A 111,988-nucleotide genomic window follows, 5' to 3' on the forward strand; every position below is an offset into this window, starting at 1 on the left:
GCCACCCACCGGTCGGGGTGGCCCGATGAGCATGAGCCGCTCCGCCGCTCCCGGCCCTCTGACCGGAGTGCAGGTACTCGACCTCAGTCCGTTCCTGCCCGGCCCGTTCTGCACCCAGATGCTGGCCGACCTCGGTGCCAGTGTGATCAAGGTGGAGTCGCCGCGCGGCGATCCTGCCCGCACACTGCCCGGTGATCTTCATGACGTAGCCAACCGCGGCAAGCGTAGCGTTGTACTCGATCTGAAAGCGCCCGATGGCCAGGCGCTTGGTCGGCAACTCGCTGGCGAGTCCGACGTGCTGGTCGAGGGATTCCGCCCTGGTGTCGCCGATCGGCTGGGCATGTCCTACTCGGCGGTGCAGGCGGTCAACCCAGGGATCGTCTACTGCTCGGTATCGGGATTCGGGCAGACCGGTCCATTGCGCGACAGCCCAGGCCACGACATCACCTACCTCGCAGCCAGCGGTGTGTTGCCCCTGCCGGGGGAGTGGGGAGCGCGCGAACCACGGCGGCCCGGGGTGCCGTTGAGCGACCTTGCGGCTTCCTCATATGCGGCCGTGGCGATCCTCGCGGCGCTGTATCGGCGGAAAGAAACGGGTGAGGGAGTCCACCTGGACCTTGCCATCACTGACGCAGCTCTCGCCTTCGCCACCGTGCGCGCGGACTGCTGCCTCGCCGCTTCCGTGCTCGACGAGCACCTACATCCGACCAACGAGCTGTTCAAGACCGCCGACGGTGCCACGATCGCGCTCGGCGCGATCGAAGAGCACTTTTGGCAGCGACTGGCCGCCTTGCTCGCGCCGGAGTTCCCCACAATCGCCGAGCCCCGATTCGCCACGGCCACGGATCGCCGCACACACGGTGACGAACTCTCCGCGCTGTTACGCAAGGCGATCCGCACGCGATCCGCCCCGCAGTGGCTGGCCGCATTCGAAGAAGCAGACGTGCCGGCGCACCGTGTTCTGTCGGTGCCCGAGGCGGCGCGCTCCCCGCACGCACAAGCACGCGGCATCGTCGCGGAGAACCCCTTGGGCCACCACGTCACGTTCCCGGTGCTCTACAACGGTGCGCCGCTCGGGCGCTCCAGCGGTCCGGCGCCGGCACTGGGCGCAGACACCGAGCACGTGCTGGCCGGCGACCAGGTGCAGCGGGATCCCGTTCCCGTCGCCGGCCACCGAGCGTTTGGTGCCCTGTTTGCCCCGGTCAACCGGGCTGCGCCCGGATACCTCACCGCCGCACGGGGACTTGGTGATCGACCCGTCCACGGACAGGTCATCGAGGTCGAGTCCGATCATCTGGTCGTAGCCGGCCAGGGCCTGGCGCAGCGTTTCTCGACCGACGCCGGCCCGGGCCCAGTCGTCAAGGCGGCGGCGGATGGTGCGGTCCGAGCAGCCCGGTGAGGCGAGGCGTTCGTAGCCGCTGCCGTGCACCAGCGCGGCGAGCACGTGTTCGAACACGACCCGGTCCGGGATCCGGCGACGATGACAGCCCCACGGATGGGTCGGGGAGAACTCGGGCCGTCGTTCGGACCCGATCAGGTCAGCGAACTCGACCCACAGCGGCTCGATCAGGGATGCTGGCAACAGAGGCACGGACCCTCCAGGCGATCACAGGACTTCAGCAATCCCATGATCACTTCTGGGTCCGTGCCTCTACCTGCAACGACACGCGGCGACCTCATTTGCCGGACGCTCTAAGAGCGTGTTTGAGAAGATCAACTTGTTTGGGTGAAGGTGCGTCGCTGCTGTCGGGTGGCAGGTCCGCCGCGGGCGAGGCGGCGGGTCATGGTGTTGATCGCGGCCCAACGGATCATCGCCTCGGAGGTCGCCCGGTGACGTTCGTAGTCGCGAGCCAAGCGACGGTGGGCGGTCAACCAGGCCAGGCTGCGTTCGACCGCCCAGCGTCGTGGGATGACGACGAAACCGCGCTGACCGGCGGGTTTGCGCACGATCTCGATCGTGGTGCCCACGATGGTCTGCGCCCAGTCGACCAGGCGTCCGGCGAACCCGGCGTCGGCGAACACGAATCGCACCGTGGTGGCCAAGTAGGCGCCGAGCAGGGCGGTCTTGGCGCCGTCGCGGTCCTGACGCCCGGCAGAGCAGACCATCACCGTGAGCAGCAGCCCGAGGGTGTCGGTGACGATGAATCGTTTGCGACCGTTGACCTTCTTCCCGGCGTCGTAGCCGCGGGAGTCGCGGCCGACGGTATCGGCGCCACGCACGCTCTGGGAGTCGATGATCCCCGCGCTCGGCTCAGGGTCACGCCCCTCGGCTGCTCGGAGCTGTCTACGCACGATCGGGAGGATCTTCTCGGTGACCCGCTGCTGCTCCCACCGGTTGAAGTACCAGTACACGGTCTGCCACGGCGGGAAATCAGCTGGTAGGGCGCGCCAGGAGCAGCCAGCGCGTACCACGTAGAGGATCGCGTCGACCACGTCCCGGCGCGGGTGCTTCTCCGGCCGCCCGCCCGACCCAGGCGCGGGCAGCAGGGTCTCGATCAGCGCCCACTGCTCATCGCTGGTGTCCGAGGGATACCGCTTCCTCCGTCGAGCCACCCATCCACCGTGGACTCAATCCACCCTCGCGTCCCGCAGACACGCCGACGCTTCTCAAACACGCTCTAAGGGAGTCAACCGCACTATCCGTCAACTCATGCGGGACGCGCTGATCCCTCAGCGCTGGGAAGACCCTAAGCGCGGGGAGTTCGTCGAGACGATCGATCTCACCGCTCGGGCGAAGCTGCACGAGTACGAGCGCGGGATGGCCGGTCGAAAGGTCCTGACGTGGTCCACCGGCCGCCACGATCTCCGGAAGGCCGCTGGGTTGGACGCTGAGCGCTCTGACGAGGAGATCGCCGAGGATGACGACCTGGACGGCGAGGACGTCGCTGTCCTGCCTCGGGAGACCTGGGCCGCCATCGAGCGCGTTGCTACTGAGCTGCTGACCGTGACGGAGCAGCAGGGCCCGGCCGGGGCCCGTGAGTGGCTGGACGCCCGTGGGCTGGAGTGGTGGCTACCCACACGGCTCACACGGCAGTCGAGGCGCGAGCAGGCCCCGGGGCATGGCTGACACGACGTCAGCCGTGCCGATGCTAGGAACGCACTATGCGCTATGATCACGGCTGTCCGAGGGTGTTTCCCCTGGTCAGCGGCTGATGATCTACGTAGAGTCTCGTAATGCGTAGGTCGGGAGTTCGACTCTCCCAGGCGGCTCCATTGCTACAGGTGAAAGACCTGTCGACGCTCATGGGCGATGGGCTCGTGGCCGCTGCGTGCGTAGCTCACCGAGACCCTGTCCTGCAGGAACTGGCGTGACGCTGGCCAGGAACGGGAGCGCGGCACCCGCTCGCGCACTTGAAGTTTCTAGCCTGCGTAATCTACAACGATCAGTCGTAGGTGCCGATCCGTGGGGGTTTCGGCTGCTGCGGTGCGTGGGCTGAAGGCACTCGTCTGTCGGTGCTGTGTGTCACCCTCGGCGCAGAGGGATCCAAGGAGGTCTGGATGACGGTGGTGGCCGATGCCCGCTGGCGTCCCTCACGAGGTGGGAGGCCGAATTCCCGACCTACGCATCCGCGAGCATCCACGACTTGAGCACCCCGGTCTGCTCGCCGGTGGACTTGCCAGACCCGTTCACCCCGCGAAGCAGCAGACGGCCACCGGCGAAGTGCAGCGTCTCGTCCTCGTACTGGTAGACGCTCAGGATCCCGGCGCGGAAACGCTGTTTCGGCTCCTGAAGAGATCCGTCGATGTCGTGGCGGTCGAGCCTGCCCGTAGCCTCGGTGAGGTGACGAACGGTGACGTCGACCTGGCTGCTCTGATCGAGGAGGCGACCGTCGACGCCTATCGCGCGTGGGCCGCCGGGGGCTCGGCGTGAGCGAGTACCAGTACTACGAGTTCCTCGCCGTGGACCGGCCGCTCGATGCGCGTCAGCAGGCCGCGGTCCGCGCGCTGTCGACGCGCGCGCAGATCAGTGCGACGAGCTTCACCAATGAGTATCACTGGGGCGACTTCAGCGGTGACCCGTGCCGGCTGATGGAGCGCTACTACGACGCTCATCTCTACTTCGCCAACTGGGGCAGCCGGACGTTGATGGTCCGGTTGCCTCTCGCAGTCCTCGACATCGAGTCGGTCGCGCCGTACCTGGTCGATCCGCTCGTCGTCGCGTGGACCACCGCCGAGCACCTGGTCCTGAGCTTGCACAGCGATGACGAGGCTGCGGACTTCTTCGGCGAGGACGACCTGTACACGCTGGCAGGACTCGTCGGGGTGCGGGCCGAGCTCGCGGCCGGTGACCTGCGCCCGCTGCATCTCGCTTGGCTGGCGGCCCAGGGCACGTGGGACCGCGACGAGGGCGCGTTCGACGAGGACCACGAGGACGATCGTGAGCCACCTGTGCCGCCCGGCCTGTCGGAGCTCACCGCCTCGCAGCACGCGCTCGCGGACTTCCTCCGTCTCGACCCGGACTTGCTCGATATCGCTGCCGAAACGAGTGCGCCGTCGGCGGACACCCAGATCGGGAACGCCGAACTGGACGCGCGAGTTGCGCAGCTCCCGGCGGGGGAGAAAGACCGGCTGCTCCTGCTCGTCGCACGAGGCGAGGGCCTTGTCGCCCAGGCGGAGCTGCGCCGCCGGCTCCGACCCGGGTCGGGGGACACGCGCGCCGAGCATCCGGGCCGGACGGTCGCTGAGCTGCTGGATGCCGCGCACGTCCTCCGCCAGGAGAACCACCATCGTGCCGAGGCTGTGCGTGTCGCGCGGGAGGCCCAGGCGGCTCGGGAGCGCGCCGAACGGGAGGCGGTCCGGGAACGGGAGCGCGCGGCGGCCAGGGAGCGGCGCCTTGCTGGTCTCACCGCGGATGTGGAGGTCGGCTGGTCTCGCGTCGAGGCGATGATCGCCACCCGTAAGCCGGCCGAGTACGACGCCGCGGTCACCCTGCTCGAAGACCTGAAGGTCGTCGCCGAACGCACGGACCAGGCGAGTGAGTTCGAGGCTCGGTTCTCTGCGGTGCGCGCTCGCCACCAGCGCAAGTCCAACCTCATGGAGCGCATCGACCAGGCCGGACTCGAATCGGCGTAGGCCGCGCGCCTGCTCCGGCCTGGCTTTCGCTCGGCCCGGGCGCAGGCCGGTGCTCATTTCAGGTCGGACATGTCGAGCACGAAGCGGTAGCGGACGTCGTTGCGCCGGAGCCGGTCGAGGGCTTCGTCCACGCGCGCCGAGGGGAGGAGCTCGATGTCGGCGGTGACGCCGTGCTCGGCGCAGAACTCCAGCAGAGCGACGGTCGCAGCCCGGCCGCCGCTGCCTGCAGAGCTGAGCTTCTTGCGGCCGATGAGCAGGTCGAGGGTCTGCACGGTGATCGGCCCGAGGTGCCCGACCTGACTCAGTGTCCCGTCCATGGCGACCAGCCGCAGGTAGGGGCCGGGGTCGTGCGGGACGGAGACGGTGTCGATGATGACGTCGAACCGGTCCCGCGCGTCGGCCATCTGCTCCGGGTCCGTGGAAACGATGAGGTCGTGGGCGCCGAGCCGACGGGCGTCGTCGGCCTTGTCCGCTGATCGGCTGATGACCGAGGTTTCGGCGCCGAGCGCTACGGAGAGCTTGACCGCGAGATGGCCCAGCCCGCCCAGCCCGGCCACGGCGACCCGGGAGTGCGGTCCCACGCCGAGGGCGTGCAGCGGTTCCCAGACGGTGATCCCGGCGCAGAGCAGAGGGGCCGCGGCGGCGGGGTCGAGGTTGGCGGGGAGGAGATAGGCGAACCGGTCGCGGACCACGTACTCCCGGGAGTAGGCCCCCGCGGTGATCGACCCGTCGTGACGGTCGGTGCCGCCGTAGGTCAGGGTCGGGAACTCTCGGCAGAAGTTCTCCTGGCCGGCCCGGCACATGACGCAGGTGTCGCACGAGTCGACGATGTTGCCGACCGCGACCTGGTCACCGACGCGGAACCGGGTCACGTCCCGCCCCACACTCGTGACCACACCGGTGAACTCGTGGCCCGGCACGAGCACGGTGCCTCCGTCGCCGGAACGGTCCTGCACGGCCTGCAGGTCGGTATGGCAGACCCCGCAGTAGTCCACCCGGACGGCGACGTCGTCAGGGCGCAGGTCGCGCCGCTCGAGGTGCACCCGCCGAAGCCCCGCGGCGGCACCGGCCGCGCCCCAACCCACCGTGGCCCGCATAGTGCCTCCTTAAACAGACTGTTCGGTCTATTAGAGACTAGCGGACTCGCGTCGACCAGCAAACCGACCGTTCTGTTGGTTAGTCTGTGGGACATGGTCGACCAGTCCCTCACCGCCCGTGGTGCCGCGACCCGCGACCGCATCGTCGAGGTGGCGACCCGGGAGTTCGCTGAGCACGGGATCGCCGGAGCCCGCATCGAGCGGATCGTGGACGCGGCACGCACCAACAAGGCGCAGCTCTACGCCTACTTCGGCAGCAAGGAGGGGCTGTTCGACGCCATCTTCTCCGGCTCGCTGGAGCGGATCGTGAACGTCGTCCCGATCGACGCCACCGACCTCGCGGACTGGGCCGTGCGCCTCTACGACGAGTACCTGCGCCGCCCGGACCTCATCCGGCTGGCCACGTGGGCACGCCTGGAGCGCCGCCCGGCCGGCCACCTCGTCGAGGATGCCGACCGCCTCGACGACCACAAGCTGAACGCCATCGCCGAAGCGCAGGCGGCCGGTACCGTGCGGCCGGGCGACCCGTTCGACGTGATGGCCATGGTCATCGCGATGTCCATGGCCTGGTCACCGGTCAGCAACGTCTACGCCGCGACCGCCGAGGAGCCCCCGGAACTGCACGGCCGGCGCCGTGACCTGCTCCGCGAGAGCGTGCGGAGCGCAGTGATGACCAGGTGACCGCCTGACGGGGACGTCCGTCGGTGGAACGACGTCGAATTCAGGAACATCAGCCACGACCAGTCGCTGAGGATCGCGACGTCACCGGTGCTCTAGTGCCCCGTCAAGCAACGTTCGGCACGGAACTCGTCGGCCCAGGCGCCCGCCGGCGGCGTTGCCGACCGAGCCGAGTACCTCCGTACTGGGCCCGGCCGGCGCGTGATCGCGAACGTGGGCGGGGGCCGGTTCGTCGGCGACCGGCTGAAGGAACATGGGTGAGGTCCTCGTCCGGATCGCCGACCCGGTATGAGCAGCGGGCTCGGGGCGGGCACCCCGGACGGCGGGCTCGAGATCGCGTTCTCGGCCGAGCTGCCGGTGGGTCACCCCACGCGGGTTCCGGTTCGCGGCCCGCCAGCGCGGTCGCCCGGACCTGGACAACCACCGTGGGATCCGCCCGTCCGGGGCCGGGGCGAGATTGGTCGGGGTGCCCCGGATGCGGCCACGGGCCGGGCTCGTCGGTGCACTCGACCGGATGCAGCTGCGCGTTCTGAAGCGAGTGTTCGACGGGGCGATGGGCGCGTTGCCCGGGGCCGTGTACTGCGCAGGGAATCAGTCGAGCAGGCCCACCGCGTAGGCGATCGCCGTCAGCACAATGAAGATCACCAGAGCGAGCAGCATGGTGAGCCAGAGCCTGCGGAGCGTTCCCGGCACCGTCGTCAACTCCTCCTGTGTGAACCGCGTTGCCTACGCCACGGACGTCGGGCCTGCGCTGACCATCTGGTAGATCAGGAACACCGAGAAGGCGACGTAGAACGCGGCGACGAAGATCATCACCGGCAACCGCCAGCCCGAGAGTTTGGCGAACGGTGGCAGGAGCCTCCGGTTGATCATGATGAGCAGCACGGAGTAGAAGGCCATCACGAAACCGCCGCCGGCCGACGAGATGACCAGGAGGACGACGGGCTCGATGCCGGCCCAGATGATCCCGGAGCCCGTCACGATCAGGATCCAGACGACCGTGATGTAGATCTTGCTCTCGCTCCAGAACGTGCTGTCCCTCAGGAACGTGACCTTCAGGGAGTCCCCGGCGAGCCGGCTGACGTAGTCGACCACGCCGATGTTCGTGGAGAACAGCATGAGAAAGCCGGCCACGTAGAAGGCCGTCGCGAACCACGGGGCGATCAGCTCGCCCAATGCCTGCCCCTCGACCTGGAGAAACGTCAGTTCGGAGTCCAGGCCGGGCCTCACGCCGACGGTCGAGAACACCAGTACGGACAGGGCGACCAGCAGCAGCGCGCCGATGAACCAGAACGTGATGAGCTGTTCCTGGTTCGCGATGCGCCACCACTGTCGCCAGCGACGCTCGTTCTCCTCGGTCGGGCGGACCATGTAACCCAGTGACGGTGCTGCCGCTTCCTGCCCAGTGATCGGGGAGACGATGTTGGGGATCCGCGCCCCCATTCCCATTCCCTTGTCCCGGATGTAGTTGCTCTGCACCAGGTTGTTGGCCCCGCCGGCGCCCGCGAAGACGATGGCGCCGAACAGCGATGCCGCGCCGATCTGGCCGACGATGTCGGGGAGGTTCGCCACCCCCTGCGGGATCTCGGTGACGGTGGCGGCCCAGGCGCTCCCCTCTGTGGCCACCACGATCGCCACCACGACGAAGGCCAGGACCAGCGCGACCATCAGACCCTCGATCTTCTCGAGCGTCTGGTAGACGACGGGCGACATCGTGATCGCCAGGCCGATCGATATGAGGAAGATCGTCGCAACGATGGGGACGGCCGACTCGCCGAGATCGAAGATGAAGGTGAACACGGTGGCCCCGCTGGACGCCCAGCCCGGCCAGATGTTCGGCAGGATGGCGCCCAGGACGAAGATGACGCCCCACGGCAGCCACAGGCGGGAGAACCCGGTCACCGCGGTCTCGCCCGTGACCAACGTGTAGCGCTCGATCTCCATGTTCAGGAAGTACTGCATCGTGACGCCGACGACGGCGAGCCAGATGATCCCCAGGCCGACCTGCGTGGTGACGTAGGGCCAGAGAACCAGTTCCCCCGAACCGAGTGCGGTGGCCGTGAGGATGACGCTCGCCCCGAGGTAGCGGCGCAGGCCCTGTGGTTCCGGGAGATCGGCGTACGGCACCGCCGGGAGATAACGGCTGGGGAGCTCGGTCGCCGTCGCGGTACTTTCCGACTCGCCGTGTTCAGCCATCACGTACTCCCGGCGTCGTTGCTCGGTGTCGTCGCTCGGCAAAGGTGCGAAGGAGTCTACAGCCGATCCGCCGAACGTGAGCGGCATCACTCATTGTTCTCTGGCCGAGATGCTCGGCGGCAACCTGCTCACCGTGGACGGCGACGGGCACACCATCGCCGCCGCCGGCGCGAACTCCTGTGTCAACCAGGCTGTCGCGACTACCTGACGAACCTGGTGGGCACAGTGGGAGTCGTCAGCCGGTGAGGATGCGCCACGAGTGTGCGGGCACTTGGAGCGGATCGTCCGCGAGGTCGGCCGACTCGACGACCTCGCCGGCGAGCTCGTCCGGGAAGCGTTGCGGCTCGTCGTCGACCGAGAGCAGCAGGACGAGGCCGGCGCCGCCGTCGCGGGGGACCGAGCGCAGCGCGAGCGTGGTGTTCGTGACGTGCTCGACGGTCGTGCGTGCGTGGACCAGCCACGGGTGCCGCCTGCGCAGGCCGATCAGCCGCTCGTGCACCTCACGGGTGGGGGCGCCGAAGGAGGCCAGGTCGGCGGGGGTGTCGGGGAACGGCGGCCGGACGGCGTCGTCGCCGTGTTCGCGTTCCTCCTTCACCCCGGTGAACGCCTGCTCGTCGCCCGCGTAGATCGACGGGACCCCGCCCACGGTCATCAGGACGGCGACGGCGTGGCCGAGATGGGCCGGGTCGGTGAGCCTGCTGGCGATCCGGGTGACGTCGTGGTTGCCCACGAAGGTGAGTGGCGCGAACGCCTCGAGCAGCTCGTCGTGGCGCCCGAGGTTCCAGGCCAGCTCGTGCAGGTTGGCGTCGTTGAGGGCGCTCCAGATCGACTTCCACAGCTCGTACTGGGTGACGGAGTCCAGTCCGGACTCGGCGACGAACTCCGCGTAGTCGCCGTGGATGACCTCGCCGACGAACCAGGCGCCGGGATGGCGTTCCCGCACCCGGGGCAGCACGGCGGCCCAGAAGGACGGCGGCACCTGGTAGGCGGCATCGAGGCGCCAGCCGTCCACACCGCGGTCGAGCCAGTGGTTCATCACCGCCACGACGTGGTCGCGTACCGCAGGCGCGTCGTGGCGCAGCGAGACGAGCAGGTCGTGCCCTTCGAACACCTCGGGATGCCCGTCGTGCCAGCGGAACCACTGCCCGGCCGGCGAGTCCGGGCCCTGCGCCTCGGCCTCCCGGAACCGGGGGAAGTCGCGCCCGACGTGGTTGAACACGCCGTCGAGCAGCAGCCGCACGCCGCGGGTGCGGCACGCCTGCACCAGCCGGCCGAACGCGGCGTCGTCGCCCAGGCGGGGATCGATGCGCAGGTAATCGACGGTGTCGTAGCCGTGGCTTCCGGAGGCGAACACGGGGCCCAGCGCGAGCCCGTTGCAGCCGAGCTCGACGAGGTAGTCCAGCCATGGCTCGAGCCGGTCCAGGCGGGGGATCGGCGTGGCGCCGGCGGGGAGCGCCTGCTGTTCGGCGCCGACGAACCCGAGCGGGTAGACGTGCCACCAGACGGCGTGGTCGGTCCAACGATCCATGGGGCCATCCTTCCGGACGTGGAGCTCACCGGCAGCGTGTCCGACCGGGCGTGACACGGCCGGCCGCGGGTAGTCGGGCCGGACCCGACGACCGAGAAGGAACGATGGGGCAGGAGGCGGTCCGCGCGCCGGCCGATCCGCTGCGCACCGACGCCGACCTGGACACCCTCGTCGAGCGCGTCGGCAACGCGCGCCTGGTGCTGATCGGCGAGGCCTCGCACGGAACCCACGAGTTCTACGCCTGGCGGGACCGGTTGACCCGGCGGCTGGTCGCCGAACACGGATTCGGGTTCGTCGCTGTGGAGGGTGACTGGCCGGACTGCCGCCGCGTGCACCGCTACGCGACCGGTGATCCGGACATGCCCGCGGACCCCGAGGCGGTGCTGCGCGGCTACGGGCGCTGGCCGACCTGGATGTGGGCCAACACCGCGGTGCGCGACGCCGTGCGCTGGCTGCGCGAGCACAACGCCGGCCTGTCGGCCGCCGAACAGGTGGGGTTCCACGGGCTCGACGTGTACAGCCTGTACCGGTCGATGGACGCCGTGCTGGAGTGGCTCGCCGAGCACGAGCCGGAGCTGGCCGACGCCGCGCGGGCCGCCTACGCCTGTTTCGAACCGTTCGGGTCCGATCCGTTCGAGTACGCCCGGGCGACCCGATGGGTGCCGGAGAACTGCGAGGCGCCCGTCGTCGACGTGCTGACCGCGCTGTGCGAGCAGCACGCGCACGAATCCGGCGACGTGGGCGAGGGGCGGTTCGCCGCCGAGCAGAACGCCGCCGTGGTGGCCGGGGCCGAGCGCTACTACCGCACCGCGGTCCGGGGTGGCGCCGCGTCCTGGAACGTGCGCGACGAGCACATGGCCGACACCCTCGACCGGCTGCTCGAGCACGCGGGCCCGGGCGCCAAGGGCGTGGTGTGGGCGCACAACACCCACATCGGTGACGCCGCGGCCACCGACATGGCCGCGCACGGCATGACCAACCTGGGCCGGCTGGCCCGCGAGCGCCACGGCGACGACGGCGTCGTGCTGGTGGGGCAGGCCGGGCACCGTGGCGAGGTGATGGCCGGCGACCACTGGGGTGCGCCCGCGCGCCGGATGACCGTGCCCGCCGGCCGTGCGGACAGCGCGGAGGACCTGCTGCACGACGCGCTCGGTGACCAGGCGTCGGTGCTGACGTTCCCGCCGGCGTCCGAGCAGCCCCGCTGGCTGCGGGACTCGCTGGACCACCGTGCGATCGGCGTCGTGTACCACCCGGAGCGGGAACGCCGGGGCAACTACGTGCCCTCGACGCTCGGTGACCGCTACGACGCGCTGCTCTGGTTCGGCGCCACCACGGCCCTGCAGCCGTTGCGCCCCGAGCCGGGTGACGATCCGGAGCCGGAGACCTCACCGTCCGGTGTGTGACCGGATCCGGGCCGGTGATCACCGGTCGTGGAGTGGAGCGTACGTGCGCCGTACGCCGCACTCCATAACCGTCGATCACCGGCCGGTGATCAGCGCTGGTGCGCCCGGGCGCCCGACGGCGACCATGACCACATGGCACGGGTGGCGACAGGGGAGTCGGTGATCGCCCGGGTCGTGCGCGTGCTGGACGCGTTCGGCCCCGACGAGCGGGTGCTGCGGGTCTCCGAGATCGCGGCGCGGTCCGGGCTGCACGTGGCGACGGCCTCCCGCCTGGTCGCCGAGCTCGTCGCGCACGGCCTGCTCGCCCGCGACGACCACGGCGGCGTCCGGGTCGGCCTGCGGATGTGGGAGCTGAGCTCGCGCGCGTCGCCGACGGCGTTCCTGCGGGACGCCGCGATGCCGGTGCTGGAGGAGGTGCACGCCGCGGTCGGCCAGCACGTCCAACTCGGCGTGCTCGACGGCACCGAGGTGCTCTTCCTGGAACGGCTCACCGCACCCGGAGCGGTGGTCAACTACACCAGGATCGCCGGGCGGCTGTCGCTGGTCGCGTCGTCGTCCGGGCTGGTCCTGCTCGCGCACGCGCCGGCCAGGGTCCGGGACGCCGTCGCGGCCGGCCCGTTCGAGCGCTTCACCGCGGCCTCGATCGACTCGGCCGAGCGGCTGCGCCGGGTGCTCGCCGACGTCCGGCGGGACGGCCACGTGATCTGTCCCGGCTACATCCATCCCGACGCGACGGGTGTCGCCGTGCCGGTCTGGGACCCGGGCCGTCAGGTCGTGGCGGCGGCGCTGGGGGCGGTCGTCCCGAACACGGCGGGCGTCAGCGCGAGCGTGGTGCCGGTGCTGTCGGCGGCCGCACGCGGGATCACCCGCCGCCTCGCGTCGGCCGACCCGGGCAGGACCCGCCCTCTCACTGATTGAGACAAGCCTTCGGTCCCGCCGGCCGGCCTCGCATGCTCGGCACATCGGGGCAGGGAGGCCCTCGGGGGCCGGGACACCCTCGGGGGCAGAGACGCCCTCGGGGGCAGGGACGCCCTCGAGAACAGGGAGGACACAGTGGTCGGAACCCGCAGTCGTAGGACGGACGCCGTGGCGTCGGTCGTGGTGGTCTCCCGCTCGGCGGCGGCCGACGGGGTCGTGACGCTGGAACTGGCGGCCCCCGACGGGCGCCGGCTCCCGGACTGGGCTCCCGGCGCGCACATCGACCTGGTCCTGCCGAACGGCGTGACCCGCCAGTACTCGCTGTGCGGCGACCGGTGGGACGCGCACACCTACCGGATCGGGGTGCTGCGCGAACCCGACGGCCGCGGCGGCTCCGCCTACGTGCACGACCGGCTCGAGGTCGGCGACGTGATCGGGCTCGGTGGACCGCGCAACAACTTCCCGCTGGTCCCCGCGCAGCGCTACCTGTTCGTGGCCGGCGGAATCGGGATCACCCCGCTGCTCCCGATGATCCACCAGGCCGAGCTGCTGGACGTCGACTGGCAGCTGCTCTACGGGGGCCGGACCCGCTCGTCGATGGCGTTCCGCGACGAGCTCGCCCGCTACGGCGACCGGGTCCACGTCGTCCCGCAGGACGAGCACGGTCTGCTGGACCTGGCCGGGTTCCTCGGCGAGCCGCGCACGGACACCCGGGTCCTCGCCTGCGGCCCGGCGCCGCTGCTCGCGGCGCTGGCCGAGGTCACCGCCGACCGACCGGCGCACACGGTCCGCACCGAGCGGTTCGTCGCCGCCGACGCGGGCGCACCCGCCCGGGACACGCCCTTCGAGGTGGAGCTGGCCCGGCGCGGGGTGACCGTCACCGTCGGCCCGGAACGGACCGTGCTGGCGGCCGTCGCCGGGGCCGGGGCCGACGTGCTGTCGTCCTGCCGCCAAGGCACCTGCGGCACCTGCGAGACGGCCGTCCTCGCGGGCGACCCGGACCACCGCGACTCGGTCCTCGACGACGACGGGCGCTCGGCGGGCGACTGCATGCTCATCTGCGTGTCGCGCTCCCGCGGCGACCGGCTCACCCTCGACCTGTAGCCCTGGCGAACCCCGCCACCGACGGAGGCCCACCGTGACGCTCGCCGAGCACCCCGCCACCGATGTCCCCACCAGCGACGCCGACCCGTTCGGGCACGAGATCCTCGAGGACCCGACCCCCTTCCACACCGCGCTGCGCGAGGCCGGCCCCGTCTCGTACCTGAGCCGGTACGGCGTGTTCGCGTTCGGTCGCTATGCCGAGGTGCACGCGGCGCTCGTGGACTGGCAGGGGTTCCAGTCCGCGGCCGGGGTCGGGCTGTCCAACTTCCGGACCGAGGAGCCGTGGCGGCCGCCGTCGCTGCTGCTGGAGGCCGACCCGCCGCGGCACGACGCGCCCCGCCGCGTCCTGTCGGCCGTGCTCGGCCCGCGCGCGCTGCGCCGGCTGCGGGAGGGCTGGGCGGCCGACGCCGAGGCGCTCGTCGACGAGGTGCTGGCCCGCGGGCCCGAGTTCGACGCCGTCGCGAGCCTGGCCGAGGCGTTCCCGCTGCGGGTCTTCCCGGACGCCGTCGGTATCGGCGAAGCGGGCCGCGAACACCTGCTCCCCTACGGTGACCTGCTGTTCAACGCGTTCGGACCGCACAACGACCTCGTGGCGACGGGCCTGCCCCGGATGGGCGAGCTCGCGGGCTGGGTCGATGCGCAGTGCCGGCGGGACGCGCTGGCCCCCGGAGGGTTCGGTGCCGCCATCTGGGCCGCGGCCGACCGCGGCGACATCACCCACGACCAGGCTCCGCTGGTCGTGCGGTCGCTGCTCTCGGCCGGGGTGGACACCACGGTGCACGGGCTCTCCGCAGTGCTGCACGCCTTCGCCACCCACCCGGATCAGTGGGCACGGTTGCGCGAGCGGCCCGAGCTGGTCCGGGTCGCGTTCGACGAGGCGGTCCGCTGGGCGTCGCCGGTGCAGACGTTCTTCCGCACCGCGACCCGCGACATCGAGATCGCCGGTACCTCCGTCCCGGACGGCCGGAAGATCCTCATGTTCCTGGGCGCGGCCAACCGCGACCCCCGCCGCTGGGGTGCCGACGCCGACCGGTTCGACCTCGGGCGCGACCCCTCCGGGCACGTCGGCTTCGGCATGGGCATCCACCAGTGCGTCGGGCAGCACGTGGCCCGGCTGGAGGCCGAGTCGGTGCTGCGGGCCCTGCTGCGGCGGGTGGAGACGATCGAGCTCACGGGGCCGGCCCGCCGCCATCACAACAACACCCTGCGCGCCTGGGAGTCGATCCCGGTCCGGGTCCGCCCGGCCACCGGTCGCTGAGCAGGAGACACCGGGAACACACCGTCCGGCGCACCGCGCGCGCACATTCGGCGAACGGCACCGAAAAGATGAACACCCACACGGAAAGTAATGTCGCCGCACGATGGGGTTGTCGGGTTTGAACCTGCCGATTCGCGTCGTTACGTTGTTCCCAGCCGACACGGGCTCCCCCGCCTTTGTCAGCGTGTCGGCAGGTATCGAGGCCCCTGTCTCGAAACTCGTCAGGAGAAGAACTGTGCTGAAGAAGAAGGCCGGCATCATCGCCGCGACGTCCGTCGCGGGCCTGCTCGCGCTCTCCCCGCTCGCGTTCGCCGGCAACGACGACGGTGGCGCCATCGACAAGGACGCCAAGGGCGTCGTCGCGGGTGCGAACGGCAACAACGGCCAGGTGCCGGTCGAGGTCTGCAACAACAACGTTCCGGTCAACGTGCTGGGCGTCCAGGTTCCGGTCGAGGACGGGGCGGCGGGCAACGGCCTGACCGGCGGCGCCGGCATCGCGGGCGAGGGCAAGGCGAAGTCGGGCGACTCGGTCACCGACCAGTCCGACAACTGCGCCCAGGAGGCCGGCACCGGCGACGCGGTCGGCGGCTGATCTTCCTCGCATCATCGGCGTGCCCCGGGACCGCTTCGGTCCCGGGGCACGTTCGTGTTCGCGGCGGTTCCCGCCGGTCACCCGGCGTCGATCGCGGACCGGTGTCCCGGCAGATCTGCCGGAGAACAGATGAACCCGATCGTGTGAATAACGGAACGGAAAGTAGTTTCGGCACTCGATAGTGGTAGAGAAATTGTTTTCGGTGCTCCGCGGCGGATAGATTGCGGGGTAGTCGGCGCGGGCTCCCCCGTTTTTTGCCAGCGTGCCGGCAGGTATCCGGGGCCCTCCATGGGCGGGCTCGCGACTCACCAGGAGAAGAACTGTGCTGAAGAAGGCCGGAATCATCGTCGCGGCGTCCGCCGCCTCCCTGCTCGCCGTCTCCCCGCTCGCGTTCGCCGGCGACTACGCCGCCGAGAAGACCGACGACGGTGGCAAGCACCAGGGCGGCCACGACGGCAGCCAGATCGACAAGAGCGCCGAGGGTGGCCTGCTCGGCGGCCTGAGCGGCAACAACGTCAACGTGCCGATCCAGGTCTGCAACAACAACATCCCGGTCAACGTCCTGGGCGCGCAGGCGCCGATCGAGGACCTGGGCCTGCTGAACGGCCTCACCGGTGCCCTCGGCATCGCGGGCAGCGCCGAGACCAAGTCCGGCGACTCGACCACCGACCAGTCCGACAGCTGCGGCCAGGTCTCCGGCTCGGGCGACTCGATCAGCGACTGATCACAGCCCCGCCACCGTGCCCCCGTCGACCCCGGTCGGCGGGGGCACGGTCGTCTCCGGGGTCAGCCGGCCCCGGTGATCTCCGCGACGACCACGGGCCACGCCCCGGACAGCGGGTCCACGACGCCGAAGTGGTCGACCCCGGCCGGCGTCACCAGCCGGGTGGACGGGTGGCGTTCCACGTAGGACAGCGAGTTGGCGAGCGGGACGCGGTCGTCGGCGTCGCCGTGCACGATCGTCACCGGCCCGGGCGGCGTCGCCAGCAGTGCCGGGTCGAGCTCTGGGTGCCCGGCCGCCGGCCCACCGAGGTAGGCGCGCACCGCACCGTCGCCGAGGTTCTCGCGATCGCCGAGGCCGAGATCGCCGACCGGCGCCAGCGCGACCGTCCGGCGGACCAGGTCCGGCTCGGTCACCGCGGCGTGCAGCACCAGGTGCCCGCCCGCGGAGTGCCCGACCGTGACGACGGGGCCGGCGAGCTCGTACGCCGCGCGTAACCCGGCGCGGACGTCGGTCACCGCCGCGGCCGGGTCGCCCGGGATGCGGCGGTACTCCAGCGAGGCGACCGGCAGGCCGAGGCGGTTCAGCTCCGTCGCCATCGGACGCAGATGGGTGCGGTCGATGTGCGGCCGCCAGAACCCGCCGTGCACCAGCACGACCAGCGGGTGCCCGGGCTCGCCGTCGGGCCAGAGCTCCAGCACCTGGTCGGCGTGCTCGCCGACGGAGACCGTGCGCGGCGGCTCGGGGGCCGGCCGGCTCAGGATCGAGGGTGTGTCCACGGCCAGTGGTCTACCACCTTCCGGCGCGGTGATCAGAGGTGCGCAGGAGGAGGGGCCTGGCGCGCGCGGACGACCTTGCGCAGCTCGATCCACGACACGGCGACGATCGGGACCAGCACCGCGGCCGCCCACTCCTGCCCGCTCAGCGGTACCAGCCGCAGGGTGTCCCGCAGGACCGGCACCGTCATGATCGCGACGGTCGCCAGCGCGGTGACCACCGTCCAGGCCGGGAGGAACCGGTTGGACAGCAGGCCCGCCCGCAACAGTGGCGTGCGCTCGGTCCGCATCACCCAGGCCAGTGCCAGGTAGCCGGAGAGCCAGCTGACGAACGCCACCGTCTGCGAGGCCGTGACCAGGTACAACCCGCCGACGGCGACGAGCAGCGACGCGCCGCCGGCCAGCATGTCGGTCACCAGCGGCCGGTCCAGGAAGCGCGCCGCCGGGTCCCGGGGCCTGCGGTCCATCGCGTCGCGCTCGGCGGGCTCCGCGGCGAACGTCGCACTGCCTGCGATGTCCATGAACATCTCGAGAACGACGATCTGGATCGGTGCGAACGGGATCGCCAGGCCCGCGAGGACGCCGGTCGCGGCGGTCGCCACCAGGCCGATCTTGCAGGCCAGGTAGTACCCGACGCCCTTGCGCAGGTTGTCGTGCAGGGTGCGGCCCTCGTGCAGCGCGCGGGTGAGGGTGGAGACGTCGTCGTCGGCGAGGATCAGGTCGGCGGCGTCGCGCGCGACGTCGGTACCGAAGGACCCCATCGCCACGCCGACGTCGGCGCGCGCCAGCGCCGGGGCGTCGTTGACGCCGTCGCCGGTCACCGCGACGATCTCCCCACCGGCCTGCAACGCCTCGACCAGCCGCAGCTTGTGCTCGGGCGCCACCCGGGCGAACAGCGACGTCCGGGCGACGGCGTCGGCCAGCGCGGCGTCGTCGAGCCGGTCCAGGTCCCGGCCGGTCAGCAGGTGCTCGTCCTCGATCCCGACCCGGGCGGCGATCGCCCGCGCGCACGCCGGGTGGTCGCCGGTCACCATCAGCACCCGGATCCCGGCCCGCCGGACCGTCGCGACGGCCTCCGCGGCACCGGCTCGCGGCGGATCGGAGAGCCCCACGAGACCGGCGGGGAGCAGGTCGCGTTCGGCGTCGTCGATGGTCTCCGGGATCCCGGACGCGTGACCGGTCGCCACCGCGATCACCCGCAGCCCGTGCTCCGCCATCCGCTCCGCGCGGTCGAGCAGCGGCCGGTCCGCCACCCGACACCGGCGCAGGACCGACTCCGGTGAACCGGTCGTGATCACCAGCCCGTCGGCCAGCACCACCGTCATCGTCTCGCGCACCGGGTCGAAGGCGAAGCGCTGCACCGGCTCACCCGGCAGGACGAGCCCGCGCTCGCGCGCCGCCACCAGGAAGGCGACGTCGGTCGGGTCGCCGGACCAGCCGCCGTCCGGATCCGGGGTGGCCTCGGTACAGACCGCGCCGAGAGCGACCAGCTCGTCGGAGCCGACGCCGACCGGGACGGTCCGCGCGACCGCCATCCGGTTCTCGGTCAGCGTCCCGGTCTTGTCGGTCGCGAGCACCGTGACCGTCCCCAGCGTCTCGGCCGCCCGCAGCCGCCGGACCAGGCCGCGGCGCCGCGACAGCCGGTAGGCACCCAGTCCGAGGACCAGGCTGATGATGATCGGCAGCTCCTCCGGGACCGTCGCGAACGCCAGGGTCAGGCCGGTCAGGACCATCTCCCGCCACGGTTCGCCGGTGAGCACCCCGATCAGCGGCACGAGCACGCTGAACCCGATCGCCAGCGTCGCCAGGCCCTTCGAGAGATCGCGCATCGCCTGCTGCAGCGCGGTGCGGGGCGGCTTCGCGGCGAGGACGAGCCCGGTGATCCGGCCGAGTTCGGTGGCCGTCGCGGTGGCGACGACGACCCCGCGGCCCCGCCCGGCGACGACCGTGGTCCCGGCGAAGGCGAGGTTCGCCCGGTCGCCGAGATCGGTGTGGTCGTCGAGGACCCGGCGGGCGTCCTTCGGCGCGGCGACGGACTCACCGGTCAGCGCGGCCTCGTCGACCCGCAGGCCCCACGTCTCGGTCAGTCGCACGTCGGCGGGGACGCGTGCCCCGGCGGCGAGCGGGACGACGTCGCCCGGAACGAGGTCGTCGGCCGGAACGGACACCACCCGGCCGTCGCGCAGCACCGGTGTCGTCGGAGCGGTCAACCGGCCGAGCGCGGCGATGACCGACTTCGCCCGGAACTCCGCGAACACCTCGACCAGCACCACCGCGGCGATGATCACGACGATGGCGACCGTGTCGCCCGGGCGGCCCCAGATGCCGTAGAGCACCGCCACCGCGGCCAGCAGCAGCATCATCGGCTCGGTGATCTCGTCGGCGAGTACCCGCCAGAACGTCACCCGGCGCGGCTCGATCCGGCGGTTCGGGCCGAACCGGGCGAGCCGATCCGCCGCCTCCGCGGTGCTCAGTCCGTGCGCGGCGTCGGTGCCGTGGTGCTCCGCAACCGCGTCGACGGGTACGGAGTGCGCCTTCATTCCGCGCGCGGCGGGACGTCGGGTGCGACGCCCTCGGCCCGGTAGACGCCCGCGGTGAACGCGTCGAGCGCCCGGCGGCCACGGTCGAGCAGATCCTCGGCGTCCTTGAGCCGCTCGTCCGGGAAGAAGTCCCGTGCGGAGATCCTGGAGAGCCAGCCGGTGAGCCGGTCGAGGACCTGCTCGTTCTCCTCCAGCTCGGCGAACGAGAAGTTGTCCCGCGCCGTCTCCTTCTCCAGCTCCGCCAGCAGCGCGTGACCCCGCTCGGCGAACTCGGCGAACTCCTTGGCCCGTTCGCTACGGAAACGGGCGACGATGTCACCGTCGGTCCGCTCGTCGGCCCGGTCGATCTCGAGGGCGTACGCGGTTCCGCCGTTCTCGCGCACGTGGCCGACCAGGCCGTCGAAGAACGCGCGGTGCTCCGGGGTGCGGGGCAGCACCCAGGTGCCGTTCTGCAGGCCGACGGCGCCCGCCGCGCGGGCCCGGCGCCAGAGCGTCACCCGCGGGCTCGACGGCGACGCCGGCAACTGGGCGAGCAGGAGGACCCAGCCTTCGGTTGGCATGAGGCGACGCTACACCGATCACGCACGGCTGGTGCAACACATGTTTCACCGCCGTGGCGTCACTGCCGTGGTGTCACCGGCGTGGTGTCACTGCCGGGGAGCGGCACCGAGTGCGCCGAGCACGCCGAGCCCGGTCCGGATCGGGTCGAGCACCAGCGGCAGCCCGGCCTCGAGAGGGCCGACGTCGACCGCCGAGCATCCGTTCACCACCGCGGTCACCCCGGCGTCACGGGCGGCCTGCAGAGCGGGGCGCAGCGCGGCTGTCCAGCGCTCGGAGTCCTCGATGTCGGCGAGCTCCAGATCCAGCACCGTGACCCCGTGGAACGCCCCGGCCCACCCGTAGGCGGTGACCCGGTCCTGCAGCTCCGTGGCGATCGCCGCGTTCCGGGTGACCGCGGCGACCCGGTGCCCGGCGGCGACCGCGGCGCCGACGGTCAGCCGCAGCAGGCCCAGGGCGGGCCGTTCGCCGAGCCGGCCGCCGACCGGGACCCCGGGATCGAGCACGCAGTCCGGCAGCACGGCGTCGCACTCCGGAGCGTGTGTCAGGGCGTGGGCGACGAGCTCCTCCGAGCGGCGCACGTCGGTCGCGTTCTCGAGCGCGCGGGGGCCGTCGGCGCCCAGGTCGGACAGCACGACCCGCACGCCGGCCGGAGCGAGCGCGTCGTACCGGGCCTGGCGCCGGGCCACCTCGGCGGGCCCGACGGTGATCGGCGTGACGGCATGGACGAGCATGCGGTTCTCCTCTAGAAGCAGGTCGTGGCACCGAGGGCGCGCAGGTGCGCACCGGCGTCCGGCGCCGTGGGCAGTGCGACGCACCGGTCCCGCAGCGCGGCGACGACCTCCGGAGCGTCGAGCAGGTCGCCGAGGATGCGAGCACGGTCGTCGGAGTCGAAGGGATGGTGTGCGGCGTCGCCGACCGGGTTCGGGCGCTCGGCGACGAACCGGCCGGTCGTCGTCGTCACGGTGACCCGGGCCGGGCGCTCGGCCGGCAGCCGGGCGTCCAGGTCCGCGGCCGCCCGGACGGTCACCCTGCGGGCCAGCTCCGCCGTGACGGGATCGGCCAGCGCCTGCGGGGACAGGTCGGCCGGCACCAGCCGGCCCCGGCGCAGTGCCCCGGCGACGGCGAACGGCAGCGAGAACATCGCGGCCAGCGGGGTCGGCCAGTCGACGCGGTCGAGCGGTGCGCCGAGCGAGTGGATCTCGACGAGCACCTGCTCGATGTCACCGTCGAGCCGGCCGGTCAGGTCCAGGGCGGCGTCCACGGCGGCATGGGTGAACGAGCAGGACGAGTGCTGCTTGAAGTAGCCCCCGAGGATCTCCCAGCGCTCGCCGAGACCGTCGTCGAGCGCCGCCGGGTCGAAGTCGCCGAGCAGGTCACCGAGCGAACCGGCAGCCACCCCGGTCGGGTGGCCGGTCCCGGATGCGGCCAGCCGGGCCGCCGCGAGACCGGACTGGTTCGCCGCACCGACCCAGTGGTCGCGGACCGGGTTCCCGTCCAGCGCCGCGGAGAACGGCCCGGCGACCGGCAGGCCGCTACCCGCGTCGATCGCCGTCGCGGTGGCCCGCGGGTCGAGCCCGAGCACGCGCGCGCAGCCGGCTGCGGCGCCGGCGACGCCCCAGTTCCCGTGCGGGTGGGTTCCCGGCCGGAGCCGGGTGGCCCGCCCGAACCTGGCGGCGACCTCGTAGGCGGCGAGCAGCGCGCAGCACAGCTCGTCACCCGGTGTGCCGTGCTTCGCCGCGAGCGCCAGCACGGCCGGGAAGCCGTGCGCGGCCGGGTGGCCGCCGGCGAGCCGGTGTCCGTCGTCGAGCTCGAGCCGGACGGACGCGGTGGCATTGATCCACGCGGCGGCGTCGACCGCGACCGTGCGGCCCGTCCCGAACAGCGGGGAGGGGCCCGCGGGCGGGTCCCAGGCCTCGACCAGCGACTGCTGGGCGGGCTCGCGTGAGCCGAGGGTGGTGACCGCGACGGCGTCGACGAGCACGGTCACCACCCGCTCCCGGACCTCGGCCGGGACGTCGGCCCAGCGCAGGTCCGCGACCCACTCGCCGAGCCGTGCGACCGCTTCCCGGACGGCGTCCTGGTTCCGGTCGGTCATCGTCAGGCCCGGTCGCCTGCGGTCTGTGCCTCGTGCGCCGCCGCGGGGACCGGCTCGCGGGGGACGAGCAGCATGAGCAGCGCGCCGGCCACGGCCAGCCCGGCCATCACGACGAACCCGCTGGTGAAGCTGCCCGTGCTGGCCACGATGAAGCCCATCACCGAGGGCGCCACGATGCCGGAGGAGGCGAAGGCGGCATCGGCGAAACCGGCCGCGCTACCGGGCTGGTCGGGGGCCGCGTCGATGGCGGCGACCCACCAGATACCGCCGGTGACGAACCCGAAGCCGACGCCGAGCGAGATCGAGATCAGCGCGACGGTCAGGCCCGGCGCGATCGCCAGCGGCACCAGCGAGCACCCGGCCAGCAGCAGGGCGACACCCATGACCGCGAACCGGCTGCGGATGCGCGGGCTGCGGCGGTAGACGCGGTCGACGATGACGCCACCGGCGAGCGCGCCGACGATGCCGCACGCCCACGGCGCGATCGAGAACGAGCCGGCCTCCTTGACGCTGAGTCCGTAGGCGTCCGACAGGAACGACGGGAGCCAGTACATGAAGCCCCAGAACATGAAGCCCCAGGCGAAGTAGCCGCCGGAGACCACCCAGAGGTTGCGGTTGGTCAGCAGCGGACGCCACCGCACCCGGGAACGCCCCGGCCCGCTGTCGGCCTCCTGGCCCGCGCTGATCAGGTCCAGCTCGGCCTTGCTCACCCGGGACGACTCCTCGGGCAGGTCGCGCAGCAGGCCGACCGCGAGGAGCGCCCAGACGACACCGAGGATCGCCAGCGTCCAGAACATGCCGCGCCAGCCGAGCAGATCGATCAGCCAGGTCAGCAGCGGACCGGCGATCAGCAGGCTGCCCGAGACCGCGACCCCGCCGCACAGCGCCAGCGCGACCCCGCGTTCGCGGATCGGCAGCCAGCGGCTCACGGTCCGGGTCGCGGCCGGGAACGCCGGTGCCTCACCGATCCCGAGCAGCAGCCGGATGATCAGCAGGCCGGCGAACGAACCGGCGAGCGGGATCAGCGCCGTGGTGACCGAGAACAGTGCGACGGCGACGAGCAGTACCCGCCGGGTACCGAACCGGTCCACCAGCGGCCCGGACAGGAATGCGGCGACCATGTATCCGACCGAGAAGACCGAACTGATGATCCCGTACTGCGCGGTGGTGAGCCCGAACTCCTCCTGGAGCGGCTCGACCGCGTAGGCGACCGCGCTGCGATCGATGTAGTTGATGAGGATGAGGCCGACGATCAGCCCCAACGTCACGAAGCGGAACCGTGTACTCATGATCGCTTCCCTTGAATCGGATCCGCCTCTCGGGCGGATTCTATGTTCCGCTCCGCGGAACAATTCGGACTCCGTTGTCGAGCAATTCTCGGTTGACTTCGCTGATCAGGTCAATGATCTCTGTGTGAATTCCGGTTACAGCGCGGATACACAGGCTCAATTGTTCCGCTGAGCGGTACAATTCGTCGCATTCTGCAGTCCGGTCATCACCTCGGCGACCGCGCGGTCGTCGCGCAGGTCCCACAGCGACGCGACGATCGCGGTCGCGTCGCCCGGGGACACCGCGCGTTCGGCGTTCCCGGTGAACTTCGCGGCGAGCTCATCGGCCGACAGCGGCCGCTGCGGGCCGCCACGGTTCGCCGTCACCCGCTCGGTCACCGTGCTGCCGTCGGTGAGCTCGGCGGTCAGTACGGCGGGGAACTGGCGGGGGAAGCCCGCCGTCGCCTCGTCGTCGGCGACGACCCGGACCCGGCCTGCCAGATCGAGGCGCCGGGGATCGGCCGCGGCGGCGTCGGTGAAGTCCTCGTGGAACACACCGAGCCCGCCACCGCCGATCAGCGCCGCGGCCACGGTGTAGGGCCCGGAGAACGCCGCGTGGTACCCGGAGCGGGGCCGGGCCTTCTCCTCGACGGGCTCGGCGATCGTGCGCATGACCGGCGCGGGCACGCCCAGCACCAGTTCCCGGACCTCGTCGGCGGTCACGCCGCGCTCGCGCAGGCGCAGCGCCGCGTCCACCCCCGCGTGGGTGAAGTGGTTGCAGGGGTAGGGCTTGAAGAACACCCCGGGGGTCTCCCACTGCTCGCCGAGACCGTCGGTGACCCGCTCGGGATGCACCCGCTCACCGCAGAACGCGCGGAGGAACCCGAACCGGCCCTCGATCACCGTCGGCGGGCCGGTCAGGCCGTGCCGCGCCAGGTCGGCGGCGACCACACCGGCGTGCGCGGCCCAGCCGCAGTGCACCCGCTTGATGGTGCCGCCGGTGCGGTTGGCCTCGATGACCCCGGCGCCCATGCTGGCCGCGATGCCGACGACCGAGGTCAGCCGGTCCGCGTCGAGGCCCTGCAGCATCCCCGAGGCGACGGCCGCGCCGACCGCGCCGCAGATCGCCGTCGCGTGCTGGCCGTGCTCGAAGAAGACCGAGTTCCCCAGGTCCTCGTCGTAGCCGGCCATGCCCAGGCGGCAGGTCACCTCGATGCCCATCGCGGCCGCGGTCAGCAGCGCCCGGCCGCCCGCGCCGACCCGCTCGGCCGTCGCCAGTGCGGCGGGGACGACCGCCGCCGAGGGGTGCAGCACCGAGGGCAGGTGCGTGTCGTCGAAGTCGAGGCTGTGCGCCAGCGTGCCGTTGACCAGCGCCGCCGACGGTGCCGGCAGGCCCTGCGGCAGTCCGATCGCGGTCGCGGCGGGGTTGCCGCCCCACTCGGTGGCCACCGCTCCGGCGATCCGGGCGGGCTCCTCACGGGTGGCGGCCAGCGAGTTGCCGATCACGTCCACGATCCGCCGGACCAGGTCGTCGGCCAGCCGGTCGTCGACGCCCTCGGCGGCCAGCCGGGCGCCGACCTCGCCGATCCGCTGTGCGGGAGTGGTGCTCATGCCGGCACCACCGCCAGCGGGCGGACCGGGGCACCGGTGCCGCCGACGATCCGCAGCGGCGCGAACACCGCCAGGAACTCGCCGAGGCCGGCCTGCGCGGCGTCCTCGAGGGCGAGGTGCTCCACGATGTGGATGCCGTGCTCGACCAGCAGCACCCGGTGCACGGGCAGGACGCGGTGTCCGGCACCGGCCGGGATCTGCTCGTAGGCGGTGGTGTCCGAGCCGGTGGCGGCGACCTGGCGTTCGACCAGCCACTGCGCGCCCTCGACCGTCATCCCGGGCACGCCGGTCTCCTTGCCGACGTAGGCCGGTGCGTCGCCGAACAGCCGGCCCCAGCCGGTCCGCACGACGGCGACGTCCCCCGGGCCGGGCTCCGCACCCGCACGCTCGGCGGCGCGCGCCAGGTCGTCGGCGGTCACGCCGTAGCCGGGCTCCAGCACGTCGACGCCGTGCACGGCCGCGATGTCGAGGAACACCCCCCGGGTGACCATCGGCGGGATGGTCTCCGCGCCGTGCACGGCGTGCTTGCCGCCGCGCTGGGCCTCGGCGGCGTCGACCCCGCCGTGCAGCATGCCGTCGTGGCTGACGTGGGCGAGCGCGTCGATGTGGGTCCCGGTGTGCCCGCCGGTCACGATCACCTCGTTCGAGGCCGAGCCCCCGTCCGGGCGGACCGCGTCGCCGTGCCGGCGCTCCAGGGTCATCCGGAAGCCGGGGTGGTTCGGCGAACCCGCCATCCCGGTGTAGAGCGGGTGGCCGAGCTCGATCACCCGGGTCCCGGCGCGAACGGCGTCGAGCAGGCCGGTGCCCGCGGTGGTGGAGGTGGTCACGAGGTCTCCTTCCCGGCCGTGACACCGGCCGGTTCGTGGTGGTCGGGCGGGGTGTCGCCCAGCGAGTCAGCGAGGTCGAGCACCCAGCGGGCCCCGGCGACGACGGCGGGATCGACGAAGCGCCCGCGGTCGTCGACCCAGGCGGCGGAGCCCGCGGCGTCCACCGAGTCGAGCAGGGCGCGGGCCCGCTCGATCTCGGCGCGGTCCGGGGTGAAGGCGCGGTGCACCGGGTCGATCTGCCCCGGGTGGATCACCGAGCGGCCGAAGAACCCGGAGTCGCGCAGGGCGGCGCTGTCGGCGGTGAGCCCGGCGCGGTCGGCGAGGTCGGTCCAGACACTGGCCACCGGGCTGGGCAGCCCGGCGGCCCGGTTCGCGGTGACGATCCGGGCCCGGGCCCAGGCGAGCTCGCGGCGGTCCCGGATCCGCAGGTCGGCGGCCAGGTCGGTCTCACCGGGAGAGACGCCTGCCACCAGCGGGTGGCACTCGGCGAGCTCGAACACCCGGCGCAGGCCGCGCGCGCTCTCGATCAGCAGGTGCAGCGGGGCGCCCGTGCGCTCGGCCAGCGCCGCGACGGCCGCGGGTTCCTCGGCCTTCGGTACACGCAGCCCGGCGACGGATCCACCGGCCGGTGCGGCGAGCGCTGCGGCGTCGGCGTCGGCCCACGGGGTGCCGGACCCGTTGACCCGCACCCAGACCCGGTCCGGCTGCTCGGCGCACGTCGTCACGGCGGTCTCGCGGGCCTCGTCCTTGTGCGCGGGCGGCACCGCGTCCTCGAGGTCCACGACGACCGCGTCCGCCGGCCCGGCGAGGGCCTTGCGGACCAGGTCGCCGCGGTGACCGGGCACGTAGAGCCAGCTGCGGGCCCGGCCGACGGCGGTCACACGACTCCCTGCGACCGCAGCTGCTCGAGCTCCTCGTCGCCGACCCCGAGCCCGCCCAGGATCTCGGCGGTGTGCGCGCCCAGCCGCGGTCCCGTGGTGCGGACCGAGCCGGGGGTCTCGGACAGCCGGAACGGGGTGTTCTGGAAGCGGACGGGGCCCAGCTCGTCGTCGTCGATCGTCACGATGCTGCCCAGCGCGTTGAAGTGCGGGTCGGCGAGCACGTCGGCCGCGGTGTAGATCGGGGCGACCGCGGCCTCAGCCTTCTCGAACGCCTCGACCACCTCGTCCCGGTCCCGGGCGGCGATCCAGGACCCGACGGCGGCGTCGAGCTCCTCGACGTGCTCGGCCCGGCTCGCGCCGCTGGCGAACCACGGCTCGTCGATCAGCTCGGGCGTCCCGACCAGCCGCATCACCCGCTCGGCGATGGACTGGGCGCTGGTGGACACCGCCACCCACCGGCCGTCGGCGCAGCGGTAGGTGTTGCGCGGGGCGTTGTTGGTGGAGCGGTTGCCGGTGCGCGGCTGCAGCTCACCGAGCTGGTCGTAGGCGATCAGCCCCGGGCCGAGCAGGTGCAGCAGCGGCTCGATGATCGCGGTGTCGAGCACCTGCCCGCGGCCCGTGGTCTCGCGGGCGCGCAGCGCGGTCATGATGCCGAAGGCGGTGGTCATCGCGGCGACACCGTCGGCCAGGCCGAACGGGGGCAGCGTGGGCGGGCCGTCGGGCTCACCGGTCATCGCGGCGAACCCGCTCATCGCCTCGGCGAGCGTGCCGAACCCGGGGCGGCTCGAGTACGGGCCGGTCTGCCCGAACCCGGTCACCCGGGCCAGCACCAGCCGCGGGTTGCGCGCGGACAGCTCCTCCCAGCCCAGCCCCCAGCGCTCCAGGGTCCCCGGCCGGAAGTTCTCGATCACCACGTCGGCATCGGCGGCGAGATCGAGGAACAGCTCGCGCCCGCGCGGGGTGGAGAGCACGAGCGTGATCGCACGCTTGTTGCGGGAGAGCATCTTCCACCAGAGCCCGACCCCGTCCTTCTGCGCGCCGTGGGTACGGGCCGGGTCGCCGCGCGGGTGCTCGATCTTGATCACGTCGGCGCCGTGGTCGCCCAGCAGGGTCGCGGCCAGTGGTCCGGCGAACAGGGTGGAGGCGTCGAGGACCTTCAGTCCCCCCAGCGCCGCCGGGTCGTCGTGGCTCATGAAGTCCTTCCGATGGGGGTGGGGAGGGCGCGTGCGGGCGTGGTGCCGCCGAGCCGGGCGGTGACCCGCTCGGCGGTCTCGATCAGTTCCGGGGCGGTCGCGGCGACGAACTCGTCGGTGACCCGGAAGCGCGGGCCGCACACCGACACCGCGCCGACCAGGCCGCCGGGGCCGAACACGGGCGCGGCGACCGAGCCGGCGTCGCCCTGGCGCTCACCGGCGGAGGCGGAGTAGCCGCGCTCCCGGATCCGGTCCAGCTCGGCCCGCAGGGCGACCGGATCGGTGGGGGTGGAGGGGGTCAGCGCGGCGAGCTCGCCGTCGAGCAGCCGCTCGATCTCGTCCGGCGCCGAGTGGGCGAGCATGCACTTGCCCGACGATCCGGCGTGCAGCGGGAACCGGCGGCCGAGCTCCACGGACATGGTGATCTCGTGGGTGCCGACGACCTGGTCGAGGTAGACGCGGCCACCGTGCACCTTCGCGCTGATGGTGACCGTCTCGTGGAACCGGTCGCGCAGCTCGGCCAGGAACGGCAGGGCACTGGTCCGCAGGTCCGAGTCGCGCAGTGCCCGGCTGCCCAGTGCGGCCGCGGCCGGGCCCAGCCGGTACTCCCGGCTCGCCGGGTCGTAGGCGATCAGGCCACGGCCGGTGAGCGACTGCAGGATGCGGTGCACCACGGCCTTGGAGAGCCCGAGCTCGCGGGACACCCGGCTCACCCCGAGGGTGGGCGGCCCGTCGGTGAACAGCAGCAGGACGTCCGCCACCCGCTCGGTGGCGCCGGTGCCCCCGGTTGCTTCCGTCACGCCGTCTCTCCCGTCGTCCGTACCGTCGAACGGAACGAGACTGGGCTGGCGACCTGCGCTGTGTCAAGAATATTCGCGATCTCTCTTGCATCACCGCAGGCAGACTGCTCTTATCGGAATATCGGCAGCAACAGGAGCTGTTCCGCTGAAAGGAACATTGAGCTTCGGCTCGATGCAAGGAGGGACGATGGCGATCGACGTCGATCTGGTTGTCGCCGGCGCCGGGGGCGGACTGACGGCCGCGGTCCGGGCGGCCGAGCTCGGCCTCGAGGTGCTGGTGGTGGACTCCGACCCGAACTTCCGCCGGGGCAACAACACGTCGATGTCCACCGCGATGATCCCCGGGCCCGGATCGCGCTTCCAGGCGGCCGCGGGGATCACCGACTCACCGCAGCTCTTCCTCGACGACATCACGCGCAAGACCGGCGGGTCCGCCGACATGCGGATCGCCTCGGCCCTGGCCTGCGTCGGCGCCGAGCTCGTCGAGTGGCTCGCCGACCACGTCGGGATGCCGATCGAGCTGCCCACCGACTTCGCCTACCCCGGGCACTGCGTACCCCGGGTGCACAGCGTGCCCGGGCGGCACGGGTCGTCGCTGCTGCGCCACCTGCTCGACGCCGTCGAGCGGGACGAACGGATCGACCTGCTGGTCCCGGCCCGGCTCACCGCGGTGCGGCCCGGGCCGGACGGGAGCCGGGTCGCCGTCGTCGAGAACCCGGACGGCGAGCGTGAGGAGATCGTCACCCGGGCCGTGCTGCTCGCCACCAACGGCTACGGCGCCGACGCCGCGCTCGTCGCGTCCCACCTGCCCGAGATCGCCGGTGCGCACTACCGCGGCGGCGAGCACTCCCGCGGTGACGCGCTGCGGATCGGCGCGGAGCTCGGCGCCGCCACCGGCTTCCTCGACGCCTACCAGGGCCACGCCGCCCTCTCTGCCGCCGCGCAGACGCTGGTGACCTGGACCGCGGTGATGCACGGCGCCGCCGTCGTCGACACCGGGGGCCTGCGCTTCGGTGACGAGACCACCGGCTACTCCGAGTACGCGGCCACGCTCGCCGCCCGCCCGGGCGGCCGGGGCTGGATGGTGTTCGACGAGCGCATCGACGGGCTCTGCCGTGCCTTCGGCGACTACCAGGACGTCCTGAGCGCCGGTGCGGTGCGCGGCGGGGACACGGTCGCCGGGCTGGCCGCGACGATCGGCGTCCCCGCCGACGTGCTGGAGTCCGAGCTCGACGCGCTGGCCGGGGTCGCGTCCGGTGCGCAGCAGGACCGGTTCGGCCGCGCCACGGTGACGCCGCTGCGCCCGCCGCTGCGCGCCGTCGAGATCGTCCCGGCGCTGTTCCACACCCAGGGCGGGCTGCTCGTCGACGAGCACGCCCGGGTGCTCGACACCGCCGGGGACCCGGTCCCCGGCCTGTACGCCGCCGGTGGCGCCGCCGCCGGCATCTCCGGCCACGGCGCGGCCGGCTACCTGGCAGGCAACGGCCTGCTCCCCGCGCTGGGCCTCGCCTACCTCGCCGCCGGGCACCTCGCCCGGACGGCCACCACCCGATCCCTCGCCCCGGAAGGTGCCCGATGACCCGACCCGACCTGATCATTCGCGACGTCCGCGTCGTCCGTCCCGGCGGCGCGGAGCCCGTCGCCGCCGACATCGCCGTCACCGACGGTGTCGTCTCCGAGGTCGGCGCCGGCCTGGCCGCTCCCGAGGGCACCGAGGTGCACGAGGGACGCGGCCGGCTGGCCTTCCCGGGCGTCGTCGACGCCCACCAGCACTGGGGCATCTACAACGAGCTGTCCGAGGACACCGCTCTCGAGAGCCGGGCGTGCGCGCAGGGCGGTGTGACCACCTCGCTGACCTACATGCGGACCGGTCAGTACTACCTCAACCGCGGCGGCCCCTACTCCGAGGTGTTCCCGGAGGTGCTCGCCGCCTCCGAGGGCCGGTCCTACGTGGACTACGCGTTCCACCTGGCGCCGATGCAGTCGTCGCACATCGACGAGATCCCGGCCCTGGTCCGGGAGCACGGCGTGACGTCGTTCAAGATCTTCATGTTCTACGGGAGCCACGGCCTGCACGGCCGCTCGACCGACCAGAGCGACTTCCTGATGATCCCGCAGGGCGAGCGCTACGACATCGCGCACTTCGAGTTCGTGATGCGCGGGATCCAGGCCGCCCGGGAGGCGAACCCCGAGATCGCCGACCAGATCTCGCTGTCGCTGCACTGCGAGACCGCCGAGATCATGACCGCCTACACCCGGCTGGTCGAGGAGGAGGGCACGCTGTCCGGCCTGGAGGCCTACAGCGCCTCGCGCCCGCCGCACTCCGAGGGTCTCGCCGTGACCATCGCGTCCTACCTGGCGCACGAGACCGGGCTGCCGACGATCAACCTGCTGCACCTGTCGTCGGCGAAGGCGATGGAGGCGGCCATGCTGATGGCGAAGACCTTCCCGCACGTCGACTTCCGCCGCGAGGTCACCATCGGGCACCTGCTCGCCGACGTCACCACCGCCGACGGGGTCGGCGGCAAGGTCAACCCGCCGCTGCGCCCGCGGGCCGACGTGGAGAAGCTGTGGGAGCACGTGCTCGCCGGCGACGTCAGCTGGGTCGTTTCCGACCACGCGTGCTGCAAGGAGGAGAAGAAGTTCGGCGACGACGCCGACGACGTCTTCGCCGCGAAGTCCGGCTTCGGCGGCGCCGAGTACCTGCTGGCCGGTCTGGTCGGTGAGGGCCGCAAGCGCGGGCTGTCGTACTCGACGGTGGCGGAGCTCGTCTCCACCAACCCGGCCCAGCGGCTCGGGCTGCCGACCAAGGGCGACATCGCGCCCGGGTTCGACGCCGACATCGTGCTGGTCGACCCGGACCGCTCCTTCGTCGTCGATCCCGCCCTGTCGGAGTCCACCCAGGAGTACACCCCGTTCCGCGGGATGGAGATCGGCGCGACGGTCGAGACCACGTTCCTGCGCGGGCGGCCCGTGTTCGACGACGGCAAGATCGTCGGCGAGCCGCGCGGCCGGTACCTGCACCGGCCGACCGGCCGCTGAACCTGCCGGGCGGGTCGAGCGGGTGGCGGGGCAGGCTGGTGCCATGTCCCACCCCGCCTCCCGGCTCGGCCTCGGCCTGGCAGCGATCGCCCGCCCCGCGTACATCACCTCCGGCCGCGCGTCCGACCTCGGCGCGGACCGCGACGTCGCCACGCTGCGCGCCCGCACCCGCGCGTTGCTCGACGCCGGCCGCGCGGCGGGCATCCGCTACCTCGACGTCGCGCGGTCCTACGGCCGCGGCGAGGAGTTCCTGGCCGGCTGGCTGGACGACCACCCGGAGATCGACGACGTCGAGATCGGGTCCAAGTGGGGCTACCGCTACGTGGGCGGCTGGCGGATGGACGCCGAGAAGCACGAGATCAAGGACCACTCGCTCGACGCGTTCACCGAGCAGTACGCGCAGAGCCGGGAGCTGCTCGGTGACCGGCTCGGCATCTACCACGTGCACTCCGCCACCGTGGACACCGGCGTGCTCGACGACGCCCGCGTGCACCGGGCGATGACCCACCTGCGCGACGCCGGGATCCGGGTCGGCATCTCCACCTCCGGTCCGGCACAGGCCGACGCGATCCGTCGCGCCCTCGACGTCCGGGTCGACGGTGCGCCGCTGTTCACCTCGTTCCAGTCCACCTGGAACCCGCTGGAGCCCTCGGCCGGGCCGGCGCTCGCCGAGGCCGCGGACGCGGGCGCCCGGGTGATCCTCAAGGAGGTCTTCGCGAACGGCAGGCTCGCTCCCGGCGGCGACGACGGCACCCCCGGTGCCCGGGCCGCCGCGGCACTGGCCGAGCGGCTCGGGCTGGGGCCGGACCAGGTCGCCGTCGCCGCCGCGCTGGCCAACCCGTGGGCGTGGCGGGTGCTGCTCGGGCCGGTGTCGACGGCCCAGCTGGAGTCCAACACCGCGGCCGCGGAGCTGACCCTCCCGTCCGGTGTGGACGACGAGCTGGCCGATCTCGCGGAGCAGCCGCAGCAGTACTGGGCGACCCGGTCGGCGCGGGCCTGGGCCTGACCGGGCGCGCGGTCAGCGGCGCTGCGTCGCCCGGAACCGGGACGGCGACATGCCGTAGCGGTCCCCGAACGCCGCCCGCAGTGTCTCGCCCGACCCGAGTCCCGACCGTCGCGCGACCAGGGACAACGGCAGGTCGGTGGTGCTCAGCAGCTGGGCGGCGGCCTCGACCCGGATCCGCCGCACCACCCGGGCCGGGGTGTCCCCCAGCTCGGCGGCGAACAGCCGGGTCAGGTGCCGGGTGCTCACCCCGGCACGGGCGGCGAGCGCTCCGGTGCCGAGATCGGCGTCCGGGTGCGCGGTGGCGTGGTCGACGGCCGCGCGGACCAGCGCGTCGTCCGGGTGCGGCACCGAGGTGAACATGCTCGCCTGGGCCTGGTCACCCGGTCGCTGCAGATAGGTGACCAGCTCCCGGGACACCCGCCGCGCCAGCTCGGGCCCGTGGTCCTCCTCGACGAACGACAGCGTCAGGTCCAGTGCCGAGGTGACGCCGCCGGAGGTGGCGACGTCGCCGTCGCGCAGGAAGATCGGATCGGGGTCCACGGTGACCCGGGGGAACCGGGCGGCGAGCTCCGCGGCGAAGCGCCAGTGCGTGGTCGCGGTCCGCCCGTCGAGCAGCCCGGCCGCCGCGAGCAGGGTGGCGCCGGTGCAGACGCTCGCGGTCCGCCGGGCGGTGGCGGCGATCCGGCGCAGCTGCTGCAGACCCGCCCGGTCCGCAGCCGCGGACCGGTGCCCGGTACCCCCGGCGACGACGACGGTGTCCACCGGTGCGTCCCAGTCCGTCAGCCGGGAGCGGACGACCAGCTCGACGCCGCCGTCGCAGGGCACCACCGGCCCGGCGAGCGCGGCGAGGGACACCCGGTACGGCGGCTGAGCCCGGTGCTGGTTCGCCATGGCGAGCGTGCTGGTCACCGAGGTGACGTCCAGCGGCTCGACGCCCTCGTAGACGACGACCAGCACCGCACGCTCCCGCACGGTGCGCAGGGTAGGTCCTTCCGGACCGGAACCCCAGCGATCCGGACGCGATCGGCCTGCACAGCCCGCCGGCATGCCCCGGTGCGGTACCCCTGCGGGGTATCCGATCCGAGGAGGTCCGCCATGGCCGGCATCGCCGTACCCGACCGCCGTCCGCTCGCCCGGCGGGTGCTGGAGCGCTGGCCCGCGGTGGCCGGTGCCGGCGTCGCCGTGCTGAGCGCGTCCACCGGGGACGGGGCCGCGCCGGTCCTGGTCGCCGCCGGCTTCGTCTACCTCGGCGCGGCCGCGCTGCGCCGTCGCACCGCGGCCTGGCCACTGTTCTGGGCGAGCTTCGTGCTGATCGCCGCGGCCCGGTTCGTCCCGGGGCTCGACGCGGTCTGGTCCCTGCTCGCGGTCGCGGCGGTGCTCGCCGTCGCCGGCCTGCTCGGGGGTGCGGCGCGTCCGGTGACAGGCCTTCCGGTGCAGGCGGCGGCGCTGCTGGTCGTCGGTGCGGCCGCGGTGGCCGCAGCCTCGGCGTCCCCGCAGGTCGCCGCGTTGCTGGTCGCCGCGGGGCTGTTCGGTCACGCGGGCTGGGACCTCTGGCACCACCGCACCGGCCGCGTCGTCTCCCGCTCGCTCGCCGAGTTCTGCGGGGTGCTGGACGCGCTCCTCGCGGTCCTCGTGCTGTGGGTGACCTTCGGGTGACCCTCGTGCATTCGGGTGATATCGGGTGCACCACCGGGCGCGGTCCGTTCCCCCATCGGTAGGCGCTCGTTTACCTTCCAGCCACCTGACGGCCGACGACCCGACGCCCACCCCTAGCCTCTGTGTTGCCGAACAGCGCGGAACCGCGGGGGACGCGGCCGAGCGGATCGATGAGCCGGCTGCGCAGAAGGAGGGGGACATGACCGCCCAGCACCACCTGGACCGGCAGCAGTCACGCAGCGCGGACGACGATCCCGCGACCGAGGTGATACCGCGCGTCGAGCAGTCGGAGCCGCCGTCCGCGGCCGCCCCGGCGCCGGTCGAGCCGTCGCCCGAACCCGAGGTGCCGGCCGGCGCGCCGCACCTGGCACTGCTGCGCCCCTCGAGCGTCGTGAAGGTCGCGGGCGGGTTGACCGCGGTCCTCGTGCTCGCGCACTTCGCCGCCGCCGTCTACGGCATCGGCCGGCCCGGCTTCGAGATCCCGGCGGCGATCCGCCTCGGCAACGAGCTCAACATCTCGACCTGGCTCAGCTCGGCGATGCACCTGACGAACGCGGCGATCCTCGCACTGATCGCGGCGAACTCGGTCCGCCGCGAGCGGTGGAAGTGGATCCTGCTCAGCGTCGCCTGCGCGGTGGTGGGCATGGACGAGACCGCCGCCAACCACGAGCACGTCGGCTGGATCATCCACACCACGTTCGGCACGAGCGGCTTCCTGACCTACGCCTGGATCATCCCGGCGGGGATCGCGGTGGCCGTGGTCGCCGCGCTCTGCCTCCCGATGATCCTGCGTCGCCCCGGCGCCTACATCGTCGTCGCCGGTGCCGCGATGTTCGTGCTCGGCGCGGTCGGGCTCGAGTCGATCGGTGGCGCGGTCTTCGAGCAGAACGGCGGCGACGTGAACGCCTTCGGCTACAGCGCGCTCGCCGGCACCGAGGAGTCCTTCGAGATGATCGGTCTGGTCATCGCGATGGCCGGGCTGATGCGGATGGCGGGCGGCAGCGGCCTGCGGATCGCGGGCACGAGCTTCGTCGACCGCTCCCGCTGAGGGTTCGACCGGGCCGGGTCACCTGAGGGTCCGACCGGGCCGGGTCACCGGACCCGGCCCCGGTCGCGGCCGCGCCCGGTCAGGCCGGAGCGCTCCGCCAGCTCGGTGATGTCCAGGCCGCCGTCCACCCACCGGCCGACGACCAGCCCGATCGCGCCGAGGACCAGGGCGACGAGGAAGCCGCCGAAACCGCCCGCCACTCCGGCGATGCCGAGCAGGAGCCCGGCGAGCAGGCCGATCTGGGTGTTGTGCGCGGGCATCGAGATCACGTCCTTCGGTGTGTTCACGCCACCCGCGACGGGCTGTTGTCGATCGGCTTGGGCTTCGGCTCGTCGTCCCGGTCGTCGTCGTCGCTCGGCAGGTGGACGTCGTCGACCGAGATGTTGACCTCGACGACCTCGAGCCCGGTCATCCGCTCCAGGGCGGTGATCACGTTGCGACGCACGGCCTTCGCCAGGTCGGCGATGGAGACCCCGTACTCCACCACGACGTTGATGTCGACGGCGGCCTGCTTCTCCCCGACCTCGACCGCCACGCCCTGCGAGGCGTTGGTCGTACCGCCCGGGATGCGCTCGCGCAGGGCGCCGAAGGCGCGGGCGGCGCCGCCGCCGAGCGCGTGGATGCCGTTGACCTCGCGCGCGGCCAGGCCGGCGATCTTGGAGACGACGGCCTCGGCGATCCGGGTGCTGCCGTGCTCGGACTGCAGGGCGGAGGGCGTGCCGGTGGTGACGGGTGCCTTCGATTCGGTGCTGCTGCTCATGTGACGTGGGAGGCCTCGAGCGGGCCGAACCTCACGCCCGAGCCGGTGTGACGATGGTCACAGGTCAACGCGGGGGCAGGCCGATCGTCCATCCGGTGACGTCGCGCATCGCGATCTGCCAGCACGCAGGCTCGACGTAGTTCGGCCCGGCGGCCGCGGTCGGCACGATGAGCGCGTCGGTGAAGTAGATCCACCGGATGTCCTTGACCGGGATGTCCTTGCCGGGCCGGTCGTCGCCCCGCCCGTCGGCCATGTCGAAGAACATCTGCGTCATCGCGTCGACGGACTCGTTCCGCTCGTGTGCCGCGGTCAGGTGGCGGAGCTGGTCCCCGAGGCGGCGCAGCCAGAACGCGGGATGCACGGCGTTCCCGAACACGAGCCCGGCCGGGGTGGCGACGGTGAGCGGCACGCTGTTGCGCTCGTCCCGGTAGGTGACCGACAGCACGGCCTGCAGGTAGCTCGGCGCGCACAGCTCCGGGACCGTCACCACCCGTTGCGCGTCCGCCATCCCGGTGGGTCCGTCCGCGTCGGCCGCCATGTCCGGTGACGCTAGTCCGGCTTCCCAGGTGCGGACAGGTCCACGTCGCCCTGACGAGAAACCGCCGTGTGGTCTAGTGCGAGGGCCGCCATCCGGCCGGGACGGGTACTCAGAAGTGCCGGGAGCGCGCCGGGCTGTCGATCTCCGGGCGACGCGGGGCCGGGACGCCGCGGATCTGCTCGCCGGCTGCCGGGACCGGAGCGACGATCACGTCGAACCGGGCCCCCGCACCGCCCGGGCCGACGCCGTTGCGGTGCTCGTGCACACGGACGTCGTGACCACGCGCGACGGCGGCGGCCCGCAGGCCGTCGTGCACCCGGTCGGCGGTGCCGGCCTGGCCGAAGTCGCCGCGGTAGTGGTACGCGAGCAGCGTCCCGCCCGGGCGCAACCGGTCCAGCAGCGCCGAGATGCCGACCCGCAGCGTGACCGGTTCCCAGTAGTAGAGGACGTCGGTGCAGACGATGAGATCGAACGTGCCGTCCGGCATCTCGCGCGGCAGCGTGCGCCGGACGAAGGTCCCGGACGGCACCCGGGTCGCGGCCCGCTCGACGGCCGCGGTGCAGATGTCGACGCCCAGCAGCGCGTCGGTGTGCCCGGCCAGCCGCACGGAGAGATCGCCCTCGCCGCAGCCGACCTCCAGGGTGCGGCTGAAGCGGCGCCCGGCCAGGGCGTCCATGACCGTGCCGTACTTCTGCTGCTCGTAGGGGTTCAGCCCGATCCCGTACGGGTCGGGGCGCCGGTAGAGCCGGTCGTGCGTGCCGCGGCCCCAGCCCGGCTGCCACAGCCAGGTGGCCCGAGCCCAGCGCGGATCGCTCTCCTCGCGCCCCACCCGGGCGAGCGCCCGCAGCGGGGCCGCGGTCGTCCGGATCCCGGCGCTGACCGTCAGCCGGGCGGCCCTGCGGGCCAGGTCGGCCATCGACGGCCGGACGGTGCGGGGCTCGGTCATCGGGGCTCCGGTCTGGGTGGGGGCGGTGACGACCGGTGCATCGCGTCGGAGCCCGCGGTTCGTTACCCCGTTCGACCGAGCAACCCCCGATGCGGTGAACGTGCTCACGGACGGTGAGCGCGACAGGTGCGGTCCCCGCGCACACGACGACGCCGGTGGTCCGTCCGGGGACGGGCCACCGGCGTCGACGGGCCGGGTGCGACCGGCTACTGCGGGGTCACCTCGGCCATCTCGTTCCAGGCATCGCCGTCGATGTTCTGGAAGTTGATCTTCGGCTTCTCCGAGACCACGGTGGACATGAAGGGGAAGAAGTTCTGCGCGTGCTCGGTGCCGACGTGGTCCTCGCCGGCCTTGCCGTCGCGGAACACCTCCACGATCACGAACTCGTTCTCCTTCTCGAAGTTCTCGTGGTAGTCGAAGGAGATGTTGCCCGGCTCCGAGTTGACGTTCTTCTTGTACTCGGAGATCCCGGACAGCCACTCGTCGCGCTTGTCCGGGCGGATCTGCGCCTTCAGGACGATGAGGATCACGTAGGCCTCCGGTTCATGGTCGTCGCCGATGTCGCCGCGGATCCTTCCACGGGTGGCGGTGGTCCGCGTGTCTCAATCCTGGACGCCGGACGCGGCTACCCTCGGTCGCGTGCACCGCGACCGTCCGCTGTGGATGCGGCGACTGGGATGGGCCCTGCACGGGTTCCTCCGGTTCGTCCTGATCGTCTCCCTGCTGCCCTACGCCTGGGCCAAGGTCTTCCTGTCCCAGATGGGCCTGGTCGACTACGCCGACGCCCTCTACACGGTCGGCGAGAAGAGCCCGATGGGTCTGCTGTGGACGTTCATGGCCTACTCGCCCACGGTGCAGGTGCTGGCGGGGCTGGCCGAGCTGGCGGTGGCGGTGCTGCTGGTGTTCCGGCGCACGGCGTGGCTCGGCGGCCTGCTCGGCACCGTCGCGCTGGGCGTGGTGTTCCTGCTCAACCTGCTCTACGACGTCCCGGTGAAGCAGCTGGCGCTGGCACTGACGGTCGGGCTGCTGATCGTCGCGCTGCCGGAGCTGCCGCGGGTCGCGCGCTTCGTGGCCGGACGCCCGGTGGGTGGGCTCCGGCAGGTCCCGCCGCTGCTGCCGTGGCCGCGGGTCCATGCCGTCGCGCGGTGGCTCGTCCCGGCGCTCGGCGTGCTGCTCGTCCTCGCGCCGGGCGTCGGCTTCCCGCTGGTCGGCGGGCTGCCGCAACAGTCGTCGTCGGAGCTGCCCGGGGTGTACCGGGTGGTCGCCGACCCGGCACCGCCCGCCCCGGAGCTCGCCGCGGACCGGCGCTGGCAGGAGGTGGCGTTCGGGCAGTGGCTCGGCGCGACCGGCGCGTCCCGCCTCACGATCCGGCTGGCGAACGGCGACCTGATCGAGGGCCGGTACCGCCCGGTCCGCGACGGCGTCGTGGCCGTCGACCTCTACCCCGTCCTGGCCGGCGACCGGCCGCTGATCCGGGAGGTGGAACGGACCGTCGAGCTGACCTGGAACATCCGGCCGGACGGAACCGTGGCTCTGCGCGGTGCCGGGCAGGACCTGGTGCTCGCCTCCGACCCGGAGCTGCGCTACCTGTTCGACCGCGACTTCTCCTGGGCACCGACCGTCCCGATCAACCGCTGAACCTAGGCTGGCCCCATGCGACACGCCGCGGGCCGGGCCGGCCATCGGCTCGGACTCGCCGAACGGACGGTGCTGGCGGTCACCTGCGAGCAGCCGGTGCACGGGTTCGCGATCGCCGCGCTCACCGCGGCCGACGGCGAGCTGGGCCGGGTGTGGCAGATCCCGCGCCCGGTCGTCTACCGGGCGATCGGGCGGCTGGTCGATGTCGGCCTGATCACCGCAGGGGCGGTCGAGACGGGCGGCGGGCCGCCACGCACCCTCTACACCTCGACCGGCGAGGGGCGTGAGCACGTGCGGACGTGGCTGGCCACGCCGGTCCCGCACGTCCGCGACCTGCGGTCGGAGTTCCTGCTCAAGCTCGCCGTGCTGCACCGGCGCGGGGAGGACGCGGGCCCGCTGGTCGCCGCGCAGCGCCGGGTGCTGGAACCGATCGTCGAGGCGCTGCGGGCCGAGCAGGACGGCGGTGACGACTTCGACCGGATGCTCGCGGCCTGGCGGCGGGTGTCGGCGGAGGCAGCGCTGGCCTTCCTCGACGAGTTCCGGGTATGACGACGTCATGGCCCGACGCGACCTGACCTGGATCCCGCGCCTGCTCGGCGCGGCCACCGCCGCCTACGGGGCGGCGATCACCGCCCGACCCGACCTGCTCCTGAGGCCGGTGAAACTCCTCGCCGACGGCGAGCGGGCGGAGCCCGGCCACAAGGCGCTCACCATGGCGATCGGCGGGCGCGACGTCGTGTCCGGGCTGGCGATGCTGCTCGTCCCGGCCGGAACCCCGCTGAAGGCGGCGATCGCCGTGCGGGTCGGCGCGGACGTCGCCGATCTCACCGTCCTGGGCTCGCAGCTGCCGGACCGCGACGCCCGGGAGAAGGCGACCATGGTCGCCGCGGGCTGGGGCGCGATCTGCGCGCTGTCGGTCCTGGCCGCCGACCGGCCGAAGCACGGGCCGCTGCGCCGATGACCATGTGGCCGATGAGCATGTGGCCGATGAGCATGTGACAGCGGCCCGTCGCTCGACGATGATCGTCGGATGGCCACGAGCACCGGGGGCGACCCCCATCTGGAACGCGCCTACACGTTGAGCGGCCCGGAGGACGCCCGCGCCCTCTACGACGAGTGGGCGGCCACCTACGACACCGACCTCACCGGTGAGACGCAGGGCTACGTCGCACCGTCGGTGACCGCGGACGCGGTCGTCACGGCGGCCGGCACCGGCATCGAGGTGCTCGACGCCGGTTGCGGGACCGGGCTGGTGGGCGTCGAGCTGCAGCGACGCGGTGTCGCGACGATCGACGGCGTGGACGTGTCGCCGGGGATGCTCGAGCGTGCCCGGGAGACCGGCGCCTACCGCGACCTGAGCGAGGCGGATCTGACCGCGGCGCTGGAGCTGTCCGACGACCGGTACGACGCCGTCGTCTGCGTCGGGACGCTCACCCACGGTCACGTCGGACCGGTCGTGATCGAGGAGTTCGCCCGCGTCATCCGGCCGGGCGGGTTCCTCGTCGCGACCGTGCTGGACGACGTGTGGGAGTCCGGCGGCTACCGCGCCGAGGTCGACCGGCTGTGCGCGGGCGACGTGCTGGAGGCCGTCTCGATCGAGATCGCGCAGTACCGCTCCGGGCAGCAGGTGGACTGCCGGCTGCTGGTCCTGCGGGTGCGTTAGACGCCCTAGACGGTATGGAGGCCTGGGCTGAGGCCTCCCGCATGTGAACGTGGGTTGCCGACAGGAGTGGGTCCTGGCGGTAGAGCCACAGATGTGGGAGGCCCCAGTGAGTGCGAATCGTACGAGTGTCGGGTTGGACGTGCACGCGCGCTCGGTCGTGGCGTGTGGGCTCGACGGGCGGACCGGGGAGCTGTTCGAGCGTCGGTTGACCCCGGATCACGGTGATGTGGCCGCGTGGGTGCGGTCGCTGCCAGGCCCGGTGGCGGTCACCTACGAGGCCGGGCCGACCGGGTTCGGGCTGGCCCGGTCCCTGGCCGCGGCGGGGATCGAATGCCAGGTCGCGGCGCCGTCGAAGCTGCAACGCCCGTCCGGGGACCGGGTCAAGACCGATCAGCGTGATGCCCGGCATCTGGCCCGGTTGCTGCACCTCGACGAGATCGTCGCGGTCGCCGTGCCGAGCGTGGAACAGGAAGCTGCGCGGGACCTGGTGAGGGCGCGGGAGGACGTGCGCGGGGACCTGATGTCGGCCCGGCACCGACTCTCGAAGTTGTTGCTGCGCCAGGGGATCGTCTACTACGGCGGTAAGCCCTGGACCGGGATCCACGATCAGTGGCTGCGCGAGCGCCGCCGGGATGAGGTGTTCACCGCGCCGGGTCTGGGGCTGGCCTTCGACATCGCCTACGACACCCTGCTGGCCACGCTGACGCGGCGCGAGCGCCTGGACGCCGCGATCACCGAGATGGCCGCGAGTAGCGAGTTCACCCCGGTGGTAACCCGGCTGGGCTGCCTGCGCGGGGTCTCGACGTTGACCGCGTTCGGGCTCGCCGTCGAGATCGGGGACTGGCACCGGCTGACCGGGCGTTCGATCGGCGCCTACCTCGGCCTGGTGCCCACCGAGTCCTCCTCCGGGGCGTCGCGGTCGCAGGGCGCGATCACCAAGACAGGCAACGGACACGCCCGCCGCCTGCTGATCGAGGCCGCCTGGCACCACCGTAAGCCGCTGCGGGCCGGGGTCGGACTGCGTCGCCGTCAGGACCAGGCGAGCCCGGCCGCGCGGGATCGCGCCCAACGGGCGAACCGGCGCCTGCACTCCCGCTGGGCCGGCTTCGACACCCGCCAAAAGCGCGCCGTGGTCGCCAACACCGCGATCGCCCGCGAGCTCGCCGGCTGGTCCTGGTCGCTGGCCGTCCTCGACGAGTAACCACCCCGGCGAGGACCACAGATGTCCGGATGAGCCCACTGGTGGTGACGGCAGCGCCTGCGAGCAGACCCGCGACTGACCTATGAGCAGCCCACTCCCCCAACCCGTCGCCGGGGAGCGGAGGTGGGGCCACGCTCGATCTCTAGACCCGCGGACCGCTCGAGCCGAACAGACCGTCCTGCGGTAACCAACCCGCGCATATCAGACTGACGACGCGTCGACACCGACACGCTCGCCACCACCACACCCGTCCGGCAACCGAGGCGGTGTCCACGACGACGGTCGCGGACACCGCCTCACCCTGCCCACTTGACAAACCGGCCTACATATCAGGTCAGACTGGGGCCCATGAGTACCGAGCGCGGCCCGGTCGTCGGGCGCCGGATCCTGATCGTGCTGCTCGTGCTGGCCGCGGCGGTGCACGCGCGGCTGGTCGCGGGCACCGGCGCCGGGGCTCCGCTGCTCGCCGTGCTCGACGGCCTGGTGGCGATCGCCGCGATCGCCGCGCTGGTGCTGGTGGTGCGGCGGGCGGACGGGCCGGCGCTGCTGGTGTCCGCGATCGCCGGCGGTCTCGGTGTGGCGCTGTTCCTGGTTCCCGGCCTCGTCGCGCTGGCCCAGGGACAGAGCTGGACGGCGTGGCTGGACCCGTGGGCGTTCGGCGCGCTGCTGCTGGACGCGATGGTCGTCCGGGTGGCTGTCTTCACGCTGCGCAGAGATCAACAACCGTCCGGCGGGAAGAGCTGACGGACGCCGTGGCCCACTCCACAGCCACCGGCGAAACATCTCCGGATCGAAAACAACAAACTTCGGCGTAGATCGTTCGTAATCAGCGAAATCGCGGTCTGAGCAGCGATGACAGCTGTTACCGTTATCTTGGTGTGATAGGTCACCGATGCCTGGCTTGACCCGATCTCGCACTTTCGGCGACCTTCGATGGCGCCTCTCGGTCGTCCATGGCCGGGGAACGCACCGAAGCGCCGGAACCGCCACGCCACCACGGCCTCGTCCCACGGTTTCCGGTCAGTCGATCTGCACGGACGGGACGGGGCCGCGGGCCGCGAGCGAACTCGCGTGAACCGGACGGCGCTCCCCGCGCGGCCGGCCCGCCCGGAAAGTCGTGGGTCCGGAACCAGGTGAGAACAGATGAGCAGCACGCGCATGTCCATCCGTGGGCGTTTCGTCGGAACCTTGACCGCAGGAATCCTGGCGGTCGGGGCTCCGCTCGCCCTGGCCGGGACCGCGAACGCCGCCCCCGAGACCAGCGCCGCCGTCGCCCCCGCGGCGGCCGCGGCCCCCACCCAGTCCGTCTCCACCTCGACGTGGGAGAAGCTCGCCGAGTGCGAGTCCGGCGGTGACTGGAGCACCAACACCGGTAACGGCTTCTCCGGTGGCCTGCAGTTCACGCCGTCGACCTGGAAGGCCTTCGGCGGTGAGGGCAAGCCCCAGAACGCGAGCAAGTCCGAGCAGATCGCCGTTGCGGAGAACGTGCTCGAGGGCCAGGGCTGGGGCGCCTGGCCGGCCTGCTCCAGCAAGCTGGGGCTGCGGTAAGAACCCTCTGCGCTCGGCGGGCGGTGACCTCCACGGTCACCGCCCGTCGTCGTGTGTCAGGCCGCCCGCAGCCGGGTGACGACGTCGCTCACCAGCGCCGGGTCGGCGTCGTACGGGGTGTACAGCGAGATCCGGTCGACCAGGTCCCGGTACCGGCCGGCGATCCCGGCCGCGACCTCCTGCGGTGCGCCGGCGACGGCGAACAGGTCCAGCACGTCGTCGTCGATCAGGCCGGCCATCTCGTCCCACGCCTGCTGCCGGGACAGTCCGTTGAGCCGGTCCGCGAGCTCGCCGCGGCCGTGGTGCTCGAGCACCGGCCGGTACGGCGGGGTCGAGGCGTAGAACGCGATCTGCCTGCGCACCCCGGCCTCCGCGGCGGCGCGGGCGTCGGCGTCGGTGCCGAGCACGGTGAAGACCGGCAGGCAGACGTCGAACCCGGCCAGGTCACCGTGCTCACCGCGCCCGCGGCGCAACGCGGGCAGGGTCACATCCGCGAGGTACGACGGCGAGGTCAGCGAGTGCGCGAGCAGCCCGTCGGTGACCCGCCCGGCCACCTCCGTCATCCGCTCGCCGACCGCCGCGAGCATCACCGGCGGCCTGCCGTGCGGGTTCGTGCCCGGCGAGAAGAACTCCGTCATCAGGGTGTGTGAGTAGAACTCGCCCTCGTAGCGCAGCCGATCGCCGGTGGCCCAGGCGTCCCAGATGGCGTGCAGCGCGCGGACGTAGTCCTCCATCCGCGCGGCCGGCCGGCTCCACGGCATCCCGAACCGGCGCTCGATGTGCGGCTTGACCTGGGAGCCGATCCCGAGGTCGAACCGTCCGCCGGAGATCAGCGCGATGTCGTTGGCCTGGTACGCGAGCGTCATCGGGTTGCGGGCGAACGCCACCGCGATCGCGGACTGCAGCCGGATCCGGCTCGTGGCGCGGGCGGCGAGCGCGAGCGCGACGAACGCGTCGTGCGAGGTCTCCGGGACCGAGACGGTGTCGTAGCCGTCGCGCTCCGCCTCGACGGCGGTCGCCTCGGTCTCCAGCGGTCCCGCGGAGAACCCTCCGGTGGTGTCGACGCGCACTACCCGTCCCTTCCGTCGTCGGACACGATCCGTGCCGGCAGGTCGTCGGCGACGCGTGCTGCACCGCCACCGGGTGCCGGATCGATCTCGACCGGATCGTCCGGCACGGCGTCACGGACGGTCAATGCCCGGTTCGATCTCCCCGAGGTCCTCGACCATCGCGGTGAGCACCCGCAGGGTCGCGTCGACGTCCCCGGCGCGGACCCGTTCGGCCACCCCGCGCAGCCGCGCGTGTTCCCGGCCGACGACGCCGGCGATCACCGCCCGGCCCTCGCCGGTCGCCACGATCAGCTTCGACCGGCGGTGCCGGGGGTTGTCCACCCGCTCGACCAGGCCCGCGGCCAGCGCGTCGTCGACCATGCGCTGGACGAACTGCCTGCTCAGCGACTGTGACCGGCCGATGTCCGGGACGGTCATCGGGCCGTGGCGGCGCAGCTGGTCCAGCACCGCGCGGACGCCGGCCGAGACCCGGTTCTCGTCGGCGGCCTGCTCGACCTCGCGCAGCACGCGCCGGTAGAGGGGCCCGACGAGCAGGTAGACCTCGGCCAGCTTGTCGGCGATCCCGGCATGGTCCGTCATCCGCCGAGTATGACAACTCGGTTGTCGTGTTGGGTCGTATGTGACAACTTGGTTGTCATGATGGCTCTCACCGGTCTCGGCATCCCCTCGTTCCTGCCCGTCCCCGGCGGCCGCATCGCCTACCACGACGTCGGCCCGCGCACGGCCCGGCCGCCGATCGTGCTGCTGCACGGCGGCGGCCTGGACGGGCGCATGTGGACCCGGCAGGTCGCGGCGCTGTCCGCGAGCCACCGCGTCGTCGTCCCGGACACCCGCGGGCACGGCGGATCGTCCACACCGGAGGGGCCGTTCCGGCCGCACGAGGACCTGGCGGCGCTGCTGGAGTACCTGGACACCGGCCCCGCGGTGCTCGTCGGGCTGTCGATGGGTGGGCGGATCGCGGTGGACACCGCACTGACCCGCCCGGACCTGGCCGACCGGGTCGTCGTCAGCGGGGTGGGGATCGGGGAACCGGATTTCCGCGACCCGTGGGTGCTCGGCGTGTTCGCCGAGTGGGCCCGCACCCAGCAGGCCCTCGACGCCGACGGCTGGGTCGAGGCGTTCCTGCGTTTCGTGCCCGGTGAGCACCGCCGGGACGACGAGGTGGACCCGCTGGTCATGGAGGAGGTCCGCCTCATGGCCGTGGACGTGCTCACCCACCACCTGCCCGCCGACCCGACCGCGCCTGGCCCGCCGATCGAGTTCCTGGCCGACGCGGCCGCCCGGGCCACGTCGTTCCCGGTCCCGCTCCTGGGCATCGTGGGCGAGCTCGACGGCACCGACCACCTGCGGATCGTCCGTGCGGCTGTCGCGGCCGTGCTCGACGGCGAGCTGGTCACGATCCCGGGGACCGCGCACTACCCGAACATGGAGCGCCCGGCGGAGTTCACCGACGCGGTCCTGCGTTTCCTCGACCGGTAGCACGCCCTGCACCGTGCACACCCGATCCCGCCGAGATGCAGCTCAGTGCACCGTGGAGATCGACAATTCGCCCTGGTCCGTATCTCGGCGGGCGAGGCTGCGGGCGTGCACGTCGCCGCCGTGGTCGGTGGCGAGCAGGTCGCGTAGTGGTCGGGCTCGCGGGGCCCGGGCCCCGGCGGAGGTCCGTCGCTCACCGGTGCCGGACGGTGCCGCGGAGGCCCTCGGCGAGCCGGTGGATCAGCGGGTCCGGCGCGGCCCACCGGGCGAGGAGCCCGCTGCCGTCGTGCACCTCGCGCACCCACTGGATCCCGCGCAGCGCGTTGACCAGGAACAATCCGTCCACGCCTGGCAGCTCACCGACCGGCAGCGGGGCGATCCGGACGGCGCTCGGGCCGAGCAGGTCCAGCACCGCGCGGCGCCCGGTCCCCGGCAGGATCCGGCCGTCCAGCGGCGGGACCCACAGCCGGCCACGGTGGACGGCGGCGACCGCGGACCGGGTGCTCTCGAGCAGGTTCCCGGCGGGGTCGGCGAGCAGCGGGGTCCGGTCGGGCCCGGTCGCGGCCTCGTGGTCGTCCAGCCACCGCCGGTCGGCGAACTTGTGGCACTCGCTCGCGGTACCGGCGCCGGCCGTCGCCGACGCAGGCGTCCTGGTCAGCTCGGTGCCGTCGGTGCCGCGGCGGACAACGACGACCAGGCCGGGCTGATCCTCGAGCGGAACCGGCCCGGGCCAATGGGCGACCCGGACATCCACCCGGGACGGGTCCCGCACGTCCGCCTCGATCCGCATCCGCCCGTGCCCGGTCCGAGCCGCGGCGGCCCGCGCGGCCGCGGCCTCGACCGGCGCGGTGAGCACGGTGCCGGTCACCGCGAGGTAGGAGCGCCGCAACCGGGCCGCGTGCTCACCGACCCGGTCCGCGACGCCGTCGGTGCAGGCCACGGTCTCGAACAGGCCGGCGGCACGGTCGGCGGGCCGGGTCACGGCCGGTGCCGGTGGCCGCGGCGGACCGTCCAGCGCGGCGAGCACCGGCGCGGCCTTGGTCAGGCACTCGTCGTACTCCTCGGCCGGGTCGGAGTCGACGGTGATCCCGCCGCCGACACCCAACCGGCCGTGGCGTGCTCCGTCCGGGCCGGCGGCTCCCAGGTCCAGGGTGCGGATGGCGACGTTGAGCTCCAGCCCGGCCAGCGGGCTCACCCCGCCGACGGCACCGGTGAACAGGCCGCGTTCGCGGTCCTCGCACTCCGCGATCACCTCGCAGGCCCGAACCTTCGGTGCCCCGGTGACCGACCCGGGCGGGAACGCGGCGGCGAGCAGGTCCCGGTCGGTGACGTCGTCGCGCAGGGTGGCGTGCACCCGGGAGACGAGATGCCAGACGCCCGGATGCGGCTCGACCTCGAGCAGCCTGCCGACCCGCACCCCACCCGGGACGGCGACGCGAGCCAGGTCGTTGCGCATCAGGTCGACGATCATGACGTTCTCCGCGGCGTCCTTCACCGACACCGCCAGCCGCCGCCGCTCCCGGGCATCGCCCTCCGGATCCCCGGTCCGGGGCCGGGTCCCCTTGATCGGCGCGGTGGCGATCTCGCCCCGTGCGCGGTGCAGGAACAGTTCCGGGCTCGCGCTCACCGCGGCTCGCTCCGGGCCGTCGACCAGGGCCGCCCGCGCCGGTGGTGCGCTCCCGGCCAGCCGCGCCCACGCCTCGTGCACGTCGCCGTGCAACCGCACGTCCAGGCCGGTGGCGATGTTGGCCTGGAAGATCTCGCCGCGGCGGATCTCGGTGACGCAGCGTTCGACGGCGGCGAGGTGCGCGTCGCGGTCCGGCCACCGCAGCACCTCCAATCGGGCCGCCCGCCGGGGCGCCGGGCCCGCCAAGTCTGCTCGCAGCTCGGCGAGCCGCTGTTCGGCCGAGGCCACGTCCGAGTGCACCGGCAGGTCCACCGGCCACTCCCCGCCGGCGACCAGTGCCTCGAACCACCACCGCTCGCCGTCGTGCCGCAGGACGTCGCGGTACCAGGCGAGCACCGCACCCGGCCGACTCTCCGGCGGAGCGTGGTCGATGAACCCGAACCAGCCCCCGCCCACCGCGCCGGGCCGGGCCGGGTCGGCGGGCAACCGCGGCACCGCGCCGAGCACCGCGAACGGGTCGGCGCCGGCCGGGGCCACGAGCACCGGGTCGCAGGTCACCACCGCGCCCCACGCCCAGCCGCCGGCGAACGCGGCCACCCGGTCCCGGTGTGTGAGCCGGCGCACGAGCTCGCCGGGCGCACCACCGATCGGTCCGCCGGGAGGCGGGCCGGGATCGAGCGGCATCGCGTGCAGCCGGGGCCGGGTGGAGGAGGCTGTCGAGGTCACCGGCCGAGCATGCCCGCACCCGTAGGTGCGGTCGGCGTCAGCTCCAGGCCTCCGGTCGACGGGCGATCTCGTGGATCCGCTCGACGGCGGCCGGCCCCAGCACCGGCTTCATCCCCCGCAGCGCGAGGACCAGCGCTCCTTCGGTCGCGACGACCACGTCGTCCGGCCATCGGTGGACCCGCATCGGCGCCCCGATCACCGCGATCACCGGCCGTACCGGGGCGACGGCACCGTCCGCGCCGAGCCGGGGCAACAGCAGCTCGCGCACCCGCCGGGCCTCGACCCTGGCCCGCGGCACCGCGTCGGTGGGCATCCCGGAGACGGTCAGCCGGTCGCCGTCCAGCAGGACGGTGCGGCTCCGATGGTGCCGGGAGTTGATCACGCAGATGCCCGGAGGACCGATCAGCACGTGGTCGAGGTCGGCGGACCCGCCGTCGAGCGGGACGGAGTGCAGCATCCGCCAGCGCGGTGGCCTGCCGAGCAACCGGTCCCGGCGGGTCCGCCCGGTCAGCCCCTCCAACAGGGACGCGGTACGGAGCTCGCCGTCGGCGCCGAGCCGCCAGTTGCGGTCCGGTAGCCCGGCGCCGCGGACGTGCGCGGCCACGTGCCCCACCCGCCGCCCCGGGTAGTGGCGCGCCAGGTCGAGGGTGCGGGACCGGTCGGCGGTGTCACGGGTCTGCGGCATGGCCGGAGTGTGGACCCGACCCCCGACAGGAACGTGCCGCGAGCGAGGCCCCGCCGGTACCGTCGGAGCCGGGGTGGTCAGAGATGAACCCGGTGGATCCGCGCTTCGAGTCCCCGGTCGACCGGTCGATCCGCGAGGCCGTCGAGCGCGGCGACTTCGACGACCTGCCCGGCAAGGGCAGACCGCTCCCGGGCGCCGGAAGGGTCGGCCCGGTCGACGAGAACTGGTGGATCCGCGGCTACCTGGAGCGCGAGGGGCTCTCCGGCGAGGCGCTGCTGCCGCCGTCGATCCAGCTGCGCAAGGAGCTCGACCGGATCGACGCGACCGTCGCGCGGTTCACCGACGAGCGCCGGGTCCGGGAGTACGTCGAGGAGATCAACTCGCGGGTCGTCGATCACATGCGGCACCCGATGGGGCCGCGCGTCCCGATCCGCAGGCTCGACGCCGACGAGGTGGTCGAGCGCTGGCGGGCGGCCCGGCCGCGGCGCCGACCCACCCCCGGAGCGGTCTCGGAGGCCCCGGCGGCGCCACCGGGCGAGCGGCGCAGGCGCAGCTGGTGGACGCGCCTCCGCCGCCGAGCCTGATCCCATGCCACGGCTGACCACGCCGCGCCCGCCGACGAGCTCCCGGCGCGCAGCTCCCGGGCCCGCGCCCGAGTGTCACGTTCCGGCCCCCGATGGGGCATCAGCGTGCGTCTCGACCGGCTGCGCGCCGGTGAGGTGCACGATCCCGCCCTCCGCGGGGCGGAATCGTGCGTCTCGGAGCGTCAGGTCCGGGCCGGGATCCGCGGGGCGAAGTGACCCGGCGCGGCCAGTGGCCGCTCGGTCTCCAGCAGGGTCTTCAGCGCGGCGAGGATCGCGGGCCAGCCCTCGCCGACGTCGCGCATGTCCTGCTCGCCCTGCTCGTCCTCGGTGAACCCGGTGTGCACGACCTGCAGCTTCACCGCCTCGTCCCCGAACGGCGAGATCGCGAACTCGACGACCGTCGGCGGCCGGCCCGCGGCTTCCTCCGCCCGGCCGGTGAAGGTGTAGGACAGCCGGTGCGGCGGCTCGACGGCGAGCACCTTCCCGATGAAGTCCTCCCGGTCCGGGTGCACGGCCTCCAGCGGGCTGCCCACCTCCCAGTCGGAGGTCAGCTCGGCGCCGCCCCAGTACTGCATGGTGAACTCGGGGCTGGTCAGCGCCCGGAACACCTGCTCGGCCGTGCTGCGGATGTAGGTCGTGTAGACGTAGACGCGATCATTCGTCGTGGGCATCGCGGTCCTCCAGCGCGGCACGCAGGTTCGTGATCGCCTGCACCCGGCTCCGCTCGAATTTCCCGATCCACCGGTCGTGGATCTCCTGGATGGGCACCGGGTCGAGGTGGTGGAGCTTCTCCCGGCCACGGCGGACGGCGGACAGCAGACCGGCCGACTCCAGCTGGGTCAGGTGCTTGGAGACGGCCTGCCGGCTCATCTCCAGCCCGTCGCACAGCTCGCCGAGCGTCTGCCCGCCCCGTTCGTGCAACCGGTCGAGGATCCGCCGACGGGTCGGGTCCGCGAGGGCCCGGAAGACGGCGTCGACATCGGTCACGCGGCCAATTATGCAACCAAACGGTTGCCTGTCAAGGTACGAATCCGCCCCCACGGTTTCTCGACGGACAGCACCGAGGCGCTCAGCAACATCACCTGGTGCAGTGCCGAGCTGAACAGCAACGGCCACAGCAGGGACGGGTCCCGGCCCGCGGCATCGATCCAGCCCGTGTTCAGCACGACCGAACCGACGATCACGGTCAGAGCCAGCACCGTCTTCACGACCACCCAGCGGTACCGGAACAGACCCCACGCCGTTCCGATTCCGAGCGCGGCCCCGGTCAGCACGGTGCCGACCGCGAAGAACGGGATGATCACGCCGCCGACCAGGCCCATCGCCGGGACCGCGAACGCCGTCCCCGCGCCCTGCACCAGGACCGTGGCGGGCAGCACCAGCATCACCATCGACAGGCCCGTCCAGCCGATCGCGAGTACGAGGTGCGCGGCCCGCAGCGATGCCCGGGGGCGGCGCGCGAGCCTGCGCCGCGGTGCGGTCCGGGTGGTGGCGGTCGTCAACGCAGCTCCTCGGGCACCGCGTCATCCGGTGACGGCTCGCGATCGGCTCGCCGCAGGTGCACGAACAGGATCAACCCGAGCCAGAACGCCGGTCCGATCGGCATGAACAGCGGCGCCGGCCCGAGCACGGCCGCGATCAGCAGAAGCAGGAGTATCGCCCCGGTGACGCCGGCGTGCACACCCATGATCCGGCGGGCGCGCGGGGTCAGCGGGCCGCGCGGCGGCCGGCGGGGCCGCGGCGGCCGGGGCAGCCCGGAGAGCAGCGGGACGAGCTCGGCGCGGGTGCGGGCGGCGTAGGCGGCGGCCTGTCGCTCGTCGGCCTCGTCCAGGGTGAGCCGGCCCTCGGCGGCCGCCCGGCGCAGCCGGTCGGTGACGTGCTCGCGCTCGGCGTCCGAGGCGAGCACGGCGTCGTCACCGGGCGCCGCGGCGTGCGCCGGTGCTGCTGCCGGGACGGTGGGTGTCGTCGACGGGGCGGGCCCCGTGATGGCGTCGGTGTCAGGTGTCGTCGTCATGCCGGACAGCGTGTCGGGCGGTGCGGGCCTGCGCGTCCGCCCGCGGTCGCCGATCCCCCTGCCGTCCCGGTCGCAGCGGCCCGCCCCGGCGTACACCCGTGGTGGTACGACGGCCCGCACCGCGCGGAGGACGTCCGCCGTCGGTGCCCCGGTCTACCGTGACGCAGTGCCCACCGATCGCCGTCCCGGCTGGTGGGGCGGGGTCGTGCGGACCCTCGTCCTGCCGGCCGTCGTCGCGCTGCTCACCGCCGGCGGGACGGCGTTCGCCCTGCAGCGCCGCTACTGGGGACCGCCGGGCCCGGCGCTGCCCGAGGCGGTCCCGTTCGACGGCGTCGCGGTCGCCCTGCTCGCGATCGGGCCGCTCGCGCTGGTGTTCCGGCGGGCGAACCGGGTCGTGGCGCTGCTGGTGACGGCGGCCGCCGCCGTCATCTACCTGGGGATCGGCTACCCACCGGGCCCGTCGGGCGGTCTCGCGGTCGCGGTCGCACTCGTCTCCACGGTCGCCGCCGGCCGGCACCACCGCGCGCTCGCGGTGGTCGCGGGTGCCGGGCTCGTGCTGGCCGGCTGGTACCTGCTGACAGGGCGGGATGTGCCGCCGAGCGCCACCGGCCCGGTGCTCGCCTGGCTGGTCGCGTTGTTCGCCGCGGGCCTGCTGTGGCGGGTCCGGCGGGAGCGGATCGAGCAGGCCCGGCGCGCGGTGGAGGAGGAACGGCGGCGCCGTGCCGGCGAGGAACGGCTGCGGATCGCACAGGAGCTGCACGACGTCCTCGGCCACCACGTCTCGCTGATCAACGTGCAGGCCGGGGTGGCGCTGTTCCTGATGGACGACGACCCGGAGCAGGCGCGCACCGCGCTGACCGAGATCAAGCGGGCCAGCCGCGACCTGCTCCGCGAGATGCGCTCCACGCTGGGCGTGCTGCGCGGCGTGGACGAGCAGGCGCCGCGACTGCCGACACCGGGCCTGGACCGCCTCGACGCGCTGCTCGACGAGGCCGGGGCGGCGGGCCTGCCGGTGGAGCGCCGGACGGTGGGCGAGCCGAGGCCGCTCCCGACGGGGGTGGACCTGGCCGCGTACCGGATCGTGCAGGAGTCGTTGACCAACACCCGCCGGCACGCCGGGGCGGCATCCGCCGTCGTCACCCTGCGGTACACCCCGGACGGGCTGGAGCTGACCGTGGACGACGACGGAGCCGGCCCGGCCGGTGACGCCACGGAGGGCACCGGCCTGACCGGCATGCGCGAGCGCGCCCGGTCGACCGGCGGCACCCTGGAAGCGGGCCCCGGCCCGGAGCGGGGGTTCCGGGTGCACGCGCGGCTGCCCACGTCCGTGCCTGGGGAGCCGCCGGACAGCCCGGCCGGCGGTGGTCCGGGTGACGGGACAGCGGAACCGGCCCCGCCGCCTGCGACTGCCCGGGGCGACGGGAGGGTGGACCGGTGATCCGCGTGCTGTTGGCCGACGACCAGGTCCTCGTCCGCTCCGGGTTCCGCGCGCTGCTCGGCTCCCAGCCCGACCTCGAGGTCGTCGCCGAGGCCGCCGACGGGGCGGAGGCGGTCGCCGCGGCCCGCGACCATGCGCCGGACGTCGTGCTCATGGACATCCGGATGCCCGGAACCGACGGCCTCACCGCCACCCGGACGATCACCACCGATCCCGGCCTCGACGGCACCAGGGTGATCGTGCTGACCACCTTCACCGACGACTCGTACGTGTTCGAGGCGATCCGTGGCGGCGCGAGCGGCTTCCTGGTGAAGGACGCCGAGCCGGCCGACCTGATCCACGCCATCCGGGTGGTGCACGGCGGCGAGGCGCTGCTCGCGCCGACCGTCACCCGCACCCTGATCGCCGAGTTCGCGGCCCGCTCCCGTGGGGCTCCGGCCGGCTCGGCCCGGCTGGACGTGCTCACCGAGCGGGAACGCGAGGTGCTCGCCGAGGTGGCCGCGGGTCTGTCCAACGACGAGATCGCCGCTCGCCTGCACATGAGCCCGACCACGGCGAAGACCCACGTCAGCCGCACGATGACCAAGCTCGGCGCGCGCGACCGGGCCCAGCTGGTGGTACTGGCCTACGAGTCCGGCCTGGTCCGGCCGGGCTGGACCGGCTGAATGGAAGGATCGGGTGGGTGACGACCGTCTTCGTGTTCAACGGCCCGAACCTCAACCTGCTCGGCACCCGCAAGCCCGAGGTGTACGGCACCACCGTCCTCGCGGACGTCGAGGCGCAGTGCCGGGAGTCCGCCGCGGCGCACGGCCTCGCTCTGGACTTCCGGCAGACCAACCACGAGGGCACGCTGGTCGACTGGATCCAGGAGGCCGGGGCTGCGGTGAAGCGCGGCGAGGCGCTCGGCCTGGTGCTGAACGCCGCCGCCTACACCCACACCTCGGTCGCGCTGCACGACGCGATCGAGGGCGCGGAACTCCCCACGGTCGAGGTGCACATCTCCAACGTGCACGGCCGGGAGACGTTCCGGCACCACTCGTACGTCTCGCCGGTCGCGGCGGGGATCGTGGTCGGGTTCGGCATCGGCGGCTACGCACTGGCGATCGACGGGCTCGTCCGGAAGTTCCGCCCGCTCCGCTCGGTCTGACGCGTTCCGCGGAACGCGCGACGACACCGGGCCGCCGTGTACCCCTCGTACACGGCAGCCCGGGAAGCCTGCTCGGGACGCTCAGCCCTCGATCGCGGACGGGTCCATCCAGACGAACTCCCAGCGGTGACCGTCCGGGTCGTCGACGCTGCGGCCGTACATGAAGCCGTGGTCCTGGGTGTCGCCGCCCTGGCTGCCACCCGCGGTCAGGCCGGCGTCGGCGATCCGGTCCACCTCCTCGCGGGTCTCCACACCCAGGGCGTTGATCACCTCGCGGGCGGTGGCCGCCTCGGCGGTGCCGGACTGCTTGGTGAACTCGGTGAACCGCTTCTCGGTCATGATCATCGCGACGATCGCGTCGCTGATCACGAACGACGCGGTCTGCTCGTCGGAGAACTGCTCGTTGAGAGTGAAACCGAGGCTCGAGTAGAAGGCCTTCGAGGTGTCCAGGTCGGCGACCGGCAGGTTCACGAAGATCATGTTCGGCATCGCGGACTCCTGAGGTGGTGTGGTGGCGCCGGGTGTCCGGTGCCGTTCGAGAGGAGAGACCGCGGGCATCCGCCGAACTCATCGCCCACCCGGGAAAGTCGCCCCGGCGTCGGGCAGGATCACCGGCCATGACCGTGAAGTGGGGAGTCATCGGACCGGGCCGGATCGCCGACAGCGTCGTGCCGGACTTCGCGCACGTCCCGGGCGCCGAACCGGTCGCCGTCGCGTCCCGGTCCGCCGAGCGCGGCGAGGCCTTCGCCCGCAGGCACGGAATCGGACGGGTGCACACCGGCTACCGCGCGATCATCGAGGACCCGGACGTCGACGTCCTCTACATCGCCACCCCGCACCCGCAGCACCGCGCGATCTCGCTGGCCGCCCTGGACGCCGGCAAGGCGATCATGGTGGAGAAGGCGTTCACGGTCAGCTCGGTGGCCACCCGGGAGATCGCCACGGTCGCGCGCAACCGCGGCGTCTTCGCGATGGAGGCCATGTGGACGCGGTTCTTCCCGGCGATCATCCGGCTCCGCGAGCTGGTCGCCGAGGGCGCGATCGGTGAGGTCCGCTCGGTGCAGGCCGACCTCGGCGTCCGCAACCGGACGCCCGTCGAGGACCGCTTCTACTCCGCGGAGCTGGGCGGTGGCGCGTTGTTCGATCTCGGTGTCTACGTGGTCTCGTTCGCCCAGATGCTGCTGGGCAGCCCGTCGGTGATCTCCGCGACGGGCGCGCTCACGCCGTCCGGTGTCGACATCGAGGAGTCGATCCTGCTCGGCTGGCCGGGCGGTCGCAGCGCGGCACTGCAGGTCAGCCTGCAGTGCGCGATGCCCGGCTCGGCCCGCGTGATCGGCACCGAGGGCTGGATCGAGGTGCCCCCGCGCTTCCACCACCCGGACCGGATCGTCGTGCACCGGTACGGCGCCGACCCCGAGGAGATCGTGCTGCCGGGCACCGGGCGCGGCTACGCCCACGAGATCGACGAGGTCACCCGCCGGGTCGCCGCGGGGGAGACGGAGAGCCCGGTGATGCCGCTGGCCGACACCGTCGCGGTGCAGGACATCATGGCCGCGGTCGCCGACCGGATCGGGATGGTGCCCGAGGAGGGCCCGGCCGTGCTCTGAGTCGCGCAGCCGGTTGTTGCTGTGACGCAACAATCGGCAGCAAGAGGTTTACGTCGCGCAAACGGCGGTGTAGACCAGCCCGGTGACCGACCTCACGACACCATCAGAAGGCCGGGAGAAGACCTTTCTCGGCCACCCCACCCAGCTCGGAACGCTGTTCGGCGTCGAGATGTGGGAGCGATTCTCCTTCTACGGCATGCAGGCGATCCTGCTGCTGTACATGTACACCACCGTCACCGAAGGCGGCCTCGGCTACGACCAGGGTGTCGCCGCAGGCGTCGTCGGCGCCTACGGCGGCACCGTCTACCTCTCCACGATCCTCACCGCCTGGGCGGGTGACCGGCTGTTCGGCCCGGAACGGGTGCTGTTCGGCAGCGCGATCTCGGTCATGGCCGGGCACATCTCGCTGGCGCTGCTTCCCGGCAGCACCGGGCTCGCCATCGGTCTGGTGCTGGTCGCGCTGGGCAGCGGCGGCATCAAGGCGAACGCGTCGACCATCATCGCGATGCTCTACGGCGAGGGCGACGACCGCCGCGATGCCGGATTCTCGATCTTCTACCTGGGTGTGAACATCGGCGCCCTGGTCGGCCAGATCCTCACCCCGGTCCTGCAGGAGACTGCCGGGTTCCACTGGGGCTTCGGCCTGGCCGCCGTCGGCATGGCGGCCGGTCTGACCCAGTACTCGTTCTTCCGGAAGAACCTCCCGCCGGAGGGCAGGATCGTCCCCAACCCGCTGCCGCGGGCGCAGAAGGTGCGTGCCGGGGTGATCGGCGCCGTCGTTCTCGTCGTGGTGCTGATCCTGGTCTTCACCGATGTGATCAACGCCGGGCGGCTCGACCTGATCGTCACCGCGATCGTCGCCGTCGCCACCGTCGCCTACTTCACGCTGATGCTGACCAGTCCGAAGGTGGACCGGATCGAGCGCCGCCGGGTCCTCGCGTTCCTGCCGATGTGGGTCGCCAGCGCGGTCTTCTGGGCGATCTTCCAGCAGATCTTCACCGTCCTGCTGATCTACGCCGACGAGCGGACGAACCGGAACGTGTTCGGCCTGTTCGAGATCCCGGCCGGCTCGGTACAGGCGATCGAGCCGCTGTTCGTGGTGCTGCTGGCGGGCGTCTTCGCCACGGTGTGGACCAAGCTGGGGCCGCGCCAGCCGTCGTCGCCGCTGAAGATGGCCATCGGCACGATCATCATCGGCGCCGGTTTCCTGCTGTTCGTGCCGCTGGCCGGCACCGGCGCGAACGGCACCCCGCTGCTCGCGCTGGCCGGCATCCTGCTGATCTTCTGCATCGGCGAGCTGTTCACCTCGCCGGTCGGGCAGTCGCTGTCCACGAAGCTCGCCCCGAATGCGTTCCGCACCCAGATGGTGGCGCTGTTCTACCTGTCGGTGGCGATGGGCACGGTGCTCGCCGGCGTGCTCGCCGAGTTCTACAGCGCCGACAACGAGGTGGCGTACTTCGGCATCACCGGTATCGCGGCGATCGTCGTGGGCCTGGTCGTCGTGGCGATCGTGCCGAAGCTGAAGGTACTGATGGAAGGCGTTCGCTGACCATTGTCGAACACGAGTTCGAGCTGTCCCCAGCCGCATCCACACCTGTGGACAACTCGAGCTCCCTGTGGGCGGACTACCGGCGACGGGTGCGGCGGACCGTGGGCCGGTCCATCCCGTCGCCGGTCATCTCCCGGGCGATCCGCACGACGTGCGCGCGGACGTCCGGGGGCTGGTCGGCGATCCGCATCGCCAGCAGTTCCAGGATCGAGGCCAGTCCGAACGCCATCTCGGGGCGCGACAGACCGGCGTAGTGCGCCTGGACGGCCTCGTGGCGTAGCCGGGACGCGGCGGCCAGCACCGTCTCGCGGTCGGCACGCAGTGCGGACAACCGGCGTCGTTCGTGTGTGTTCATGCTCCCCCGGGGTCGGGCGGTCGGTGCGGTCCGCCCGGGGGAGCGGGCGCGGGACCAGCGTGCCTCCCGCGCCCCTCCGGGGCCAGCCGTGTCCCCGAGATGTCGCACACACGTTCGACTCAGGGGATGAGCAGGACCACGGTGAGTGCCGAGGTCGCCGCCCGGACGTGGTTCGCGACCGTCCACCGCCGCGCGAGCGGGCCCCACTCCCCGCCGCGGTCGACCGCGGTGTTGATCGGGATGTTCACCGACGGCGTCACCACGAAACCGGCCAGTCCGGCCAGTGCCCCGGCGATCCGGAGCGGGTCCCGGGCGAGCACGGCGGTGACCAGCAGCGCGGCGCAGGCCAGGGCGGTGCCGCCGAACAGCAGCCCGAACACCGGGTTCAGGATCGCCCGGTTCACCTCCCGCATCGTCGCGGTCGCCTCGCCGGGCGGGCGCCGCCGCAGCCCGGGCAGCACCGCAACCGAGAACGCCAGGTAGATACCGCCGAGCAGGCCGGACCCGGTGACGACGACGCCGTCGAGGACCGCGCCGAGGAGCGCGGCGATCACGACGCGACCCCCGCGGCCCACTCCTGGACGGTCAGGACACCGGTGACGTCCCCGCGCGGGCCGTGCGCCCGTACCCGGCCGGCGTTGAACGCCCGGTTCATCGCGACGTGCAGCCGCGCGACGTCGGCCGACAGGCCCGCCTCCTGCAGCAGCTCCTCCATCTCGGTGTCCGGCACCCGGACGTAGGTCGCGCCGGGTACGCCCAGTGCGGGCCCGAGCGCCGCGACGACCTCGGGCACCGTCCGGTCCGCTGCGCCCTGCACCTCGACGACGCCCGGCGCGGACGACGCCAGCAGGGCGGCGGCCGCGGCCCTGCCGACGTCCCGGGTGGCCACCATCGGCAGTGCGACCTCCGGGTCGATCGAGTCGGCGTGCACGCCGTGGGTGCGCACAGCCTCGGCCGAGTGCAGGAACGACTCGAGGAACAGTCCCGGCCGGACGACGGTGACGCGGGCGTCGAGCGTCGCGAGCCGCCCCTCCTGTTCGTGCAGGCTGCCGAGGTAGCCGGTCGCGGACAGGTCCGGACCACCCGGCACCTCGGCGCCGAGCGAGCTCAGCGCGACCACCCGCGGCACCCCGGCGTCGTGCAGCGCCGCGACGACCGAGCTCCCGAGCCGGGCCTGATGGGACGCGTGGTCGGGGGCCGTGACGTCGAACGGCAGTAGGACGAACGCGGCGTCCGCGCCGTCGAACGCCCGGCGCAGGAACGCCGGGTCGCCCATGTCGCCGGGCCAGGGCTCGCTGCCCGCAGCCGCCCGGTCGACGGTCCGGGCGACCGCACGGACCCGCACCCCGGCCGCGAGCAGGTCGCGGACGACCTGCGAACCCACGTTCCCGGTCGCTCCCAGAACAGTGATCATGACGTGCTCCTTCGGTCGATGTGCGTCCATCCTGTGCCGACGGGACAGGACGCAGAAGCACCATCGATCCGGTTCTGTTGCTCGATCGTCCACAACTGGGGATGGACTGTGGACGCCGATGTCATGCTGTCCTCATGCCCGCCGCCCCGCCGTTCCCGGTCGCCGACCCGCTCGGCGAGGCGCTGCACGTACTGCGGATGGACGGCGTCTTCTACTGCCGTTCCGAGCTCACCGAGCCGTGGGGGATGACGCTGCCCGCGACACCGGGCTGCCTCTGGTTCCACGTCGTCACCTCCGGCGGGTGCCGGCTGACCGCGGACGGCGCGGACCACGTGCTCCGGCCCGGCGAGCTCGTCCTCGTGCCGCACGGCGCCGGGCACGTGCTGCGCAGCGCGCCGGGCGTGCTCGCGCCGGACATCCGGTCGATCCCGCACCCGGTGCTCGGCGGCCGTTTCGCGCTGCTCCGGCACGGCGGCGACGGCCCGGCGACCCGGATGGTGTGCGGCGCCGTCCGGTTCGGGCATCCCGCGGCCCGCGATCTCGTCGACCGGCTGCCGGGGCTGGTCCGGGTCGAGTCCTCGCCGCGCGGTGACCGTGTCCAGGACACCCTCCGGCTGATCGCCGCCGAGGTCGAGGACGGTGGTCCCGGCAGCGACGCGGTGATCACCCGGCTGGCCGACGTGCTGGTCATCCAGGCCGTCCGCGGCCGGCTGGAGGCCGACGACGGAGCCCGCACCGGCTGGCTCGGGGCGCTGGCCGACGAGCGGATCGGCCACGCGCTCGCCGCGGTGCACCGTGCTCCGGAGCGCGACTGGACGGTCGCGACCCTCGCGGCGACGGCGGCGATGTCCCGGTCGGCCTTCGCGGCGCGGTTCACCGAGCTCGTCGGCGAGCCCGCGATGACCTACGTGACGCGGTGGCGGATGAACACCGCCGTCGACGTCCTGTCAGGGGGTGATGCGACAGTGGCCGAGGTCGCGCGCCGGTTCGGCTACCGGTCCGAGGCGGCGTTCGCGCGGGCCTTCGCTCGGGTCGTCGGTGAGCCCGCCGGACGGGTGCGCCGGCGGGCCGCGGCGCGTGGTCCCGCCGGGCTCGAGGTGTTCGCGGAGCCGGTCTGACGGCACTCCGGGGGTGTCGTACGCATGTTCGACGCAGGGGTGCTACGCTGCAACGACGCGACAGAGAAGGGACTCGATCCGCTCGTATCGAGCAGTATTACGACGAGCGTAGACAGGCGTATGCGACCTCATCGGGCGTGCTCGATGACGAGATATCGACGTGTCTCGGTGGATGGCTAGAAAGCGGTAGACGCGGCGATCGGGCGCCGTCGATGCCGGAGTATCGGGCTGTATCGGACATGGCCGATACTTCGTTAGACGCTGGCATCGACCAGCGTCGACCTTAGTATGCCGCCGTCTAGTGCTGCCCCGAGACAGTCCGATGCGCCGCGATCGGCTGCGCCCGCTCCGCTCTCTCGACCGAGATGAGGGGTACGCCAGGGCTGTCGCGGAGGCCGTCGGGAGCCCTGGTGTACCCCTCGTGGTGCGATCCGGGGCGCGCGGTGCCCGGGCTACAGGTGGGCGAGCTTGTCCGGGTTCCGCACGGTGTAGACGGCGGTGACCAGGTCCGTGCCCTCGACGTCGGACACCTCCAGCAGGACCGCCGTGTGGACGATGCCGTCCTCGCGCAGCAGGACCGCCGGCATCTCGTTGAGCACCCCGAACTCCGGCCCGGCGGCCGGCAGCGGCCGGCGGGTGAGCCCGACGAGCAACCGGGCGACCTTCTCCCGCCCGTGAATCGGGCGGAGGGCCGCCGAGGCCTTCCCGCCGCCGTCGGAGAGCTGGACCGCCTCCGGCGCCAGCATGGCCGTCACGGCGTCGAGGTCGCCGCCGAGCGTCGCGTCCACGAACGCCTCCGCGACCCGGCGCGCCCGGTCCGGCGGGACGGTGAACCGCGGCCGCCGGGCGCTGACGTGCTCGCGGGCCCGGTGGGCGATCTGCCGGACGGTGGCGACCGGCCGGGCGAGGGTCGCGGCGATCTCGTCGTAGCCGAGGTCGAAGGCCTCCCGCAGCACGAACACCGCCCGCTCGTCGGGGGACAGGGTCTCCAGCACCAGCAGCATCGCGACCGTCACGTCGTCGGTGCGCAGTGCCCGGTCGGCCGCGTCATCCCCGGCCGGTAGCGGCTCGGGCAGCCACTGCCCCGGGTAGGTCTCCCTGGTCCGGGCGGTGCTCCGGAGCCGGTTCAGCGCCTGCCGGGTGACGATCCGGGCCAGATACGCGCGCGGGTTGGCCACCTCGGCGTGGTCCACGGCGGACCACCGCAGCCAGCTGTCCTGCAGGACGTCCTCGACGTCGGCCACGCTGCCGAGCAGCTCGTAGGCCAGCCGGAACAGCAGCCCGCGGTGCCGGTCGAACTCGGCGAGCGGGCCGTCGTCCGGGGCCGGGGCGGTCATGCCGCGCGCCCCCGCACCGCGCGCAGCGTGTACCGGCAGACCTGCTCCTTGACCAGTGCGCCGGCCCGCCCGCCCACCGTGAGCCGGCGTGGCCGGTCGCGGGAGTCGACGAGCTGCACGACCGCGTCCCCGGCGCCGACGATCAGCCCGCCGACGACGGTGACGGCCCGGCCGTCCGGCAGCGCCGCGACGGCGTCGTGCAGCCGGGTCGCGCCCTCCAGGGTGTCCACCCGGTGACCGTCGCCCGGCGCCGGTCCACCCCCGCTGCCGACCGCGTACACCAGGCGATCGAACCGCAGGAGGTCTCCGCCGTCCAGGGTCACCGCACCGTCCCCGATCGCGGTGACCCGCGCCCGCCTCGTCCGCACCCGTGGATCGAGCACCCGGCGCAGCGGCACGGTCGCCGCGCCGCTGCCGGCGGCGAGACGGTGCAACCGGATCCGCTCGACGAACTCGTCGCGCGGGTCCAGCACCGTCACCTCGCCGGCCCGCGCGGCCGCGATCCGGTTCGCCGCCGTCACACCCGCGTAGCCCGCGCCGATCACCAGCACCGTCGTGGTCATGACCTGCTCCTTCACCGTCGTCCGTCGGCCGCCATGGGGACACCGGGCGCGACACCGGACGTGACAGGGTGTGGCACACGTCACGCAGCGGGCGTGCCAGGGTGGCCGCATGAGTGGCGTGGCGGTGGTGACCGGGGCGGGATCGGGCATCGGCGAGGCGGTGACCCGCGCACTGCTCGACGACGGCTGGCAGGTCGCGCTGGCCGGGCGGCGGGTGGACCGGCTCGACGCCGTCGCGGGCGGGCGTGCCGGCACCCTGACGGTGGCCACCGACGTCGCCGATCCGGAGTCGGTCGCGGCGCTGTTCGCCGCGGTACGGAAGCGCTGGGGGCGGGTCGACCTCCTGGTCAACAACGCCGGCACGTTCGGGCCCGGCGGGACCGTCGACGAGATCACCGTCGAGGACTGGACGGACACCGTCGCGGTCAACCTGACCGGGTCGTTCCTCTGTGCGCGAGCGGCATTCGCCGCGATGCGGGCCCAGGACCCGCAGGGCGGCCGGATCATCAACAACGGGTCGATCTCGGCGCACGTGCCGCGGCCGGGCAGCGCCGCGTACACCGCGACCAAGCACGCGGTCACCGGGCTCACCAGGTCGCTGTCGCTCGACGGCCGGGAGTTCGGCATCGCCTGCGGACAGATCGACATCGGCAACGCGGCCACCGACATGACCGCGGGTGTGGCGGCCGGGGCGAAGCAGGCCGACGGTTCGGTGCAGCCGGAGGCGACGTTCGACGCGGCGCACGTGGGACAGGCCGTCCGCTACATGGCGGCGCTGCCGCTGGAGGCGAACGTGCAGTTCCTGACGATCGCGGCGACGACGATGCCGTGGCTGGCCCGCGGTTGAGTGCCGTCTCGTTGTGAGACGCGCTCATCGCCCCGGGATGCCACAATGACGTGAGCCACATCACCGGGAGGGGCGCGGATGACCCGGACGATGCATGTTCTGCGACTGATCGTGCACGCCCGCTCACGGCAGCCGGTACTGCTGCTCGGCGAGGCGGGCGGGCAACGGTGTGTCCCGGTGTTCCTGCGGCCCCCACAGGCCGAGGTGATCGCCGCGGGCCGGCGGGACGACTCCAGTACCGCCCTCACCCAGGACGTCCTGCTCCCGGTGGCGGCGGCGCTCGGCCACACCCTGGACTCGGTGGAGATCAGCGACCTCACCGACGGCGTCTACACCGCCGAGCTGGTGTTCGACGACGGCACCCGGCTCGCCGTGAAACCGTCGGACGCGCTGGCCATAGCGGTCCGGGAGGGCCTGTCGATCGGCATGGCCGAGCACGTGCTCGACGAGGTCGGCCAGCCGATCGAGGACGTCCTGCCGTCGGACTCGGCCGACGAGAGCGGGATCACCGCCCAGGCCCGCGCGGCGACCGGCGGCACGGCCGCGGAACCGCCGGAGGAGCAGCTCCAGCAGTTCCGCGAGTTCATCGACGAAGTATCCCCGGACGACTTCCGGTAGCGCCCGAGAGCTCGTCGCTGCCGGGGCGGTGATCGCCGTTCGTCGGCGCGCCCGCGTGGACCAGCTCGGCGTAGCGGCCGTCCCGGGCCAGCAGCGCGACGTGGTCGCCGCGCTCGACGATCCGTCCCCGCTCCAGCACGAGGATCTCGTCGGCGTCCCGGACGGTGGACAGCCGGTGCGCGATCACGATCGCCGTCCGGCCCTCGAGCGCCTCGGCCAGTGCTGCCTGCACCGCGGCCTCGGACGTGGAGTCCAGGCTGGCGGTGGCCTCGTCCAGCACGACGACCCGCGGGCGGGCCAGCAGCACCCGGGCGATCGTCAGCCGCTGCCGCTCGCCGCCGGAGAGCCGGTAGCCGCGCTCCCCGACGACGGTCTCCAGCCCGTCCTGCAGCGAGGCGACCAGCTCACCGAGCCGGGCCCGGCGCAACGCGTCCCACAGCTCGGTGTCGGTGGCGTCCGGCGCCCCGATCCGCAGGTTCGCCGCGACCGTGTCGTGCAGCAGGTGCCCGTCCTGGGTCACGAACCCGACCGTGCGGTGCACCGACTCCCCGGTCAGCTCCCGCACGTCGGCGCCACCGATCCGGACGGCCCCGGAGCCGGCGTCGTAGAGCCGCGCGACCAGCTGCGCGACCGTCGACTTGCCGGCGCCCGAGGACCCGACCAGCGCGACCATCTGCCCGGGCGCCACGGCGAACGACACGTCGTGCAGCACCTGTTCGCCACCGCGGGTGTCCAGCGTCGCGACCTCCTCCAGCGACGCGAGGGACACCTGGTCGGCGGTCGGGTAGGCGAACGAGACGCGGTCGAACTCGACGCCGACCGGCCCGTCCGGAACCGGCCGGGCATCCGCCGCGTCGGAGATCATCGGCTCCAGGTCGAGCACCTCGAAGACCCGCTCGAAGCTGACCAGCACCGTCATGATCTCCATCCGGGCCCCGGCCAGCGCGGTCAGTGGCTGGTACAGCCGGGTCAGCAGCATCGCCAGCGACACGACGTCACCGGCGGACAGTGCCCCGGCCAGCGCGAACCCACCGCCGACGCCGTAGACCAGGGCCACCGCCAGCGACGAGGCCAGCGTCAGCGCGGTGACGAAGACCCACTGCAGCATCGCCGAGCGGACCCCGATCGCGCGCACCCGGTCCGCACGCTCGGCGAACTCGCCGGACTCCTGCTCCGGCCGCCCGAACAGCTTGATCAGCGTGGCGCCGGGTGCGGAGAACCGCTCGGTCATCCGGGTGCTCATCGCCGCGTTGTGGTCGGCGGCCTCGCGCTCCAGCGCGGCCAGCCGCCGGCCCATCAGCCGGGCCGGGACGAGGAACACGGGCAGCAGCAGCGCCGCCAGCACCGTCACCGGCCACGAGATCGCCAGCATCACGCCGAGCGTGAGCAGCAGGGTGACCAGGTTGGACACCACGCCGGCGAGGGTGTCGGAGAACGCCCGCTGGGCGCCGAGGACGTCGGAGTTCAGCCGGGACACCAGCGCCCCGGTCCGGGTACGGGTGAAGAACGCGACCGGCATCCGCTGCACGTGGTCGAACACCGTGGTCCGGAGCTGCTGGATCAGGCTCTCGCCCAGGTTCGCCGACAGCCATCGGCTGACCAGGCCCAGTCCCGCCTCGACGATCGCCGCGACCGCGATCAGCCCGGCGACGACCGCGAGCGCCGACACCGGCGCCCCCGAGGTGATCGCGTCGGTCGCCCGCCCGGCGAGCACCGGTGTGACGACGGTGAGGACCGCGCCCGCCGTGCTCGCGGCGAGGAACCACGCCATCCGTCTACGGTGTGGCCGGGCGAGCCGAAGTATCCGCTTCGTCGTCGCCCCGGCAGGTCGGTTCCGCCGGCCCGGCTCGGCGCCGGCGGTGTGCAGGGCCCGGTAGATGCTCGCGTCCATGTGCGGGAACCTAGATCCTGAACTTCACTTCAGGTCAAACACGTGCGGGCCGGTCCTCGAGATCGGGCAGCGTCCACGGCCGCACGACCAGCACCAGCGCCAGGCCCGAGAGCGCGATGGCGCCGAACATCGACAGCCCCAGCGCGGCCGCGTCGTTGCCGAGCAGCCCGACCACCGGCGACGTCGCGGCGCCCAGGCCGAACTGCAGCGCCCCGAGCAGTGCCGCCGCCGTCCCGGCCGACTCCCCGTGCCGGGCCAGGGCCAGCGCAGGCGCGTTCGGCATGACGAACCCGCAGGCCAGCAGCAGTGCCCACACCCCGGCGAGCACGGCGGGGAGCCCACCGGTCCCGGTCATCGTCAGCACCGCCATCACGAGCCCGGCCAGCACGCCGGCGGCGATCGCGCCGCTCAGCACCCGGCGCGGCTCCAGGTACCGCAGCAGCACGGGGTTCAGCTGGGTGCCGATGACGAGCCAGATCGCGCCCGCGCCGAACGCGAGCCCGAACGTCTGCTGGTCCATCCCGAACTGCTGCTGGTAGACGTACGCGGCACCGGAGACGTAGCTGAACAGTGCTCCCATCGCCAGCCCCGCGACCAGTACCAGGCCGACGAACGTCCGGTCCCGCAGCAGCATCCCGTAGGTCCGCACGGTCGCGCCGAGCCGGGCGGGACGGCGACGGGACACGGGCAGCGTGTCGGGCAGCCCGGCCGTCACCACGGCGAGCATCACCAGGCCGTAGCCGGCGAGGAAGAGGAACACCCCGCGCCAGGACACCCAGGTGAGCAGGACCGCGCCGATCGTCGGTGCGAGCACCGGCGCGGCGCCCATCACGAGCATGAGCCGCGACAGCATGGTCGCGGCCGCGCGGCCGGTGAACAGGTCCCGCACGATCGCCAGCCCGATCACCGCGCCCGCGGAGGCGCCGACGCCCTGCAGCACCCGCAGCGCGGTCAGCACCTCGATCGAGGGCGCCACCGCCACCAGCGCGGACGCCAGCACGTGCAGCCCGGTGCCGAGCAGCAGCGGGAGGCGGCGCCCGTACGCGTCGGAGAGCGGGCCGATCACGATCTGGCCCAGCGCGAGACCGACCAGCGTGCCGGTCAGCGTCAGCTGCACCGTGGTCCCGGAGGCGCCCAGGTCACGGCCCACCTCCGGCAGCGCGGGCAGGTACGTGTCGATCGTCAGCGGCCCGAGCGCGATCAACGCGCCCAGGACCAGAGCGAGCCGTAGCCGGCTCGGTGTAGCGACGGCACTGCGCACAGCGGTCACCGGTTCCCCCCTCATGTGGCCACGACAGGGTTCAACCTCACCAGCGGTGACCGGATTCCCGCCGCGCCGGATCCGACGGCCCGGTGAGCGGCCTCACACGGTGCCGGTGCGCGATCCGCCCGCGGGCTCGAGCCGCACCTGCACCCACTTCGACGTCGGGCAGCGGGAGCCCTCGGCGAACGAGTCCAGCGGCACCAGCGGGTTGGTCTCCGGGTAGTAGGCGGCGACGCAGCCCTTCGGCGTCGAGTAGGACACCAGCCGGAAACCGTCGGCGCGCCGTTCCGAGCCGTCGATCCACTCGCTGACCAGGTCCACCCGGTCACCGTCGGCGTAGCCGAGCTCGCTCAGGTCGGCCGGTGAGATGAACACGACCCGGCGTCCGGAGTGGATGCCGCGGTAGCGGTCGTCCAGGCCGTAGATCGTGGTGTTGAACTGGTCGTGGCTGCGCAGGCTCTGCAGCACCAGCCGCCCCGCCGGCAACGTGGCGACCTGGATCGGGCTGACCGTGAACTCGGCCAGGCCGGACGTCGTTGGGAAGGTCCGGCTGTCCCGCGGCGGGTGCGGCAGCGCGAAGCCACCGGAGCGGGCGATCTTCTCGGTGTAGTCCTCGCAGCCCGGCACCACGCGGCCGATCGAGTCCCGGATGCGGTCGTAGTCGCCTGCGAACTCCGCCCACGGGACGGCGTGGTCGTCGCCGAAGGTCGCGCGGGCGACACCGCACAGGATGTCGACCTCCGAGCGCAGGAGCTCGCCCGCCGGCTCGGAGCGCCCGTGCGAGGCGTGCACGGCCGACATCGAGTCCTCGACGGTGACCTTCTGGATCCGGCCGCCGGTCAGGTCCTTCTCGGTCCGGCCGAGCGTCGGGAGGATCAGCGCGTCGGTGCCCGCGACGGCGTGCGACCGGTTGAGCTTGGTGGAGATCTGGACGGTGAGGGCGCTCTTCTCGAGCGCCCGCTCGGTGACCCCGGTGTCCGACATGGCCTGCGAGAAGTTGCCGCCGAGGCCGACGAACACCTTCCCGGCGCCGGCGTCCATCGCCTTCACGGCGGCGACCGCGTCGTAGCCGTGCTCGCGGGGCGGCTCGAACCCGAACTCGTCGCGCAGCGCGTCCAGGAAGCTGTCCGGCACCTTCTCCCAGATGCCCATCGAGCGGTCGCCCTGCACGTTCGAGTGGCCGCGGACCGGGCAGAGCCCCGCACCGGGCTTGCCGATCATGCCCTGGAGCAGCGCGACGTTCACCATCTCCTTGATGGTGTTCACCGAGTTGCGGTGCTGGGTGATGCCCATCGCCCAGCAGTTCACGATCCGCTCCGAGCCGGCGAGCATGTCCGCCGCCTTCTCGATCTGCGCCCAGTCCAGCCCGGTGGCGCGGACGACGGCGTCGCGGTCGATGTCCTCGACGTGGGCCGCGTACTCCTCGAAGCCGTTCGTGTGCCGCTCGATGAAGTCCCGGTCCACGACGGTGCCCGGAGCGCGCTTCTCCGCGGCCAGCAGCAGGTGGCCGAACGCCTGCCACAGCGCCAGGTCGCCGTCCGAGCGGATCTGCAGGAACTCGTCGGCGAGCCGGGTACCGATGCCGGCCATGCCGCGCGGGTGCTGCGGGTTGTCGAACTTGAACAGTCCCGCCTCGGGCAGCGGGTTGATCGCGATGATCCGTGCGCCGTTGCGCTTGGCGGTCTCCAGCGCGGACAGCATCCGCGGGTGGTTGGTGCCCGGGTTCTGCCCCGAGATCACGATGAGGTCGGCCTCGTGGATGTCGCGCAGCGACACCGAGCCCTTCCCGATGCCGATCGAGTCGGTGAGCCCGACCCCGGTCGACTCGTGGCACATGTTCGAGCAGTCGGGCAGGTTGTTCGTGCCGAAGGCGCGCACGAGCAGCTGGTAGACGAACGCGGCCTCGTTCGACGCCCGCCCGGAGGTGTAGAAGATCGCCTCGTCCGGCGAGTCGAGCGCCTTCAGGTGCGAGGCGACCAGCTCGAACGCGCTCTCCCAGCTGATCGGCTCGTAGTGCGTGCCGCCGTCGCGCCGGACCATCGGGTGCACCAGCCGGCCCTGGCTCTCCAGCCAGTGCGCGCTGCGGGTCTTCAGGTCCTCGACGGAGTGCTGCGCGAAGAACTCCGGTGTGACCTGGTTGCGGTCACCCTCCCAGGCGACGGCCTTGGCACCGTTCTCGCAGAACTCCGCGGTGTGCCGCTCGCCCGGGAGCGGGTCCGGCCAGGCGCAGCTCATGCAGTCGAAGCCGCCGACCTGGTTGAGGGAGAGCAGGTTCCGCGCGGTCTTCACCAGGCCCTGCGCGGACAGCGAGCGCTTCATGGAGATCGCGACCGCCTTCGCGCCGGCGGCTGCCGTCTTCCGTTCGGTCACGCGGAGCTCGGACTCCTCGGCGTCGACCGGGGGGTGGATCGGGGAGACGGACAACGGGCACCTCACTGCGCAGACAACACCGTCGGGGGACGGATCTTGACGACTCCGAGCCTAGGCTCGGAGTCGGCGGCCGTCCGCTGGTTCGGTGGTGGGTCGGCTCACAGGGGCGCGGTCTCAGCCGGTCTCGACCTGGTCGGTCACGGGCTCGGCGGGAGTGGCGGGGGCGGGAGCCCAGGCCTCGTCGTCGAGCATCGGGCAGGCCAGCCGGTTCTCCGGGATGCCGAACGCGTCGACCAGCGTCCGCGCGTAGGGCCGCAGCTCTGCGCACAACTCGTTGACCAGCGGGCGGATCGACCGGGACTCGGCGGCGGTGAGCCGTCCGGTCTCCAGGTACCAGGCGCGCTCGCGGTCGATCACCGTGAGCACGTGCAGGTCGTGGACCCGCTCCAGCAGCGCCCGCACGCCGGCGTCGTCGATGCGTTCCAGCGCGTCCGCGAAGGACTGCTCGACCATGACGTCGACGTGTGCCCGCGCCGCGACCAGCAGCAGGTCCTGCGCGGAGTTGAACACGGCGAACTCGTCGTTGCCCCGGCGCATCGCCGGCGCCAGGTTGCGGATCGCGGTGGCCAGGGTGTCCTCGCGACGCACCCGCAGCAGTTCGCGCCGCCGCGCGCGGTCGGTCAGATCGAGCCCGCGCGACGGGAGCCGCCGCAGCAGCGACGCCGCGCCGGTCCGCTCGGCGAGCACCCCGGCCAGCTGGCGGCCGACCAGCGGAGCGATGGCCAGCGGGTTGCCCTTCTTGACCGTCCGGCCGTAGTCGGCCAGCAGCTCCTTGGCCAGCAGCTGCAGCAGCACCGTGTTGTCGCCCTCGAAGGTGGTGAACACGTCGGTGTCCGCCTTCAGCGCGGGCAGCAGGTTCTCCTCCAGGTAGCCGGCGCCGCCGCAGGCCTCCCGGCAGGTCTGGATGGTGTGCGTGGCGTGCCAGGTGGCGATCGCCTTGATCCCGGCCGCGGCCTGCTCCAGGGTCCGCTGCTCACGGGCACCGGCCGGCTCGGCCCCGGGCGCCTGGATGGCGTGCATCCGGGCCACCAGGTCGTCCTGGGTGAAGTGCAGCGCGAACGTCGTCGCCAGTGCGGGCAGGAGTTTGCGCTGGTGGGCGAGGTAGTCGAGGACGGCGATCTCCTCGCCGGTCGACGGGTTCGAGAACTGACGGCGGCGCTCGCCGAACCGGACCGCGAGGGCCAGCGCCTTCTGCGCCGCGCCACCCGCGCCGCCCGCGACGCTGATCCGGCCGCGGACCAGCGTGCCGAGCATGGTGAAGAACCGCGCGGTCTCGTTCTCGATCGGCGAGGAGTACGTGCCGTCCTCGGCGACGTCGGCGAACCGGTTGAGCAGATGGGTCCGCGGGATCCGGACCCGCTCGAAGGACAGCCGCCCGTTGTCGACGCCGTTCAGGCCGGCCTTGCGGCCGTCGTCGCCGATGGTGACGCCGGGCACCGGGTTGCCGTCGGCGTCGCGCAGCGGGACCAGGAACGCGTGCACCCCCCGGCTCCGGCCGCCGGTGATCAGCTGGGCGAAGACGACGGCCATCCGGCCGTCCCGCGCGGCGTTGCCGATGTAGGTCTTGCGCGCCTGCGGGTACGGGGTGTGCACGACGAACTCGTGCGAGGCGGGGTCGTAGGTCGCGGTGGTGTGCAGGTGCTGCACGTCCGACCCGTGACCGGCCTCGGTCATGGCGAAGCAGCCGAGCAGCTCGCCGTCGATGATCCTGCGCAGGTACTGCTCGTGATGCCGCTCGGTACCCAGTACCTGCACCGCGCCGCCGAACAGCCCCCACTGGACACCCGCCTTGACCAGCAGTGACAGGTCCCCGTAGGCGAGCATCGAGAACGCGGTGACGACGCCGCCGACATCGCCTTCGCCCCCGACGGCCGGGTCGAAGCCGGTGAGCGGCCGGCCCGAGGACGTCAGGACCTTCAGCGCGTCGGTGATGTGCGCCCGGTACTCGGCCGACGAGTGGTCCGGATCCGTGCGCAGGTCGGTCGCGGCGAGCTGCTCCCGGGTCTCCTGACGGACGCGGGCCCATCGGCCGTCGACGACGGTCCGCAGGATGTCCACCGGGATCAGGTCCGGGGCGGGAAGGGTGCTCTGGGTCATGGCTGAACCTCCTGCACGTGCGATGCCAGTCCGGACAGGCCGGACCAGGCGAGGTCGGTGAGGTGGACGGTGAGCTGTCCACGGGTGGTGCCGTCCGGGCGGGCCAGCCAGTCGTCGGCTGCGCCGCGGACCAGGCCGACGATCGCGTGGCCCCAGATCCGGACGGTCGACGACGCGTCGGCGCCGGCCGGTCGCAGGTAGCCACCGATCGCGGCGGCGACCTCGTCGCCGATCACGGTCACCAGGTCGTTGACCGGGTCGGGGGCCGGGGTGCCGGCCGGTGTCCCGGCCCCGCGGCGCCCGCCGTGGCCCTGGGCGAGTAGTGGCCGGTGCACCACGAAGCGGTACAGCTCCGGGTCGATCTCGATCAGTCGCAGGTAGGCGTCGACACCGGCGGCGACGGCGGACCGGGGCCCGCGCCCGGGGTCGGACAGCACGTCCGCCGTGGCGCGCCGCACCTCGGCGAGCAGTACCCCGGCCACCGACTCGCAGACCGCGGTGTAGAGGCCGGTCCGGTCGCCGAAGTGCCGGTAGACCACGGTCTTGCTGGTGCCGGCCGCGGCGGCGATCTCGTCCATCCCGATGCCGGCGCCCTGGCGGCGGATCGCCGCGATGGCGGAGCCGACGAGCTGCACACGTCGCTGCTCGCGGTGGGTGTCCCACCTGCTGTCCCGCTTGTCCCGTCCCACCTGCACGGAACCTACAGTACCGTGTACCTTAAGTATCGGCTACTCGGTGGTAACGACGGCCAGCACGCATCCCATGCTCCGCCTGCCGGCGATCGTGCGCAGCGCAACCGCCCGGCCGGGGAGCGCGACCCGATCTGGAGGAGGGACGACCATGTCAGCCAGTACCCGGCGCGCCGCCGTCATCGGTGGCAACCGGATCCCGTTCGCGCGGGCCAACAAGGCCTACGCGGGCGCATCCAACCTGGACATGCTCACCACCACGCTGGACGGTCTGGTGGCCCGCTTCGGGCTGGCCGGCGAGCGGCTCGGCGAGGTCGTCGCGGGGGCCGTCCTCAAGCACTCCCGGGACTTCAACCTCACCCGCGAGGCGGTCCTGGGCTCCCGGCTGGACCCGGCGACCGCGGCCTACGACGTCCAGCAGGCCTGCGGCACCGGCCTGGAGGCGACCGTCGCGGTCGCCAACAAGATCGCCCTCGGCCAGCTCGAGTCCGGCGTGGCCGGTGGTGTGGACACCGCATCCGACGCGCCGATCGCGCTGAACGACGACCTGCGCCGGGTCCTGGTCAAGCTCAACGCGGCGCGGACGGTCGCCGACCGGATCAAGCTCGTCGGGCAGCTGCGCCCGGGCCAGATCGTCCCGGAGATCCCGGAGAACTCCGAGCCGCGCACCGGCCTGTCGATGGGCGAGCACGCGGCACGGACCGCCCTCGAGTGGGGCATCGGCCGCGCCGAGCAGGACGAGCTCGCCGCCCGCAGCCACCGCAACCTGGCTGCCGCCTACGACCGCGGCTTCTTCGACGACCTCCTCACGCCGTATCTGAAGCTGACCCGCGACGACAACCTGCGCCCGGACTCGTCGGCGGAGAAGCTCGCGAAGCTGAAGCCGGTGTTCGGCACGGGCCCGGACGCGACGATGACGGCCGGCAACTCCACCCCGCTGACCGACGGCGCCGCCCTGGTCCTCCTCGGATCCGACGAGTGGGCCGCCGAGCACCGGCTGCCGGTGCTGGCGCACGTGGTCGACGCCGAGACGGCAGCCGTGGACTATGTGCACGGCCCGGACGGGTTGCTCACGGCCCCGGTGTTCGCGGTGCCGCGGATGCTGGCCCGCCAGGGGCTGACCCTGCAGGACTTCGACCTGTACGAGATCCACGAGGCGTTCGCCTCGGTCGTGCAGGTGCAGCGCAAGGCCTGGGAGGACCCGCGGTTCTGCACGGAGCGCCTCGGTCTCGACTCGCCGCTCGGCGCGATCGACGACGACAAGCTCAACGTCGCCGGCTCCTCGCTGGCAGCCGGGCACCCGTTCGCCGCGACCGGTGGGCGGATCGTCGCCACCCTGGCGAAGCTGCTGCGGGAGAAGGCGGACACCGAGCGCACGGACCAGCGTGGACTGATCTCGATCTGCGCCGCGGGCGGTCAGGGCGTCGTGGCGATCCTGGAGGCGACGGCATGAGTGGCAACGATCTTCTGGCGACCCTGTCCAACACCGGCATCGCCAAGCAGCTGGGGCTGCCGACGGTGCCGGCCCTGCGCCGGCACCGCCCGGGCGACCCGCTGCTGGCCGGGCCGGTGCTCGTCGCCTCCGCCGGGGACGGCCGGTTCGCCGGGCCGGTCGCCGCGTTCGTGCGGGAGCACGGGCAGCAGGTGATTGCTGAGGCGGGCGAGGAGAAGCTGCACGGCGTCGTCGTCGACCTGACCGGGGCACGGACCCTGGCCGATCTCGCCGCGGCGCAGCAGATCCTCACCCCGGCGGTGAAGCGGGTCGGCCCGTCGGGCCGGGTGCTGCTGATCGGAGCCGAGCCCGCCGAGGCGCCCGGTGCCGAAGCGGCGGCGGTGGCCCAGGCGCTCGACGGGCTGGTCCGCTCCATCGGCAAGGAACTGCGGTTCGGGGCGACGGCGAACCTGCTCGTCGTGGCCGCGGGCGCCCCGCCGGCCGCTGTCGACTCGTCGCTGCGGTTCTTCCTGTCCGCCCGCTCGGCCTACGTCGACGGGCAGGTCGTGCGCGTGAGCGAACCGGTCGGCACGCCGCAGGAGCCTGCCGAGGTCGACGACCCCCGCGCCGAGGAGCGGCCGCTGGCCGGCCGGATCGCCGTCGTCACCGGGGCCGCGCGGGGGATCGGCGCGGCCGTCGCCGAGACCCTCGCCCGGGACGGTGCGTCGATCGTCGCCGTCGACGTCCCGGCGGCCGGAGAAGGTCTCGCGAGGACCGCGAACCGCACCGGCGGCACCGCGCTGCAGCTCGACATCACCGCGGCCGACGCGGCGGACCGGTTGCTCACCCACCTGACGGAGCGGCACGGCGGCGTCGACCTCGTGGTCCACAACGCCGGCATCACCCGGGACAAGCTGCTCGCCAACATGACCGCCGACCGCTGGGACTCGGTGCTGGCGGTGAACCTGGGCGCCCAGCTGGCGATCAACGAGGCACTGCTCGCGGCGGGGTCCCCGCTGCACGACGCCGGCCGGGTCGTTTGTGTGTCGTCCCAGTCCGGGATCGCGGGCAACCGCGGCCAGACCAACTACGCGGCGTCCAAGGCCGGCGTGATCGGGATGGTCCGGGCGTTCGCCCCGCGGTTCGCCGAGCGCGGGGCGACGATCAACGCCGTCGCTCCCGGGTTCATCGAGACCGAGATGACGGGGAAGATGCCGATCGGCACCCGCGAGGCCGGTCGCCGGGTCAACTCGCTCAAGCAGGGCGGGCTGCCGGTCGACGTCGCCGAGGCCATCGGCTGGCTCGGCCGGGCCGAGTCCGGCGGGCTGAACGGGCAGGTCGTGCGGGTCTGCGGCCAGTCGATGCTGGGGGCCTGACATGGCGGTCACGGAGCTGTCCGGGCCGCCCTCCCTGGGGCCGCTCTACGCGCGTGCCGCGGTCGGAGCCGTGTTGCCGCGCAGGGCGTCGGTCCTGCCGGACACGGAGCTGGTCCGCCGCGGGGTCACACCCGACCCCGGGCAGCTCGCCGACTACGCCCGCGTCTGCGGGTTCCGGGTCGGCGACGCGCTGCCGGTGACCTACCCGCACGTGCTCGCGTTCGGGCTGCAGGTCGCGCTGATGGCCGACCGGTCGTTCCCGCTCGCGCTGCCGGGGCTGGTGCACCTCGCCAACCGGATCACCGTGCACCGCGCGATCGCGCCATCGGAGCCGCTCGACGTCCGGGTCCGCGCCGACCGGCTCACCGCGCACCCCAAGGGTGCCCAGGTGGACCTGATCGCAGTGGTCTCCGCGGGCGGCGAGACGGTCTGGGAGGGGCGCAGCACCTACCTGTCCCGGGGCGCGACGGCGCCCGCCGCGGCCGGGGGCGAGGACGTCCCGGAGCCGGCCGCGCCGACCGGTACGGCGAGTGCGCTGTGGCGGATCCCGGCCGACGCCGGGCGCCGCTACGCCGCCGTCTCCGGGGACGTGAACCCGATCCACCTGCACCCGCTCACCGCGCGGGCGATGGGCTTCCCGCGGGCGATCGCGCACGGCATGTGGACGGCGGCACGCGCCGCGGCGGCGCTCGAGGGGCGGGTCCCCGACGCCGTCACCTACGACGTCGTGTTCCGCAAGCCGGTGCTGCTCCCGGCGACGGCCGAGCTGGTCACCCAGCAGGACGCCGACGGGGCGTGGCGGTTCGCGGTCCGCGGCGCCGGAAAGACGGAAAGGCTCCATCTGACCGGCCGCCTCGCGGGGTAGCGAGACGGGGCACCAGGGACGCGACCCGACCGGACGGACAGGTACCGCTCGCCCGGTCGGGTGGTTCTGAATCGGTCCATGTGCCGGTACAGCAACGTTATGCCGGTGACGAACGTCTACCTCTGTGTCCACCATTCGTCACCAGACGTTCGAGGGGAGACCACGATGAACACCGACGACACCACCGGCGCTGTCGAGACCGAGGAGAACGAGGACGAGACGCACATCGTCCGCGGACTCGACTGAGGTGAACCGGTAGCTCGCCCGGCGGCGGTGGAACCCACCGCGGACACGGGCCTGCACGGGGTAGCGCAGAACCTCGATCAGGAGCTGCGCCGCCCGTTCACCGGAGTCTCCACAATGCCCTTGACCTGAAGTCGGCTTCAGCTCGCACGCTTCTCGCATGACTTCCTACAACGCGATCCCGACCACCTCGACCACGCTCCGCGCCTCCTGGCTCGCCCGTCCCACCGGTGTCGCCGCAACCGTCCTGGTCACCCTGTTCGTGTGGCTGCTCGGGCGGCTGGCCGGTGCCGACTACCTCCTCGACGATCCCGCCCAACCGGTGGTCATCAGCGCCGGTGCGACGGCCGTCGTCACGCTCGTCGTCGCACTGCTCGGCTGGGGCGCACTCGCCCTCCTGGAACGGGTCACCCGGCACGCCGCCCGGATCTGGACCGGGCTCGCGGTGCTCGTGCTGATCCTCTCGATGTTCCCGATCTTCTTCGTCGTCGCGACCCCGGCGACCATGGCGGCCCTCTACGCCGTCCACCTCGCCGTCGCGGTCCTGATCCCCGCGCTGCGTCCCGACCGTCGCTGACCCGGCCCCGGCCGGTGCGGGCCTCCGTCGTCCGGGGAGGCCCGCACCGGCATTAGGGTCGACGACCATGCTGGTCGAGCGCATGCGCCCGTTCACCTCCACGATCTTCACCGAGATCTCGCGGCTCGCCGTCGAGACCGGTGCGATCAACCTCGGCCAGGGGTTCCCGGACACCGACGGTCCCGCGTCCCTGCTCGCCGACGCCGCCGCGAACATCACCGAGCGCGGTGTGAACCAGTACCCGCCCGGCCCGGGCATGCCGTCGCTGCGCCGGGCCGTCGCCGACCACCAGCGCCGCTTCTACGGGCTCGAGGTCGACCCGGCCGACGTCGTCGTCACGACCGGTGCCACCGAGGCCATCGCCTCGGCCCTGCTCGGGCTGTGCGAACCCGGCGACGAGGTCGTCACGTTCGAACCGGCCTACGACTCCTACGCCGCGTCGGTCGCGCTGGCCGGCGCGACCCTGAAGCCGGTGCCGCTGCACCCGCCCCGCTTCGGTTTCGACGACGACGAGCTCGCCGCGGCGTTCTCCGACCGCACGAAGGTCGTGCTGGTCAACACCCCGCACAACCCGACCGGGACCGTGTTCACCCGGGCGCAGCTGGTCCGGATCGGGGAGCTCGCCGTCGCGCACGACGCCGTGATCGTGACCGACGAGGTCTACGAACACATGACCTTCGACGACGCCGAGCACGTCCCGATGGCGACCCTGCCCGGCCTCGCCGGCCGCACGCTCACGATCTCCTCGGCCGGCAAGACGTTCTCGGTCACCGGCTGGAAGGTGGGCTGGATCCACGGCCCGCCCGAGCTGGTCGCCGCCCCGCGCGCGGTGAAGCAGTTCCTCACCTTCCACGGCGGGGCGCCGCTGCAGCCGGCCGTGGCGAACGCGCTGGCCCTCGGTGACGACTTCTACTTCTCGATCACCACCGACCTGACCCGCAAGCGGGACCTGCTCTCCGCGGGGCTGCGGGCCGCCGGGTTCGACGTGCTCACGCCACGGGGCACCTACTTCGTGGTCGCCGATCCTCGCCCGCTCGGCTTCGACGACGGCGTCGACCTCGCCGGGAAGCTCCCCGGCCTGTGCGGGGTCGCGGCCGTGCCGGTGTCGGTGTTCTGCAGCTCCGCGGCAGGGGTCGCGGCGACCCGGCCGTTGGTGCGGTTCGCGTTCTGCAAGCGCGACGAGGTGCTCACCGAGGCGGCCGAGCGGCTGGCCGGCCTGCGCGGCTGAGGTTTCCTTCTCACCCCTTCGGCCTAGACTCCGCGATCATGACGGATCTGCGACCGGCCAGGCCGGGGCGCTCGGTCGTCGGTCTGCCGGTGCGGGCGTTGCTCGCGTTCGTGGTCACCGGGGCGAACGTCGGCGGTGCCGCGGCCGTACTGGTGATCGCCGCGTTCGTGCTGCCCCGTGGGCAGCTGCTGGACGCGGTGGAGATCCGGCTGGTGAACCTCGTCGTCCTGGCGGTGTACCTGCTGGTGGCGATCCCGGCCGGGATCTGGCTCGGCCACCGCGCGCTGACCGTGCGCCGGTCGGAGGCCGACGTGGAGCAGGCGCAGCTGCGGCTGGTGCTGGCCGGCCCGGCCCGAATCAGCGGGACGATCGTGGTGCTGTGGTTCCTCGCCGCGATCCTGTTCTGCCTGCTCAACCTGCGGTACTCGGGGCGGCTGGCGTTCTCGGTGACGGCGACGGTCGCGATCGGCGGAGTCACCACCTGCGCGCTGTCCTACCTGCTCGTCGAGCGGATGCTGCGCCGCGCCGCGGCCCAGGTGCTCTCCGGTCGCCCGCCGCGGCGTCGTCGCCTGGTCACCGGCGTGATGCTGCGCTCGGTCGGGTTCTGGGTACTGGGCACCGCCGTCCCGCTGGCCGGTCTCATGCTCGCCGGCCTGGTCGCGCTGTTCTACCAGGACTCCTCACCGACCCAGCTCGCCGTGACGATGCTGGTGCTGGGTGGGACGGCGATCGGCAGCGGCCTGCTGACCACGATCGGCGCGGCCCGGGCCATCGCCGACCCGGTGCTGACGGTGCGCCGGGCGCTGGCCCGGGTGCAGGACGGCGACCTCGGCGTGCACGTCCCCGTCTACGACAACACCGAGCTCGGCCAGCTGCAGGCCGGGACCAACCAGATGGTCGAGGGACTGCGGGAGCGGGAGCGGATCCGGGACCTGTTCGGCAGGCACGTCGGCCGCGACGTCGCCGAGGCCGCCGCCGCCCGGTCGCACGAGGTCCGGCTCGGTGGCGAGGTGCGGCCGGTCGCGGTGCTGTTCGTCGATCTCGTCGGGTCGACGACGATGGCCGTCCGCCGGCCGCCGGAGGAGGTCGTCGCCCTGCTCAACCGGTTCTTCGGCGTGGTGCTCGAGTGCGTCGAGCAGTCCGGCGGATGGATCAACAAGTTCGAGGGCGACGCCGCGCTGGCGATCTTCGGTGCGCCGCTGGACCTGGACGACGCCCCCGGCGCCGCGCTCGTCGCCGCGCGCCGCCTCGGGGAGCGTCTGGCCGCCGAGATGCCGGAGATCGAGGCGGGGGTCGGCGTGTCCGCCGGGGATGCCGTCGCCGGCAACCTCGGTGATCCGCGCCGGTACGAGTACACCGTGATCGGCGACCCGGTGAACGAGGCCGCCCGGCTCACCGAGCTCGCCAAGTCCGTCCCGGGCAGGGTGGTCGCGGCCGCCCGTGCGGTCGACGCCGCCGGCCCCGAAGCCGACCACTGGCGGGCCGGGGAGCCGGTGACTCTGCGGGGGCGGGACGAGCCGACCGGCGTCTGTGTCCCGGAGGATCACGTGTCCATCCGGGCCCGAGCCGTGCAGGAGGAGTGATGCCCGCCGAGATACGGCTCGGTGTCGTGGGAGGAGGCCCACGACGGTCCCGGGCCGGTTGTGCCGTGACAGGTCATCGGGGCCCGGGTAGGGTAGCTGTTACGGGAGGACCAGCGAGACCTGGAAATCCTGTCCGCCTTAGACCCCGCCCTCGTGGCGGGGTCTTCGTGCATCTATGCAGGCCAGACGCGTTGGCGCACGATCGCCGTTCCAGTAGCCCGTACAGCCGTGCCCAGGCGGCTTCTGCTCGTGGGTCGGTCTCGACGTGCGTCTTCCGGCGCCGGTAGATGAACGTGGCGAAATCGGCTGCCTGGAGAAGCCGGGAGCTGTGCGATGGGGTGAAGTAGATGGTGTCGACGATGCGGTCGAGGACCTGCGCCTTGTAGCCCCAGGTTCCGTCGCGCTGAGCGACCCACAGATTTCGCCGGTGCTCGTCGTGTTGGTCGACCTCATCGGCAATGAGCAGCGCGAACGTTGCGGTCCCGACCTTCCTCCCGACCGTCCTGGTGTACTCCTGGACACGCTCCATGATCCACATCAACGCGAGCGAGTGGGGTTCGTCCGGCTTCGCGTAGCGCTCGGAGAGTTTGGTGCGGTCGATGCCCTCGACGATGAACGTGGCCTCGTGGCGCGCGATGGCGGCAAGGACTTTCTCGTAGATGCCGATACGCGCGCGGTGCATCCGGGCGAGCGGCTTCCATCCACCCTTGCCGTGAACCAGCTCGTGGGCGTGCAGTTCGAAGGACGGGTCGATCTCGTCGTACGCGGTCGACGTCCGCTCCATCAGGTCGTCGAGATCGGTGACCAGAGGCCGAGCCGCGGCTTCCGGAACGACGAGGGCACCGATGAAGTAGTGGGTGTCGGTGTAGGACTCGTCTGCCCACACACCGAGTGACACGTGAGGGTTCGCCGCAGAGCCCTCATGTGACGCCGGGTAGGTGCGTGGCCGTGGCGGGTGGGGCAGGATCTCCGTATGAGCAGCGCCGCCACCGGATTCAGCGAGCAGACGACCGCCGCGATCACGCGGGCCCGCCGGCATTCCACCGGTGACCTGCTGCATCGCACGGCGTTGCGCTACCCGGACAAGCTCGCCGTGGTCGATGCCGGTGCCCGGTGGACGTTCGCCGAGTTCGACGCCGCGGTGAACCGTTGCGCGGCGGCGTTGGCCGGCCACGGCCTGGTCAAGGGCGACCGGCTCGCGCTGATGTCGCACAACTGCCGCCAGTTCGGGGTGCTGACGTTCGCGACCGCGCGGCTGGGCGTCGTGCTGGTGCCGGTGAACTTCATGCTCGGCCCGGAGGAGATCGCCTACATCCTCGACCACTCGGGGGCGAAGGCGTTCGTCGTCGAGGACACGCTCGCCGCGGTCGCGGAGAAGGCGCTGGCCCGGTCCGCCGACCCGGCGACGATCCGGGGGTGGATCGGGCTGTCCGGGCAGGCGCCGACCGGTGACTGGATCGACGCCGACGGCTGGATCGACGGCGAGGGCGACCCCGGCGAGCCGGACGTGCACGTGGGCGACGACGACCCGCTGCGCCTGATGTACACCTCGGGCACCGAGTCCCGGCCCAAGGGCGTGATGCTGCCGTCCCGTTCGCTGATCACCCAGTACGTCAGCTGCATCGTCGACGGCGGGATGACCCACGACGACGTCGAGCTGCACCCGTTGCCGATGTATCACTGCGCGCAGCTGGACTGCTTCTTCTCCGTCGACGTCTACCTGGGCGCGACCAGCATCATCCTGCCCGGGCCGGACCCGGCGACGGTGCTCGCGACGATCGAGCGGGAGAAGGTCACCAAGCTGTTCTGCCCGCCGACGGTGTGGATCGCGTTGCTGCGCCACCCGGACTTCGACTCGACCGATCTGTCCAGCCTGCGCAAGGGGTACTACGGCGCGGCCGCGATGCCGGTCGAGGTGCTGCAGGAGCTGTCCCGGCGGCTCCCGGACGTCTCGCTGTGGAACTTCTACGGCCAGACCGAGATGTCGCCGCTGGCCACGATCCTGCGTCCGGAGGAGCAGATCGAGCGGGCCGGGTCGGCGGGGCGGGCCTCGCTCAACTGCGAGACCCGGGTCGTGAACGAGCAGGGTGAGCAGGTGCCGCCCGGCGAGGTCGGCGAGATCGTGCACCGGTCCCCGCACGCCGCGCTGGGCTACTACAACGACGAGGCGAAGACCGCCGAGGCGTTCGCGGGCGGCTGGTTCCACTCCGGTGATCTCGGCGTGATGACCGAGGACGGCTACCTGTCGGTGGTCGACCGGAAGAAGGACATGATCAAGACCGGTGGGGAGAACGTCGCGTCCCGCGAGGTCGAGGAGGCCGTCTACCTGCTCGAGGGTGTCGGCGAGGTCGCGGTGTTCGGGGTCAGTCACCCGCACTGGATCGAGGCCGTGACCGCGGTCGTGGTGCCCAAGCAGGGTGTGACGCTCTCCGAGGAGCAGGTGCACGCGCACACGCGGGAGAAGCTCGCCGGCTACAAGCGGCCGAAGTACGTCGTGTTCGCCGACGCGTTGCCGAAGAACCCGAGCGGGAAGATCCTCAAGCGGGAGCTGCGCACCGAGCACGCCGACATCGCGAAGGACGGGTGAGGCCGGGCCCGAGCTCAGGCCGGGGACACGACGAACTCGGCCTCGACGGCGGCCCGGACGGTGATGTCGTCGGGCGCGAGCAGCGCGCCCAGCCCGTCGTCGGACTCGGGAGCGCCGCCACCCGGCGCGGCGGCGAAGGCCCGCGCCGCGACCGGAGCGGGGCGCGGGTCGAGCAGCCCGACGTCGGCCACCGACCGGGCACGGACCGGCCCGAGATCGAGGGCGTCGGCGTAGTCCTGGGCCCGCGCGAGTGCCTGCCGGAGTGCCTCCTGCCGCGCCGCCCGCTCGATCTCGCGGCGGTGGTCGTCGGCCAGACCCCAGTCGATCCCGCGGACCTGGACGTTCTCGGAGCCGCCCAGGCCGGACAGCCAGCCGCCGAGCCGGGCGACGTCGTCGAACTCCACCGACAACGACACCGACGCGTGGTGGACCGGCGGGCGCGGGCGGCCCTTGTGCGAGGGATGCTGCACCGACGTCCGGACCTGGTCGACGACGTAGCGGCGGACGGGCCCGGAGTCCGGGTCGTGCCAGGCCCGGACGTCGGCGAGGACGGCGACGCACTCGGCCTCGACCCGCGCCCGCACCGGTCCGGGCTCGGCGCCCTGCGCGCGCACCACGACGCGCGCGGTGCCGCGCTCGGCGGGGACCTCGCGCTCGTGCTCACCGCGGACCCGGATCACGACCTCGTTCACACCGGACGACGCTAGCGGTCAGTCGGTGATCCCGTACTGGCGGATCTTGCGGTAGAGGGTGGATCGGGCCAGCCCGAGCGCGGTGGCCGCCGCCACGCGGTTGCCGCCCGCGTCACGCAGCGCCCCGACGATCGCGTTGCGCTCCACCCGGTCGACCGCGCGCAGCGAGCTGCGCGGCGCGCTCTGGCAGGACTCGGGCAGATCGGCGGGCTCGATGATCCCGACCGGGCGCCTGCGCAACGCGGCGCCGAGCGCGTCGGCCAGCTCGGTCACGTTGCCGGGCCAGGTGTGGCGGGCCAGCATCCGCAGCGCGGCGGGCGACAGCCGGATCTCGCGCTGGGGAGCCAGCTCGGCCAGCACCGCCCCGGCCAGGGCCGGCAGGTCCGCGGAGCGGTTGCGCAGTGGCGGCACCGTCGCCGACCACCGGAACCGGTCCAGCAGCGCGCCGTACTCGGGCCCGCGCACGGCGTCGTAGGAGGCGGTCGCCGCGATCCGCAGCGGCGCGTCGGGTGACCGCGCGGCGCCGAGCGCCGCGGCGAGGGTCTCGACCGCTCCGTCCGGCAGCCGGTCGACGTCGGACAGCACCAGCAGCCGGCCCGGCTCCGGGGACCGGATCCGGTCCGCCACCGCGCCGGGCGCGGCCGCCACCTGCTCGGGCCCCACCGGCACGACGTTCCCCGGTCCGTGCAGCAACCGGTCCACGTCGGACAGCATCCGGCGCCGGCCGGAGCCCGGCTCGCCCAGCACCAGCACCGCCGTCGAGGGCTCGTGCAGCGCCTCGGTGACCGCCGCCCAGGCCGTCCGCCACGCCGGGGACCGGCTCCCGGCCGGTGCGGGCGCCGATGCGGGAGCGACCGGCCCGGCTGCGGGTCCGGGGGCGCCCGGGATCGGACCGGCGGACCGCGGGGAGACGGTCGCCGGACCGGGGGACTGCGTGCGGACGGTCGCCGGGCCGGCGGAGCGCGGGCGGACGGTGGCCGGTCCGGCACCGGACTCCTGCGGCACCGCGACGGTCCCGATCATCCCGGCGACCGAGTCGCCGACCGTGACGACCGTCGCGCGCAGCCGTACCCGGGTTCCGGAGGGCAGGTCCACGCGGTCGTCGGTCGACGGGCCCCGGAGCATCACGAACCGCATGTGGTCCTGCAACGCGAGCAGGTCCTCGGAGTCGAGCAGGGTCTGGGTCAGCACGTTGGTCAGCACCGTGCTGCGGCCGATGGCCACGACGGCCCGCCTGCCCCGGGCGTCGGCGCGGGCGTAGGCGTCGAACAGGGCCTGCTGGTCGGGGTCACGATCGCGCAGCAGTGCCTCCTGGATCTGCGCGGCCGCCGCCCGCACGAGCGAGTGCAGCACAGGGGAGGAGTGCTCGGACCGGCAGCTGACGTCGAGGACGCCCTCGATCCGCCGGGTGAGCGGGTCCCGCACGGGGGCGCCGGCGCAGGCGTAGTCCTGCAGTCGCTCCACGAAGTGCTGGGCACCGACGATGTGGACGGACTCGCCGAACTCCAGGACCGTCCCGACCCCGTTGGTGCCGACCTCGCCCTCGCCGTACCCGAACCCGGTGGCGAAGTTGTTGCCGTCGGCGATCAGGCCGATCCCGCGCTGGGTGTCCCGGCGCAGGAGCAGCCGGGCGCGGTCGTCGGTCAGCGCGATGCACACGGGGACGTCCGCGACCTGCTCGGCCAGCCGGTCGATCACCGGCCGGGCACACCGGACCAGGCGGGAGTCGACATCGAGGTCGGCGTGGTAGCGGTTCGCGATCGTCCCGGGGTCGACACCGCGGGCGAGACTGCGCCGCCACGAGGCCGCGACATGGTCCGGCACACCGGGCAGGTCGACGTCGTACCGGTCCAGCAGGTCGTCCCTCGCCGAGGTGAGCAGCGTGCGTTCGTCCCGGACCTCGCCCATGAACTACTCCTCTGTGTGCTCCCTCACATCATGCGGCCGCGGTCAAGACCTTCGGATGTCCGACCTTGGGACACCCGCCGTCGTGCGGTGCGGATCTAGGTTCGGCACGCCCCCTTCACCGTCGAACGGAGAGACGCCGCCATGACCGGTGCCGCCACGACCGAGCGCAACCAACCCGACGTCCGGGACGCCGGACACGTCGATGTCCTCATCGTCGGAGCGGGTGTGTCCGGGATCGGCGCCGCGCACCACCTGCGCGAGCGGTTCCCCGACCGGAGCTTCGTGCTCCTGGAGGCCCAGGACGCCCCCGGCGGGACCTGGTGGACCCACCAGTACCCGGGTGCGCGCTCGGACAGTGACCTGTTCACCTACGGCTACCGGCACAAGCCGTGGCGCGGGAAGTCGATCGCCGCCGGCGACGCGATCCTGTCCTACCTCGACGAGGTCATCGAGGAGGACGACCTGGCGGACAAGATCCGCTACCACCATCGGGTCACCGCGCTCGACTGGTCGTCCGAGGAGCACCGGTGGACCGCGGAGGTCACCCGTACCGACACCGGCGAGCGGCTGCGCCTCACCACCGAGTTCCTGTGGATGTGCCAGGGCTACTACAACCACGACGAGCCCTACACCCCCGAGTGGCCGGGCACGGAACGGTTCGAGGGCCGCATCGTGCACCCGCAGGCCTGGCCGGGCGACCTCGAGCAGGACGGCAAGCGGGTGCTCGTCATCGGGTCGGGCGCGACGGCGGCGACCATCGTCCCGGCGATGGCGGAGACCGCCGAGTACGTGACGATGCTGCAGCGCTCGCCGTCGTACTGGTTCCCGGCGCCGACGGTGCACGAGCTCGCCACGATGCTGGAGCCGCTGGACCTGCCCGCCGAGTGGACGCACGAGATCCTGCGCCGCACCTACGTCCAGCAGTTGGACTGGCTGGCGACGACCGGTCTCGAGGACCCCGACCAGCTGCACGAGTTCCTCGTCGAGACCATCCGCCCGCTGCTGCCCGAGGGCACCGACGTCGAGAAGCACTTCACGCCGCAGTACCGGCCGTGGCAGCAGCGGATCGCGTTCGTCCCGGACGGCGACTTCTTCACCTCCATGCGCGAGGGCAAGGCCGAGGTCGTCACCGACGAGATCACCGAGTTCACCGAGAAGGGCGTGCAGGTCGGTTCCGGCGACGTACTCGAGGCCGACATCATCGTGACGGCCACCGGCTTCAACCTGTCGGTGCTCGGCGACATCCCGTTCCGGGTGGACGGCGAGCCGGTCGACTTCACGAAGCGGGTCACCTGGCGCGGGATGATGATCAGCGGGGTGCCGAACATGGCGTACTCGTTCGGCTACTTCCGCCACAGCTGGACGCTGCGCGTCGATCTGATCAACGACGTCGTCGGGCGCGTCTTCGACCGGATGGCCGAGCGGGGCGTGACCACGGTGGTCCCCGAACTGCGCCCCGGTGACGAGGACATGCCGCTGCTGCCGTGGAGCGACCCGGCGAACTTCAACCCCGGCTACGTCATGCGCTCGCAGGACAAGATGTTCCGCCAGGGCGACCGGGCTCCGTGGACCCACATGCACGAGCACGACCAGGAGCGGGTGTCGCTGCCCGCGGCCGATCTCGACGACGGCCTGCAGTTCCGCTGAGCCCACCCCGCTGACGTCTGCTGAAGCGCTGCCCGCACCCCGAAGGAGATTCACGTGCCCCAGACGAGTATCCGCACCGGCATCACGGTGAACCACGAGTCGACCGGCAGCGGCGAGCCGCTGCTGCTGATCATGGGAACGTCCGGCTCGATCCCGCTGTGGGGTGAGCTGACCGCCCGGCTCGCCGAGCAGCACCAGGTCATCACCTACGACCTGCGTGGTCTCGGTGGCACCGAGCGCGGCGACGGGCCGATGACCGTTGCGTCACTGGCCGAGGACGCCGCGGCCCTGCTCGAGGCACTGGACGTGCCGCGGGCGCACATCCTCGGCTGGTCGCTCGGGTCGGCGATCGCGCAGGAGCTGGCCCTGGCCCACCCGGACCGGGTCGCCTCCACGATCATGTACGGGACGTGGGGACGCTGCGACGGGTTCCAGCGGTCCGTGCTCTCCGCGCTCCGGCTGCCCTACGCGCACGGCGACATGGAGGGGGCGCTGGCCGCGTCCGGGATCGCCTTCTCCCCGCAGCTGCTCGACCGGCCCGACTTCGAGGAGCTGCTGGGCCCGCTGATCCCGGCGTTCCCGCAGACCGAGGCGCAGATCCGGGCGACCGTCGAGCAGTGGGACGCCGACCTGGCCCACGACACGCTCGACCGGCTCGGCGCGATCACCGCGCCGACCCTGGTCGTGGTCGGCGAGCAGGACCTGCTCACCCCGCAGTGGCAGTCCCGCAAGGTCGCCGACGCGATCCCCGGGGCCCGGTTCGAGCTCGTCACCGGGCCCGGGTCGAGTCACGGCATGCACATCGAGCGTCCCGAGGACCTCGCGAAGCTCGTCACCGGCTTCCTCGACGGGGTCACGACGACCGGTTCGTGAGCCGCTCCCACAGGAACGCGTAGGCGAGCGCGGACATCCGCGCCGCCTGTGCGTTGTCCGCGGCGCCGCCGTGGCCGCCCTCGATGTTCTCGTAGTACGTGACATCGTGGCCGGCCGCGGCGAGCGCCGCGGCGAACTTGCGGGCGTGGCCGGGGTGCACCCGGTCGTCCCGGGTCGAGGTCAACAGGATCACCGGCGGGTAGGCGGCCGCGGCGTCGATCAGGTGGTACGGCGAGAACGTCCGGACGAACTCCCAGTCGTCGGTGTCCGGGTCGCCGTACTCGGCCATCCAGGACGCGCCGGCGAGCAGATGGCTGTAGCGCTTCATGTCGAGCAGCGGGACCTGGATGACGACCGCTCCGAACAGCTCCGGGTCGCGGACCAGCATGTTCCCCGCCATCAGCCCGCCGTTGCTGCCGCCCTGCACGGCCAGGTGCGCGGGCGAGGTGATCTTGCGGTCCACCAGGTCGCGGGCGACGGCGGCCATGTCCTCGTAGGCACGCGGCCGGTTCTCCCGCAGCGCCGCGCGGTGCCAGCGGGGGCCGTACTCGCCACCGCCGCGCAGGTTCGCGACCGCGTACGCCCCGCCCCGCTCCAGCCAGGACCGGCCGATGCCGCCGGAGTAGCCCGGGGTCAGCGCGATCTCGAACCCGCCGTAGCCGTAGAGCAGGGTCGGTGCGGTGCCGTCGAAGGGCAGGTCCTCGCGCCGGACCAGGAAGTACGGCACGCGGGTGCCGTCCTCGCTGGTCACGAAGTGCTGCTCGATCACGTGTCCCGAGGCGTCGAAGAACGCCGGTGAGCTCTTCAGCGTCTCGGGCCGCTCACCGATCGTCGCGATCGACAGCGTCGAGGGGGTGAGGTAGTCGGTGACGACGAGCCAGACGTCGTCGTTCTCGTCGGAGTCCACCGCGGACACCTCGACGCTGCCGAACTCGGGCGCCCCGGTGAACGGGGTACGGGTCCAGCCGTCGTCGCCGGGGGTGAGCACGGAGAGCGTGTTGACGACGTTCTCGAGCACGTTGAGCACCAGGTGATGACGCGTCCAGGTGTACCCGGCCAGCGACGACTCCGTGGTCGGTGCGAACAGGACGTCCCAGGCCGGGTTGCCCGCCATGACATCGTCGAACCGGGCCGCGAGCAGCGAGCCCGCCCGGAACGAGTCCCAGTCCTCCCGCAGCTCGAGGATCAGCCACTCGCGCTCGACGTCGGCGATCGCCGAGTCCGGCACGTCGATCTTCCGCAGCTCGGAGCCGCTGTCGACCAGGTAGAGCTCGTCGGAGTAGAAGGCGATCGCCCGGCGCACGAAGTCGCGCTCGAACCCGGGTGTCGGGTCGTGGTGGGCGCTGACCGACAGGTCGTCCGGCTCGCCCTCGAACACGACCGGGGCCTGGTCGAGGGGCGTGCCCCGGGCCCAGCGACGCACGGTGCGCGGGTAGCCGGAACTCGTCGTCGTCCCGTCGCCGAAGTCGCTGGCGACGTAGAGGGTGTCCCGGTCGATCCAGCTCACGCCGCCCTTCGCCTCGGGCCGGAAGAACCCGGCTGCGGCCCCGTCCGGCTCGATCCACCGCTTCGCGACGAGGTCGAACTCGCGGGTGACGTCGGCGTCCGCGCCGCCGCGGGACAGGTCCACCAGCGCGCGGTCGAGGTCCGGGCGCAGGATCCGGGCGCCGTGCCAGACCCAGTTCTCACCCTCGGCCTCGTTGAGCGCGTCGAGGTCGAGCAGGATCTCCCAGTCCGGGTCGTCGGTCCGGTACTGCTCGGGCGTGGTGCGCCGCCACAGGCCGCGCGGGTTCCGCTCGTCGGTCCAGAAGTTGTAGTAGAGCCCGCCGCGCTGCACGACCCAGGGGATGCGGGCGTCCGAGTCGAGTACCTCGCGGATGCCCGACTCCAGCCCGGTGAACAGCTCGGTGCCGGTCAGCTGCTCCTCGGCGTGGGCGTTGCGCTCCGCCACCCACTCCAGGGCCGCGGTGCCGGTGACGTCCTCGAGCCAGGCGTGGGGGTCGTTCGTCATACCCCGATCATGTCTCAGAGCAGGTAGTCGGTGTCCCGGGCGTCGGTGATCAGCATCTGGCCGGGTTCGTGGGTGATCGCGAGCGGGAGCCGGGACTCGAGCACGGCGGCCTGCGGGGTCACCCCGCACGCCCAGAACACCGGGACGTCGCCCTCGGCAGGCCGCACCGGGTCGCCGTAGTCGGGTGCGTCGAGATCCGCGATCCCCAGCTCGGCCGGATCGCCGATGTGCACCGGCGCACCGTGCACCTGCGGGTAGCGGGCGGTCACCGACACGGCGGTCTCCACCAGATCGGCCGGGACCGGGCGCATCGAGACCACCAGCGGGCCGGACAGCCGCCCTGCGGTGCGGCAGCGCCGGGTCGTCCGGTACATCGGGACGTTGCGGCCCTGCTCGATGTGCCGCACCGGGACACCGGCGCCGAGCAGCGCGTTCTCGAAGGTGAAGCTGCAGCCGATCAGGAATGCGACCAGGTCGTCGCGCCAGTACTCCCGCGCGTCCGACGGCCGGTCGACCAGCTCGCCGTCGCGGTGGACGCGGTAGCCGGGCAGGTCGGTCCGGACGTCACCGTCGAGGATCGCGCCGCCCAGCTCACCGGGCTCCAGGACGTCGAGCACCGGGCACGGCTTCGGGTTGCGCTGGGAGAACAACAGGACATCCCAGGCGTACTCCCGCGGGACGGCGATCAGGTTGGCCTGTGTGTACCCGGCGCACCAGCCGGACGTCGGGATGGACAGCCCGGCGCGGAACCGTTCCCGGGCCCGCGCCGGAGCGAGGTCGGCGGTCACGGCGCTCACGGTGCGAACGCCGTGATCTCGACGCCGGCCCGGGCCAGTGCGTCCCGCACCTGCTGTGCCATCGCGACGGCGCCGGGGGAGTCGCCGTGCACGCAGGCGGACTCGGCGCGGACGGAGACGTCGGTGCCGTCGACGGCGCGGACGACGCCCTCGTCGAGCATCCGGACCAGCCGGTCGGCGGCGGCGCCGGCGTCGTCGAGCAGGGCGCCGGGCTCGCGGCGCGACACCAGGCCGCCCTCGGGCGTGTAGCCGCGGTCGACGAAGAACTCCGGGACCGCGCGCAGCCCGGCCTCCTCCGCCACGCGCAGCAGCTCGGAACCGGGCAGCCCCAGCACCGGCAGCGCCGGGTCGTACGCCCGGACGGCCTCGACCACGGCCCTGGCCTGTGCGGTGTGCGTGCGGGTCGCGTTGTAGAGCGCGCCGTGCGGCTTCACGTACCGGACCCGGGTGCCCGCCACCCGGCACAGCGCTTCCAGGGCGCCGACCTGGTAGAGCACGTCGTCGGTCAGGGCCGACGGCTCGATGTCGACGAAGCGCCGCCCGAACCCGCGCAGGTCCGGGTAGGACACCTGGGCGCCGATCGCGACACCGGACGTGGCGGCCCGTTCGGTCGTCGCCCGGAGCGTGGACGGGTCGCCTGCGTGGAAGCCGCACGCGACGTTGGCCGAGCTGACCAGCCCGAGCATCGCGTCGTCGTCGCCGAGGATCCACTGGCCGAAGGACTCGCCGAGGTCGGCGTTGAGGTCGATGGAGGTCATCAGAGCTTCCCCAGGTTGGCGGCCACGAACTGGTACCCGATGAACAGTGTCACCAGCCACCCGGCGACGCCCAGAGCGAGCAGCCAGCGCGGGTAGCGGTACCCGCCGAGCAGGTCCTGCCGCCGCCAGGCGACCCACAGCAGGATGGTGAAGCCGATCGGCAGGATCAGCCCGTTGAAGGCACCGGCGAAGATCAGCAGGGTGACCGGTGTGGTGCCGGCGACCAGGAACACCGCGGTGCTGAGCACGATGAACCCGATGGTCAGCAGGTTCGTGGTGCGCTGCGGCGTCTCGCGCGTGGTCAGGAACGACACCGAGGTGTAGGCGGCACCGATCACCGAGGTGATCGCGGCGGCCCAGAGGATCAGGCCGAACAGCCGCAGACCCACCTCGCCGGCCGCGGCCTCGAAAGCGGTGGCGGTCGGGTTGTCGGAGCCGGCGAGGTTCACCCCGCCCGCGACGACGCCGAGGATCGCGAGGAACAGCAGCACCCGCATGACGGCGGTGACCAGGATGCCCTGCACCGAGCTGCGTGCGACCTGCCCGGCGTGCTCCGGCCCGGACAGCCCCGAGTCGAGCATCCGGTGCGCGCCCGCGTAGGTGATGTAGCCGCCGACGGTGCCGCCGATCAGGGTGGTGATGACGAGCCAGCTGACCTGGTCGGGCAGCACGGTCTGGCGCAGCGCCTCGCCGACCGGCGGACCGGACACGATCGCGACGTAGGCGGTCAACCCGATCATCAGGACGCCGAGGACCACGACGATCCGGTCCAGCGCCGCTCCGGCCCGGCGGATCGCGAAGATCGCGATCGCGAGCAGCGCGGAGAGCGCACCACCGACCTTGGCGTCCAGCCCGAGCATCGCGTTCACGCCGAGCCCGGCACCGGCGACGTTGGCGATGTTGAACACCAGCCCGCCGATCACGACCAGCACGGTGAGCAGCCAGCCCGCCCCTGGTGCGACCCGGTTCGCCAGCTGGTGGGCGCGCATCCCGGAGACGCCGACGACCCGCCACACGTTCAGCTGGATCGCGACGTCGACCAGGATCGACACGAGGATCGCGAAGGCGAACGCGGCGCCGAGCTGGGCGGTGAACTGCGTGGTCTGGGTGATGAAGCCCGGTCCGATGGCACTGGTCGCCATGAGGAACATCGCCCCGAGCAGGGCACTTCGGGTGGACGCCTTCGCCGGTGGTGCCGTGTCCTCGGTCATCGCCGCCTCCTGGGGGCAGTGCGCGGTGTCGTCGGGCGAGTGTGAGGGATTGTTCAACGATCCTGCAATCCGAAAGGGAGATTTTCCCCGTAGGATCAGGATCCGTGACCGACGCGAATTCCGCCGTGCAGGACGCCCTGGCTTCCCTCGCCGCGTCCCGCACGGTCGTCGTGCCCGCTGCCGAGCGGGTGGCCGACCGGATCCGGGTGGAGGTCGCCGAGGCCCGGCTGCGCGTGGGCGCCCGGCTGCCCGAGCAGGCACTCGGCGCGGCCCTGGAGGTCTCCCGGAACACCGTGCGGGAGGCGCTGTCCCAGCTGGTCGCCGAGCGCGTGCTGGTCCGGGTCCCGAACCGGGGCGTGTTCGTCGCCCGGCCCGAGGCCGACGACATCCGCGACGTCTACTCGGCCCGCCTGGTGATCGAGCCCGGTGCGCTCCGCTACGGCTCGCGTGCCGGGGATCCCGCTCTGTCGAGCGCCGTGCAGGACGCGTATCTGGAGGGCCGCGCCGCCGCGGAGTCCGGCGACTGGACCGGCGTCGCCGCAGCCAACCAGCACTTCCACCGCGAGATCGTGGCACTCGCCGGGAGCCCGCGCCTCGAGCGCGAGATGGGCCGGCTACTGGCCGAGATGCGCCTGGTCTTCCAGCGGATGCCCGAGGTCCGCGAGTTCCACGAGCCCTACCTCGCCCGCAACGGCGAGATCGCCACGATGCTCACCGAGGGGCAGGTCGAGAAGGCCGCCGACGAGCTCGCCCGGTACCTGGTGACCGCCCGCGACCAGCTGCTCGACGCCTACTCCCGGCTCCCCGGCGGGCCCGGGCACTGACTCCGGTGCTCGCCCCGCGCGACCGTGCCACCCGGGGCTGGTGCCGGGTGCTCGCGCAGCGATCATCGTTTCAGTGCCGATCGGTGCCGACGATGGCACCGATCGGCACTCGACGGATGATCACCGGCCCGGTCGGAACAGGTCCCCGGCCCGCAGGAGCACGGCCGCCCGGTGCCCGACCCGCACCTTCTCCAGCGCCCGGACGCCCGACGGCAGCGGCACCGACCGCCCGCGCCCGACCGCGACGACCACCGCCTGCGGCGCGAGCACCCGTGCCACCGCACGGAGGAACACGACCTCCGGAGCCGGCCCGGGTTCCGCCGCCGTCGTCGCCCCGGTGGCTCCCTGTCCACGCGGATCGGGCGCACCCGGCCGATCGCGCCTGGCCTCGGTCCCGTCGGGCGAGCCCTGCCCGGCTCCGTCGGTCGAACCCTGTCCGAACCAGGACGTCTGCCTGCCGTGCGGCAGGTCGGCGAGCACGATGTCCGGCTCGATGTCACCCAGCACCGCACGGGTCGTGACCGGATCCCGGGCGTCGGCCACCGCGACCAGGCGTTCGGGGGTGCTCCGCGGGCTCAGCTCCCGGGCCGCGACCGCGGCCGTGGTGTAGGAGTCCTTGCCGTGCCGCACCGCCAGATCGTCGAGCTCGGACGCGCGGGCGGCGAGCCCACCGGGCGCGAGCAGTGCCAGGTTGCGCCGTGCCAGGTCGAGCGGATCGGGATCGACATCGGTCCCGACGACCACCGAGATCCCGGGGCGGAGCAGTCCGAGCACCGTCAGCGAGACGCCGGCCCCGCAGCACGGGTCCCACACGGCGACCGTCGCCGGTGACCCGAGGTGCGCCCGGGCCCGGCCGAACAGTTCCACGGTCAGCCGGACGGGCAGTGTCGGGCGTCCGGGGGCGGAGGCCAGGACCGCGTCGAGCGCGGCGTGGTTCGCCTCCGGGGCGTGGCGGTACTGCACCGTCCCAGTCTGCCCCTCCGGGATTCGGCGCCACGGGTCACCGGAATGGCACGCACCGTTACCCAGCTTTGCCGATGAGTGATATTCGTCACTCCGAGATGGTTGTCGTCGCTTCGCCCCGCACCGCCGATGACGAGAGGCGACCATGACCACCACCACGCCCTCCACACAGTCCTCCGACGAGGTCCTGCCCGCAGCCGGCGTGCCGGCTCCGAGGAACGAGATCGATCCGCCTCCCGTACCGCCCCAGCGTGCACTCGCCTCGCTCGGCCACGGGGGCCTGGTAGTGCGGGACGGCGCGCTCGCCGAGGTCCCGGACGGCGCCGGCCGCGCCGACGTGACGGCGATGAGCGAGGTGGTGGGCGTTCCCGATGCCGATGACCGCGGCACCCCGTTCGGGTACCTGTTGCCCGATCTGGCCGACGACTACCCGAACGCGCACCTGCCCGCCGGCGACCCCGGCGAGGTCGTCGCGTCGTTGAAGGCACTCGGTTCGGCGATGATCGAGGACGACGGTGATGGGCCGGCGACCGATTCGACGATCCCGCCCGTCTACACGTACTGGGGCCAGTTCATCGACCACGACCTGACCGCGAACACCGACCGGGACAACGACCTCGGCATCGTCGATCGCGACCTCGTCCCGGAACGGCCGCAGGACGTGGTGCTCAGCCTGCGGAACCTGCGCGAACCGGAGCTGAACCTCGACTCCGTCTACGGCGACGGCCCCGGGGCCGCCGGTGACCTCGCCGTCCCCTACGACGGCTACCGGTTACGGCTGGGCGATCTGTCCCCGGTCGGGCCGAACGTGCCCGTCCCGCCGGCCGCGGGCTCGGGGCTCGCCGAGGACCCGTTCCGGGACCTCCCGCGCACCGCCGACGGCACCGCCCGCATCGGGGACGGTCGCAACGACGAGAACCTGATCGTGGCCCAGTTGCACGTGGCGTTCCTGCGCTTCCACAACGCCGTCCTGGACCTGCTCGTCGAGGACGGTGCCGACCCGGGGGCGCCGCAGACCTTCGCCGAGGCGCGCCGCCTGGTCTGCTGGCACCACCAGTGGCTGGTCCGGCACGACCTCCTGGTCCGGCTGGTGCCCCAGGAGGCGATCGACGCCGTCGAGGCGGGCCCGCGGTTCCGCCCCGCTCCGGGCCGGGTCTACATGCCGCTGGAGTTCTCGGTGGCCGCGTTCCGCTTCGGTCACTCGATGGTCCGCGCGCTCTACGACCACAACCGCAACTTCGGTCGCTCCGAGGACCCGGTCGCCGAGCGTGCGAGCTTCCAGCAGATGTTCCAGTTCACCGGGAAGGCCCGGCCGCCTTTCGCCGGTTTCGGCACCAGGCTCCCGCACAACTGGCCGATCGAGTGGGACCGGTTCGTCGGTGGACCGACCGCGGAGTTCCCGGACCGCGCGGCACGACGGATCGACACCCACCTGGCGCTGCCTCTCGACGGGCTGACCAACGAGGGCACCGACCCGAACACCCCGGCCCGGATCCGGTCGATCCTGAAGCGGCTGGCCGTGCGCAACCTGCTGCGCGGCTACAAGCTCGCGATACCGACCGGGCAGGCGGTCGCCCGCGACTACGGCCTGCCGGCGTTGACGCCCGCGCAGATCGCCCCCGAGGGCAACCGGGTACTGCGGCACGCGCTGGAGGACGGCGGCTTCCTCACCGCCACCCCGCTGTGGTTCTACGTGTTGCGGGAGGCCGAGATCGGCGGCGGCGACCGGCTGGGTCCGGTCGGCGGGCGCATCGTCGCCGACACGATCATCGGCCAGCTCCGCAACGACCCGGCCTCCTACCTGGCGATGTCGCCGGACTGGGACCCGGCGCAGCTCGGGAATCCGGCCGGGCACGGCACGATCGCCGACATCGGCGGCCCGGACGTCCGGACGATCTCCGACCTGTTGCGCCTCGCCCGGGTGCTCTGAGCGCGGTGAGCACCAGGCTGGTCGTGTGCTGCGACGGGACGTGGGCGGTCGCGCGGCCCCGGCACGGCACACCGACCAACGTCGCCAAGATCGCCCGGATGGTCGCCCCGGCCGGGCGGGACGGCACCGCGCAACGGGTCTGCTACCTGCCCGGGGTCGGGACCGGCCCGTTCGACCGGCTGCGCGGTGGCCTGTTCGGTGCGGGCCTGTCCGCGCAGGTCCTGGCGGGCTACCGGTTCCTGATCGAGGAGTACTCGCCCGGCGACGAGATCCTGCTGTTCGGGTTCAGCCGGGGCGCCTATACGGCCCGCAGCCTGGCCGGCCTGATCCGCAACAGCGGGCTGTTGCGCCGCGAGCGAATCGGTCTCGTCGACGACGCCTACCGGCTCTACCGGGCCCGCGACCGGGAGCGGGAACCGGACGCCATGGCGGCCGAGCTGTTCCGGCGCAGCCACTCCCACGAACCGGAGATCCGGTGCGTCGGCGTGTTCGACACCGTGGGAGCGCTCGGTGTCCCGGTCGGGCCCGGCGGCCTCGGCTCGGTGCTGAACCGGCCGTGGGAGTTCCACGACACCCGGCTGGGGCCTGCGGTGCGGGCCGCGTTCCACGCGCTGGCGATGGACGAGCGGCGCGGCCCGTTCGTCCCGACCCTCTGGACTGGTCCGTTCGTGGCCGGCCAGCGGGTTGAGCAGGTCTGGTTCCGTGGCGGCCACTCCGACGTCGGCGGCGGCCTGCCCGACCCGGCGCTGGCCGAGTGCGCCCTGACCTGGATGGCCGAGCGTGCCGAGAAGTGCGGCCTGGCGTTCGAGGACGGGGCGTTCGGCTCCTGCCCGGCCCACCCGGCTCCCGGAGACCGGGACCGGGGCGCGTGCGTTGTGGCCGATCCGCTGGCCGATCGGCGCGACTCGTCGGACTGGCTGGCCCGGCCACCGCTGGGTCCGCACGAGCGGTCGTTCGGCACGGCACGCAACGGGACCGAGTCGATCTCCGACGCGGCGCTGGCCCGGGCGCGGGGCCGGCCCGGGGATCCGCCGCCCGCCGGGTTCCGGGCCGGTTACGCCTCCGGGTCCGGTGGTGTCATCCCGCCGTCGCCGATCGGTACCTGACGCCGGTCCGGGGCCGACGGGTCAGCGTCCGGTGCGCCGGTGCAGCCAGAACGCCACGCCGCCGACGAGCAGGGACACGCCCAGCAGCACGGCGATCATCGTCGTCCCGCTGCCCGAGCTCCCGGCCGCCCCGACCAGGTAGCTGATCGGCAGAGCGACCAGCGCGAGGATCAGCGACCACGCGACGATCCGCCGGGTCGCGGGGCCTTCCGGGCCGGGGGTGTTCCGATCGTGCTCCACCCCCGCTGTCTACCCGGTCCCGCGCCGCCGTCAACCCGGGCCGGTGTCCGGGAGTGATCAGAAGGCGAGGAAGTCGATCAGTGCACGGTTGAACTCGTCGGGGTGGGTGGCGTTGAGGCCGTGCGGGCCGCCCTCGATCAACACCAGCTGTGCTCCCTCGACCGACTCCTGGGTACGCTTGCCGGAGACCTCGAACGGGACGATGCCGTCGGCGTCGCCGTGGATGACCAGGGTCGGGACGCCGGCGTCGGAGACCTTCTTCAGGTCGTCCCGGAAGTCGGTCCGGCCGAACGCGGTGATGCAGTCCAGCGTGCCCTTCGGCGACGCGAACTCGGCGATCGTGCGGTGGTGGACCCGGTTCGGCTCGCTGATCAGGTCGGTCCGGTCGCCTGCCGCGAAGAACTGCGTCGTGAAGTCCTCCAGGAACGCGATGCGGTCCCCGGTGACACCGGCCCGGAACTGTTCGATCGTGGCGTCGTCGAGGCCGCCGTCCGGGTTGTCGTCGGACTTGTACAGGTACGGCGGGACGGCCGCGGCGAGCACGGCCCGCGCGACCCGGTCGGTGCCGCGCCGCGCGATGTAGCGGACGACCTCACCGCCGCCCATCGAGAAGCCGACGAGCGTCGCGTCGCGCAGGTCCAGATGGATCAGGAGCGCGTGCAGGTCGTCGGCGAAGGTGTCGTAGTCGTAGCCCTCCCACGGCTGGGAGGACTCGCCGAAGCCACGGCGGTCGTAGGTGACGACCCGGTGGCCCGCCTCGACCAGCGCCGGCACCTGCTTCTCCCAGGAACGGCCGGACAGCGGCCAGCCGTGGATCAGGACGACCGGGCTGCCCGTGCCCTGGTCGGTGTAGTGCAGGTCGACCGGCTCGCCGTTCTCGGTGCCGATGCTGAGACGGGGCATGCGCGGGACTCCTCCGGGGGTCGGTGGTGCTCTCCCGGGGTGCCTACCCGCGTTCGCCCGGCCGTACTCAGCTGCCGGCGAGCTCGCGCCGGAGCACGCGTTCGAGCAGCGCGGCGACGGTCGGGTCCTCGACCGTGTAGTAGACGAAGGTGCCCTCGCGCCGGTTCCCGACGAGGCCGGCGAGGCGGAGCTTGGCGAGGTGCTGGCTGACCGCCGTGGGGGCGGCTCCGACCAGGTCGGCCAGGCAGGCCACCGAGGACTCGCCCTGCAGAAGCGCCCAGAGGATCTTGATCCGGGTCGGGTCGGCCAGCATGCGCAGCGCATCCGCCGCGCGGCGGACCTCGTCCTCGGGCGGCATAGCGAAGCCGGGGATCGACTCGTGCACGGCACCGACGATACCTGCGGAGCTGCGCGGATGGGCGGCCATCTCACTACGTACTTGCGTACATGCATGGCTGCGCAGGTAGTGTCCGAGTCATGCGTGCCGCACTCGTCCTGCCGGAGGTCCGCTGGGCCGGCGCCTCGCTCCTGGCGTTCCTCGCCGCGGCGGGGCTCGATCTCGTCGGTGCGCCCGCACCGGTCGTGGTCGCGATCTACCTCGCCTGCTACGTCCTGGGCGGCTGGGAACCCGCCGTGGCGGGGCTGAAGGAGCTCGCCCGGCGGCGCCTCGACGTCGACCTGCTGATGGTCGTCGCGGCGGGCGCGGCGGCCTCGATCGGGCAGTGGTTCGACGGCGGCCTGCTGATCGTCATCTTCGCGACGTCCGGGGCACTCGAGTCGGTGATGACGGCACGGACCAGGGCGAGCATCGACGCGTTGCTCGACCTCGCGCCGGAGACGGCGACCCTGCTCACCGCAGACGGCGGCGAGCGCCGGGTCCGGGCGGGCGAGCTGGTCGCCGGGCAGACCGTCCTCGTCCGTCCCGGCGAGCGGATCCCCGGCGACGGCCGGGTGCTCGACGGGGTCTCCGAGGTGGACACCGCCGGGCTGACCGGCGAGCCGGTCCCGGTCCGGTGCACGGCCGGCGACGACGTCCTGGCCGGCACCGTCAACGGCACCGGTGTGCTGCGGGTGCGGGTGCTGCGCGACGCGGCGGACACCGTCGTCGCCGGCGTGGCGGCCCAGGTCGAGCAGGCTTCCGGGACCAAGGCGCACCGGCAGCTGTTCATCGAGAAGGTCGAGCAGCGGTACTCGGTGCTCGTGGTCGCGGCGACCGTCGCGCTGCTGGCGGTGCCGCTGCTCCTCGGTATGCCGTTCGAGGAGACGCTGCTCCGCGCGATCGTCTTCATGATCGTCGCGTCGCCGTGCGCGATCGTGCTGGCGACGATGCCGCCGTTGCTGGCCGCGCTCGCGGTGGCGGGGCGCCGCGGGACGCTGGTCAAGGACGTCACCGTGCTGGAGGCGCTCGCCGAGGTCGACACGGTCGTCCTGGACAAGACCGGCACGCTCACCACCGGCCGCCCCCGGGTGGTCGAGGTTCGCCCGCTCGGCACCCGATCCGCCGACGAGGTCCTCGCGACGGCCGCCGCCGCGGAGCGGGGCAGCGAGCACGTCCTCGGTCGCGCGGTGCGCCGGCACGCGCTGGAGCGTGGCCTCGACCTGCCGGTCGCCACCGGCTTCGAGGCGGTGCCGGGCGAGGGCGTGCGGGCCGTCGTCGCCGGGCGCACGGTCCTGGTCGGGCGCCCCGACCCGGCCACCGGCGATCGGGTCGAGTCCCTGGTCCGCACGATGCAGGACGGCGGGCGCACCGCGGTCGTCGTCGTGGTCGACGGGGAGCCGGCCGGTGTCGTCGGGCTGTCCGACGAGCCCCGCCCGGGCGCGGCGGCCGCGCTCGCCGGGCTCCGGCGGGTGGTCGGCGATCCGGAGGTCCTCACCGGCGACGCGCCGCGCCCGGCCCGGGTGCTCGCCGACCGGCTCGGGTTGCCGAGGGTGCGTGCCGGGTTGCTGCCCGCCGCCAAGGTGGCGGTCGTCCGGGAGCGGCAGGCGGCCGGACGACGGGTGCTGGCCGCCGGGGACGGTATCAACGACGCGCCGCTGCTGGCCTCGGCCGACGTCGGGCTGGTCGTCGGGGAGGGAGCCGGTGCGCTCGCGCTGGAGGCCGCGGACGGTGTCCTCACCCGCGACCCGCTCGGGTCGCTGGCGCCCCTGGTCGAACTGGCCCGGCGTGCGCGCCGGATCGCCAGGGCGAACCTCGCGTTCGCCGCCGCGGTGATCGCCGTCCTCGTGACGTGGGACCTGGTCGGGACGCTGCCGCTGGTGGTCGGCGTGGCCGGGCACGAGCTGTCGACGGTGCTGGTCTGCCTGAACGGGCTGCGACTGCTGGTCGGCGCGCGCCGGGCCGAGCCGGTCACGCCGGATCCGGCCGGCGTGCCGGGGCGGGACCCGGTCGGCGCGAGCTCGACGTGATCGCCCCGACGCGTACCGGGCGGGTCCGGGCGCGGCGACGGAGCCGCGTGACCAGCCGGGCGAGGACCCGGCCGCCGAGCAGTAGCGCGCGACGGTCAGCCGGCGGGATCCGGCGCCGCGTCGAGTGCTGCCAGCGCCATCCGGCGCAGCACGGCGGCGCGTGTGTCGGAGTCACGGGTCGCCGGCTGCTCGGCCCGTGGTGAGTACGGCGTCGAGTTGAGCAACCCGAACACGCCGTGCGCGACGGTCCGGGCGTCGGCGGGCGGGACGGCCGGGTGCACCCGCCGCAGGGTGTCCACCCACAGCTCGACGTAGGTGCGCTGCAGCCGTCGCACGGTGCGCCGCGGCTCCTCGGCCAGGTTCGCGAGGTCCCGGTCCTGGACGACGATCAGCTCCGGCTCCCGCGTGGTGAACTCGACGTGGAAGTCGACCAGGTCGGCGAGCGACTCGCGCGGATCGTCGTGGTGGACCCGCGCCCGCCCACCGGCCAGCAGCCGCTCGCTGATGTCGATCAGCATCTCCGCGAGCAGCGCCTCCTTGCCCGGGAAGTGCCGGTAGAGCGCGGGCCCGCTGACCCCCACGGCCGCGCCCAGGTCGGCGATGCTCACGCCGTGGAACCCGTGCCGGGCGAACAGCCGGGCCGCCTCCGCGAGAATCTGCTCGCGCCGGGTGGGTCCGGCGGTGTCCGGGGCGGCGGCCATCCTCGGAGGCTACCCCTCGATGTTAATGAGTGTTAACCCCAGTCCGGGTTCGTCTCAGGGTCCGCTCAGTTCGTCGGCGATACCCTCGTGGGTGTGCTGAGCCTGCTGCGCCGGATGCGCGAACGCACGGGCGTCCGTGCGGCGTCCGCGCTCGCGGCCGCGACCGCGGTCGCGGTGGTACTCGTCGTCGCCGGGATCTCGCTGGTGCTGGTGCTGGACCAGACCCTGAAGAACAGCACTCGGTCCGCGCTCGAGGAGACGGCAGGACAGCTGGCCAACCGGATCGAGGCGAACTTCTCCGGGAGCGGGGATCCCAAGCGCAACGCGATCGACGCGACCGGCAAGCGCACCGACATCGTCCAGGTCGTCACGGCCTACAGCGACGAGACCGGTGCCCCCGACCACATGGTCGGGTCCAACGGCGAGGGGCAGGACGTCCAGGTCATCGGCTCGTCCGACCCGCTCGGCGAGCAGGAGCGGATCGTCGAGTGGCTGCTGGCGCCGGGCGAGACGGGCCACCAGGTCGACGTCCCGATCACCTTCCGCATCGGCTCCGACCGGGCCGGCGCCGACGAGACGGTGACCGAGGAGATGCTGGTCGCCGGTGTCGGGGCCCGGGCACAGGGCCGGCCCATCACGATCTACGCCGCGCAGGAGCTCGGCCCGGTGCACCAGGCCGTCGAGACGGTCGCCTGGCTGGTCGCGGGCGGGGTCCCGGTGCTGGTGCTGGTCGCCGGGTTCTTCACCTACCTGTTCGCAGGCCGCGCGCTGCACCCGGTCGAGCAGATGCGCGCCCGGGTCGCGGGGATGACCGAGAAGGACCTCTCCCAGCGCGTGCCCGAGCCGGTCGCGCGGGACGAGGTCGGCCGACTCGCCCGCACGATGAACCAGATGCTCGGCCGGATCGAGTCCTCCCAGGCCACCCAGCGGCGTTTCGTGGCCGACGCCAGCCACGAGCTGCGCAGCCCGCTCGCGACGGTGTCCACCGGCCTCGAACTGCTCGGCGGCGGCATGAAGGACGGCTCGGCGGACCGGGCGACCGTCGACACCCTGCGCGCGGAGACCACCCGGCTGAACGGCCTGGTCGAGGGGCTGCTGTTCCTGGCCCGGGCCGACGAGCGCGGCCTGGCGCCGCGCCACGAGGAGGTCGACCTCGACGAGATCGCCGACGCCGAGCGGGGCCGCCCCACGGTCGGTGCGGCCGTCACCGTCCGGGTCACGACCGAGCCGGTGCGGGTGGTCGGCGACCGCGGCCAGCTCGTCCGTGTGGTGCGGAACCTGGTGGACAACGCGAAACGGCACGCGGCGTCGACGGTCGTGGTGTCGGCGCGGGAGATCGACGGCGTCGCCGTGCTCGATGTCGACGACGACGGCAACGGTGTCCCCGAGGCCGACCGGGCCCGGGTGTTCGAGCGCTTCGTGCGGCTCGACGAGGCGCGCTCGCGCGGGGACGGCGGATCCGGCCTCGGGCTGTCGATCGTCTCGGAGCTGGTCGCCGCGCACGGCGGCACCGTGGCCGCGCTCGCGGCCCCGGAGCTGGGCGGGGCCCGGTTCCGGGTGACGGTCCCGGCCGTCGCCGGGCCGGAGCCGGAGGAGAGCGGTGAACCCGGCGAGCCGGTCGAGGCCGAGGAGTCCGACGGCGTGGCGCCTGCGGACTCCGGTGGCGCGTCGCCCCGGTCCGGGACGGACCGGGATGACATGATGCAGGCGCTCGGTGAACCGGGCGTCACGACCGGCACGGACGCGGACGGGCAGGCCCCGGGCGACGTGCCGGTGACGCCGCCGGCCGCGCCCGACCCGGAGGACGACGTGCCCGCATCCCAGCCGAACCACCGTCTCGACCCGCCGACCGGACCGCTGCGCATCCGGCCCGGTACCGCCGGCAGCCCGTACGACGAGAACGCGACCGGGCCGATCCCGGTCCACCGGGAGGGGGCGGCCGGGCACGGCACCGCCGTCGCGACCCGGGGCCGGGAGCGCACCGAGGCGCAGCCGCCGCCGCGCCCGGTGCAGCCGCCGCGCCCGCCGGTTCCGCGCCGCCCGGACGACCACAGCCGCTGAGCGTCGTTCATAGCCGCTGAGCGTCGTTCCGGCTCCGGCGCGAGCGCGTCGCCGGTGCCGCTCGAGGTGGTCTACCGCCGGCAGGCGCACCCGTCGGCGGAACCGCCGGCGATCTTGGCTGCGCAGAACCGGGTTCCGATGGCGTCGTGGTCGGCCATGGGGTGCGGGCAGACGGGGCAGTCCGACGACTTCGGGGCCGGGGTCCCGGTGTGGTCGTCGGTGTCCGTCGCGGTCGCTGTCGGGTTGTGGGTCATCGCGGTGCATGCTCCTTCGCGGTGGAGCGGCGAGAGGTGTCGCCGGTGGAGCCGGGGACCGTGGTGCTACGCACCGGCCACTTCCGGGCCGGGGTGCCTGCCGACGGACGCTGAACGTCAGATCGACGCGGCTGACCGCCGTCACCAGGTTGCCGCGATGCCCGAAGCCTACGCTGCGACCCGCGGTTCACCCACCGGTCGCGCGTTCTCCCGATCAGTGCGCGGGCGGGCGGGAGGGATCGGGGGCGGGCTCGGACATGCGGTAGCCGACCCCGCGCAGGGTCTCGATGCTGTGTGTCCCGAACGGAGCGTCGATCTTGCGGCGCAGGTAGCCGACGTAGACCTCGACGACGTTGACCTCGCCGTCGTAGTGCGCGTCCCACACCGACCGCAGGATGTCGGTCTTGGTGACCACCTGTCCGGTGTGCTGCATGAGGTGCTCCAGGACCCCGAACTCCCGCGGGGTCAGGGGGATCTCGAGGTCGCCGCGGTGCACCCGGTGCGTCCCGGGGTCGAGTGAGAGGTCTCCGACCCGCAGCACGGTCGGTGCCGCCTCGCCGGCCCGGCGCAGCAGCGCACGCAGCCGGGCCAGCAGGACGACGAACGAGAACGGCTTGGTCAGGTAGTCGTCGGCGCCCAGGTCGAACGCGTCGGCCTCGTCGTACTCGCCGTCCTTGGCCGTCAGCATCAGGACCGGCGTCCACACCCCGCGGTCGCGCAGGTGCTGCAGGATCCGGTAGCCGGACAGGCCGGGAAGCATGATGTCCAGGACGATGACGTCGTGCCGCCCGGACAGGGCGAGGCGCAGGCCGGTGTCGCCGTCGTGCGCGACCTCCACCTCGTGTCCTTCGGCGGCCAGGCCCCGCCGGACGAGCTCGGCGAGCGGTTTCTCGTCCTCGACCAGTAGGAGACGCACCCTCACACCGTAGAGAAGACCGCCGCCGGCAGGGCACGGTGTCCCGGGCACTGGACGGCGCACGTTAATGAGCGCTAACGTGTTAACGGTCATTAACAGGAGGGTGGGCATGGTGGTCGGGGAAGAGGCACCCAGGCTGGGTACCGCGGTCGATCCGTCCGGTGAGCAGTTCGCCGCGAACGCCGCGGCGCACCGCGATCTGGTGGCGGACCTGAACGCGCAACTGGCGACGGCCCGTCTCGGCGGCCCGGAACGAGCGCGGACCCGGCACGTGGAGCGCGGCAAGCTGCTCCCGCGGGACCGGGTCGATGCGCTGGTCGATCCGTCGTCGCCGTTCCTCGAGCTCTCGCCGATGGCCGCGCACGGCATGTACGACGGCCAGGCCCCCGGCGCCGGGATGATCACCGGGGTCGGCCGGGTGGCCGGGCGCGAGTGCGTGATCGTCGCCAACGACGCGACCGTCAAGGGCGGCACCTACTACCCGATGACGGTCAAGAAGCACCTCCGTGCGCAGGAGGTGGCGCTGCAGAATCGCCTGCCGTGCATCTACCTGGTCGACTCCGGCGGGGCCTACCTGCCCGAGCAGGACCAGGTGTTCCCGGACCGCGAGCACTTCGGCCGGATCTTCTACAACCAGGCGCAGATGTCCGGTCAGGGCATCCCGCAGATCGCCGCGGTGCTGGGTTCGTGCACCGCGGGCGGTGCCTACGTGCCGGCGATGAGCGACGAGGCGGTGATCGTCCGCAACCAGGGCACGATCTTCCTCGGCGGCCCGCCCCTGGTGAAGGCCGCGACCGGTGAGGTCGTCACCGCCGAGGAGCTGGGTGGCGGGGACCTGCACTCGAAGACCTCGGGCGTCACCGACCACCTCGCCGACGACGACGCCGACGCGCTGGCCCGGGTCCGCGCGATCGTCGGCACCCTGGGGCCGCGCGCGGAACACCCGTGGGACGTCGTCGCGACCCGGGCCCCGGCCGCCGACCCGGCCGAGCTGTACGGGGTGGTGCCCACCGACTCACGGACCCCCTACGACGTCCGCGAGGTGATCGCCCGCGTCGTCGACGGCTCGCGGTTCCACGAGTTCAAGTCCGAGTACGGGACGACGCTGGTCACCGGCTTCGCGCGGATCCACGGCCACCCGGTCGGCATCGTGGCGAACAACGGGATCCTGTTCTCCGAGTCCGCGGTCAAGGGCGCGCACTTCGTCGAGCTGTGCGACCAGCGCGGCATTCCGCTGGTGTTCCTGCAGAACATCTCCGGGTTCATGGTCGGCCGCGAGTACGAGGCCGGTGGCATCGCGAAGAACGGCGCCAAGATGGTCACCGCCGTCGCCTCGACCCGGGTGCCGAAGCTGACCGTCGTCATCGGCGGCTCGTTCGGCGCCGGGAACTACTCGATGTGCGGGCGGGCCTACTCGCCGCGGTTCCTGTTCATGTGGCCCAACGCACGGATCTCGGTGATGGGCGGCGAGCAGGCCGCCACCGTGCTGGGCACCGTCGGCTCGGGGGCCGATCCGGACGCGATCCGCGCCCAGTACGAGACCCAGGGCCACCCGTACTACTCCACCGCCCGGCTGTGGGACGACGGTGTCATCGACCCCGCCGACACCCGCACCGTGCTCGGACTGTCCCTGTCCGTCGCCGCCAACGCGCCCCTGTCCGAGTCGGCCTTCGGCGTTTTCCGCATGTGAACCGACGGGAGCTCCGCCCCGTCCCCGAGCCGCCCGCCGATCTGGAGAAGGAACCGATGTTCACTACGGTGCTGGTCGCCAACCGCGGCGAGATCGCCGTCCGGGTCATCCGGACGCTGCGCACACTCGGCGTGCGCAGTGTCGCCGTGTACTCCGACGCCGATGCCGACGCCCCGCACGTCCGCGCGGCCGACGAGGCCGTGCACATCGGCCCGGCCGCGGCGGGCGAGTCCTACCTGTCGATCCCGAACGTGATCGCCGCCGCGCAGCGGACGGGAGCGCAGGCGATCCATCCCGGCTACGGCTTCCTGTCCGAGAACACCGCCTTCGCCACCGCCTGCGAGGAGGCGGGGATCGCGTTCGTCGGGCCGCCGCCGTCGGCGATCGACGCGATGGGCGACAAGATCCGCGCGAAGCAGACCGTCGCGAAGGCCGGGGTGCCGGTGGTGCCCGGGTCGGACGGCGCCGGGCTCTCGGATGAGGACCTGGCGAACGTGGTGGCCGAGATCGGCTACCCGGTGCTGCTCAAGCCGTCGGCCGGGGGCGGCGGCAAGGGCATGCGCGAGGTGCACTCCGAGGGCGAGCTGGCGGACGCGATCGCCGGGGCGCGGCGTGAGGCACGCGGTTCCTTCGGCGACGACACGCTGCTGGTCGAGCGGCTGGTCACCACGCCGCGCCACATCGAGATCCAGGTCATGGCCGACGAGCACGGCACCGTCGTGCACCTCGGCGAGCGGGAGTGCTCGCTGCAGCGCCGGCACCAGAAGATCATCGAGGAGGCGCCGTCGGCTCTGCTCACCGAGGCGCAGCGCGCCTCGATGGGGACCGCGGCGTGCGAGGCGGCCCGCGCGGTCGGCTACACCGGCGCCGGCACGGTCGAGTTCATCGTGTCGTCGGACCGCCCGGACGAGTTCTTCTTCCTCGAGATGAACACCCGGCTGCAGGTCGAGCACCCGGTCACCGAGGAGGTCACCGGTCTGGACCTGGTCGCGCTGCAGCTGCGGGTGGCGGCCGGGGAGCCGTTGCCGATCACCCAGGACGACGTGGTGCTCACCGGGCACGCGATCGAGGCCCGGGTGTACGCCGAGGCGACCTCCGCGTCCGGTGACGTGCTGACCTTCCTGCCCTCCGGCGGCCCGGTGCTCGACTGGACCCCGGCGGCCGGGGTCCGGGTGGACTCCGGGATCGAGACCGGGACGGTCGTCGGCTCCGACTACGACCCGATGCTGGCCAAGGTGATCGCGCACGGCGCCACCCGCGACGAGGCGTTGCGCCGGCTCGACGTGGCGCTGCGCGACACCACGCTGCTCGGCCTGGACACCAACATCGGCTTCCTGCGGACCCTGCTGGCCGACGACGACGTCCGCGCCGGCCGGCTGGACACCGGCCTGATCGCGCGGCGCGGCGCCGCCCTCGCCGAGCCCGGGATCCCGGAGGACGTGCTCGGTGCCGTCGCCGGGCAGGCGCTGCTGCGCCTGGAACCGTCCGGCGAGGTCGTCGACCCGTTCGACATCCCGGGCGGCTGGCGGGTCGGGGAGCCGGCCTGGACCGTGCGCAAGCTGGTCGCCGGCGGTGGCGAGGCCACCGAGGTACGGGTCCGCGGCCGTGCCGCCGGGTTCGACCTGGCGCTGCCGGGGTCCCGCGCCGCCGGAGAGCCGGCGAGCACCGCGGACGAGATCGGACAGGCGGCCCCGGCGACCGGAGGGCCGGCCGTGGAACCCGCGTCCGCCACCGCTGCCGCACCGACCGTCCGGTGCCGCACCGTCACCGTCGCACCGGGGCTGGTCGAGCACACCCACGACGGCCGCACCCGCCGCTACCGCGTCGCCCACGCCCCCGACGGCGTGGTCTGGATCGGCCGCGACGGCCGTACCTGGGGCGTGCGCGAGCAGGAACCCCTCGAGGCCTCCCGCACCGCGTCGGGCAGCGACGGCGGCCCGGTCCTGTCCCCGATGCCCGGCACCGTGACCGTCGTCGAGGTCGCCGAGGGCGACACCGTCGACGCCGGCCAGAAGCTGGCCGTCGTCGAAGCCATGAAGATGGAACACGTGCTCACCGCCCCCGTCGACGGGACGGTGCGCGAGCTGAGGGCCCGCCCCGGAGCCACCGTCGCCAAGGACGCGGTGCTGCTCGTGGTCGAGGCCCGTGAGGAGGAGACGGCATGACCGCAGCCACGGAGCAGACCGGCGCCGAGGAGTACGAGGCGCTGCGTTCCTCGGTCGAGGAGTTCGCGCGCAAGGAGGTCGCCCCGGTGATCGGGGACCTCTACATCCGCGAGGAGTTCCCGTACGACATCGTCGCGAAGATGGGCGCGATGGGCCTGTTCGGCCTGCCCGTCGACGAGGAGCACGGCGGCATGGGCGGCGACTACTACGCCCTGTGCCTCGCCCTGGAGGAGCTCGCCCGGGTCGACTCGTCGGTCGCGATCACCGTCGAGGCCGGCGTCGGGCTCGGCGCGATGCCGATCTACCGGTTCGGTACCGATGAGCAGAAGGCCCGCTGGCTTCCCGACCTCGCCGCCGGTCGCACGCTCGGGGCGTTCGGGCTGACCGAGCCGGGCGGCGGCTCGGATGCCGGCGCCACCCGCACCACCGCCCGGCTCGAGGGCGGCGAGTGGGTGATCAACGGGTCCAAGTGCTTCATCACCAACTCCGGCACCGACATCACCTCGGTCGTCACCGTCACCGCCGTGACCGGCGAGAAGCCCGGTGGCGGCAAGGAGATCTCGGCGATCCTGGTCCCCGCCGGGACACCCGGGTTCACCGTGTCGGAGAAGTACTCCAAGGTCGGCTGGAACTGCTCGGACACCCGGGAGCTGTTCTTCGACGACGTCCGCGTGCCCGAGGCGAACCTGCTCGGCGAGCGCGGTCGCGGCTACGCCCAGTTCCTGTCGATCCTGGACGAGGGCCGGGTCGCGATCGCCGCACTGTCGGTCGGCCTGGCCCAGGGCTGCGTCGACGAGTCGCTGCGCTACGCCCACGAGCGCGAGGCGTTCGGGAACACGATCGGCTCCTACCAGGCCATCCAGTTCAAGATCGCCGACATGGAGGTGCGGGCGCACACCGCGCGCCTGGCCTGGCAGCACGCGGCCCGGCTGCTGGTGGAGGGGAAGCCGTTCAAGCACGAGGCCGCCATCGCGAAGCTCGTCGCGTCCAACGCTGCGATGGACAACGCCCGCGACGCCACCCAGATCTTCGGCGGCTACGGGTTCATGAACGAGTACCCGGTCGGGCGCTTCTACCGGGACGCGAAGATCCTCGAGATCGGTGAGGGCACCTCCGAGGTGCAGAAGATGCTGATCGCCCGCCGGCTGGGGCTCTGAGTCAGAACGGCGGATCGGCTGTGGCCGGCCACGACGCAGCGAGCTCGGTGATCACCGAGGCGCCCCTGTCGCTGAGGTGGATGTGATCGATGAGCAGCTCGCGTCCGCCGCTGCGGGCGATGGCGTCCCAGCTCTGCCCGAGCACGTAGTGGCGGGTCGCCGCGGTCAGCGCCAGCGGAAAGGAAAAGGCGTAGCCGGGGCGGTCCGCGCGCTGCCCGAGCAGCTCGGCCATCCGTTCGTGCACCGGGAGGTGGTCCACGTCCGTCCGGGTGGCGAGGTCCTCGATCGCGGCGTTGTACCCGGCCAGCCGGCGGTTGAGCTCGCTGTCCAGGTTCTCGCCCAGCGGCGGTAGCGACATCAGCGCGATCCGGGCCGTGGTGTGCTCCCGGAGCCGGTCGATGATCGTGGCGAGATTGGCCTCGTACTCGGTGACCGGCACCTCGTCCCGGACGTCGTTGGTACCGACCAGGATCATCACGGCGGCCGGTCGGCACGCGACGACGTCGGTGTGGAGCCGGTCCCGCAGATCGGCGCTGGTGTTGCCGTTGATCCCGGCGTTGACGAGTCGGAACCCGGCGTACTCGGGCCGGTCCTGGAGCGCGTCGACCCAGTTGGCGCCGAGCGAGCCCTGCGTGATGCTGGCACCGGCCGCGACCACGGCCGGGCGGTCGGTCGGTGCTCCGCAGACCTCGCTGGGCGCGTTGTCCGGTGAACGGATGAAGGTGAGGTAGCCGGCGACGCCCACCGGGAGGACGAGGGCGGCGAGCAACAGGCATAGGGCGGTGACGACCCGTCGTCGCGTCACGATGCGTTCTCCCATGGTAGATCTCCTTGCGGTCCGAGGTTAGTAAGTACTCACCCACCGGTATGGTGAGTGAGTACTTGCCAACTGGTCAAGGAGCATGACGATGGACACGCGCGATCGGATCGTCGCCGCGGCGGCCGAGGTGATGCGCGACCGGGGGCTGGCCCGGGCCACCACCAAGGAGATCGCCAAGGCGGCCGGCTACTCCGAGGCGACGCTCTACAAGCACTTCCGGGACAAGACGGATCTCTTCCTGGCGGTACTGGGCGAACGCGGCCCCACCGGCCTCGCCCCCGTTCTCCTTCGGTTGCCCGACCAGGTCGGCAAGAAGCCGGTCGAGGACGTGCTGCACGAGGTCGCGCAGGCCGCCGCCGAGTTCTACGAACAGGGCTTCCCGATGGCGGCCTCGCTGTTCTCCGAGCCGTCGCTGCTCGCCGCCCACCGCGCCGCGTTGCGAGCCCGCGGTGCAGGGCCGCAGTTCGTCGGCCGGGCATTGCGTGACTACCTCGCCGCGGAGCAGGCGAACGGCCGTGTCAGTGAAGGAGTCGATCCCGCGGCAGCGGGCAGCCTGCTCCTCGGTGCCTGTCTCGAGCGCGCCTTCATCGGCCATTTCCTCGACCCCGCGGAGCACCGGCCCGGTGTTGAGGAGTTCGCCGGCTCGGTCGTCGCCGCGTTGCTCGGCGGAGTCGCTCCCAAGGAGTCCATACAGGACAAGGGCAGGCCTTCTACGCCACCGCCACCCGGGACGCGGAGGACCTGAACCCGGGCGGCGCGGGCAACGGTTCGAGATCGCGCGGGCCTCGGCAGACGAGGCGGCCCTCCCGCCCATCGTCCTGCCGCCGGGAACCTGCCCGCACGACCGTGGCCTCGACACCCGATCCTGCATTGGGATCAGAACGGCGGATCGGCCGGTGGTGCGCGCTCGGGCGGCGCGGCCGTCGCCGGGTCGGCGACGTCGGGTTCGGGTGCTGCGGGCGGGTAGAGGGGTAGGTCGTCGATCTCGCGCTGGAGCCGGCTCGGGACCGGCGGCGCCGGCCGGAAGCCCTCGGGCTGGGCTTCGGGTAAGGGATCGGGCAACGGCGGGCAGACGGGCTCGCCGCGGGTGCAGTAGACCCGGCCCAGGGGGCTGCGCCAGCGGAACACACCGGGCTCGGGCTGGTGCACACGCCAGCGCCCGGCGGTCTTGATCGCGTGATGTAGAACGCACAACGGGCCGAGGTTCTCGGTCACCGTGGGCCCGCCGTGCTGGTGTTCCCAGGTGTGGTCCTGCTGGGCCTTGCGGGCCGGGCGGCGGCAGCCGACGAAGCAGCAGGTGCGGTCCCGGATCTCGACATGCCGGCGTAGCGCCGGGTGCGGGAGGCGGTCGT

At 72.8% G+C, this 111,988-nt stretch carries 108 protein-coding genes and 3 pseudogenes (2 of these 111 only partly in view); 54 read left to right on the forward strand and 57 right to left on the reverse strand.

Features of this window, described 5'->3' with window-relative positions; translation table 11 throughout:
* Together JOF36_RS04380 and JOF36_RS38610 are read left to right on the forward strand one after the other, a co-directional pair.
* Positions 1–29: the 3' portion of an acyl-CoA dehydrogenase family protein gene (locus JOF36_RS04380; RefSeq protein WP_210025131.1), read on the forward strand. The gene continues 1,060 nt to the left of window position 1, outside the view; only the last 29 of its 1,089 coding nucleotides appear in the window; its start codon lies off the left edge, out of view; it ends in the stop codon at positions 27–29.
* Between the two features lie 2 nt (positions 30–31).
* Positions 32–1,105, forward strand: a pseudogene (locus JOF36_RS38610) (CaiB/BaiF CoA transferase family protein); the annotation flags it as partial.
* A gap of 27 nt (positions 1,106–1,132) precedes the next feature.
* Here the strand turns inward: JOF36_RS38610 and JOF36_RS04385 are convergent.
* Together JOF36_RS04385 and JOF36_RS04390 are read right to left on the reverse strand one after the other, a co-directional pair.
* A pseudogene (locus tag JOF36_RS04385) lies at positions 1,133–1,591 on the reverse strand (transposase family protein); the annotation flags it as partial.
* Between the two features lie 122 nt (positions 1,592–1,713).
* Complete coding sequence (locus JOF36_RS04390; RefSeq protein ID WP_210024799.1) at positions 1,714–2,553, reverse strand: IS5 family transposase; 840 nt, start codon at positions 2,551–2,553, stop codon at positions 1,714–1,716.
* A 97-nt stretch (positions 2,554–2,650) separates the two neighbouring features.
* Between JOF36_RS04390 and JOF36_RS04395 the strand changes: the two genes are divergently transcribed.
* From JOF36_RS04395 to JOF36_RS04405, 3 genes are all read left to right on the forward strand, one after another.
* On the forward strand, positions 2,651–3,067 hold the full coding sequence (locus tag JOF36_RS04395; protein WP_210025132.1) for a hypothetical protein: 417 nt from the start codon (positions 2,651–2,653) through the stop codon (positions 3,065–3,067).
* Between the two features lie 447 nt (positions 3,068–3,514).
* Positions 3,515–3,871 (forward strand): hypothetical protein, encoded by a 357-nt coding sequence (locus JOF36_RS04400; protein ID WP_210025133.1) that lies wholly within the window; start codon positions 3,515–3,517, stop codon positions 3,869–3,871.
* The gene (locus JOF36_RS04405) at positions 3,868–5,073 is read left to right on the forward strand and encodes a hypothetical protein (RefSeq protein WP_210025134.1); all 1,206 of its coding nucleotides are present in this window, start codon (positions 3,868–3,870) and stop codon (positions 5,071–5,073) included. The genes JOF36_RS04400 and JOF36_RS04405 overlap by 4 nt, the downstream gene beginning before the upstream one ends.
* Positions 5,074–5,126: 53 nt before the next feature.
* On the opposite strand, the gene JOF36_RS04410 is transcribed toward JOF36_RS04405, so the two are convergent.
* The gene (locus JOF36_RS04410; RefSeq protein WP_210025135.1) at positions 5,127–6,170 is read right to left on the reverse strand and encodes an NAD(P)-dependent alcohol dehydrogenase; all 1,044 of its coding nucleotides are present in this window, start codon (positions 6,168–6,170) and stop codon (positions 5,127–5,129) included.
* A gap of 93 nt (positions 6,171–6,263) precedes the next feature.
* On the opposite strand from JOF36_RS04410, the gene JOF36_RS04415 reads away from it, so the two are divergent.
* Positions 6,264–6,851: a TetR/AcrR family transcriptional regulator gene (locus JOF36_RS04415; RefSeq protein ID WP_210025136.1), complete on the forward strand. Its 588-nt coding sequence runs from the start codon at positions 6,264–6,266 to the stop codon at positions 6,849–6,851.
* 723 nt (positions 6,852–7,574) lie between these two features.
* On the opposite strand, the gene JOF36_RS04420 is transcribed toward JOF36_RS04415, so the two are convergent.
* Entirely contained in the window at positions 7,575–9,044 is a 1,470-nt protein-coding gene (locus JOF36_RS04420; RefSeq protein ID WP_210025137.1) for an Nramp family divalent metal transporter, read from the reverse strand.
* 25 nt (positions 9,045–9,069) lie between these two features.
* On the opposite strand from JOF36_RS04420, the gene JOF36_RS39960 reads away from it, so the two are divergent.
* On the forward strand, positions 9,070–9,252 hold the full coding sequence (locus tag JOF36_RS39960) for an alpha/beta hydrolase (protein WP_210025138.1): 183 nt from the start codon (positions 9,070–9,072) through the stop codon (positions 9,250–9,252).
* 27 nt (positions 9,253–9,279) lie between these two features.
* Here JOF36_RS39960 and JOF36_RS04430 read toward each other — a convergent pair whose 3' ends face one another.
* On the reverse strand, positions 9,280–10,572 hold the full coding sequence (locus JOF36_RS04430) for an alpha-amylase family protein (protein ID WP_210025139.1): 1,293 nt from the start codon (positions 10,570–10,572) through the stop codon (positions 9,280–9,282).
* 104 nt (positions 10,573–10,676) lie between these two features.
* Between JOF36_RS04430 and JOF36_RS04435 the strand changes: the two genes are divergently transcribed.
* The 6 genes from JOF36_RS04435 (at position 10,677) to JOF36_RS04460 (ending at position 16,571) form a co-directional block, all read left to right on the forward strand.
* Positions 10,677–11,975 (forward strand): erythromycin esterase family protein, encoded by a 1,299-nt coding sequence (locus tag JOF36_RS04435; RefSeq protein WP_210025140.1) that lies wholly within the window; start codon positions 10,677–10,679, stop codon positions 11,973–11,975.
* 132 nt (positions 11,976–12,107) lie between these two features.
* A complete protein-coding gene (locus JOF36_RS04440) occupies positions 12,108–12,893 on the forward strand; it encodes an IclR family transcriptional regulator (RefSeq protein ID WP_210025141.1) in 786 nt (261 codons plus the stop codon).
* Positions 12,894–13,061: 168 nt separating this feature from the next.
* The gene (locus JOF36_RS04445; protein WP_307862208.1) at positions 13,062–13,997 is read left to right on the forward strand and encodes a PDR/VanB family oxidoreductase; all 936 of its coding nucleotides are present in this window, start codon (positions 13,062–13,064) and stop codon (positions 13,995–13,997) included.
* 34 nt (positions 13,998–14,031) lie between these two features.
* Positions 14,032–15,255 carry a cytochrome P450 gene (locus JOF36_RS04450; protein WP_210025142.1) on the forward strand — a complete coding sequence of 408 codons (1,224 nt, stop codon included), beginning with the start codon at positions 14,032–14,034 and terminating at the stop codon, positions 15,253–15,255.
* A 118-nt stretch (positions 15,256–15,373) separates the two neighbouring features.
* On the forward strand, positions 15,374–15,847 hold the full coding sequence (locus JOF36_RS04455; protein ID WP_245350685.1) for a hypothetical protein: 474 nt from the start codon (positions 15,374–15,376) through the stop codon (positions 15,845–15,847).
* A gap of 322 nt (positions 15,848–16,169) precedes the next feature.
* Positions 16,170–16,571 (forward strand): hypothetical protein, encoded by a 402-nt coding sequence (locus tag JOF36_RS04460; protein ID WP_210025143.1) that lies wholly within the window; start codon positions 16,170–16,172, stop codon positions 16,569–16,571.
* Between the two features lie 62 nt (positions 16,572–16,633).
* Here the strand turns inward: JOF36_RS04460 and JOF36_RS04465 are convergent, their stop codons facing one another.
* From JOF36_RS04465 to JOF36_RS40700, 11 genes are all read right to left on the reverse strand, one after another.
* Positions 16,634–17,347 carry an alpha/beta hydrolase family protein gene (locus JOF36_RS04465; RefSeq protein WP_210025144.1) on the reverse strand — a complete coding sequence of 238 codons (714 nt, stop codon included), beginning with the start codon at positions 17,345–17,347 and terminating at the stop codon, positions 16,634–16,636.
* 32 nt (positions 17,348–17,379) lie between these two features.
* Entirely contained in the window at positions 17,380–19,884 is a 2,505-nt protein-coding gene (locus tag JOF36_RS04470) for a cation-translocating P-type ATPase (RefSeq protein WP_210025145.1), read from the reverse strand.
* A complete protein-coding gene (locus JOF36_RS04475; protein WP_210025146.1) occupies positions 19,881–20,444 on the reverse strand; it encodes a Chromate resistance protein ChrB in 564 nt (187 codons plus the stop codon). The genes JOF36_RS04470 and JOF36_RS04475 overlap by 4 nt, the downstream gene beginning before the upstream one ends.
* Positions 20,445–20,531: 87 nt before the next feature.
* Positions 20,532–21,176, reverse strand: a complete 645-nt coding sequence (locus JOF36_RS04480; protein WP_210025147.1) for an aspartate/glutamate racemase family protein — start codon at positions 21,174–21,176, stop codon at positions 20,532–20,534.
* A gap of 11 nt (positions 21,177–21,187) precedes the next feature.
* Entirely contained in the window at positions 21,188–22,540 is a 1,353-nt protein-coding gene (locus JOF36_RS04485) for an MmgE/PrpD family protein (RefSeq protein WP_210025148.1), read from the reverse strand.
* Positions 22,541–22,542: 2 nt separating this feature from the next.
* Positions 22,543–23,829 (reverse strand): MFS transporter, encoded by a 1,287-nt coding sequence (locus JOF36_RS04490; protein WP_210025149.1) that lies wholly within the window; start codon positions 23,827–23,829, stop codon positions 22,543–22,545.
* 156 nt (positions 23,830–23,985) lie between these two features.
* A complete protein-coding gene (locus tag JOF36_RS04495) occupies positions 23,986–25,419 on the reverse strand; it encodes an MmgE/PrpD family protein (protein ID WP_210025150.1) in 1,434 nt (477 codons plus the stop codon).
* A complete protein-coding gene (locus JOF36_RS04500; RefSeq protein ID WP_307862209.1) occupies positions 25,416–26,246 on the reverse strand; it encodes a cyclase family protein in 831 nt (276 codons plus the stop codon). The genes JOF36_RS04495 and JOF36_RS04500 overlap by 4 nt, the downstream gene beginning before the upstream one ends.
* Positions 26,243–27,127 carry an HpcH/HpaI aldolase/citrate lyase family protein gene (locus JOF36_RS04505; RefSeq protein WP_210025151.1) on the reverse strand — a complete coding sequence of 295 codons (885 nt, stop codon included), beginning with the start codon at positions 27,125–27,127 and terminating at the stop codon, positions 26,243–26,245. The genes JOF36_RS04500 and JOF36_RS04505 overlap by 4 nt, the downstream gene beginning before the upstream one ends.
* On the reverse strand, positions 27,124–28,320 hold the full coding sequence (locus JOF36_RS04510; RefSeq protein WP_210025152.1) for a CaiB/BaiF CoA transferase family protein: 1,197 nt from the start codon (positions 28,318–28,320) through the stop codon (positions 27,124–27,126). Before JOF36_RS04510 ends, JOF36_RS04505 begins: the two co-directional genes overlap by 4 nt.
* The gene (locus tag JOF36_RS40700; protein ID WP_210025153.1) at positions 28,317–29,120 is read right to left on the reverse strand and encodes an IclR family transcriptional regulator; all 804 of its coding nucleotides are present in this window, start codon (positions 29,118–29,120) and stop codon (positions 28,317–28,319) included. Before JOF36_RS40700 ends, JOF36_RS04510 begins: the two co-directional genes overlap by 4 nt.
* A gap of 187 nt (positions 29,121–29,307) precedes the next feature.
* Here JOF36_RS40700 and JOF36_RS04520 point away from each other — a divergent pair, with 187 nt between their 5' ends.
* From JOF36_RS04520 to JOF36_RS04530, 3 genes are read left to right on the forward strand one after another with little or no spacing between them, the layout of a single operon-like run.
* Positions 29,308–30,699 carry an FAD-dependent oxidoreductase gene (locus tag JOF36_RS04520; protein WP_210025154.1) on the forward strand — a complete coding sequence of 464 codons (1,392 nt, stop codon included), beginning with the start codon at positions 29,308–29,310 and terminating at the stop codon, positions 30,697–30,699.
* Positions 30,696–32,162, forward strand: coding sequence for a dihydroorotase (locus JOF36_RS04525; protein ID WP_210025155.1), 1,467 nt, complete (start codon positions 30,696–30,698; stop codon positions 32,160–32,162). The genes JOF36_RS04520 and JOF36_RS04525 overlap by 4 nt, the downstream gene beginning before the upstream one ends.
* 43 nt (positions 32,163–32,205) lie before the next feature.
* Positions 32,206–33,168: an aldo/keto reductase gene (locus JOF36_RS04530; protein ID WP_210025156.1), complete on the forward strand. Its 963-nt coding sequence runs from the start codon at positions 32,206–32,208 to the stop codon at positions 33,166–33,168.
* Between the two features lie 12 nt (positions 33,169–33,180).
* Here JOF36_RS04530 and JOF36_RS04535 read toward each other — a convergent pair whose 3' ends face one another.
* Positions 33,181–34,140 (reverse strand): GlxA family transcriptional regulator, encoded by a 960-nt coding sequence (locus JOF36_RS04535; protein ID WP_307862210.1) that lies wholly within the window; start codon positions 34,138–34,140, stop codon positions 33,181–33,183.
* A gap of 123 nt (positions 34,141–34,263) precedes the next feature.
* Between JOF36_RS04535 and JOF36_RS04540 the strand changes: the two genes are divergently transcribed.
* Positions 34,264–34,824 carry a hypothetical protein gene (locus JOF36_RS04540; RefSeq protein WP_210025158.1) on the forward strand — a complete coding sequence of 187 codons (561 nt, stop codon included), beginning with the start codon at positions 34,264–34,266 and terminating at the stop codon, positions 34,822–34,824.
* 199 nt (positions 34,825–35,023) lie between these two features.
* Positions 35,024–35,872 (forward strand): DUF8692 domain-containing protein, encoded by an 849-nt coding sequence (locus tag JOF36_RS04545; RefSeq protein WP_210025159.1) that lies wholly within the window; start codon positions 35,024–35,026, stop codon positions 35,870–35,872.
* A 44-nt stretch (positions 35,873–35,916) separates the two neighbouring features.
* On the opposite strand, the gene JOF36_RS04550 is transcribed toward JOF36_RS04545, so the two are convergent.
* The 5 genes from JOF36_RS04550 to JOF36_RS04570 form a co-directional block, all read right to left on the reverse strand.
* A complete protein-coding gene (locus JOF36_RS04550; protein ID WP_372447362.1) occupies positions 35,917–36,159 on the reverse strand; it encodes a hypothetical protein in 243 nt (80 codons plus the stop codon).
* Positions 36,156–36,632, reverse strand: a complete 477-nt coding sequence (locus tag JOF36_RS04555) for an Asp23/Gls24 family envelope stress response protein (RefSeq protein ID WP_210025160.1) — start codon at positions 36,630–36,632, stop codon at positions 36,156–36,158. Before JOF36_RS04555 ends, JOF36_RS04550 begins: the two co-directional genes overlap by 4 nt.
* Positions 36,633–36,696: 64 nt before the next feature.
* Entirely contained in the window at positions 36,697–37,170 is a 474-nt protein-coding gene (locus tag JOF36_RS04560; RefSeq protein ID WP_210025161.1) for a hypothetical protein, read from the reverse strand.
* A 109-nt stretch (positions 37,171–37,279) separates the two neighbouring features.
* On the reverse strand, positions 37,280–38,116 hold the full coding sequence (locus JOF36_RS04565; protein WP_210025162.1) for an SAM-dependent methyltransferase: 837 nt from the start codon (positions 38,114–38,116) through the stop codon (positions 37,280–37,282).
* A gap of 206 nt (positions 38,117–38,322) precedes the next feature.
* Entirely contained in the window at positions 38,323–38,646 is a 324-nt protein-coding gene (locus JOF36_RS04570; RefSeq protein ID WP_210025163.1) for a putative quinol monooxygenase, read from the reverse strand.
* Positions 38,647–38,755: 109 nt separating this feature from the next.
* On the opposite strand from JOF36_RS04570, the gene JOF36_RS04575 reads away from it, so the two are divergent.
* The 7 genes and pseudogenes from JOF36_RS04575 to JOF36_RS39975 all read left to right on the forward strand — a co-directional run.
* Positions 38,756–39,754: a hypothetical protein gene (locus JOF36_RS04575; protein ID WP_210025164.1), complete on the forward strand. Its 999-nt coding sequence runs from the start codon at positions 38,756–38,758 to the stop codon at positions 39,752–39,754.
* A 15-nt stretch (positions 39,755–39,769) separates the two neighbouring features.
* A complete protein-coding gene (locus tag JOF36_RS04580) occupies positions 39,770–40,303 on the forward strand; it encodes a PadR family transcriptional regulator (protein ID WP_210025165.1) in 534 nt (177 codons plus the stop codon).
* A 7-nt stretch (positions 40,304–40,310) separates the two neighbouring features.
* Positions 40,311–40,715: a hypothetical protein gene (locus JOF36_RS04585; RefSeq protein ID WP_210025166.1), complete on the forward strand. Its 405-nt coding sequence runs from the start codon at positions 40,311–40,313 to the stop codon at positions 40,713–40,715.
* A 69-nt stretch (positions 40,716–40,784) separates the two neighbouring features.
* Positions 40,785–41,417 (forward strand): class I SAM-dependent DNA methyltransferase, encoded by a 633-nt coding sequence (locus tag JOF36_RS04590; protein ID WP_210025167.1) that lies wholly within the window; start codon positions 40,785–40,787, stop codon positions 41,415–41,417.
* Positions 41,418–41,523: 106 nt separating this feature from the next.
* On the forward strand, positions 41,524–42,618 hold the full coding sequence (locus JOF36_RS04595; RefSeq protein ID WP_307862211.1) for an IS110 family RNA-guided transposase: 1,095 nt from the start codon (positions 41,524–41,526) through the stop codon (positions 42,616–42,618).
* Between the two features lie 348 nt (positions 42,619–42,966).
* Positions 42,967–43,362, forward strand: a complete 396-nt coding sequence (locus JOF36_RS04600) for a hypothetical protein (protein WP_210025168.1) — start codon at positions 42,967–42,969, stop codon at positions 43,360–43,362.
* A gap of 399 nt (positions 43,363–43,761) precedes the next feature.
* A pseudogene (locus tag JOF36_RS39975) lies at positions 43,762–44,157 on the forward strand (transglycosylase family protein); the annotation flags it as partial.
* A 65-nt stretch (positions 44,158–44,222) separates the two neighbouring features.
* Here JOF36_RS39975 and JOF36_RS04610 read toward each other — a convergent pair.
* Positions 44,223–45,236, reverse strand: a complete 1,014-nt coding sequence (locus JOF36_RS04610) for a TIGR03617 family F420-dependent LLM class oxidoreductase (protein ID WP_210025169.1) — start codon at positions 45,234–45,236, stop codon at positions 44,223–44,225.
* A 111-nt stretch (positions 45,237–45,347) separates the two neighbouring features.
* Positions 45,348–45,815 (reverse strand): MarR family winged helix-turn-helix transcriptional regulator, encoded by a 468-nt coding sequence (locus JOF36_RS04615; protein ID WP_210025170.1) that lies wholly within the window; start codon positions 45,813–45,815, stop codon positions 45,348–45,350.
* Positions 45,816–45,872: 57 nt separating this feature from the next.
* Here JOF36_RS04615 and JOF36_RS04620 point away from each other — a divergent pair, with 57 nt between their 5' ends.
* Positions 45,873–46,715: an alpha/beta fold hydrolase gene (locus JOF36_RS04620; protein ID WP_210025171.1), complete on the forward strand. Its 843-nt coding sequence runs from the start codon at positions 45,873–45,875 to the stop codon at positions 46,713–46,715.
* 190 nt (positions 46,716–46,905) lie between these two features.
* Here JOF36_RS04620 and JOF36_RS04625 read toward each other — a convergent pair whose 3' ends face one another.
* Entirely contained in the window at positions 46,906–49,065 is a 2,160-nt protein-coding gene (locus JOF36_RS04625; RefSeq protein WP_210025172.1) for a chorismate-binding protein, read from the reverse strand.
* A gap of 37 nt (positions 49,066–49,102) precedes the next feature.
* Complete coding sequence (locus tag JOF36_RS04630; RefSeq protein ID WP_210025173.1) at positions 49,103–49,750, reverse strand: nuclease-related domain-containing protein; 648 nt, start codon at positions 49,748–49,750, stop codon at positions 49,103–49,105.
* 83 nt (positions 49,751–49,833) lie between these two features.
* Between JOF36_RS04630 and JOF36_RS04635 the strand changes: the two genes are divergently transcribed.
* Positions 49,834–50,334, forward strand: a complete 501-nt coding sequence (locus JOF36_RS04635) for a DnaJ family domain-containing protein (RefSeq protein ID WP_210025174.1) — start codon at positions 49,834–49,836, stop codon at positions 50,332–50,334.
* Positions 50,335–50,516: 182 nt separating this feature from the next.
* Here the strand turns inward: JOF36_RS04635 and JOF36_RS04640 are convergent, their stop codons facing one another.
* The 4 genes from JOF36_RS04640 to JOF36_RS04655 are packed head-to-tail and all read right to left on the reverse strand — an operon-like array spanning position 50,517 to position 52,348.
* Positions 50,517–51,005: an SRPBCC family protein gene (locus JOF36_RS04640; RefSeq protein WP_210025175.1), complete on the reverse strand. Its 489-nt coding sequence runs from the start codon at positions 51,003–51,005 to the stop codon at positions 50,517–50,519.
* A complete protein-coding gene (locus JOF36_RS40705) occupies positions 50,989–51,321 on the reverse strand; it encodes an ArsR/SmtB family transcription factor (protein WP_210025176.1) in 333 nt (110 codons plus the stop codon). Before JOF36_RS40705 ends, JOF36_RS04640 begins: the two co-directional genes overlap by 17 nt.
* A gap of 8 nt (positions 51,322–51,329) precedes the next feature.
* Positions 51,330–51,836 (reverse strand): hypothetical protein, encoded by a 507-nt coding sequence (locus JOF36_RS04650; RefSeq protein ID WP_210025177.1) that lies wholly within the window; start codon positions 51,834–51,836, stop codon positions 51,330–51,332.
* Positions 51,833–52,348: a DUF1707 SHOCT-like domain-containing protein gene (locus tag JOF36_RS04655; RefSeq protein WP_210025178.1), complete on the reverse strand. Its 516-nt coding sequence runs from the start codon at positions 52,346–52,348 to the stop codon at positions 51,833–51,835. The genes JOF36_RS04650 and JOF36_RS04655 overlap by 4 nt, the downstream gene beginning before the upstream one ends.
* Before the next feature lie 166 nt (positions 52,349–52,514).
* Here JOF36_RS04655 and JOF36_RS04660 point away from each other — a divergent pair, with 166 nt between their 5' ends.
* The 3 genes from JOF36_RS04660 to aroQ are packed head-to-tail and all read left to right on the forward strand — an operon-like array spanning position 52,515 to position 54,933.
* A complete protein-coding gene (locus JOF36_RS04660; RefSeq protein WP_210025179.1) occupies positions 52,515–53,786 on the forward strand; it encodes a sensor histidine kinase in 1,272 nt (423 codons plus the stop codon).
* Entirely contained in the window at positions 53,783–54,451 is a 669-nt protein-coding gene (locus tag JOF36_RS04665; protein ID WP_210025180.1) for a response regulator transcription factor, read from the forward strand. Before JOF36_RS04660 ends, JOF36_RS04665 begins: the two co-directional genes overlap by 4 nt.
* A 17-nt stretch (positions 54,452–54,468) precedes the next feature.
* Entirely contained in the window at positions 54,469–54,933 is a 465-nt protein-coding gene (gene aroQ, locus JOF36_RS04670; protein ID WP_372447363.1) for a type II 3-dehydroquinate dehydratase, read from the forward strand.
* An 81-nt stretch (positions 54,934–55,014) separates the two neighbouring features.
* On the opposite strand, the gene JOF36_RS04675 is transcribed toward aroQ, so the two are convergent.
* Positions 55,015–55,422: a VOC family protein gene (locus tag JOF36_RS04675; RefSeq protein ID WP_210025181.1), complete on the reverse strand. Its 408-nt coding sequence runs from the start codon at positions 55,420–55,422 to the stop codon at positions 55,015–55,017.
* Between the two features lie 128 nt (positions 55,423–55,550).
* On the opposite strand from JOF36_RS04675, the gene JOF36_RS04680 reads away from it, so the two are divergent.
* Positions 55,551–56,540, forward strand: coding sequence for a Gfo/Idh/MocA family protein (locus JOF36_RS04680; protein WP_210025182.1), 990 nt, complete (start codon positions 55,551–55,553; stop codon positions 56,538–56,540).
* 82 nt (positions 56,541–56,622) lie between these two features.
* Positions 56,623–58,089, forward strand: a complete 1,467-nt coding sequence (locus tag JOF36_RS04685) for a peptide MFS transporter (protein WP_210025183.1) — start codon at positions 56,623–56,625, stop codon at positions 58,087–58,089.
* A 76-nt stretch (positions 58,090–58,165) separates the two neighbouring features.
* Here the strand turns inward: JOF36_RS04685 and JOF36_RS04690 are convergent, their stop codons facing one another.
* From JOF36_RS04690 to JOF36_RS04700, 3 genes are all read right to left on the reverse strand, one after another.
* Entirely contained in the window at positions 58,166–58,444 is a 279-nt protein-coding gene (locus JOF36_RS04690; RefSeq protein ID WP_210025184.1) for a hypothetical protein, read from the reverse strand.
* 119 nt (positions 58,445–58,563) lie between these two features.
* Positions 58,564–58,998 (reverse strand): anthrone oxygenase family protein, encoded by a 435-nt coding sequence (locus JOF36_RS04695; RefSeq protein WP_307862212.1) that lies wholly within the window; start codon positions 58,996–58,998, stop codon positions 58,564–58,566.
* Entirely contained in the window at positions 58,995–59,858 is an 864-nt protein-coding gene (locus JOF36_RS04700) for an NmrA family NAD(P)-binding protein (RefSeq protein WP_210025185.1), read from the reverse strand. Before JOF36_RS04700 ends, JOF36_RS04695 begins: the two co-directional genes overlap by 4 nt.
* 134 nt (positions 59,859–59,992) lie before the next feature.
* Here JOF36_RS04700 and JOF36_RS04705 point away from each other — a divergent pair, with 134 nt between their 5' ends.
* Complete coding sequence (locus JOF36_RS04705) at positions 59,993–60,976, forward strand: AraC family transcriptional regulator (protein ID WP_210025186.1); 984 nt, start codon at positions 59,993–59,995, stop codon at positions 60,974–60,976.
* A 452-nt stretch (positions 60,977–61,428) separates the two neighbouring features.
* On the opposite strand, the gene sigJ is transcribed toward JOF36_RS04705, so the two are convergent.
* Both sigJ and JOF36_RS04715 read right to left on the reverse strand, forming a co-directional pair.
* The gene (gene sigJ / locus JOF36_RS04710) at positions 61,429–62,313 is read right to left on the reverse strand and encodes an RNA polymerase sigma factor SigJ (RefSeq protein ID WP_210025187.1); all 885 of its coding nucleotides are present in this window, start codon (positions 62,311–62,313) and stop codon (positions 61,429–61,431) included.
* Complete coding sequence (locus JOF36_RS04715) at positions 62,310–62,876, reverse strand: FAD-dependent oxidoreductase (protein ID WP_210025188.1); 567 nt, start codon at positions 62,874–62,876, stop codon at positions 62,310–62,312. The genes sigJ and JOF36_RS04715 overlap by 4 nt, the downstream gene beginning before the upstream one ends.
* Before the next feature lie 109 nt (positions 62,877–62,985).
* Here JOF36_RS04715 and JOF36_RS04720 point away from each other — a divergent pair, with 109 nt between their 5' ends.
* Together JOF36_RS04720 and JOF36_RS04725 are read left to right on the forward strand one after the other, a co-directional pair.
* The gene (locus tag JOF36_RS04720) at positions 62,986–63,723 is read left to right on the forward strand and encodes an SDR family oxidoreductase (protein WP_210025189.1); all 738 of its coding nucleotides are present in this window, start codon (positions 62,986–62,988) and stop codon (positions 63,721–63,723) included.
* Positions 63,724–63,801: 78 nt separating this feature from the next.
* On the forward strand, positions 63,802–64,341 hold the full coding sequence (locus JOF36_RS04725; RefSeq protein WP_210025190.1) for a bifunctional nuclease family protein: 540 nt from the start codon (positions 63,802–63,804) through the stop codon (positions 64,339–64,341).
* On the opposite strand, the gene JOF36_RS04730 is transcribed toward JOF36_RS04725, so the two are convergent.
* The 5 genes from JOF36_RS04730 to JOF36_RS04750 all read right to left on the reverse strand — a co-directional run bounded on the left by JOF36_RS04730 (position 64,307) and on the right by JOF36_RS04750 (position 72,718).
* Positions 64,307–66,232, reverse strand: coding sequence for an ABC transporter ATP-binding protein (locus tag JOF36_RS04730; protein WP_210025191.1), 1,926 nt, complete (start codon positions 66,230–66,232; stop codon positions 64,307–64,309). The two genes, JOF36_RS04725 and JOF36_RS04730, sit on opposite strands and share 35 nt — an antisense overlap.
* Positions 66,233–66,266: 34 nt before the next feature.
* Positions 66,267–67,502, reverse strand: a complete 1,236-nt coding sequence (locus JOF36_RS04735; RefSeq protein WP_307862213.1) for a multidrug effflux MFS transporter — start codon at positions 67,500–67,502, stop codon at positions 66,267–66,269.
* Between the two features lie 93 nt (positions 67,503–67,595).
* Positions 67,596–69,920, reverse strand: coding sequence for an FdhF/YdeP family oxidoreductase (locus JOF36_RS04740; protein WP_210025192.1), 2,325 nt, complete (start codon positions 69,918–69,920; stop codon positions 67,596–67,598).
* A 120-nt stretch (positions 69,921–70,040) separates the two neighbouring features.
* Entirely contained in the window at positions 70,041–72,023 is a 1,983-nt protein-coding gene (locus JOF36_RS04745) for an acyl-CoA dehydrogenase family protein (RefSeq protein ID WP_210025193.1), read from the reverse strand.
* Complete coding sequence (locus tag JOF36_RS04750) at positions 72,020–72,718, reverse strand: TetR/AcrR family transcriptional regulator (RefSeq protein WP_210025194.1); 699 nt, start codon at positions 72,716–72,718, stop codon at positions 72,020–72,022. Before JOF36_RS04750 ends, JOF36_RS04745 begins: the two co-directional genes overlap by 4 nt.
* Before the next feature lie 145 nt (positions 72,719–72,863).
* Between JOF36_RS04750 and JOF36_RS04755 the strand changes: the two genes are divergently transcribed.
* The 7 genes from JOF36_RS04755 to JOF36_RS04785 all read left to right on the forward strand — a co-directional run bounded on the left by JOF36_RS04755 (position 72,864) and on the right by JOF36_RS04785 (position 80,016).
* Positions 72,864–74,165 (forward strand): acetyl-CoA C-acetyltransferase, encoded by a 1,302-nt coding sequence (locus JOF36_RS04755; RefSeq protein WP_210025195.1) that lies wholly within the window; start codon positions 72,864–72,866, stop codon positions 74,163–74,165.
* Positions 74,162–75,520 (forward strand): 3-oxoacyl-ACP reductase, encoded by a 1,359-nt coding sequence (locus tag JOF36_RS04760; RefSeq protein WP_210025196.1) that lies wholly within the window; start codon positions 74,162–74,164, stop codon positions 75,518–75,520. The genes JOF36_RS04755 and JOF36_RS04760 overlap by 4 nt, the downstream gene beginning before the upstream one ends.
* A gap of 1 nt (position 75,521) precedes the next feature.
* Positions 75,522–76,385 (forward strand): MaoC family dehydratase, encoded by an 864-nt coding sequence (locus JOF36_RS04765; protein ID WP_210025197.1) that lies wholly within the window; start codon positions 75,522–75,524, stop codon positions 76,383–76,385.
* A 105-nt stretch (positions 76,386–76,490) separates the two neighbouring features.
* Positions 76,491–76,631, forward strand: coding sequence for a hypothetical protein (locus tag JOF36_RS04770; RefSeq protein WP_210025198.1), 141 nt, complete (start codon positions 76,491–76,493; stop codon positions 76,629–76,631).
* Between the two features lie 157 nt (positions 76,632–76,788).
* Complete coding sequence (locus JOF36_RS04775; protein WP_210025199.1) at positions 76,789–77,205, forward strand: DUF6069 family protein; 417 nt, start codon at positions 76,789–76,791, stop codon at positions 77,203–77,205.
* Positions 77,206–77,272: 67 nt separating this feature from the next.
* Complete coding sequence (locus tag JOF36_RS04780; protein WP_210025200.1) at positions 77,273–78,433, forward strand: pyridoxal phosphate-dependent aminotransferase; 1,161 nt, start codon at positions 77,273–77,275, stop codon at positions 78,431–78,433.
* 38 nt (positions 78,434–78,471) lie between these two features.
* On the forward strand, positions 78,472–80,016 hold the full coding sequence (locus JOF36_RS04785) for an adenylate/guanylate cyclase domain-containing protein (protein WP_210025201.1): 1,545 nt from the start codon (positions 78,472–78,474) through the stop codon (positions 80,014–80,016).
* Between the two features lie 73 nt (positions 80,017–80,089).
* On the opposite strand, the gene JOF36_RS04790 is transcribed toward JOF36_RS04785, so the two are convergent.
* Entirely contained in the window at positions 80,090–80,914 is an 825-nt protein-coding gene (locus JOF36_RS04790) for a DUF3800 domain-containing protein (protein WP_210025202.1), read from the reverse strand.
* 75 nt (positions 80,915–80,989) lie between these two features.
* On the opposite strand from JOF36_RS04790, the gene JOF36_RS04795 reads away from it, so the two are divergent.
* On the forward strand, positions 80,990–82,603 hold the full coding sequence (locus JOF36_RS04795; protein WP_210025203.1) for an acyl-CoA synthetase: 1,614 nt from the start codon (positions 80,990–80,992) through the stop codon (positions 82,601–82,603).
* 14 nt (positions 82,604–82,617) lie between these two features.
* On the opposite strand, the gene JOF36_RS04800 is transcribed toward JOF36_RS04795, so the two are convergent.
* The gene (locus JOF36_RS04800; RefSeq protein ID WP_210025204.1) at positions 82,618–83,295 is read right to left on the reverse strand and encodes an SIMPL domain-containing protein; all 678 of its coding nucleotides are present in this window, start codon (positions 83,293–83,295) and stop codon (positions 82,618–82,620) included.
* 18 nt (positions 83,296–83,313) lie between these two features.
* Complete coding sequence (locus JOF36_RS04805) at positions 83,314–85,203, reverse strand: sigma-54-dependent Fis family transcriptional regulator (protein ID WP_210025205.1); 1,890 nt, start codon at positions 85,201–85,203, stop codon at positions 83,314–83,316.
* Positions 85,204–85,344: 141 nt separating this feature from the next.
* Between JOF36_RS04805 and JOF36_RS04810 the strand changes: the two genes are divergently transcribed.
* The gene (locus JOF36_RS04810; RefSeq protein WP_210025206.1) at positions 85,345–86,850 is read left to right on the forward strand and encodes a flavin-containing monooxygenase; all 1,506 of its coding nucleotides are present in this window, start codon (positions 85,345–85,347) and stop codon (positions 86,848–86,850) included.
* Positions 86,851–86,904: 54 nt separating this feature from the next.
* Positions 86,905–87,723 (forward strand): alpha/beta fold hydrolase, encoded by an 819-nt coding sequence (locus JOF36_RS04815; RefSeq protein ID WP_210025207.1) that lies wholly within the window; start codon positions 86,905–86,907, stop codon positions 87,721–87,723.
* On the opposite strand, the gene JOF36_RS04820 is transcribed toward JOF36_RS04815, so the two are convergent.
* Genes JOF36_RS04820 through JOF36_RS04835 form a run of 4 tightly spaced genes read right to left on the reverse strand, consistent with a single transcriptional unit; the run spans position 87,704 to position 92,500 of the window.
* Entirely contained in the window at positions 87,704–89,734 is a 2,031-nt protein-coding gene (locus tag JOF36_RS04820; protein ID WP_210025208.1) for a prolyl oligopeptidase family serine peptidase, read from the reverse strand. The genes JOF36_RS04815 and JOF36_RS04820 overlap by 20 nt on opposite strands.
* Before the next feature lie 14 nt (positions 89,735–89,748).
* Positions 89,749–90,522: a putative hydro-lyase gene (locus tag JOF36_RS04825; protein WP_210025209.1), complete on the reverse strand. Its 774-nt coding sequence runs from the start codon at positions 90,520–90,522 to the stop codon at positions 89,749–89,751.
* A 5-nt stretch (positions 90,523–90,527) separates the two neighbouring features.
* On the reverse strand, positions 90,528–91,289 hold the full coding sequence (locus tag JOF36_RS04830) for a LamB/YcsF family protein (RefSeq protein ID WP_210025210.1): 762 nt from the start codon (positions 91,287–91,289) through the stop codon (positions 90,528–90,530).
* The gene (locus JOF36_RS04835) at positions 91,289–92,500 is read right to left on the reverse strand and encodes an NRAMP family divalent metal transporter (protein WP_210025211.1); all 1,212 of its coding nucleotides are present in this window, start codon (positions 92,498–92,500) and stop codon (positions 91,289–91,291) included. The genes JOF36_RS04830 and JOF36_RS04835 overlap by 1 nt, the downstream gene beginning before the upstream one ends.
* Positions 92,501–92,604: 104 nt before the next feature.
* Between JOF36_RS04835 and JOF36_RS04840 the strand changes: the two genes are divergently transcribed.
* Positions 92,605–93,324, forward strand: a complete 720-nt coding sequence (locus JOF36_RS04840; RefSeq protein WP_307862214.1) for a GntR family transcriptional regulator — start codon at positions 92,605–92,607, stop codon at positions 93,322–93,324.
* Between the two features lie 120 nt (positions 93,325–93,444).
* On the opposite strand, the gene JOF36_RS04845 is transcribed toward JOF36_RS04840, so the two are convergent.
* Positions 93,445–94,287 carry an rRNA methyltransferase gene (locus JOF36_RS04845; protein ID WP_307862215.1) on the reverse strand — a complete coding sequence of 281 codons (843 nt, stop codon included), beginning with the start codon at positions 94,285–94,287 and terminating at the stop codon, positions 93,445–93,447.
* A 145-nt stretch (positions 94,288–94,432) separates the two neighbouring features.
* On the opposite strand from JOF36_RS04845, the gene JOF36_RS04850 reads away from it, so the two are divergent.
* On the forward strand, positions 94,433–96,217 hold the full coding sequence (locus tag JOF36_RS04850) for a peroxidase family protein (protein WP_210025213.1): 1,785 nt from the start codon (positions 94,433–94,435) through the stop codon (positions 96,215–96,217).
* 5 nt (positions 96,218–96,222) lie between these two features.
* Positions 96,223–97,323 carry a T6SS phospholipase effector Tle1-like catalytic domain-containing protein gene (locus JOF36_RS04855; RefSeq protein ID WP_210025214.1) on the forward strand — a complete coding sequence of 367 codons (1,101 nt, stop codon included), beginning with the start codon at positions 96,223–96,225 and terminating at the stop codon, positions 97,321–97,323.
* Between the two features lie 21 nt (positions 97,324–97,344).
* Here JOF36_RS04855 and JOF36_RS04860 read toward each other — a convergent pair whose 3' ends face one another.
* From JOF36_RS04860 to JOF36_RS04870, 3 genes are all read right to left on the reverse strand, one after another.
* Positions 97,345–97,563: a hypothetical protein gene (locus JOF36_RS04860; protein WP_210025215.1), complete on the reverse strand. Its 219-nt coding sequence runs from the start codon at positions 97,561–97,563 to the stop codon at positions 97,345–97,347.
* A gap of 57 nt (positions 97,564–97,620) precedes the next feature.
* Positions 97,621–98,466 carry an alpha/beta fold hydrolase gene (locus tag JOF36_RS04865; RefSeq protein WP_210025216.1) on the reverse strand — a complete coding sequence of 282 codons (846 nt, stop codon included), beginning with the start codon at positions 98,464–98,466 and terminating at the stop codon, positions 97,621–97,623.
* A gap of 67 nt (positions 98,467–98,533) precedes the next feature.
* Positions 98,534–98,851, reverse strand: a complete 318-nt coding sequence (locus JOF36_RS04870) for an ArsR/SmtB family transcription factor (RefSeq protein WP_210025217.1) — start codon at positions 98,849–98,851, stop codon at positions 98,534–98,536.
* A 92-nt stretch (positions 98,852–98,943) separates the two neighbouring features.
* Between JOF36_RS04870 and JOF36_RS04875 the strand changes: the two genes are divergently transcribed.
* On the forward strand, positions 98,944–100,872 hold the full coding sequence (locus JOF36_RS04875) for a heavy metal translocating P-type ATPase (RefSeq protein ID WP_245350690.1): 1,929 nt from the start codon (positions 98,944–98,946) through the stop codon (positions 100,870–100,872).
* 95 nt (positions 100,873–100,967) lie between these two features.
* On the opposite strand, the gene JOF36_RS04880 is transcribed toward JOF36_RS04875, so the two are convergent.
* The gene (locus JOF36_RS04880) at positions 100,968–101,573 is read right to left on the reverse strand and encodes an SACE_7040 family transcriptional regulator (protein WP_210025219.1); all 606 of its coding nucleotides are present in this window, start codon (positions 101,571–101,573) and stop codon (positions 100,968–100,970) included.
* Positions 101,574–101,666: 93 nt separating this feature from the next.
* Between JOF36_RS04880 and JOF36_RS04885 the strand changes: the two genes are divergently transcribed.
* Positions 101,667–103,634: a sensor histidine kinase gene (locus JOF36_RS04885; protein ID WP_210025220.1), complete on the forward strand. Its 1,968-nt coding sequence runs from the start codon at positions 101,667–101,669 to the stop codon at positions 103,632–103,634.
* Between the two features lie 71 nt (positions 103,635–103,705).
* Here JOF36_RS04885 and JOF36_RS04890 read toward each other — a convergent pair whose 3' ends face one another.
* The gene (locus JOF36_RS04890) at positions 103,706–103,888 is read right to left on the reverse strand and encodes an RGCVC family protein (RefSeq protein ID WP_210025221.1); all 183 of its coding nucleotides are present in this window, start codon (positions 103,886–103,888) and stop codon (positions 103,706–103,708) included.
* 214 nt (positions 103,889–104,102) lie between these two features.
* Positions 104,103–104,804: a response regulator transcription factor gene (locus JOF36_RS04895; protein ID WP_210025222.1), complete on the reverse strand. Its 702-nt coding sequence runs from the start codon at positions 104,802–104,804 to the stop codon at positions 104,103–104,105.
* 109 nt (positions 104,805–104,913) lie between these two features.
* On the opposite strand from JOF36_RS04895, the gene JOF36_RS04900 reads away from it, so the two are divergent.
* The 3 genes from JOF36_RS04900 to JOF36_RS04910 are packed head-to-tail and all read left to right on the forward strand — an operon-like array spanning position 104,914 to position 109,816.
* Entirely contained in the window at positions 104,914–106,494 is a 1,581-nt protein-coding gene (locus tag JOF36_RS04900; RefSeq protein WP_210025223.1) for a carboxyl transferase domain-containing protein, read from the forward strand.
* 56 nt (positions 106,495–106,550) lie between these two features.
* Positions 106,551–108,659 (forward strand): ATP-binding protein, encoded by a 2,109-nt coding sequence (locus tag JOF36_RS04905; protein ID WP_210025224.1) that lies wholly within the window; start codon positions 106,551–106,553, stop codon positions 108,657–108,659.
* Complete coding sequence (locus JOF36_RS04910) at positions 108,656–109,816, forward strand: acyl-CoA dehydrogenase family protein (protein ID WP_210025225.1); 1,161 nt, start codon at positions 108,656–108,658, stop codon at positions 109,814–109,816. The genes JOF36_RS04905 and JOF36_RS04910 overlap by 4 nt, the downstream gene beginning before the upstream one ends.
* 1 nt (position 109,817) lies before the next feature.
* Here the strand turns inward: JOF36_RS04910 and JOF36_RS04915 are convergent, their stop codons facing one another.
* Positions 109,818–110,636 (reverse strand): SGNH/GDSL hydrolase family protein, encoded by an 819-nt coding sequence (locus JOF36_RS04915; protein WP_210025226.1) that lies wholly within the window; start codon positions 110,634–110,636, stop codon positions 109,818–109,820.
* An 88-nt stretch (positions 110,637–110,724) separates the two neighbouring features.
* Here JOF36_RS04915 and JOF36_RS04920 point away from each other — a divergent pair, with 88 nt between their 5' ends.
* Positions 110,725–111,381, forward strand: a complete 657-nt coding sequence (locus JOF36_RS04920; RefSeq protein ID WP_210025227.1) for a TetR/AcrR family transcriptional regulator — start codon at positions 110,725–110,727, stop codon at positions 111,379–111,381.
* A gap of 131 nt (positions 111,382–111,512) precedes the next feature.
* On the opposite strand, the gene JOF36_RS04925 is transcribed toward JOF36_RS04920, so the two are convergent.
* Positions 111,513–111,988, reverse strand: the 3' portion of a protein-coding gene (locus JOF36_RS04925; RefSeq protein WP_210025228.1) for an HNH endonuclease. The gene runs 886 nt beyond the window's last position; 476 of the gene's 1,362 nt are visible here — the last part of the coding sequence; its start codon lies off the right edge, out of view; it ends in the stop codon at positions 111,513–111,515.

The organism is Pseudonocardia parietis (assembly GCF_017876315.1).
Classification (GTDB): domain Bacteria; phylum Actinomycetota; class Actinomycetes; order Mycobacteriales; family Pseudonocardiaceae; genus Pseudonocardia; species Pseudonocardia parietis.

Bases quoted from the DNA above. Each gene is read 5' to 3' on its own strand.
- JOF36_RS04395 (WP_210025132.1), top strand. From the start codon at position 2,651: ATGCGGGACGCGCTGATCCCTCAGCGCTGGGAAGACCCTAAGCGCGGG.
- JOF36_RS04400 (WP_210025133.1), top strand. From the start codon at position 3,515: ATGCCCGCTGGCGTCCCTCACGAGGTGGGAGGCCGAATTCCCGACCTA.
- JOF36_RS04410 (WP_210025135.1), bottom strand. From the start codon at position 6,170: ATGCGGGCCACGGTGGGTTGGGGCGCGGCCGGTGCCGCCGCGGGGCTT.
- JOF36_RS04415 (WP_210025136.1), top strand. From the start codon at position 6,264: ATGGTCGACCAGTCCCTCACCGCCCGTGGTGCCGCGACCCGCGACCGC.
- JOF36_RS04420 (WP_210025137.1), bottom strand. From the start codon at position 9,044: ATGGCTGAACACGGCGAGTCGGAAAGTACCGCGACGGCGACCGAGCTC.
- JOF36_RS04430 (WP_210025139.1), bottom strand. From the start codon at position 10,572: ATGGATCGTTGGACCGACCACGCCGTCTGGTGGCACGTCTACCCGCTC.
- JOF36_RS04435 (WP_210025140.1), top strand. From the start codon at position 10,677: ATGGGGCAGGAGGCGGTCCGCGCGCCGGCCGATCCGCTGCGCACCGAC.
- JOF36_RS04440 (WP_210025141.1), top strand. From the start codon at position 12,108: ATGGCACGGGTGGCGACAGGGGAGTCGGTGATCGCCCGGGTCGTGCGC.
- JOF36_RS04470 (WP_210025145.1), bottom strand. From the start codon at position 19,884: ATGAAGGCGCACTCCGTACCCGTCGACGCGGTTGCGGAGCACCACGGC.
- JOF36_RS04475 (WP_210025146.1), bottom strand. From the start codon at position 20,444: ATGCCAACCGAAGGCTGGGTCCTCCTGCTCGCCCAGTTGCCGGCGTCG.
- JOF36_RS04480 (WP_210025147.1), bottom strand. From the start codon at position 21,176: ATGCTCGTCCATGCCGTCACGCCGATCACCGTCGGGCCCGCCGAGGTG.
- JOF36_RS04485 (WP_210025148.1), bottom strand. From the start codon at position 22,540: ATGACCGACCGGAACCAGGACGCCGTCCGGGAAGCGGTCGCACGGCTC.
- JOF36_RS04490 (WP_210025149.1), bottom strand. From the start codon at position 23,829: ATGAGTACACGGTTCCGCTTCGTGACGTTGGGGCTGATCGTCGGCCTC.
- JOF36_RS04495 (WP_210025150.1), bottom strand. From the start codon at position 25,419: ATGAGCACCACTCCCGCACAGCGGATCGGCGAGGTCGGCGCCCGGCTG.
- JOF36_RS04510 (WP_210025152.1), bottom strand. From the start codon at position 28,320: ATGAGCCACGACGACCCGGCGGCGCTGGGGGGACTGAAGGTCCTCGAC.
- JOF36_RS04520 (WP_210025154.1), top strand. From the start codon at position 29,308: ATGGCGATCGACGTCGATCTGGTTGTCGCCGGCGCCGGGGGCGGACTG.
- JOF36_RS04525 (WP_210025155.1), top strand. From the start codon at position 30,696: ATGACCCGACCCGACCTGATCATTCGCGACGTCCGCGTCGTCCGTCCC.
- JOF36_RS04530 (WP_210025156.1), top strand. From the start codon at position 32,206: ATGTCCCACCCCGCCTCCCGGCTCGGCCTCGGCCTGGCAGCGATCGCC.
- JOF36_RS04540 (WP_210025158.1), top strand. From the start codon at position 34,264: ATGGCCGGCATCGCCGTACCCGACCGCCGTCCGCTCGCCCGGCGGGTG.
- JOF36_RS04545 (WP_210025159.1), top strand. From the start codon at position 35,024: ATGACCGCCCAGCACCACCTGGACCGGCAGCAGTCACGCAGCGCGGAC.
- JOF36_RS04555 (WP_210025160.1), bottom strand. From the start codon at position 36,632: ATGAGCAGCAGCACCGAATCGAAGGCACCCGTCACCACCGGCACGCCC.
- JOF36_RS04560 (WP_210025161.1), bottom strand. From the start codon at position 37,170: ATGGCGGCCGACGCGGACGGACCCACCGGGATGGCGGACGCGCAACGG.
- JOF36_RS04565 (WP_210025162.1), bottom strand. From the start codon at position 38,116: ATGACCGAGCCCCGCACCGTCCGGCCGTCGATGGCCGACCTGGCCCGC.
- JOF36_RS04580 (WP_210025165.1), top strand. From the start codon at position 39,770: ATGCGACACGCCGCGGGCCGGGCCGGCCATCGGCTCGGACTCGCCGAA.
- JOF36_RS04585 (WP_210025166.1), top strand. From the start codon at position 40,311: ATGGCCCGACGCGACCTGACCTGGATCCCGCGCCTGCTCGGCGCGGCC.
- JOF36_RS04590 (WP_210025167.1), top strand. From the start codon at position 40,785: ATGGCCACGAGCACCGGGGGCGACCCCCATCTGGAACGCGCCTACACG.
- JOF36_RS04600 (WP_210025168.1), top strand. From the start codon at position 42,967: ATGAGTACCGAGCGCGGCCCGGTCGTCGGGCGCCGGATCCTGATCGTG.
- JOF36_RS04615 (WP_210025170.1), bottom strand. From the start codon at position 45,815: ATGACGGACCATGCCGGGATCGCCGACAAGCTGGCCGAGGTCTACCTG.
- JOF36_RS04620 (WP_210025171.1), top strand. From the start codon at position 45,873: ATGATGGCTCTCACCGGTCTCGGCATCCCCTCGTTCCTGCCCGTCCCC.
- JOF36_RS04630 (WP_210025173.1), bottom strand. From the start codon at position 49,750: ATGCCGCAGACCCGTGACACCGCCGACCGGTCCCGCACCCTCGACCTG.
- JOF36_RS04635 (WP_210025174.1), top strand. From the start codon at position 49,834: ATGAACCCGGTGGATCCGCGCTTCGAGTCCCCGGTCGACCGGTCGATC.
- JOF36_RS04640 (WP_210025175.1), bottom strand. From the start codon at position 51,005: ATGCCCACGACGAATGATCGCGTCTACGTCTACACGACCTACATCCGC.
- JOF36_RS04655 (WP_210025178.1), bottom strand. From the start codon at position 52,348: ATGACGACGACACCTGACACCGACGCCATCACGGGGCCCGCCCCGTCG.
- JOF36_RS04675 (WP_210025181.1), bottom strand. From the start codon at position 55,422: ATGCCGAACATGATCTTCGTGAACCTGCCGGTCGCCGACCTGGACACC.
- JOF36_RS04680 (WP_210025182.1), top strand. From the start codon at position 55,551: ATGACCGTGAAGTGGGGAGTCATCGGACCGGGCCGGATCGCCGACAGC.
- JOF36_RS04690 (WP_210025184.1), bottom strand. From the start codon at position 58,444: ATGAACACACACGAACGACGCCGGTTGTCCGCACTGCGTGCCGACCGC.
- JOF36_RS04700 (WP_210025185.1), bottom strand. From the start codon at position 59,858: ATGATCACTGTTCTGGGAGCGACCGGGAACGTGGGTTCGCAGGTCGTC.
- JOF36_RS04705 (WP_210025186.1), top strand. From the start codon at position 59,993: ATGCCCGCCGCCCCGCCGTTCCCGGTCGCCGACCCGCTCGGCGAGGCG.
- sigJ (WP_210025187.1), bottom strand. From the start codon at position 62,313: ATGACCGCCCCGGCCCCGGACGACGGCCCGCTCGCCGAGTTCGACCGG.
- JOF36_RS04715 (WP_210025188.1), bottom strand. From the start codon at position 62,876: ATGACCACGACGGTGCTGGTGATCGGCGCGGGCTACGCGGGTGTGACG.
- JOF36_RS04720 (WP_210025189.1), top strand. From the start codon at position 62,986: ATGAGTGGCGTGGCGGTGGTGACCGGGGCGGGATCGGGCATCGGCGAG.
- JOF36_RS04725 (WP_210025190.1), top strand. From the start codon at position 63,802: ATGACCCGGACGATGCATGTTCTGCGACTGATCGTGCACGCCCGCTCA.
- JOF36_RS04730 (WP_210025191.1), bottom strand. From the start codon at position 66,232: ATGGACGCGAGCATCTACCGGGCCCTGCACACCGCCGGCGCCGAGCCG.
- JOF36_RS04745 (WP_210025193.1), bottom strand. From the start codon at position 72,023: ATGACCCAGAGCACCCTTCCCGCCCCGGACCTGATCCCGGTGGACATC.
- JOF36_RS04755 (WP_210025195.1), top strand. From the start codon at position 72,864: ATGTCAGCCAGTACCCGGCGCGCCGCCGTCATCGGTGGCAACCGGATC.
- JOF36_RS04760 (WP_210025196.1), top strand. From the start codon at position 74,162: ATGAGTGGCAACGATCTTCTGGCGACCCTGTCCAACACCGGCATCGCC.
- JOF36_RS04765 (WP_210025197.1), top strand. From the start codon at position 75,522: ATGGCGGTCACGGAGCTGTCCGGGCCGCCCTCCCTGGGGCCGCTCTAC.
- JOF36_RS04775 (WP_210025199.1), top strand. From the start codon at position 76,789: ATGACTTCCTACAACGCGATCCCGACCACCTCGACCACGCTCCGCGCC.
- JOF36_RS04780 (WP_210025200.1), top strand. From the start codon at position 77,273: ATGCTGGTCGAGCGCATGCGCCCGTTCACCTCCACGATCTTCACCGAG.
- JOF36_RS04785 (WP_210025201.1), top strand. From the start codon at position 78,472: ATGACGGATCTGCGACCGGCCAGGCCGGGGCGCTCGGTCGTCGGTCTG.
- JOF36_RS04795 (WP_210025203.1), top strand. From the start codon at position 80,990: ATGAGCAGCGCCGCCACCGGATTCAGCGAGCAGACGACCGCCGCGATC.
- JOF36_RS04805 (WP_210025205.1), bottom strand. From the start codon at position 85,203: ATGGGCGAGGTCCGGGACGAACGCACGCTGCTCACCTCGGCGAGGGAC.
- JOF36_RS04810 (WP_210025206.1), top strand. From the start codon at position 85,345: ATGACCGGTGCCGCCACGACCGAGCGCAACCAACCCGACGTCCGGGAC.
- JOF36_RS04820 (WP_210025208.1), bottom strand. From the start codon at position 89,734: ATGACGAACGACCCCCACGCCTGGCTCGAGGACGTCACCGGCACCGCG.
- JOF36_RS04830 (WP_210025210.1), bottom strand. From the start codon at position 91,289: ATGACCTCCATCGACCTCAACGCCGACCTCGGCGAGTCCTTCGGCCAG.
- JOF36_RS04835 (WP_210025211.1), bottom strand. From the start codon at position 92,500: ATGACCGAGGACACGGCACCACCGGCGAAGGCGTCCACCCGAAGTGCC.
- JOF36_RS04850 (WP_210025213.1), top strand. From the start codon at position 94,433: ATGACCACCACCACGCCCTCCACACAGTCCTCCGACGAGGTCCTGCCC.
- JOF36_RS04865 (WP_210025216.1), bottom strand. From the start codon at position 98,466: ATGCCCCGTCTCAGCATCGGCACCGAGAACGGCGAGCCGGTCGACCTG.
- JOF36_RS04875 (WP_245350690.1), top strand. From the start codon at position 98,944: ATGCGTGCCGCACTCGTCCTGCCGGAGGTCCGCTGGGCCGGCGCCTCG.
- JOF36_RS04880 (WP_210025219.1), bottom strand. From the start codon at position 101,573: ATGGCCGCCGCCCCGGACACCGCCGGACCCACCCGGCGCGAGCAGATT.
- JOF36_RS04890 (WP_210025221.1), bottom strand. From the start codon at position 103,888: ATGACCCACAACCCGACAGCGACCGCGACGGACACCGACGACCACACC.
- JOF36_RS04900 (WP_210025223.1), top strand. From the start codon at position 104,914: ATGGTGGTCGGGGAAGAGGCACCCAGGCTGGGTACCGCGGTCGATCCG.
- JOF36_RS04905 (WP_210025224.1), top strand. From the start codon at position 106,551: ATGTTCACTACGGTGCTGGTCGCCAACCGCGGCGAGATCGCCGTCCGG.
- JOF36_RS04910 (WP_210025225.1), top strand. From the start codon at position 108,656: ATGACCGCAGCCACGGAGCAGACCGGCGCCGAGGAGTACGAGGCGCTG.
- JOF36_RS04915 (WP_210025226.1), bottom strand. From the start codon at position 110,636: ATGGGAGAACGCATCGTGACGCGACGACGGGTCGTCACCGCCCTATGC.
- JOF36_RS04920 (WP_210025227.1), top strand. From the start codon at position 110,725: ATGGACACGCGCGATCGGATCGTCGCCGCGGCGGCCGAGGTGATGCGC.